Annotated in this window: 102 protein-coding genes and 1 pseudogene (1 of these 103 cut by a window edge); 42 read left to right on the plus strand and 61 right to left on the minus strand. The window is 65.3% G+C overall.

The window, feature by feature from the left end:
• Together IRT45_RS09145 and IRT45_RS09150 are read left to right on the plus strand one after the other, a co-directional pair.
• On the plus strand, positions 1 to 815 hold the 3' portion of the coding sequence (locus tag IRT45_RS09145) for an alpha/beta hydrolase family protein (protein ID WP_194805440.1). The gene continues 37 nt to the left of window position 1, outside the view; 815 of the gene's 852 nt are visible here — the last part of the coding sequence; the start codon falls outside the window, past its left edge; its stop codon occupies positions 813 to 815.
• A gap of 4 nt (positions 816 to 819) precedes the next feature.
• Positions 820 to 1,593, plus strand: a complete 774-nt coding sequence (locus IRT45_RS09150) for an SDR family NAD(P)-dependent oxidoreductase (RefSeq protein WP_194805441.1) — start codon at positions 820 to 822, stop codon at positions 1,591 to 1,593.
• A gap of 39 nt (positions 1,594 to 1,632) precedes the next feature.
• Here IRT45_RS09150 and IRT45_RS09155 read toward each other — a convergent pair whose 3' ends face one another.
• From IRT45_RS09155 to IRT45_RS09200, 10 genes are all read right to left on the minus strand, one after another.
• Positions 1,633 to 2,445 (minus strand): triacylglycerol lipase, encoded by an 813-nt coding sequence (locus tag IRT45_RS09155; protein ID WP_194805442.1) that lies wholly within the window; start codon positions 2,443 to 2,445, stop codon positions 1,633 to 1,635.
• Between the two features lie 266 nt (positions 2,446 to 2,711).
• Positions 2,712 to 3,497: an enoyl-CoA hydratase/isomerase family protein gene (locus IRT45_RS09160; protein WP_375540074.1), complete on the minus strand. Its 786-nt coding sequence runs from the start codon at positions 3,495 to 3,497 to the stop codon at positions 2,712 to 2,714.
• A gap of 31 nt (positions 3,498 to 3,528) precedes the next feature.
• Entirely contained in the window at positions 3,529 to 4,659 is a 1,131-nt protein-coding gene (locus IRT45_RS09165) for a serine hydrolase domain-containing protein (protein WP_309240863.1), read from the minus strand.
• Positions 4,656 to 5,882: an acetyl-CoA C-acetyltransferase gene (locus IRT45_RS09170; RefSeq protein WP_228534042.1), complete on the minus strand. Its 1,227-nt coding sequence runs from the start codon at positions 5,880 to 5,882 to the stop codon at positions 4,656 to 4,658. The genes IRT45_RS09165 and IRT45_RS09170 overlap by 4 nt, the downstream gene beginning before the upstream one ends.
• Positions 5,879 to 6,700: an enoyl-CoA hydratase/isomerase family protein gene (locus tag IRT45_RS09175; protein WP_194805443.1), complete on the minus strand. Its 822-nt coding sequence runs from the start codon at positions 6,698 to 6,700 to the stop codon at positions 5,879 to 5,881. Before IRT45_RS09175 ends, IRT45_RS09170 begins: the two co-directional genes overlap by 4 nt.
• A 13-nt stretch (positions 6,701 to 6,713) precedes the next feature.
• Entirely contained in the window at positions 6,714 to 7,565 is an 852-nt protein-coding gene (locus IRT45_RS09180) for an enoyl-CoA hydratase/isomerase family protein (RefSeq protein ID WP_194805444.1), read from the minus strand.
• A 13-nt stretch (positions 7,566 to 7,578) separates the two neighbouring features.
• Positions 7,579 to 8,724 (minus strand): thiolase family protein, encoded by a 1,146-nt coding sequence (locus IRT45_RS09185; RefSeq protein ID WP_194805445.1) that lies wholly within the window; start codon positions 8,722 to 8,724, stop codon positions 7,579 to 7,581.
• On the minus strand, positions 8,721 to 9,140 hold the full coding sequence (locus tag IRT45_RS09190; RefSeq protein ID WP_194805446.1) for a Zn-ribbon domain-containing OB-fold protein: 420 nt from the start codon (positions 9,138 to 9,140) through the stop codon (positions 8,721 to 8,723). Before IRT45_RS09190 ends, IRT45_RS09185 begins: the two co-directional genes overlap by 4 nt.
• Positions 9,141 to 9,174: 34 nt before the next feature.
• Positions 9,175 to 10,218, minus strand: a complete 1,044-nt coding sequence (locus IRT45_RS09195) for a hypothetical protein (RefSeq protein ID WP_194805447.1) — start codon at positions 10,216 to 10,218, stop codon at positions 9,175 to 9,177.
• Positions 10,219 to 10,272: 54 nt separating this feature from the next.
• Positions 10,273 to 10,755 carry a PaaI family thioesterase gene (locus IRT45_RS09200; RefSeq protein WP_194805448.1) on the minus strand — a complete coding sequence of 161 codons (483 nt, stop codon included), beginning with the start codon at positions 10,753 to 10,755 and terminating at the stop codon, positions 10,273 to 10,275.
• A gap of 105 nt (positions 10,756 to 10,860) precedes the next feature.
• Here IRT45_RS09200 and IRT45_RS09205 point away from each other — a divergent pair, with 105 nt between their 5' ends.
• Positions 10,861 to 12,087: an acyl-CoA dehydrogenase family protein gene (locus IRT45_RS09205; RefSeq protein ID WP_194805449.1), complete on the plus strand. Its 1,227-nt coding sequence runs from the start codon at positions 10,861 to 10,863 to the stop codon at positions 12,085 to 12,087.
• A 101-nt stretch (positions 12,088 to 12,188) separates the two neighbouring features.
• On the opposite strand, the gene IRT45_RS09210 is transcribed toward IRT45_RS09205, so the two are convergent.
• Genes IRT45_RS09210 through IRT45_RS09245 form a run of 8 tightly spaced genes read right to left on the minus strand, consistent with a single transcriptional unit; the run spans position 12,189 to position 19,947 of the window.
• Entirely contained in the window at positions 12,189 to 13,628 is a 1,440-nt protein-coding gene (locus tag IRT45_RS09210) for a class I adenylate-forming enzyme family protein (protein WP_194805450.1), read from the minus strand.
• Positions 13,628 to 14,743 (minus strand): acyl-CoA dehydrogenase family protein, encoded by a 1,116-nt coding sequence (locus IRT45_RS09215; protein WP_194805451.1) that lies wholly within the window; start codon positions 14,741 to 14,743, stop codon positions 13,628 to 13,630. The genes IRT45_RS09210 and IRT45_RS09215 overlap by 1 nt, the downstream gene beginning before the upstream one ends.
• An 11-nt stretch (positions 14,744 to 14,754) precedes the next feature.
• Positions 14,755 to 15,513, minus strand: coding sequence for an SDR family NAD(P)-dependent oxidoreductase (locus IRT45_RS09220; RefSeq protein ID WP_194805452.1), 759 nt, complete (start codon positions 15,511 to 15,513; stop codon positions 14,755 to 14,757).
• 2 nt (positions 15,514 to 15,515) lie between these two features.
• Entirely contained in the window at positions 15,516 to 15,920 is a 405-nt protein-coding gene (locus IRT45_RS09225; protein WP_194805453.1) for a MaoC/PaaZ C-terminal domain-containing protein, read from the minus strand.
• Positions 15,917 to 16,363 (minus strand): MaoC family dehydratase N-terminal domain-containing protein, encoded by a 447-nt coding sequence (locus IRT45_RS09230; RefSeq protein ID WP_194805454.1) that lies wholly within the window; start codon positions 16,361 to 16,363, stop codon positions 15,917 to 15,919. Before IRT45_RS09230 ends, IRT45_RS09225 begins: the two co-directional genes overlap by 4 nt.
• Entirely contained in the window at positions 16,360 to 17,262 is a 903-nt protein-coding gene (locus IRT45_RS09235) for an SDR family oxidoreductase (protein ID WP_194805455.1), read from the minus strand. Before IRT45_RS09235 ends, IRT45_RS09230 begins: the two co-directional genes overlap by 4 nt.
• Before the next feature lie 30 nt (positions 17,263 to 17,292).
• The gene (locus tag IRT45_RS09240) at positions 17,293 to 18,504 is read right to left on the minus strand and encodes an acetyl-CoA acetyltransferase (protein ID WP_194805456.1); all 1,212 of its coding nucleotides are present in this window, start codon (positions 18,502 to 18,504) and stop codon (positions 17,293 to 17,295) included.
• A gap of 27 nt (positions 18,505 to 18,531) precedes the next feature.
• Complete coding sequence (locus IRT45_RS09245) at positions 18,532 to 19,947, minus strand: OB-fold domain-containing protein (RefSeq protein ID WP_194805457.1); 1,416 nt, start codon at positions 19,945 to 19,947, stop codon at positions 18,532 to 18,534.
• A 175-nt stretch (positions 19,948 to 20,122) separates the two neighbouring features.
• Here IRT45_RS09245 and IRT45_RS09250 point away from each other — a divergent pair, with 175 nt between their 5' ends.
• From IRT45_RS09250 to IRT45_RS09280, 7 genes are all read left to right on the plus strand, one after another.
• The gene (locus IRT45_RS09250) at positions 20,123 to 22,429 is read left to right on the plus strand and encodes an acyl-CoA dehydrogenase (protein ID WP_194805458.1); all 2,307 of its coding nucleotides are present in this window, start codon (positions 20,123 to 20,125) and stop codon (positions 22,427 to 22,429) included.
• Between the two features lie 32 nt (positions 22,430 to 22,461).
• Positions 22,462 to 22,980, plus strand: a complete 519-nt coding sequence (locus IRT45_RS09255; protein WP_194805459.1) for a DoxX family protein — start codon at positions 22,462 to 22,464, stop codon at positions 22,978 to 22,980.
• A gap of 8 nt (positions 22,981 to 22,988) precedes the next feature.
• The gene (locus IRT45_RS09260; RefSeq protein WP_309240864.1) at positions 22,989 to 24,206 is read left to right on the plus strand and encodes a CaiB/BaiF CoA-transferase family protein; all 1,218 of its coding nucleotides are present in this window, start codon (positions 22,989 to 22,991) and stop codon (positions 24,204 to 24,206) included.
• Between the two features lie 36 nt (positions 24,207 to 24,242).
• Positions 24,243 to 25,400 carry an acyl-CoA dehydrogenase family protein gene (locus tag IRT45_RS09265; RefSeq protein ID WP_194805461.1) on the plus strand — a complete coding sequence of 386 codons (1,158 nt, stop codon included), beginning with the start codon at positions 24,243 to 24,245 and terminating at the stop codon, positions 25,398 to 25,400.
• Positions 25,401 to 25,514: 114 nt separating this feature from the next.
• Positions 25,515 to 26,039, plus strand: a complete 525-nt coding sequence (locus IRT45_RS09270) for a TetR/AcrR family transcriptional regulator (RefSeq protein ID WP_194805462.1) — start codon at positions 25,515 to 25,517, stop codon at positions 26,037 to 26,039.
• Between the two features lie 100 nt (positions 26,040 to 26,139).
• A complete protein-coding gene (locus IRT45_RS09275; RefSeq protein ID WP_194805463.1) occupies positions 26,140 to 26,607 on the plus strand; it encodes a hypothetical protein in 468 nt (155 codons plus the stop codon).
• 188 nt (positions 26,608 to 26,795) lie between these two features.
• A complete protein-coding gene (locus IRT45_RS09280; protein WP_194805464.1) occupies positions 26,796 to 26,939 on the plus strand; it encodes a hypothetical protein in 144 nt (47 codons plus the stop codon).
• Positions 26,940 to 27,008: 69 nt separating this feature from the next.
• On the opposite strand, the gene IRT45_RS09285 is transcribed toward IRT45_RS09280, so the two are convergent.
• Both IRT45_RS09285 and IRT45_RS09290 read right to left on the minus strand, forming a co-directional pair.
• Complete coding sequence (locus IRT45_RS09285; protein ID WP_194805465.1) at positions 27,009 to 28,151, minus strand: acyl-CoA dehydrogenase family protein; 1,143 nt, start codon at positions 28,149 to 28,151, stop codon at positions 27,009 to 27,011.
• Between the two features lie 56 nt (positions 28,152 to 28,207).
• Entirely contained in the window at positions 28,208 to 29,359 is a 1,152-nt protein-coding gene (locus IRT45_RS09290; protein WP_194805466.1) for an acyl-CoA dehydrogenase family protein, read from the minus strand.
• A 177-nt stretch (positions 29,360 to 29,536) separates the two neighbouring features.
• On the opposite strand from IRT45_RS09290, the gene IRT45_RS09295 reads away from it, so the two are divergent.
• Positions 29,537 to 30,439 carry an SDR family NAD(P)-dependent oxidoreductase gene (locus tag IRT45_RS09295; protein WP_194805467.1) on the plus strand — a complete coding sequence of 301 codons (903 nt, stop codon included), beginning with the start codon at positions 29,537 to 29,539 and terminating at the stop codon, positions 30,437 to 30,439.
• A gap of 7 nt (positions 30,440 to 30,446) precedes the next feature.
• Positions 30,447 to 30,638 (plus strand): hypothetical protein, encoded by a 192-nt coding sequence (locus tag IRT45_RS09300; RefSeq protein WP_194805468.1) that lies wholly within the window; start codon positions 30,447 to 30,449, stop codon positions 30,636 to 30,638.
• An 82-nt stretch (positions 30,639 to 30,720) separates the two neighbouring features.
• On the opposite strand, the gene IRT45_RS09305 is transcribed toward IRT45_RS09300, so the two are convergent.
• From IRT45_RS09305 to IRT45_RS09320, 4 genes are read right to left on the minus strand one after another with little or no spacing between them, the layout of a single operon-like run.
• Positions 30,721 to 31,563 carry a mycofactocin-coupled SDR family oxidoreductase gene (locus tag IRT45_RS09305; protein ID WP_194805469.1) on the minus strand — a complete coding sequence of 281 codons (843 nt, stop codon included), beginning with the start codon at positions 31,561 to 31,563 and terminating at the stop codon, positions 30,721 to 30,723.
• 32 nt (positions 31,564 to 31,595) lie between these two features.
• Complete coding sequence (locus IRT45_RS09310) at positions 31,596 to 32,849, minus strand: cytochrome P450 (RefSeq protein WP_194805470.1); 1,254 nt, start codon at positions 32,847 to 32,849, stop codon at positions 31,596 to 31,598.
• Positions 32,846 to 34,522, minus strand: coding sequence for an AMP-binding protein (locus IRT45_RS09315; protein WP_194805471.1), 1,677 nt, complete (start codon positions 34,520 to 34,522; stop codon positions 32,846 to 32,848). Before IRT45_RS09315 ends, IRT45_RS09310 begins: the two co-directional genes overlap by 4 nt.
• A complete protein-coding gene (locus IRT45_RS09320) occupies positions 34,519 to 35,370 on the minus strand; it encodes an SDR family NAD(P)-dependent oxidoreductase (RefSeq protein ID WP_194805472.1) in 852 nt (283 codons plus the stop codon). The genes IRT45_RS09315 and IRT45_RS09320 overlap by 4 nt, the downstream gene beginning before the upstream one ends.
• A 337-nt stretch (positions 35,371 to 35,707) precedes the next feature.
• Here IRT45_RS09320 and IRT45_RS09325 point away from each other — a divergent pair, with 337 nt between their 5' ends.
• Complete coding sequence (locus tag IRT45_RS09325; protein ID WP_194805473.1) at positions 35,708 to 36,943, plus strand: CaiB/BaiF CoA-transferase family protein; 1,236 nt, start codon at positions 35,708 to 35,710, stop codon at positions 36,941 to 36,943.
• A gap of 95 nt (positions 36,944 to 37,038) precedes the next feature.
• Here the strand turns inward: IRT45_RS09325 and IRT45_RS09330 are convergent, their stop codons facing one another.
• The 4 genes from IRT45_RS09330 to IRT45_RS09345 are packed head-to-tail and all read right to left on the minus strand — an operon-like array spanning position 37,039 to position 41,652.
• A complete protein-coding gene (locus IRT45_RS09330) occupies positions 37,039 to 38,613 on the minus strand; it encodes an acyl-CoA dehydrogenase family protein (protein ID WP_309240865.1) in 1,575 nt (524 codons plus the stop codon).
• 11 nt (positions 38,614 to 38,624) lie between these two features.
• On the minus strand, positions 38,625 to 39,563 hold the full coding sequence (locus IRT45_RS09335; protein WP_194805475.1) for a MaoC family dehydratase N-terminal domain-containing protein: 939 nt from the start codon (positions 39,561 to 39,563) through the stop codon (positions 38,625 to 38,627).
• A complete protein-coding gene (locus tag IRT45_RS09340; protein WP_194805476.1) occupies positions 39,560 to 40,387 on the minus strand; it encodes a CoA ester lyase in 828 nt (275 codons plus the stop codon). The genes IRT45_RS09335 and IRT45_RS09340 overlap by 4 nt, the downstream gene beginning before the upstream one ends.
• Entirely contained in the window at positions 40,384 to 41,652 is a 1,269-nt protein-coding gene (locus IRT45_RS09345) for a CoA transferase (RefSeq protein ID WP_194805477.1), read from the minus strand. The genes IRT45_RS09340 and IRT45_RS09345 overlap by 4 nt, the downstream gene beginning before the upstream one ends.
• Positions 41,653 to 41,803: 151 nt before the next feature.
• Between IRT45_RS09345 and IRT45_RS09350 the strand changes: the two genes are divergently transcribed.
• Positions 41,804 to 42,601, plus strand: a complete 798-nt coding sequence (locus IRT45_RS09350) for an FCD domain-containing protein (protein WP_309240866.1) — start codon at positions 41,804 to 41,806, stop codon at positions 42,599 to 42,601.
• Between the two features lie 60 nt (positions 42,602 to 42,661).
• Here the strand turns inward: IRT45_RS09350 and IRT45_RS09355 are convergent, their stop codons facing one another.
• A complete protein-coding gene (locus tag IRT45_RS09355) occupies positions 42,662 to 43,576 on the minus strand; it encodes an NmrA/HSCARG family protein (RefSeq protein ID WP_194805478.1) in 915 nt (304 codons plus the stop codon).
• A gap of 23 nt (positions 43,577 to 43,599) precedes the next feature.
• Positions 43,600 to 44,769, minus strand: coding sequence for an NAD(P)/FAD-dependent oxidoreductase (locus IRT45_RS09360; RefSeq protein ID WP_194805479.1), 1,170 nt, complete (start codon positions 44,767 to 44,769; stop codon positions 43,600 to 43,602).
• 84 nt (positions 44,770 to 44,853) lie between these two features.
• On the opposite strand from IRT45_RS09360, the gene IRT45_RS09365 reads away from it, so the two are divergent.
• From IRT45_RS09365 to IRT45_RS09375, 3 genes are read left to right on the plus strand one after another with little or no spacing between them, the layout of a single operon-like run.
• Positions 44,854 to 46,323 carry an aldehyde dehydrogenase gene (locus tag IRT45_RS09365; protein WP_194805480.1) on the plus strand — a complete coding sequence of 490 codons (1,470 nt, stop codon included), beginning with the start codon at positions 44,854 to 44,856 and terminating at the stop codon, positions 46,321 to 46,323.
• A complete protein-coding gene (locus IRT45_RS09370; protein WP_309240867.1) occupies positions 46,320 to 47,606 on the plus strand; it encodes a CaiB/BaiF CoA-transferase family protein in 1,287 nt (428 codons plus the stop codon). Before IRT45_RS09365 ends, IRT45_RS09370 begins: the two co-directional genes overlap by 4 nt.
• A gap of 28 nt (positions 47,607 to 47,634) precedes the next feature.
• Entirely contained in the window at positions 47,635 to 47,784 is a 150-nt protein-coding gene (locus tag IRT45_RS09375) for a ferredoxin (protein ID WP_375540075.1), read from the plus strand.
• A gap of 79 nt (positions 47,785 to 47,863) precedes the next feature.
• Here IRT45_RS09375 and IRT45_RS09380 read toward each other — a convergent pair whose 3' ends face one another.
• From IRT45_RS09380 to IRT45_RS09390, 3 genes are all read right to left on the minus strand, one after another.
• The gene (locus IRT45_RS09380; protein ID WP_194805544.1) at positions 47,864 to 48,967 is read right to left on the minus strand and encodes a Rieske 2Fe-2S domain-containing protein; all 1,104 of its coding nucleotides are present in this window, start codon (positions 48,965 to 48,967) and stop codon (positions 47,864 to 47,866) included.
• Positions 48,968 to 48,971: 4 nt separating this feature from the next.
• Positions 48,972 to 49,733: a FadR/GntR family transcriptional regulator gene (locus IRT45_RS09385; RefSeq protein ID WP_194805482.1), complete on the minus strand. Its 762-nt coding sequence runs from the start codon at positions 49,731 to 49,733 to the stop codon at positions 48,972 to 48,974.
• 98 nt (positions 49,734 to 49,831) lie between these two features.
• Entirely contained in the window at positions 49,832 to 50,116 is a 285-nt protein-coding gene (locus tag IRT45_RS09390) for an acyl-CoA thioesterase domain-containing protein (protein ID WP_228534080.1), read from the minus strand.
• Here IRT45_RS09390 and IRT45_RS09395 point away from each other — a divergent pair.
• Positions 50,063 to 50,722, plus strand: coding sequence for a hypothetical protein (locus IRT45_RS09395; RefSeq protein WP_228534089.1), 660 nt, complete (start codon positions 50,063 to 50,065; stop codon positions 50,720 to 50,722). The genes IRT45_RS09390 and IRT45_RS09395 overlap by 54 nt on opposite strands.
• Positions 50,723 to 50,817: 95 nt before the next feature.
• Here IRT45_RS09395 and IRT45_RS09400 read toward each other — a convergent pair whose 3' ends face one another.
• Together IRT45_RS09400 and IRT45_RS09405 are read right to left on the minus strand one after the other, a co-directional pair.
• On the minus strand, positions 50,818 to 51,252 hold the full coding sequence (locus IRT45_RS09400) for an SRPBCC family protein (protein ID WP_194805485.1): 435 nt from the start codon (positions 51,250 to 51,252) through the stop codon (positions 50,818 to 50,820).
• 109 nt (positions 51,253 to 51,361) lie between these two features.
• Entirely contained in the window at positions 51,362 to 52,567 is a 1,206-nt protein-coding gene (locus IRT45_RS09405) for an amidohydrolase family protein (protein ID WP_194805486.1), read from the minus strand.
• A 244-nt stretch (positions 52,568 to 52,811) separates the two neighbouring features.
• Here IRT45_RS09405 and IRT45_RS09410 point away from each other — a divergent pair, with 244 nt between their 5' ends.
• The 4 genes from IRT45_RS09410 (at position 52,812) to IRT45_RS09425 (ending at position 60,321) form a co-directional block, all read left to right on the plus strand.
• On the plus strand, positions 52,812 to 53,864 hold the full coding sequence (locus tag IRT45_RS09410; protein WP_194805487.1) for a ferredoxin--NADP reductase: 1,053 nt from the start codon (positions 52,812 to 52,814) through the stop codon (positions 53,862 to 53,864).
• A 72-nt stretch (positions 53,865 to 53,936) separates the two neighbouring features.
• Complete coding sequence (locus tag IRT45_RS09415) at positions 53,937 to 55,004, plus strand: TIGR03617 family F420-dependent LLM class oxidoreductase (protein WP_228534045.1); 1,068 nt, start codon at positions 53,937 to 53,939, stop codon at positions 55,002 to 55,004.
• 10 nt (positions 55,005 to 55,014) lie between these two features.
• Entirely contained in the window at positions 55,015 to 56,703 is a 1,689-nt protein-coding gene (locus IRT45_RS09420) for an FAD-dependent oxidoreductase (protein WP_194805488.1), read from the plus strand.
• A 168-nt stretch (positions 56,704 to 56,871) separates the two neighbouring features.
• The gene (locus tag IRT45_RS09425; protein ID WP_228534046.1) at positions 56,872 to 60,321 is read left to right on the plus strand and encodes a serine/threonine-protein kinase; all 3,450 of its coding nucleotides are present in this window, start codon (positions 56,872 to 56,874) and stop codon (positions 60,319 to 60,321) included.
• A 1-nt stretch (position 60,322) separates the two neighbouring features.
• On the opposite strand, the gene IRT45_RS09430 is transcribed toward IRT45_RS09425, so the two are convergent.
• Positions 60,323 to 61,645, minus strand: a complete 1,323-nt coding sequence (locus IRT45_RS09430; RefSeq protein ID WP_194805489.1) for an SDR family NAD(P)-dependent oxidoreductase — start codon at positions 61,643 to 61,645, stop codon at positions 60,323 to 60,325.
• 69 nt (positions 61,646 to 61,714) lie between these two features.
• On the opposite strand from IRT45_RS09430, the gene IRT45_RS09435 reads away from it, so the two are divergent.
• Positions 61,715 to 62,665 carry an alpha/beta hydrolase gene (locus tag IRT45_RS09435; RefSeq protein ID WP_309240868.1) on the plus strand — a complete coding sequence of 317 codons (951 nt, stop codon included), beginning with the start codon at positions 61,715 to 61,717 and terminating at the stop codon, positions 62,663 to 62,665.
• Between the two features lie 61 nt (positions 62,666 to 62,726).
• On the opposite strand, the gene IRT45_RS09440 is transcribed toward IRT45_RS09435, so the two are convergent.
• Positions 62,727 to 63,779: a GDSL-type esterase/lipase family protein gene (locus IRT45_RS09440; protein WP_194805490.1), complete on the minus strand. Its 1,053-nt coding sequence runs from the start codon at positions 63,777 to 63,779 to the stop codon at positions 62,727 to 62,729.
• A gap of 685 nt (positions 63,780 to 64,464) precedes the next feature.
• Between IRT45_RS09440 and IRT45_RS09445 the strand changes: the two genes are divergently transcribed.
• Genes IRT45_RS09445 through IRT45_RS09485 form a run of 9 tightly spaced genes read left to right on the plus strand, consistent with a single transcriptional unit; the run spans position 64,465 to position 72,473 of the window.
• The gene (locus tag IRT45_RS09445) at positions 64,465 to 65,010 is read left to right on the plus strand and encodes an MSMEG_0572/Sll0783 family nitrogen starvation response protein (RefSeq protein WP_040861677.1); all 546 of its coding nucleotides are present in this window, start codon (positions 64,465 to 64,467) and stop codon (positions 65,008 to 65,010) included.
• 10 nt (positions 65,011 to 65,020) lie between these two features.
• The gene (locus IRT45_RS09450; protein WP_194805491.1) at positions 65,021 to 66,079 is read left to right on the plus strand and encodes an MSMEG_0568 family radical SAM protein; all 1,059 of its coding nucleotides are present in this window, start codon (positions 65,021 to 65,023) and stop codon (positions 66,077 to 66,079) included.
• Position 66,080: 1 nt separating this feature from the next.
• The gene (locus IRT45_RS09455) at positions 66,081 to 67,553 is read left to right on the plus strand and encodes an MSMEG_0567/sll0787 family protein (RefSeq protein WP_194805492.1); all 1,473 of its coding nucleotides are present in this window, start codon (positions 66,081 to 66,083) and stop codon (positions 67,551 to 67,553) included.
• Positions 67,550 to 68,473, plus strand: a complete 924-nt coding sequence (locus IRT45_RS09460) for a carbon-nitrogen hydrolase family protein (RefSeq protein ID WP_194805493.1) — start codon at positions 67,550 to 67,552, stop codon at positions 68,471 to 68,473. The genes IRT45_RS09455 and IRT45_RS09460 overlap by 4 nt, the downstream gene beginning before the upstream one ends.
• Positions 68,466 to 68,786 (plus strand): MSMEG_0570 family nitrogen starvation response protein, encoded by a 321-nt coding sequence (locus IRT45_RS09465; RefSeq protein WP_194805494.1) that lies wholly within the window; start codon positions 68,466 to 68,468, stop codon positions 68,784 to 68,786. Before IRT45_RS09460 ends, IRT45_RS09465 begins: the two co-directional genes overlap by 8 nt.
• A complete protein-coding gene (locus tag IRT45_RS09470; protein WP_194805495.1) occupies positions 68,783 to 70,054 on the plus strand; it encodes an MSMEG_0569 family flavin-dependent oxidoreductase in 1,272 nt (423 codons plus the stop codon). Before IRT45_RS09465 ends, IRT45_RS09470 begins: the two co-directional genes overlap by 4 nt.
• 11 nt (positions 70,055 to 70,065) lie before the next feature.
• Complete coding sequence (locus IRT45_RS09475) at positions 70,066 to 70,920, plus strand: carbon-nitrogen hydrolase family protein (protein WP_194805496.1); 855 nt, start codon at positions 70,066 to 70,068, stop codon at positions 70,918 to 70,920.
• A 13-nt stretch (positions 70,921 to 70,933) separates the two neighbouring features.
• Entirely contained in the window at positions 70,934 to 72,052 is a 1,119-nt protein-coding gene (locus IRT45_RS09480) for an MSMEG_0565 family glycosyltransferase (RefSeq protein ID WP_194805497.1), read from the plus strand.
• A 22-nt stretch (positions 72,053 to 72,074) separates the two neighbouring features.
• Positions 72,075 to 72,473 carry a cupin domain-containing protein gene (locus IRT45_RS09485; protein ID WP_194805498.1) on the plus strand — a complete coding sequence of 133 codons (399 nt, stop codon included), beginning with the start codon at positions 72,075 to 72,077 and terminating at the stop codon, positions 72,471 to 72,473.
• Positions 72,474 to 72,502: 29 nt separating this feature from the next.
• Here the strand turns inward: IRT45_RS09485 and IRT45_RS09490 are convergent, their stop codons facing one another.
• The gene (locus IRT45_RS09490; protein WP_309240869.1) at positions 72,503 to 73,240 is read right to left on the minus strand and encodes a TetR/AcrR family transcriptional regulator; all 738 of its coding nucleotides are present in this window, start codon (positions 73,238 to 73,240) and stop codon (positions 72,503 to 72,505) included.
• Positions 73,237 to 73,821: a TetR/AcrR family transcriptional regulator gene (locus IRT45_RS09495; protein ID WP_194805500.1), complete on the minus strand. Its 585-nt coding sequence runs from the start codon at positions 73,819 to 73,821 to the stop codon at positions 73,237 to 73,239. Before IRT45_RS09495 ends, IRT45_RS09490 begins: the two co-directional genes overlap by 4 nt.
• 146 nt (positions 73,822 to 73,967) lie before the next feature.
• Between IRT45_RS09495 and IRT45_RS09500 the strand changes: the two genes are divergently transcribed.
• A complete protein-coding gene (locus IRT45_RS09500) occupies positions 73,968 to 74,837 on the plus strand; it encodes an NAD(P)H-binding protein (protein WP_194805501.1) in 870 nt (289 codons plus the stop codon).
• Positions 74,838 to 74,855: 18 nt separating this feature from the next.
• On the opposite strand, the gene IRT45_RS09505 is transcribed toward IRT45_RS09500, so the two are convergent.
• The 7 genes from IRT45_RS09505 to IRT45_RS09535 form a co-directional block, all read right to left on the minus strand.
• Entirely contained in the window at positions 74,856 to 75,461 is a 606-nt protein-coding gene (locus IRT45_RS09505) for a TetR/AcrR family transcriptional regulator (protein ID WP_194805502.1), read from the minus strand.
• Between the two features lie 381 nt (positions 75,462 to 75,842).
• On the minus strand, positions 75,843 to 77,213 hold the full coding sequence (locus IRT45_RS09510) for an FAD-binding oxidoreductase (RefSeq protein WP_194805503.1): 1,371 nt from the start codon (positions 77,211 to 77,213) through the stop codon (positions 75,843 to 75,845).
• A 4-nt stretch (positions 77,214 to 77,217) separates the two neighbouring features.
• Positions 77,218 to 77,562 (minus strand): putative quinol monooxygenase, encoded by a 345-nt coding sequence (locus tag IRT45_RS09515; RefSeq protein WP_194805504.1) that lies wholly within the window; start codon positions 77,560 to 77,562, stop codon positions 77,218 to 77,220.
• A gap of 129 nt (positions 77,563 to 77,691) precedes the next feature.
• Positions 77,692 to 79,341: a chaperonin GroEL gene (groL, locus tag IRT45_RS09520; protein WP_194805505.1), complete on the minus strand. Its 1,650-nt coding sequence runs from the start codon at positions 79,339 to 79,341 to the stop codon at positions 77,692 to 77,694.
• Positions 79,342 to 79,375: 34 nt separating this feature from the next.
• On the minus strand, positions 79,376 to 80,401 hold the full coding sequence (locus tag IRT45_RS09525; protein ID WP_194805506.1) for an NAD(P)-dependent alcohol dehydrogenase: 1,026 nt from the start codon (positions 80,399 to 80,401) through the stop codon (positions 79,376 to 79,378).
• On the minus strand, positions 80,398 to 81,141 hold the full coding sequence (locus IRT45_RS09530; RefSeq protein WP_194805507.1) for an iron-sulfur cluster assembly protein: 744 nt from the start codon (positions 81,139 to 81,141) through the stop codon (positions 80,398 to 80,400). The genes IRT45_RS09525 and IRT45_RS09530 overlap by 4 nt, the downstream gene beginning before the upstream one ends.
• A complete protein-coding gene (locus tag IRT45_RS09535; protein WP_194805508.1) occupies positions 81,138 to 82,181 on the minus strand; it encodes an amidohydrolase family protein in 1,044 nt (347 codons plus the stop codon). The genes IRT45_RS09530 and IRT45_RS09535 overlap by 4 nt, the downstream gene beginning before the upstream one ends.
• Positions 82,182 to 82,205: 24 nt before the next feature.
• Here IRT45_RS09535 and IRT45_RS37465 point away from each other — a divergent pair, with 24 nt between their 5' ends.
• Positions 82,206 to 82,337: a hypothetical protein gene (locus IRT45_RS37465; protein ID WP_255535554.1), complete on the plus strand. Its 132-nt coding sequence runs from the start codon at positions 82,206 to 82,208 to the stop codon at positions 82,335 to 82,337.
• Here IRT45_RS37465 and mimD read toward each other — a convergent pair.
• The 5 genes from mimD to katG form a co-directional block, all read right to left on the minus strand.
• Complete coding sequence (mimD, locus tag IRT45_RS09540; RefSeq protein ID WP_194805509.1) at positions 82,331 to 82,672, minus strand: propane 2-monooxygenase effector subunit MimD; 342 nt, start codon at positions 82,670 to 82,672, stop codon at positions 82,331 to 82,333. The genes IRT45_RS37465 and mimD overlap by 7 nt on opposite strands.
• Positions 82,669 to 83,775, minus strand: coding sequence for an aromatic/alkene monooxygenase hydroxylase subunit beta (locus IRT45_RS09545; RefSeq protein WP_194805510.1), 1,107 nt, complete (start codon positions 83,773 to 83,775; stop codon positions 82,669 to 82,671). The genes mimD and IRT45_RS09545 overlap by 4 nt, the downstream gene beginning before the upstream one ends.
• A gap of 50 nt (positions 83,776 to 83,825) precedes the next feature.
• Positions 83,826 to 84,869 (minus strand): 2Fe-2S iron-sulfur cluster-binding protein, encoded by a 1,044-nt coding sequence (locus IRT45_RS09550; RefSeq protein ID WP_194805511.1) that lies wholly within the window; start codon positions 84,867 to 84,869, stop codon positions 83,826 to 83,828.
• An 85-nt stretch (positions 84,870 to 84,954) separates the two neighbouring features.
• Positions 84,955 to 86,589, minus strand: coding sequence for a methane monooxygenase (locus IRT45_RS09555; protein WP_194805512.1), 1,635 nt, complete (start codon positions 86,587 to 86,589; stop codon positions 84,955 to 84,957).
• 330 nt (positions 86,590 to 86,919) lie between these two features.
• Entirely contained in the window at positions 86,920 to 89,154 is a 2,235-nt protein-coding gene (gene katG / locus IRT45_RS09560; RefSeq protein ID WP_309240870.1) for a catalase/peroxidase HPI, read from the minus strand.
• A gap of 1,854 nt (positions 89,155 to 91,008) precedes the next feature.
• Here katG and IRT45_RS37635 point away from each other — a divergent pair.
• The gene (locus IRT45_RS37635) at positions 91,009 to 91,146 is read left to right on the plus strand and encodes a helix-turn-helix domain-containing protein (protein ID WP_305082301.1); all 138 of its coding nucleotides are present in this window, start codon (positions 91,009 to 91,011) and stop codon (positions 91,144 to 91,146) included.
• 57 nt (positions 91,147 to 91,203) lie between these two features.
• On the opposite strand, the gene IRT45_RS09570 is transcribed toward IRT45_RS37635, so the two are convergent.
• Positions 91,204 to 91,701: a MerR family transcriptional regulator gene (locus IRT45_RS09570; protein ID WP_228534048.1), complete on the minus strand. Its 498-nt coding sequence runs from the start codon at positions 91,699 to 91,701 to the stop codon at positions 91,204 to 91,206.
• 76 nt (positions 91,702 to 91,777) lie between these two features.
• On the opposite strand from IRT45_RS09570, the gene IRT45_RS09575 reads away from it, so the two are divergent.
• Together IRT45_RS09575 and IRT45_RS09580 are read left to right on the plus strand one after the other, a co-directional pair.
• Positions 91,778 to 92,695 carry an oxidoreductase gene (locus tag IRT45_RS09575; RefSeq protein ID WP_194805515.1) on the plus strand — a complete coding sequence of 306 codons (918 nt, stop codon included), beginning with the start codon at positions 91,778 to 91,780 and terminating at the stop codon, positions 92,693 to 92,695.
• A 41-nt stretch (positions 92,696 to 92,736) separates the two neighbouring features.
• A complete protein-coding gene (locus IRT45_RS09580) occupies positions 92,737 to 93,174 on the plus strand; it encodes a nitroreductase/quinone reductase family protein (protein ID WP_194805516.1) in 438 nt (145 codons plus the stop codon).
• Positions 93,175 to 93,314: 140 nt separating this feature from the next.
• On the opposite strand, the gene IRT45_RS09585 is transcribed toward IRT45_RS09580, so the two are convergent.
• Positions 93,315 to 94,598 carry an NADH:flavin oxidoreductase/NADH oxidase family protein gene (locus tag IRT45_RS09585; protein ID WP_194805517.1) on the minus strand — a complete coding sequence of 428 codons (1,284 nt, stop codon included), beginning with the start codon at positions 94,596 to 94,598 and terminating at the stop codon, positions 93,315 to 93,317.
• A gap of 306 nt (positions 94,599 to 94,904) precedes the next feature.
• On the opposite strand from IRT45_RS09585, the gene IRT45_RS09590 reads away from it, so the two are divergent.
• Positions 94,905 to 96,041: a CdaR family transcriptional regulator gene (locus IRT45_RS09590; RefSeq protein WP_194805518.1), complete on the plus strand. Its 1,137-nt coding sequence runs from the start codon at positions 94,905 to 94,907 to the stop codon at positions 96,039 to 96,041.
• A 161-nt stretch (positions 96,042 to 96,202) separates the two neighbouring features.
• Here the strand turns inward: IRT45_RS09590 and IRT45_RS09595 are convergent, their stop codons facing one another.
• The 5 genes from IRT45_RS09595 to IRT45_RS09615 form a co-directional block, all read right to left on the minus strand.
• Positions 96,203 to 97,663, minus strand: a complete 1,461-nt coding sequence (locus IRT45_RS09595) for a hypothetical protein (RefSeq protein WP_194805519.1) — start codon at positions 97,661 to 97,663, stop codon at positions 96,203 to 96,205.
• 1 nt (position 97,664) lies between these two features.
• Positions 97,665 to 98,807, minus strand: coding sequence for a phosphotransferase family protein (locus IRT45_RS09600; RefSeq protein WP_194805520.1), 1,143 nt, complete (start codon positions 98,805 to 98,807; stop codon positions 97,665 to 97,667).
• A gap of 1,260 nt (positions 98,808 to 100,067) precedes the next feature.
• Positions 100,068 to 100,430 (minus strand): DUF1304 domain-containing protein, encoded by a 363-nt coding sequence (locus IRT45_RS09605; protein WP_194805521.1) that lies wholly within the window; start codon positions 100,428 to 100,430, stop codon positions 100,068 to 100,070.
• Between the two features lie 498 nt (positions 100,431 to 100,928).
• Entirely contained in the window at positions 100,929 to 101,228 is a 300-nt protein-coding gene (locus tag IRT45_RS09610) for an antibiotic biosynthesis monooxygenase (protein ID WP_194805522.1), read from the minus strand.
• Positions 101,225 to 101,812, minus strand: coding sequence for a DJ-1/PfpI family protein (locus IRT45_RS09615; protein ID WP_228534049.1), 588 nt, complete (start codon positions 101,810 to 101,812; stop codon positions 101,225 to 101,227). The genes IRT45_RS09610 and IRT45_RS09615 overlap by 4 nt, the downstream gene beginning before the upstream one ends.
• A gap of 100 nt (positions 101,813 to 101,912) precedes the next feature.
• Here IRT45_RS09615 and IRT45_RS09620 point away from each other — a divergent pair, with 100 nt between their 5' ends.
• Positions 101,913 to 102,851, plus strand: a complete 939-nt coding sequence (locus IRT45_RS09620) for a GlxA family transcriptional regulator (protein ID WP_194805524.1) — start codon at positions 101,913 to 101,915, stop codon at positions 102,849 to 102,851.
• A 102-nt stretch (positions 102,852 to 102,953) separates the two neighbouring features.
• Here IRT45_RS09620 and IRT45_RS09625 read toward each other — a convergent pair whose 3' ends face one another.
• The 3 genes from IRT45_RS09625 to IRT45_RS37975 all read right to left on the minus strand — a co-directional run bounded on the left by IRT45_RS09625 (position 102,954) and on the right by IRT45_RS37975 (position 104,990).
• Complete coding sequence (locus tag IRT45_RS09625; RefSeq protein WP_194805525.1) at positions 102,954 to 103,526, minus strand: nuclear transport factor 2 family protein; 573 nt, start codon at positions 103,524 to 103,526, stop codon at positions 102,954 to 102,956.
• The gene (locus IRT45_RS09630; RefSeq protein WP_194805526.1) at positions 103,523 to 104,542 is read right to left on the minus strand and encodes an LLM class flavin-dependent oxidoreductase; all 1,020 of its coding nucleotides are present in this window, start codon (positions 104,540 to 104,542) and stop codon (positions 103,523 to 103,525) included. Before IRT45_RS09630 ends, IRT45_RS09625 begins: the two co-directional genes overlap by 4 nt.
• 187 nt (positions 104,543 to 104,729) lie before the next feature.
• Complete coding sequence (locus IRT45_RS37975; protein ID WP_375540077.1) at positions 104,730 to 104,990, minus strand: SDR family oxidoreductase; 261 nt, start codon at positions 104,988 to 104,990, stop codon at positions 104,730 to 104,732.
• Here IRT45_RS37975 and IRT45_RS09640 point away from each other — a divergent pair.
• The 3 genes and pseudogenes from IRT45_RS09640 to IRT45_RS09650 form a co-directional block, all read left to right on the plus strand.
• A pseudogene (locus tag IRT45_RS09640) lies at positions 104,984 to 105,277 on the plus strand (Lsr2 family protein); the annotation flags it as partial. The gene IRT45_RS37975 and the pseudogene IRT45_RS09640 overlap by 7 nt on opposite strands.
• Before the next feature lie 1,501 nt (positions 105,278 to 106,778).
• Complete coding sequence (locus tag IRT45_RS09645) at positions 106,779 to 108,746, plus strand: ATP-binding protein (RefSeq protein ID WP_194805528.1); 1,968 nt, start codon at positions 106,779 to 106,781, stop codon at positions 108,744 to 108,746.
• A 74-nt stretch (positions 108,747 to 108,820) separates the two neighbouring features.
• The coding region (locus IRT45_RS09650; protein WP_228534050.1) for a hypothetical protein at positions 108,821 to 111,045 on the plus strand (2,225 nt) is incomplete at its 3' end.

A 111,045-nucleotide genomic window follows, 5' to 3' on the forward strand; every position in this document is an offset into this window, starting at 1 on the left:
GAGCAGGGCGCCTCAGCGGCCTGCTCAGCACCGTGCCCACACCACGCGCTCTGGTAGTCGCCCTCCACGGCGGCGGCCTGCATTCCGGCTACTTCCACGGTGCCGCCGACCCCGACCTTTCGCTCCTCGACATCGGATATCAGCTCGGATATTCGGTACTGGCACTCGACCGGCCAGGATACGGCGAGTCGGCCGGTATCGAACAGAGCGACTCCACCCTCGAAGGACAAGCCGCGACGATCTGGCGTGCCCTCGACGATCTTCCCGAAGCAGACGGCGCCGAGGTCGGATTGGTCGGACACTCCTTCGGATCCATGGTCGCTCTGCAAATGGCGGCCGACCGGCCATCGGACCGGACCCTGATCGGCGTCGACTTCAGCGGGATAGGCACGAAGTACGCAGAGGCGGTGTTCACCAACATGTCCGGTCCGGTGGACCGCTCCATGCACTGGGGTCGGGAGACGTTCTATCCCGCGACCACCTTCGACAAGGGTGTGCGCCCGGTAGCTCCGATCCCGCTGAAGGAGCAAGAGGAGGCTCTGGCATGGCCGGATCGGGCGCACGCCGTAGCGAAACAGGTGGAGTGCCCGGTGCGCATCACCCACGCCGAGTTCGAGCCGAACTGGGATGACGAATTACCTTCCCTCGCCGCCCTGTTCGTCAACTCACCGTGGGTCGGCTACGACGTCCAGATGCACAGCGGGCACAACATCAGCCTCAGCTGGTCCGCACGCGCATATCACTTGCGCTCCTTCGCTTTCTTCGACGACTGCCTGAACGGGCTCCGGCAGCAGCACACTCAGCCGAAAGGGTGACGACTTGACGAATCACACCGATGCACAGCTCCTCGCCGGCCGCAAGGCGGTGGTCACAGGCGCCGGTGGGGGGATGGGCGGAGCCATCGCCGATCTGCTTGCCCGGCATGGCGCCGACCTGGTCCTCAACGACCGAAACCGGGAACGCGTCACCAGCAGCGCGGAAGCAGCACGACGGCATGGGCGAGAGGCAGTCGTGGTCGATGGTGACGTCACCCAGCAGGACGACGCCCGCCGCGTCATCGAAGCAGCACACTCCCGCTGGGGTCGCCTGGACATCCTGATCAATGTGGTCGGGGGTATCAAGGGTCCGGTTGTCGTGCCGTTGTGGGACATCACGTCCGACCATTGGGACGCCACCATCGGCCTGAACCTGCATGGAACGTTTCACTGCACACAGGCGGCGCTGCCCGCCATGATGGAGCAGCGCTACGGCAAGATCGTCAACATCGCCTCCGTGGGATGGGCCGGAGAAGCACTGCACGCCCACTATGCCGTGGCAAAGGCCGGCGTTGTCGCGTTCACGCGCTCGGCGGCAACGCAACTGGGCCCGTACAACATCAACGTCAATGCGATCGCTCCGGGCGCGACCGCCCGGAACATCTCCGTCGACACGCCGGATTCGATCACGCCCTCGGTGTCCGCCACCGGCCCCCTCGGCCGGATCAACACCCCCGAGGACATCGCCGGCACCACGCTGTTCCTGGTTTCCGAACACAGCCGCAATATCTCCGGCGAACTGGTGACGGTGGCAGGCGGAAACACGCCCAGGTTGTAGCGCGGCGCCGATCGTCACGCACGCCGCGCTCGCGAGATGCTAACCGTCGAGCGCGGCGGTGATCCAGCCCATGACGACGGGATCGCGTGGCAGGGTGGCATGGTCGACGACATGCCCGGGCACCAGGTCCTGGACGAAGACGTTCTCCACACCGGTTTCCAGGATGAACGAGGCGGTGCCCGGCGGCGTGACGACGGTGTCGTCGCGAGTCGCGAGCACGTGGTAGCGCACTCCCTGCGCCGCGATCGGCGCACGCCCGAGCTCGGTGCTGAACGATGATCCGGCCTCGAGGTCGGCGCAGGCCGGACACACCGCATCCGACATCACGGTATCGGTCATGCCACGAACTCCCGACCGCTCGGCGACCTCCACGACACCGGACAATGTAGTGCCGAAAGTGGGTGGCGCCAGCAGAACTTCGGTATGAATCCGGTCGGCGCGCTCGACCTCCTTGGCCGAGAACAGCGCAATCGCAGCGCCTTCCGAATGAGCCACAAGATCGACTCGGGCGGCGCCGGTGCGGTTCCGGACCGCCTCGATGAAAGCATCGACTTCCGCCACCGAGCGCCGCAGGGGAGCGAACCCGTTGATCCGGAACAATGTCCGCTCATCCTTGCCGTAGTCGAGAGCGAAGACGCAATAGCCGGATTCGATCAGGCGCGGCGCCAGCGCGTCCCACTCGTGTGTGCTGTCGGTGATGCCGTGCAGCAACACCACAGGGCGCGGATGCGCGACCGATGGCCGACAGTTCCCATCGTTCATCGCGGGCGCGGGTGGCTGTGCGTTCACCGAGATGGTGTGCCCAGCCATCATCAACGCAGCGGCGAACGCCAAAAACCAGGAAAACCTCATGATGCGGACCCCTCACTACCGAGATGTGTCCAGCATCGGCTGGTTCGAGGAAGCGGGCAACCTCTCCGGCGTATCAACCCGTCACCCGATGCGGTCGCTCTCACGTACGGAAGGATCATCGAAGAGGTCCGCAGGCACGCTTCCCGTGCTCGGATCGTGCCGGTGAGCTATCCGCATGCGCTGCGGCGCAACGGATTCTGGTGTTCAGCCGCTATGGTCGGCGCCGTGCTACGCCGTGCACGCTGTTGGCGGAAACCTCCGGACGCTCACTTCTTACCGGCGCGAGCACGGAGTTGTGTGGCGATCTCGCCATACTCCGCCGTGTCGTGCGATTGGCTCTCCGCGGCGAGCCCCATGCCGAGAGTGGCGACCGCGGCCCGGCGCAGATGCTGATTGAGCACGCTCTTGGTGTCGCGGACCGCCTGCGGGGGCAGCGCCGCCACCCGGGCAGCGAATTCCGTTGCCCGGGAGGACAAATCGGCCGCCGGCACCGCGTGGTTCGCCAAACCCAATTCGACCGCCGTCGACGCCGGTATCCGCTCCCCCGTGAGCAAGTACTCCTTCACCCGCAGCAGGCTGGTGAAGGCGGGCCAGGTCACAGCACTGCCGTCTCCGGCCACCAATCCGTTGACCACATGGGGGTCGGCGATGAATGTGTGATCGGCGATGAAGACGATGTCGCACAGGGTCGCCAAGGTGCAGCCCAGACCGACGGCCGGCCCGTTCACCGCCGCTACCACCGGCACCTCGATGTTCAGCATCGCGTCGACCAGACGCCGCGCCTGCCGCATCGCCTTGCGCCGCCCGTCGAAATCGGTGCGATACCGCTCGAAATCGTCCAGATTCCCGCCCGCGCTGAACGCCTTGCCCGCCCCGGTCAGGACCACGGCGCGAATCTCGGGGTCGTCGTCGACCCGAGCCATCAGGCGGGGAAACTCGTCGTGCAGTGCATCGTCGAAGGCGTTCATCGCCGCCGGTCGATTCAGTGTCACCGTCGCGACACCGGCGGCCACCTCTACCAGAAGCCGGTCGGATTCGGTCTTCAGGCCCACAGCGGGATCCTCCTCGTACTCGGCGCGCCGATCAATCCTTGGTCAGATCAGCGGCCAGATTGCCGATATTCGTGATCGCCGCGACACCACGCGGCGAATAGTCGTAACCCGATGCCGGGTAACCATTGGTCAACAACGCGAACGAGACACCGCTGTCCGGGTCGCAAAACCCGAGCTGATACGCCGCGCCACCATGCCCGAACGTTCGCGGAGACGCCACCGAGGGCATCCACGAGCCCGCGTCGGGGCCGGCGACGACCACGAAAAGCCCGATCCCCACTCGCTTGGCCGAACCGCCGTAGGTCTGCTCGCCGGCCGGTACATCCGTCACCCGCGGCCGGATCGCATCCTCGACCACCCCGGGAGCCCACAGCGGTGAATGCAGCAAGGCCTGATAGTGCAGTGCCACGTCGGCGGCGGAGGCGACCACCCCGTGTGCGGGCTCACCGGCGGTAACGACGTCCGCATTGTCGAGATACCAAGGCCCCCAAGGATCTACCTCCGCGTCGTCACCGTCCACACATACCATCGGCGCCACTGTTTCGCGCTGGTCGTCGAGCGAGACCCCGAGACCGAAACCGAGCCCCAGAGGCTCGGCGATCTCTCGGCTGAGGTATTCCGGCAGCGGCTTTCCGGTGATGCGCTCGACCAGTTCCGCGATGATCCAGGCGGCCGAGGTCAAATGGAACTGCAGGCGTTCACCGGGCGGATACTCCAAGCGCCATTTCGAGAAGGCTTGCAGTCGCAGTTCTCGATCGGCCATCTTCGGATATCCCAAGGGCGCGAAGGGAAAACCGGCCGTATGGGTCAGGACCTGCTCGATCGTGACCGAGTCCTTGCCGTTGGTGCCGAACTCCGGTATCACCGACGAGACCGGCGCGGTGATGTCGATCCGGCCCTCGCCGATCAGCTTCCAGACGGCACTCGCGACGTAGGTCCGCCCGACCGACTGCAGCAGATAGCGCGGCCAGGCGGCACCCCAACTCCACGACGCGACCAGTCGATTGTGCCGGGCGACAGCGACCTGGGCCGACGGCAGCGGACCGTACTCGACCTCCAGCTCGATCCGCCGTCGCAGCACATCGAGCTTCCACCGGTCGATCGCCAGCTCGGCAGGATCCGCAACCACCTGGGTGTTCATCGGTTCGACCGCCACTGTCACGCAACCTTCTCGAACAGTGCCGCGAGCCCCTGGCCGCCGCCGATGCACATCGTCTCGAGTCCGTAGCGGACGTCGCGGCGAACCATTTCGCGGGCGAGGGTGGCCAGAATCCGACCACCGGTCGCTCCGACAGGATGGCCCAGAGAGATTCCGGAACCGTTCACGTTGAGACGATCGAAGTCGCTCGGGGTGAATCCCCATTCCCGCGTGCATGCGAGCACCTGAGCCGCGAACGCCTCGTTCAACTCGATCAGGTCGATCTTCTCCAGACCCAGCTCCGCGGCCGCGAGCGCCTTGGCAACGGCCGGAACCGGTCCGATTCCCATAACGGACGGCCCCACTCCACCGACGCCCCAGGACACCAGGCGGACGAGGGGGCGCAACCCGAGCTCGGCCGCCTTGGCCGGGTGGGTGACCACACAGACAGCGGCGCCGTCGTTCTGGCCGGAGGCATTGCCCGCGGTGACCGTAGCGTCGGCATCCTGTCCACCGAGAACCGGACGCAACCGGGCGAGCTTCTCCACGGTCGAATCCGGCCGGATGTGCTCGTCGCGGTCGACCACGGTGTCGCCCTTGCGGCCGGGCACCGTCACGGGAATGATCTCGTCGGCGAAGCGGCCCGCCACCTCGGCAGCGGCTGCTCGCTCGTGGCTGCGCACCGAGAACTCGTCCTGTTCGGCCCGGGAGATCCGGTATTCCCGGCGCAGATTCTCGGCCGTCTCCAGCATCCCACCCGGGACCGGGTAACCGGCACCACCGGCCGTGACGCGGCCGCGAGCGAGCGCGTCGTGCAGCATGACGCCGGCACCGGCTTTGGCACCCCACCGCATGGAGGTGGAGTAGAACGCCGCGTTGCTCATGGACTCGGCGCCTCCGGCCAGCACCACGTCGTTGACACCGGCCGCCACCTGCATCGCGGCGTAGATGACCGCCTGCAGCCCCGACCCGCAGCGACGGTCGATCTGCAACCCGGTCACCGAGACCGGCAATCCGGCATCCAGAGCCGCCACCCGGCCGATGGCGGGGGCATCCATGGTCGGATAGCAATTTCCGAGCAGTACTTCATCGACGGATTCGGGTGCGATCCCGGTCCTTTCGATGAGACCGCGGATCGCCGTCGTCGCCAATTCGTGCGCCGCCAGGTCGCGCAGCGATCCGCCGAAGCCCCCGACCGGGGTCCGGACCGGCTCGCAGATGACTGCCTCACGCAACGTATTCCTCATTTCGTTTCCTGCTTCGAGCCTTCTCGCGAGAATCGAGGCGCGCGCTTCGCCAAGAATGCGGCCGCGCCTTCCTGACCGTCGGCCGACCCGATCGCCATCGCCGCCAGCGCGGCCTCGTGCCGTAAGCCCTCCGGCCCGTCGGCGGACGAGCGCGCGGACTCGAGGATCAGACCGAGATTGGCGCGACTCAGTTCGGCCAGCCCGGCCGCCAACCGGCCCGCTTCCTCGAGCAACGATTCCGAGGGCACCGGCGGCTCGGACAACAGGCCCAGATGCCAGGCTCGGCCGGCGTCGATGGGCTGTCCGGTGAGCATGACGGCCAGCGCGGGTGCACGCCCGACCGCACGGCGCAACCGCTGCGTCCCGCCGTAACCGGGAACCAATCCCAGCTTGGATTCCGGCAATCCGAAGCGACTGCGTTCCGAGGCCAGGATCACCGGACAGGAGAGCGCCAGTTCGAAACCGCCGCCGAGCGCATAGCCGTCGACGGCGGCGATCACCGGAACCGGAAGCTCCTCGACCGCCGACATCACGCGCTGCCCGCGCTGCAGCACAGCATGGGCACCGGCGACATCCAATCCGGCGAGTTCGGACAGGTCCGCGCCCGCGCAGAAGGCACGTCCCCCGGCCCCGCTGAGCACCACCGCTCCGATGGCGACATCGTCGCGGACCGCGTCGAGTTCGGCGGCAAGCGTCGCCAGCACCTCACGGTTCAGCGCGTTCAGGGCATCGGGCCGATTGATGGTCAGATATCTGACGCGCCCTTCGGTGCGCACCGAAACGGGCGTCGTCGACACGTCTACGTCGGATGTGGTCATCGAATCCGCACTTTCACACCGCGGGCCCGGCGAACTCGGGCGGACGCTTCTCTAGGTGGGAAGCGAGGCCCTCGCGCACATCGCCGAGACCGAAGCCGTAGAACTCGAGCGCCAGCGACGCGTCGAAGGACGGCCCGGCGGCCCGGTACCAGTTGTTCAGCGCCTGCTTGGTCCACGAAATGGCGCTCGGCGAGCCGGCCACCAGCTTGCGGGCCACATCCATAGCCTTCGCCCGAACCTGGTCGTCGTCGACGGACAACGAGACCAGCCCGATCCGCTCCGCCTCCTCGCCGGTGAGCACATCACAGGTGAGCAGGTAGTACTTGGCCTTCGCCATACCGCACATCAGCGGCCAGGTGAGCACCGCGTGGTCGCCCGCGGCGACACCGAGCCGGGTGTGGCCGTCGACGATGCGGGCGGTCCGGCCCGCGACGCTGATGTCGGCGGTCATCGCCACGGCCAAGCCGGCCCCCACAGCGGGGCCGTGAATCGCGGCGACGATCGGCTTGGAGCAATTGACGACGTTGTAGACCAGGTCCCGCGCTTCGCGCATGACGCGCGTCCGCACGGTCGGGTCGTTGACCATTTCCTGCAGCAGGTCGAAGGTGCCACCGGCGGAGAAGGCCTTACCCTCGCCGCGCACGACCACCGCCCGGACCTCGGGGTCCCGGTCGATCACCGGCCAGATCTCGGGAAGCTGGGCATGCGCGTCGAGACCGACCGCGTTCAAATTGGGCGCGTCCAGCACGATTTCCAGGATCCCGGGTTCGGGATGCTCGACACGGAACGCGGTGAATCGCGCGTACCGGTCGGCTCCGTCCACATCGGTGCCGACCGCTGCCGCGGTGTTGTTCTCGGTTGTCATTTCTATCCTTCGGTCAGCGCGAGAAGATCGACACGACGGAAGCGCCGGGAGCGCCGTACAGGTGCGTATAGCCGACGCGGGGCTGACCCGCCACCTGGCGTTCGCCGGCCCGGCCCTGCAGCTGCAGCACGATCTCGTAGACCTGCCGCAAGCCGGAGGCGCCGATCGGCTCCCCGTTCGCGATCAGTCCGCCATCGGTGTTGACCGGAAGGCGTCCGCCGATCTCGGTGGCGCCCTCGGCGATCCACTTCTCCTGCTCGCCGTCGGCGCAGAAACCGTTCTCCGCCATGTGAATCAGCTCGGAACCGGCATCGGTGTCCTGCAACTGCGCCACGTGGACGTCACCGGGCCCGAGGCCGGCGCTCTCGTAGGCGGCACGCGAGGCGTCGACGGTCGGGCTCGGCGCGCTCTGCAGCGGCAACGACGGGCTCTGCACCTCGAACGCACCGGAACGGCGCGACCGCAACTCGGAGGCCCGCAGGAACACGGGGCTCGAGGTGAACTTGTGCGCCAGATCCGCCCGGCACAGCACCACGGCCGCCGCGCCCTCGTCCGGACTGCAGTACATGTATCGGGTCAGCGGATAGTTCACGATCTCGGAGGCCAGGATCTCCTCGACCGGAACCGCCTTGCGGCGCCATGCCTGCGGATTGATGGCCCCGTTGCGCAGGTTCTTCGCCGCGATCTTGGCCAGGCTCTCCGGCGAGATGCCGTAGTCGTGCATGTACCGGGTGATCTTGGTGCCGAAGAAATGCGTCGTGAGGAACATTCCGGTTCGGCCGTACCAGGCGGGCAACCCGACCACCGAGGGATCGGCGGCGAAAGCGCCACGCGGGTGCTTGTCCATGCCGATCGCCATCGCCACATCGGCGTCACCGTGCCGGATCGCCTGCGCGGCCATCTGCAACGACGTGCCGCCGGTCGCGCAGCCGTTGAACACGCCGCGCACCGGGATGCCGGTCAGTCCGAGCCAGCCCACGATGGCGTCGGGATTGGACACCTCGTAGCTACCCACGTAGGCGGTCTGCACCTGCGCCCAGTCGGCGCCGGCGTCCGCCAGTGCCGAACGGGCGGCCTCGGCCCCCATGTCCAGGGCCGGCTTGTCGCCGTAGCGCCCGAACGGATGCAGTCCGACACCGACAATCGCAACATCGGTCATCGCGTCGTCTCCTCGTCTGTGGCCACCGGCGCGAACGCGTAGGTCAGCACCTCGGTGCCGTCGTCGCGGACGGTGTAGGGAACGATCCGGAGTTCCATCTCCTGCCCGATGGTCAGCTTCGCGGGATCGGATTCGGTCAAGCGGCCTTGCACCAGCAGCTCGTTCGGCAATTCGACATAGCCGATGGCGTAGGGCACGAAGGTCGCGGCGGTGTCGTCGCCGTCGTAGGGCGGGGAGGGCGGGCGAAACTGCTGTGTGGTGAAGCTCCACAGGGTGCCCCGGCGGCCGAGAAGCCGCTGCGGTGCGCCGGGCTGAGCTGGGAAGGAGATCACACCGTCACGCTCCGAGGCGATCAGCTGCGGATCCTCGGATGGCCAGGTGAACAGGCCGTCGGCGACCGGTTCTCGCTTTGTCATGGTCAGCAACCTATCAAATAGTTTAGTAATTTATCTATATAGCCCGAGGCGTATCGGTGGCGGGTACGGTCTCGCCCCAAGCCATCCACGTGCGGATTTCGCGCGTCTCGTCGCGCCGGCGGATCTGCGCCTCCTGCTGCGGGTTCGGGATCGGCCCCAGTTGCATCCGGCCGCGCGGGTCCGGCTCCGCCACCCAGGCCTCGCCGTCGAGGTCGTACTCGAGTCCGGCATGCCAGTACCCGTCTTCGGCCCGGGTGATCGCGGCGGACATACTCCCTACGGAACGGACGCCGTGGACACTCGACGAGATGACCCCGACGTGGAAATCATTGCCGCCGAACAGGAAGTGGCCCACCTCGATCTCGCCGTCGTCGTATTCGTTGGCCCACGAGTACCACGTGGTGTATCCGACCTCGTGCAGCGGTTCCTGGTCGACGTAGAGCCGAGCCCCGGGCTTCATGAACGGCTCCTCCCAGAACAGGAAGCCGTCCACCGGGCGCCCGAGCAGCCGGCCCGATACCCGCCAGGTCTGAGTCAGGTAGAGCGTCGACGCGCCCCCGGCCGTCAGAAACCACTGCAGCCCGGGCACCGCCAGCCGGCCGTTCACATCAGCCAGCTGTTCCTCCGAATATGTCAGGGAATCGGTGGTCAGAACCAGATCGAGGGCCCGCGAGTCCGCCCCGGCCGGAGCATGGAATCGCACCCCGTTGTCGACCGCCGCCCGCGAGAGGGCGTCGCTGAGTGCGGCCCCCTTCGCCTCGCGGCGAATGTCCATGGTGCCGGACCCGCCGATGGTCGAGAGGACGACGAGTTTATTGCTCATCGACGACTGCGTTCCCGCGATTCCCGATACCCCGGCCGGCGGGATCCGCCGCATCACCGAGAAGATGTCGCCGTTCTCGGAATCCCGGACGGTACCCCAGAGATAGCCCGCTTCCCGGGTCAGTCCCAGTATGGGCTCGTCCGATGTCCACTGGCGCGGATCCAGCCGCCGCCCGCTCGCGATCGCCCGGCCACCGAAGCCGCCCGCCACGTCGCCCACGCCGGCCAGATCATCGGCCACTGTTTTGTCAGCCATGCTTGTCCACTCCCAACTGTTGTCGAACGACCGCCAACTCGGCGCACCCGGATCTCAGCCGACCGCGCCACTGTCCGAGATCGGCTCCAGGCCCGGCCTTTCGCCGACGATGCTCACCGCGACCTGACCGCTGGCGACCAGCTTGTCCGAGTCCCACCCGTACATTCGCACCTCGCCGTAGTGCACTGACTTGCCTCGCCGCAGGCATGTTCCGACCGCACGCAGGTCTTCACCCGGCGCGACACTGAAGTACTGGACCGACAGCGAAATCGTCGTGAGGCGACTGCCCTTGCGGTAATCGTGGCCGGCCATCACAGCCCCCGAGGCGCAGGTGTCGATCACCGCGGCGACGACGCCACCGTGAAATATTCCGTCATGGGCGGACAGCTCGCTCCGGTACGGAAGTCGCATGACGACTCCCTGGTCGTCCCACTGGTGCACCTCGAGACCCGCGAAGGCGTTGAACGCGACGCCGCGCTGCCAATGCTCACGAAACCATTGCCTGCGCCGCTCCTGCTGCTCATCGGCAGTACTCATGGAACCCTCCAGCCAGCCGGGGCGTAGCCCCTCACCCAGCGTATAATAAGTTAACTAGTTGCACTATATGCTACGTGAGTAGCGGCCCAGAGAGGTGGCTTGCCAGTGGACATCGAGTACGGTCCGGATGCCGAACGGTTCAGGGAGGAGATTCAGTCGGTACTGGCCGAGGAACTGCCGGCCGACTGGTCCGGCATCGGAGCGATTCCGGACATCGAGCAGGCCAACCAGTTCATCGAGCACTGGCGTGAGGTCCTGTATCGGCACACATTGCTCGGCCTCACCTGGCCGACCGAATACGGCGGCCGTGGCCTGACCAAGCTGCACCAGGTCGTGCTCACCGAGGAGTTCGCCAAGGCCGGGGTTCCGGTCGGTGGCCACAACGACACCTTCGGGATCAAGATGGTCGGCAACACGCTGCTGCGGTGGGGCACCGACGAGCAGAAGCGTCACTTCCTGCCGCGCATCCTCTCCGGCGAATACCGCTGGTGCCAGGGCTATTCCGAGCCGAACGCCGGTTCCGACCTCGCGAGCCTCAGCACCCGTGCGACCGCTCGCGACGGTGAATGGGTGATCAACGGCCAGAAGGTCTGGACCTCGCAGGCTCAGCGAGCGAACTGGATCTTCGTCCTCGCGCGCACCGATCCGGATGCCCCCAAGAATCGGGGCCTGTCGTTTCTGCTGGTCCCGATGGGTCAACCCGGCCTGCAGGTTCGCCCCATCCAGTCCGCCACGGGTGACAGCGAATTCAACGAGGTCTTCCTCGACGACGTCCGCACACCTGTCGACAACGTCGTGGGGCCCGTGAACAGCGGCTGGCAGGTCGCGCAGACGCTGCTGGGATACGAGCGTGGCGACGAGGCCGCCACCAATCCGATCCTTTTCCGCGCCGAATTCGACCGCATCGTCGCACTCGCGCGTGAGACCGGCGCGGACTCGGATCCGGTCGTCCGTCAGAAGCTCGCACAACTCCTGATCGAGGTCGAGATCATGCGATACCTCGGCTACCGGGTACTCACCGGCTATCTGGCGGGTTCAGCGCCGGGCGCCGAGTCCTCGGTGTCGAAGCTGTACTGGAGCGAATACCACAAACGCGCCACCGATCTGGCATTCGAGCTGGCGGGCATGCGCGTCCAGGCCGACGTGGGCCGGCGGCCGCTGCGGGGCTACCGCACCGACGATCCGGGTGCTCCCAATACCTCGGCGTCCTGGATCGGCAGCTACATCAACGCCCGGGCGGGCACGATCTACGCCGGCACGTCCGAAGTGCAGCGCAACATTCTCGCCGAAGCGGTACTCGGTCTCCCCCGCGAGCCCCGGGTCGCGCGCTAGGAAACAGTCGCACGCTGGAAAACAACGGTAGCCCGGCACCATCCGGTCGATCGGACCGTGGTGCCGGGCCACCGTGCGCGGCGTCGAACTCTGCCGTAGCTTCAGAGATCCAGCAGCCGCGTCCGCTGCACCTTGCCCGAGGGGGTCTTCGGCAAGGTCGCAACGAAGCGCCAGGAAGTCGGAACCTTGAAACCTGCCACGCGATCACGCAGAAAGCGTTCGAGCTCCTCGATCTGCGGCGGGCAGGAAGGATCGCGAGCCACCAGGAAAGCCCCGGCGATCTGACCGAGGCGGCGATCGGGTAACCCGACGACCCCCGCCTCGACGATGCCGGGATGGCTCATGAGCGCGTCCTCTATCTCCTGGGGATAGATGTTCTCGCCCCCGCGAATGATCTTGTCCCCCTTGCGGCCTGACAGATACAGGTAGCCGTCCGCGTCGAGCCTGCCCAGATCCCCGGTCCGCAACCAGCCGGCGGCGTCCACCCGCATCAGGTGGTCGGCGCGCGCCCATACCTCGCCGACTCCATGCTCATCCGGTTCGGCAATCCGCACCTCGACGCCGGGAGCGGCCTGTCCGACGGAATCGAGCAGGTGATCGTGCCCGACTCGGGCGAGCCGGTGATCACGCGGACGCAGGCAGGTGATCGGGCTCCCTTCGGTCTGCCCGAAAAAGTTGAACAGCTCCACGTCGGGCAGTACCTCGAGCAACCGGCGCAGGGTATCGGCGCGGATGGGTGAGCCGCCGTACTGCAGCACCCGTAGCGAGCCCGGTTCGATGGCCCCCGCATCCAGCAGCATCTCGATCATCGACGGCACCAGCAGCGCGTGCGTCGGATGCAGGTTCAGCATCTCGCGCCAGGATTGAACCGAAAAGCGCGGCGCGGCAATGACTTCGGCGCCCGCCGCCAACGCGACGACCACATTGCCGGCACCGGCGATGTGATGCCACGGCGACGCGGTCGTGTACACCCGGCCCGGGCCCAGATCCAGCAGCGTGCTGTTCACGCGCGCACGGGCCGCCGCCCGATCCTGACGCATCGCTACCGGCTTCGGGGCTCCCGTGGTTCCGGAGGTATGCAGATACATCGCGATGGCCTCGGCAGGCGGGCGGGGTAACGCGGTCGCCGACGAAGCCGGCTCGGGTACCACGACCGCGTCGCCGCCCGTACGGGCGGCGATCTCACCGGCAAGGTCCGCAGACGCCGGGCCGGTGAGCAGCACCGGTGAGTTCAGCCCCGCCACGGCCGGCACCAGTTCACGGATCGTGTGCCGAGATGACAACGGGGCCAAGGGATTACCGATCGCGGCCCCGGCGATGGTCAAGGCGACGACCGACACGTCGGTGTCGGCGGACAGGAACGGGACCGCGGTGCCGGGCGCGACGCCGAGCGTGGTCAACCACTCGGCGGCACCACTCGCCACAGCCAGTAGTTCCGGGCCGCTCCACCGGCCTTCCTGCCCGATCAGCGCCGGCCCGCCGAGCCGGCAGGCCGACTCCACCTGCGCCGACCACGTAGTCGCGGCGGCAAGGCCTTCCATCAGATCCCTGCGAGATCAGCGAGACGTTCCCGATGGTATGCCGGTGAACCGAACAGCAGTTCCGTGGCCTTGGCGCGGCGCAGATACAGATGCGCCGGATGCTCCCAGGTGAACCCGATCCCACCGTGAATCTGCACGTTTTCGGCGGCACAGAAGCTGTAGGCCTCGGAGCAGTACGACTTGGCCAGACTCGCGGTCGCCGCGAAGTCGGCGGCGTCCGTCTCACCTGACCACAGCGCGTACAGCACGGCCGAGCGCGCGGCTTCCACCCGCAGCAGCATGTCCGCCGCCTTGTGCTTGATCGCCTGGAACGAACCGATGGGCCGCCCGAACTGCATTCGAGTCTTCGCGTAGTCGACGGACATGTCGAGGGCCGCGGTCGCACCGCCCAACTGCTCGGCCGCCAGCAGCACCGAACTCACGGCCAGGGCACGTTCGACCGCCGCAGCGCCCGCGCCGTCCGCCCCGATCAAACGCGCTGGGGTACCCCGAAATTCGAGCTGTGCCATCGGCCGGGTCAGGTCGAATGTCGGCACCACGTCGACGCGCAGATCCTCGGCATCCCGATCGACCGCGAAGAGCCCGATTCCGTTCTCACTGCGCGCCACGACCAGCAGCAGATCGGCACTGCCACCGTCGAGCACGTAACACTTCGTTCCGGTCAGCTCCCATCCGGACGGGCCGGCGCTCGCCCGGGTGGCCACCGAATCGATTGTCCACGAACCGGATTCCTCCGTCAGCGCGACCGTTGCCACCACGGTTCCCGCGGCGATACCGGGCAGGTAGTCGCGGCAGGCGGATTCGTCGTCCGATGCCAGGATGGCGCTAGATGCCAGCGCGACCGTGGACAGCAGCGGCGCCGGCAGCAGCGCCCGGCCGGCCTCCTCGAAGACGACGCCGAGTTCGGCGATACCGAATCCACTGCCGCCGAACCGCTCCGGAATCGCCAGACCTTGCAGTCCGATTTCCGTCGCCATGCGCGTCCACAGCTCCGGGTTCCACCCACGAGGATCCTCGATCAGGCGGCGAACTTCCGATTCCGGCGACAGTTCGGCGAGGAATTTGCGAACGACAGCGGCCAGCTCCCGCTGCTCGGGGGAAGGGGCGAAGTCCATTCGTCAGCTCCTCAGACCATGGTCAGGCCGCCGGACACCGACAGCGTCTGGCCCGTGACGTATCCGGCCCCCGCGGAGAGCAGGAAGGCGACAACCGGCGCGACATCGTCCGGCTTGCCGATCCGGCGCATCGGGATCGCCCGCGCCAAACCGTCGTAGAGCTTCTGGCTGACGGAGGCAACCTGTCCGAGCAGTGCCGTGTCGGTCGGGCCCGGGCACACCACATTGATGGTGACCTGATGCTTGGCGACCTCGCGCGCCAGCGCCTTCGAGAAGGCGATGACGCCGCCCTTGGTCGCCGAGTAGACGACCTCGCCGGACGAACCGACTCGACCGGCATCCGAGGCGATATTGACGATCCGGCCCGCCTCGCGCTCGATCATCGCGTCCAGCACGGCCCTCGTGAACTGGATCGTGCCCTTGAGATTGACGTCGATGAGCCGGTCCCACGTCTCCGGGCGAGACTCGACGAACGGACCGATGACATCGATCCCGGCATTGTTCACCAAGCCACCGATCGGGCCGAGTTCACGCTCCACCGTCGCCACCGCGAGCTTGACCGAATCCGCATCCGCGACGTCGACACCGACGCCGACCGTGCGGACCCCGTACTTGGTGGCCAGTTCTCCCGCCAGGGCCTGTGCCTTGTCCTGATTCAGATCCGCGACGGCGACGTCGGCACCTTGAGCCGCCAGTTCCTCGGAGATCGCGGCCCCGATGCCGGCGGCACCGCCGGTCACGGCGACGACCGTCCCACTCAATGTGCCCATCGTCATCCGACCTTCGCTGTGGCGGTGCCCGATACGACGGTGGCCCCGCTCTGGTTCTTGGTGACGAGTTCGAATCCCGCCACTCCGTCGGCAACCGACGTGACGGTCGCGGTCGTGGTCAGGGTGTCGCCCGGCCACACCTGTGCGGTGAAGCGCACACCGTAGCTGAGCAGGTTCTCCTCACCTACCCAGTCGCTCAATACCCGGCCGGTCAGCCCCATGGTGAGCATGCCGTGCGCGAAGACGCCCGGGTAGCCGGCCACCTCGCGGGCGAAGCGTTCGTCGGTGTGCAACGGGTTGTAGTCACCCGAAGCACCGGCATACTGCACGATCCGGGTGCGCGAGAGATTGTCGACGACGACCGCCTCACGCACCTCGCCGACCGTCACGGTGTGTGTCGCCGTCACTGTTCCTCCTTGGGGGTCTTGAGAACCGAAACCGACCGAGCGGTAACGACGAGATCGCCCTGCTCATCGCGGAATTCGGTGAGGGTTTCCGTGAAACGCAGGGTTCCCGACCTGCCGGTCTTCTCCCAGGTGTCGCCGGTGCGCACGGAACTCGACAGAACGTCACCGACACGCACCGGACGGTGGTAGGTGTAGTGCTGTTCGGCGTGCAGGGCACCGCCACCGCCCGGCATCGTGCCGGCCTCACGCGCCGATCCCCACCAGGGCTCGACGCCAGGCCGCAGCCGGTGGCCGGGCTCGAACTGTGACGAAGCCTGCACGAAGGTCGGCGGCGCGACATGCTGACCGGCCGTGTCGGCGCCCGCTTCCGCGTCCGGATACCCGACCGCACGGCGGAACATGAGCACATGCCCGGCCTCGACCGGAAAACGCTCGACGGTCACTGCTCGTCCTCGCTCAGCCATGGCTGCCCGAGCTTGAATTCGACGTCCGCGAGCCGCGGCGCTTCCTTCTCCAGCTCATCGAGCGTCCAGCGGTGGTCGGTTTCGATCTTGTCGACGATCGACCACGGCTGGAACAGATGGACCGCCCCGCCGTGCACGTAGAACGCGCGCCCACTCAGTGGGCAATTCTCGGTTGCCAGGTACGCGACGAACGGCGCGACATTGGCCGGATCGTCGGGATCGAACGCGCCGTCGGCGGCCTCACCGAGGAACTGCTCGGTCAGCCGGGTGCGGGCGGTCGGGCAGATCGCGTTCAGGCGCACGCCGTAACGGCCCAATTCCATCTGCCCGATGATGGTGAGGCTGGCGATCGCGGCCTTGGCGGCACCGTAATTTCCCTGCCCCGGATTACCGAACAGGCCGGATGTCGATGCCGTGTTGATCACCGCCGGAGCCAGGGTCTTGCCGTCCTTGTGCGCCGCACGCCAGTACTGCCCGGCGGCGCGCAGCGGCATGAAGTGGCCGCGCAGATGGACGCGGATCACGTCGTCCCAGTCCGAGTCGGACATGCTCACCACGAGCCGGTCCCGCAGAATACCGGCGTTGTTGACCAGCACGTGCAATTCGCCGAAGGCATCGAGCGCGGTGTCGATCAGGCGCTGGGCGCCGGCGGAGTCGGTCACGTCGTCACCGTTGGCGACGGCCTCACCACCGGCGGCCCGGATCTCCTCGACGACCGATTCGGCCGCGGTCAAGTCCTGACCCGAGCCGTCCGAGGCTCCGCCCAGGTCGTTCACGACGACCTTGGCGCCTTCCGCCGCGAACAGCAGCGCGTGCTCGCGACCGATACCGCGGCCCGCGCCGGTGATGATGGCGACCCGTCCGTCCAAATGTCCCACGATGTGATTCCTCTCGATTCTGTGCAGTCTTTATGCGCTCGGTTCGCTGCCGACCACGGAAACGAACGACACGCAGTCACCGGGCACGCCGCCGAGGTTGTGCGTCAGCGCGAGCTTCCTGCCCTCGGCGAGGCTGGCGATGGTGCGCTCGGCGGGCGCCTCGCCGCGCAGCTGCAACCACGCCTCGAACATCATTCGCAGTCCCGACGCACCGATCGGGTGCCCGAACGCCTTCAACCCACCATCGGGGTTCACCGGCAGCTCACCGCCGAGGTCGAAGACACCGGCCTGCACGTCCTTCCATGCCTGGCCGCGTTCGGAGAAGCCGAGGTCCTCCATCAGCACCAACTCGGTCGGAGTGAAGCAGTCGTGAACCTCCGCCATCGCCAGCTGGCTGCGGGGGTCGGTCACACCTGCCTGCGCGTACGCGTCGGCGGCCGAGGCGGCAACCTCCGGGAAGGTCGTGAAGTCGTAGTCGGAGCGGACCAGACCGGCGGCGGGACCGGCCACGAAGGACAGACCCTTCACGAAGATCGGCTTGTCGGTGTAGCGATACGCGTCCTCCGCGCGAACCACAATCGCCGCGGCGGCACCGTCGGAGACGCCCGAGCAGTCGAACACGCCCAACATGCCGGCGATCGACGGCGACGACTTGATCTTCTCGATCGGCACTTCCTTACGGAATTGCGCACGAGTATTCCGAGCGCCGTTGAAGTGGTTCTTCCAGGCGATCCGGGAGATCACGTCCTTCAAGGTGTCCTCGTCGACGCCGTACTTCTTCGCATAGGCGGGCGCCAGCAGCGAGAAGTTGGCCGGCGCAGTCGCTTCCCCGCGACCGTCGTCGCCGGCTCCGGCGACCGGCGTCGGAACCAGACCCGAGAATCCGGTGTCCTTGAGCTTCTCGACACCCGTCGCCATGGCGACGTCGTAGGCCCCCGAGGCAACCGCGTAGCACGCGTTGCGCAGCGACTCCGAACCGGAGGCGCACATGTTCTCGACGCGCGTCACGGGCTTGTACTGCACCTTCAAGGGCCGGGAGAGCACCAGACCCGAGATCCCGGCACTTCCCAGCGTGCCGAGCCAGTAGGCGTCGATGTCGTCGGCGGTCACATTCGCCGACGCCAGGGCTTGGGTGGCCGCGTCGACGAGCATGTCGTCCGCCGACCGGTCCCAGTGTTCGCCGAACGTCGTGCATCCCATGCCGACGATGGCGACTTTGTCACAGATACCGCGTGATCCCACGATCTTCTCCTCCAGGCCGGTGCCCGCTCAGCGCGCCGGACGCGCTTTCCAGAAATAGTTGTGAATGCCGCCCGAAGTGACGATCCGGCGGAAGGTCATCTCGACTTCGGCACCGATCTGGACGTCATCTGGTGACGCGTCCGTGAGTTCGCACCGGAACCGGCCCCCGCCCTCGAAATCGAGGACGACGAGCAGCAGCGGCGGGCTGGGGGTGAACGCCAACCGGTCCACCGTGTAGGTCGCGATGCGCGCCCGGACACCCGCCATCGGCACGTCGACCGACTGATCGATCGCCTGGCAGTTGGTGCACACCTGGGCAGGCGGCAGATGCCGCTGGCCGCACGCCGTGCATTCGCCGGCGATCAGACCGAACTTCCAGCGCGCCCGGCGCTTCGACGGCGGCGCGTACGGATGTTCGGCATCGGGGCGGCGGGGCGGCTCCTTGGTGAGGAAACCTCGCCAGGACAGGAAGGTGGCATAGCTCAACGTGTCGTCGCCGGAGGCGATCTGCGCCGCCACGGACCGCGCGGGACGGTTGGCCGCCAGCGCCTCCGTGGTACGCAGCAGGATGACACTGACCCCGTCCGCCACGACGACCAGCGCGATGAGCGCGTCCGGTTCGGCGCGGTCGAGCACGTCGGCCAGGAGAATTCCCGGTTGCGCGGTACCGGCGTTTCCGATCACGCCGGTGAGGGAGTCCACCGCGGCCTCGGGGCGAGTGCCCAGCGAGCCGGCGATCCTGGCCGTGGATCGACCGTGCAATCCCGAGACGATCAGATGGTCGACCTCCGCGGGTGTCACCCCGCTCGCTTTGCACGCGTCGGCGAAGGTCTGCACGGCGAGCGGGACGTAGACGTCCTCACCGAAACGCTCTTCCCAGACCCGTGAGGAGGGATCGCCGGGCATACGCCAGCGCTCCAGGACCTCGGTGCTGGCGTGCACCGCACCGATCTGCTCGGCGAGCACGGGGACGGCCGGGTCGCTGCTGAACACGAATGCCGCGGCGCCGTCGCCACCATCGCGTTCGTCGGAACCACCGGGCAGACCCGTCCGGATGTCGGCCGATACCGCGACCGCCGCGCCGGCACCGTCCGCCGCGCGGGCGGCTGCCATCAGAGCGGCCACACCGGATCGCACCGCGCCGGCCATATCCGCGGCGAAGGCGTGTTGCGGGAGATCGAGAGCCGCGTGCACGGCTGTCGCATTCGTCTTGTCCGCGTATGCCGGGACCGCCGTCGCGAAGTACAGGGACTCCACCGTCGACGTGTCGACGTTCGCGAGCGCTTGCCGTGACGCTTCCACCGCCATCGAGGTCGAGTCCTCGTCGTAGGAGGCCACGGCTCGCGTGCCACGCCCTCCCCCGGAACCGAGCACCTGCCCGATTGCCGCGCGCTGCAAGCGGTAGTGCGGGATATGCACCCCGTAGGCGACCAGCCCTGCCATCAACAGACCTCCATGTTCACCGCGATTCACCGTCACGATATCGTTAAATAGTACACCTATTTGATGTGGCACTGACCACATGCCGGAGTTGCACGAACGCGACTTTATGATAGAAACTATCAACTTGCAAATGTGTCACACATCGTCCGATCCCGGTCGATAGAGGAGCCCCCAGATGAGCCTGACGCTGACCGAAGAGCAGGTGGAACTACGTTCCGTCCTGCGCGATTTCTTCACGAAGCGATGCGATGAGGACGCCGTGCGTCAGCACCTCACCTCGACCGACGGGTACGACGCAACCGCGTGGAAACAGTTAAATGAACAAATCGGGGCGCTGTCGCTGGCGGTCCCGGAAGATCTCGGCGGCGCGGGGTTCGGCTACCTGGAGTTGGGCATCGTGCTGGAAGAATCGGGCCGCGCGCTCTACAGCGCCCCGCTGCTGTCCACGGCGCTCGCCATCGAAGCCGTCATCCAGAGCCGCGATACCGCCGCTATGGCCGAATATCTCCCCAGGCTCGCGAGCGGTGAGCCGGCTACCATCGCCTTCGTCGAGTCACCCGGCCACTGGGCGGTGACGGACATCGAGACACGCGCGGAAGCCACCTCCGACGGATGGATCCTCAGCGGGCGCAAATGTCACGTCATCGCCGCGCAGCAGAGCTCGGTGATCCTGGTCAGCGCGAAGACCGACCAGAGTGTGAGCGTTTTCGCCGTCGATGCCACGGCCCCGGGACTGTCGATCACGCCCACGCCCACCGTGGACCAGACCCGTCGCCAGGCACACATCGCGTTCGACCGGACGCCCGCGCGGCTGGTGGGGTCACTGTCCAGCGGGTCGTCGATCGTGCGTCACACGCTGGACGCCGCGGCGATATTCCTCGCCGCCGAGCAGGTAGGTGGCGCGTCGCGGGCGCTGGACCTCGCGGTCGAATACTCCAAGACACGCGTCCAGTACGGCAGGTCCATCGGTTCGTTCCAAGCGCTCAAACACCTCTGCGCGGATTCGCTGGCCGAGATCGAAACCGCTCGATCAGCCGTGTACGACGGGCTGCGCGCGTTGCAGGACCGCGCACCGGATCTTTCGCCGGCGGCCGCATCGGCGAAGATCTTCTGTTCGGAAGTCTTCGTCTCCACGGCTCGCAACTGCATACAGATTCACGGCGCGATCGGCTTCACCTGGGAACATTCCGCGCATCTCTACTTCAAGCGCGCGACCTCCGCGCACGTCCTCTTCGGTACTCCGGCGTGGCATCGGCAGCGGCTGGCCGACCTCCTCGACACCTTCCGTGATCGGACGGTATCCGCCGACACGAGCGCCGACACGCCCGAGGAAGCCGAATTCCGCGCGCAGGCCCGGAAGTGGTTGGCCGAGAATCTCGTCGGCGAGTTCGCCGAACACCCGTCCGTGGGCAGCGCCGACGACGGTGAGCATTGGGAACTGCGGCTCGCGTGGGAGAAGAAACTCTCCGCGGCCGGCTGGCTGGGCCTGACGTGGCCGGCCGAATACGGCGGCCGTGGGCTGCCGCTCTCCTACGAGATCATCTTCTCGGAAGAATCCGCGCGTGCCGGGGCGCCCTACCGCGTCGGCGTGCACGGCCAGGACCTGTTCGGCCCCACGCTGTTGATGCACGGAACCCCCGCGCAGAAGAAGCGGTTCCTGCCCGCCATCCTCGCGGTCGAGGAGTTCTGGGGACAGGGTTTCAGCGAACCGGAGGCAGGCTCCGACCTGGCCTCACTGCGTACCCGGGCCCGCTTGGAGGGCGACGAATGGGTCATCGACGGGCAGAAGATCTGGATGACCCTCGGCCACCACGCCGACTGGATGTACGTACTGTGCCGCACCGATCCGCAGGCGCCCCGGCACAAGGGCATTTCGTTGCTGGTGATTCCAGCGCATCAGCCGGGCGTCGAGGTTCGTCCGATTCGGAACATGGCGGGCGAGGCCGACTTCTGCGAGGTGTTCTTCAACGGGGCGCGTACTGCCGCCGATTGCGTGATCGGACCGGTCAACGAGGGCTGGCGGGTAGCGATGAGCGCACTGCAGGTCGAACGCGGAAGCCTGCTGATGCCGGTCCAATTCGGTTTCGAGCGCGAGATCGACGAGGCGCTGGAAATCGCGCGCACCGCATCGGTTCCCGACAGCCTGCGCGATCGCTTGATCGACGCATGGGTGGCCGTCCGGCTGATGCGCGCCACCAATCTGCGGACCATCGCCGAGGTCAGGCAAGGCGTGACTCCGGGCTCACAGGCGACCACCAGCAAACTGTTCGCCTCGGTTCAGCATCAACGGCTTCTCGATCTCGCGGTCGAGTTGCTGGCCGAGACCGGAACCGTGGCCGGCCCGGACTACGAGCTGCACCCACTCGTGCGGGCCTCCCTGCATTCCCGTGCCGAGACGATCTACGGCGGAAGTAGCCAGGTGCAGCGCAACATCATTTCCGAGCGCCTGCTCGGGATGCCACGTGAGGCCCAATCTCGTTGATACCCAACCGATCACGCTGACATGGAGATCCGATGAGTACCGATCCGACCGCGTTCGACGCGGGAATCTGCCTGCTGAGAATCGTGGCGGGCACGACCATGGCCGCACACGGCTGGCAGAAGTTCTTCGCCGGCGGACGCATCCCGGGCACCGCCGGCTGGTTCGACAGTATGGGCATGCGGCCCGGCCGGGTTCATGCCGTCGTCGCCGCCGGGACCGAGGTTGCGGCCGGAGTGATGCTCGCACTGGGCTTCGCGACTGCCGCGGCGGGGGCCGCCTTCGCCGCACTGATGCTGGTGGCGGCGTGGACGGTGCACCGCGCCAACGGCTTCTTCTCCGTGCGATCCGGGTGGGAATACAACCTCGTCCTGGCGACGATCGGCGTGGCAGTCGCCACGACCGGAGCCGGACGGTGGTCGCTGGACCACGCTTTCGGATGGACGAATGCCATGTCGGGCGTTCCGGGATTCGTGATCGCGTTCGGCGGCGGAATCGTGGCCGGCATCGGCCAGCTGGCAATGTTCTACCGGCCGGCGGCCGCGGCGGCATGAGGAGTGAAGTGAGCAACCAGGGCCCGCTGACAGGGATTACGGTGGTCAGCCTCGAGCAAGCCGTTTCCGCGCCGCTGTGCACCCGGACGCTGGCGGATATGGGCGCCCGCGTCATCAAGGTGGAAAATCCCCACGGTGGCGACTTCGCCCGCTACTACGACGATGTCGTCAACGGAATGGCGGCGCACTTCGTATGGCTGAACCGCAGTAAGCAGTCGATCACTCTCGATCTCAAAACCACGGCAGCACAACAAGTTCTGGGCCGTTTGCTGCAGAACGCCGATGTGTTCGTCACCAATCTCGCCCCCGGGGCGACACACCGGCTCGGCTTGGACCCCGATACCCTCGCGCGAACCCACCCACACCTGGTCACCTGCGAGATCTCCGGGTACGGCGACGACGGGCCGTTGTCGGGCAAGCGTGCGTACGACCTGCTGGCCCAGGCAGAATCCGGCGCCTGCTCGATTACCGGCTGGCCCGACGCTCCCGCCAAACCCGGCCCGCCGATGGCGGACTCGTGCACCGGGCTCTACGCCGCGATCTCGATCCTGGCGTCCCTTCAGGAACGCAAGGACACCGGGCGCGGCAGATCGATTTCCGTGAGCCTGTTCGACACCATGGTGGAACTCATGGGATATCCGCTGACCTGGAGTCGGTACACCGGGACGGATCAGCATCCGGTGGGCCTCGGCTCGCCCGCGGTAGCGCCGTACGGGGCCTACCGGACCGTCGACGGCCACACCGTGATCCTGGGCACCACCAACGACAACGAGTGGCGGCGTCTGGCGACGAATCTGCTGAACCGCCCGGACCTGGCGGCATCGGAACGCTACCGGCGCGGACCGGATCGCGTGGCCCACCGAGACGAACTCGACGCCGCCATCGGGGCCTGGTGCGCAGAGAACACCCTTGCCGACATTCAGGACGCCGCCGACGCGGCCGGTATCGGCAACGCCCGGTACAACACGACGACCGATGTGGTCGCCCATCCACATCTGGCCGCACGCGATCGGTGGCGAGAGGTGGATTCGCCGGTGGGTCCCGTGGTCACCCCCCTGCCGCCGCCGATCATCGCGGGACTCGACCCCGTCCTGGGACCGATTCCGGGCCTCGGCGAACACACCGACCTGGTGCTCGAGGACCTCGGCCTGGACGAGTCCGACATCCACGCGCTACGCCGAGACGGTGCCTTCGGCCCGCCGCGGCACGCCGACGAACTCCACTGACCTTTCGACAAGCTATACCCGGAAAGCGAGACCGACATGGACCCCGAAGACCTGGCCGACGTCGTTGCATCGGTGCGGAAATTCGTTCGTGACGAGGTAGTGCCCCTCGAGGAGCGGATCGATGCCGACAACGAGATCCCCGAACACATCGTTCAGCAGTGCAAGAAGATGGGGCTGTACGGCTTCACCATTCCCGAACAGTTCGGCGGGCTCGGGCTCAACACGTACGAGGAAGCTCAGCTCATGTTCGAGCTCGGCTACACCACGCCGGCTCTGCGCTCACTGTTCGGCACCAACAACGGCATCGCCGGTCACGTCCTCCTGGAGGGCGGTACGGCGGAACAGAAGCGCGCCTGGCTGCCGATGCTGGCCTCGGGCGAAGCCACGGCGTCGTTCGGCCTCACCGAGGCCGATGCCGGATCCGACCCCGCCACGCTCAAGACCGTCGCTCGACGGGACGGCTCGGATTGGGTGATCAACGGAGCCAAGCGCTACATCACCAACTCGCCGGTCGCCGACGTGTTCATGGTCTTCGCGCGGACCAACCCCGACGCCCCGGGCAGCCGCGGCATCACCACCTTCCTGGTGCCGAAAGGTACGCCGGGTCTGTCGGTCGGCCCGAAGGACCACAAGATGGGGCAGTTCGGTGCCTGGACCGCCGATGTGTACCTCGATGACGTCCGGGTGCCGGCGGAATCGGTCATCGGCGGGGACGAGGGTGTGGACAACGGCTTCCGCATCGCGGCCAAATGCCTCGCTCACGGTCGGGTGCACATCGGAGCCCTGTGCGTCGGTATGGCCGGCCGATTGGTCGAGGAGTCGGTCGAATTCGCCCGGACCAGGCAATCGGGCGGAAAGCCGATTGCGCGATTCCAGCTGGTTCAGGGGCTGATCGCCGATTCCATCACCGACTACCGCGCCGGCCGCGCACTGCTGTTGGATACGGCGCGCGAGTACGACGCGGGAACCGATCGGATCAGCGGCCCGGCAACGGCCAAGTACTTCTGCTCGGAAATGGTCGGACGCGTCGCGGACCGCGCCGTTCAGATCCACGGTGGCGCGGGGTACATGCGCGGCGTGGCTGTCGAGCGCTTCTACCGCGATGCGCGACTGTTCCGGATCTACGAGGGCACCAGCCAGATTCAGCAGGTGATCATCGCCCGAGCCGCACTGGGAGACGCGGCACGCGGCTGATACTTATGATCATCTCGAGTTGAGATTTCCCATCAGGGCGAGAGGTAGCCATCGGTGAGCACGCTTCGAGAACGAAACCGGCTTCGCGCCCGCGCCGAAATCGCGGCGTCGGCGATGGCATTGATCGAGCAACAAGGGTACGAAGCGACAACCATCGAACAAATCGCCAAGGCGGCGGGCGTTTCGACCGCTACGTTCTTCCGGCACTTCCCGAACAAGGAGGATGTTCTCTTCGCGGACGAGGATGTCTCTGCCGCGATGATGGTGAACAGGGTGGCGAGTCGATCCGACCCCTCGCTCGATGTAGCCGCACTCGCCGAACCGATCGCCGAATTCGCCACCGAACTGCAAGACGAGCGGACGCTGCGGCTCACACATTTGGTGATGACCAACCGCTCGCTCGAAGGGCGCAGCTTGCGCATGCGGTTGCGCTGGGAGCGCGAGATAGCTCGCCGGCTCGCCGCCGAGGCGGGGGTGGCCGAACCGACCAGCCAACACGCGTTGGTCGCGGCCATCTCCATCTCATGCTTGACCACCGCTCTGCGGTTCTGGGACAGCGACAGCCATGCAACGGGTCTGGCCCCCCTCGTTCGGCAGATGTTTCAGCAGGCGATTCTGCTGTCGAGCCGGCATACGTAACAGTCGGGTTTCCTTACGAAGCCGGAGACCGCACAGCCTGGCGAACCTGCGGTAAATAGATATACTATTAATCTCATTGAGCCGCAGGATGGGAGGGCCGATGGGTACGCCGGCCGAAAACAGTCGACAGGATCTGCATCCCGAAAGCCGGGAGGTGATCCGCACTGCTGGGGCAATTCTCGCCGAGCATGTGCGCATTCGGATCCTGAGGAGCCCGCGACCGGTCTTCCTGTACCACGTGACGCGAACCTTCGACGAACTCAACACAGCCCTCGCCGCGTCTCACCTGCCGGTACCGACCACACCCGCCCAGCGCCTCTGTTTGCATCTGACGGTGGCGTTCGCACAACACCTCAGTGGTGGCGCCAACGATGAGATCAACAGTCTGCACGCACTGTTCGAACGTGCCGCGGCCGCGAACGACGAGTACGGTCCCCTTCTCGAAATAGGCCGTACATCGCCGCAATCCGGCGAAATCTTCGATTTCGTCGCCCTGTGCGGGGCCCTCACCTCGGAGGGAATGAGCCGATTCTTCGCCCCGTTCGAAACCGGCGGCCGAGCCGCTTGACCCGAAAGGGAGCACAATGATCATCGATCTCGTGGATCCGATTCAGCATCTGGTGACCGCCATCGCCTACCTGCTCCTACGCGGCCAATTGCCGCCGCTCACCTAGGAAGAACGCGATGTCGACAGGATCTCAACTCTCCGAACGAGGTACCGGGTTATGCCGTGTTCGGATCTTCGCGAATGGCCTCATGCTGCAATTCCGCGCATCCGTCGAGCAAGCCCGCAACTTCACGACTGCCGTGAACGGCTGGCCCTCGCGATTCCATATCCTGATCGACCACGAGGCCGATCCGGATCTTCCCTGGCTTCCGTGCCGCAACCTCTGGGACTGAGTCAGCGAAGACGGGAAAGCGGCCGATCCGCCGGATCGGCCGCTAGCACATCCCTGACAGGCCCGTCCCTTACAAACCCATCGAACGGCCGATGAGGTCCTTCATGATCTCGTTCGTGCCGCCGTAGACCCGCTGCACTCGCGAGTCGCGCCACAACCGCGCGATCTCGTACTCGTTCATGTAGCCGTAGCCGCCGTGCAGCTGCAGACAGCGATCGAGAATCTCCCACTGGGTCTCCGTGGTCCACCACTTGGCGCCGGCGGCTTCCTCCGGCGTCAACTCCCCCGCGTTGACCGCGATGATGCATTGGTCCAGATAGGTCTGCATGACTTCGATCTTGGTCCGCACCTCCGCCAGGAAATGGCGGTTGACCTGGAATTTTCCGATCGGCTGCCCGAATGCCTTACGTTCTTGCGCATAACCGAGGGTCAATTCGTACGCGCGCCGGGAGCTCGCAACCGCATGCACCGCGATGCCCAGCCGCTCCTTGGGAAGGTTGCGCATCAGCTGATAGAAGCCGCGATTCTCCTCGCCGATGAGGTTTTCCACCGGCACGCGGACATCCTCGAAGTGCAGCTCGGCGGTGTCGGCCGAAAACTGGCCGATCTTGTCCAGCTTGCGGCCGCGGGTGAAGCCCGGCATGCCGGACTCGACCGCGATCAAGCTGATACCCCGATGACCGGCCTCCGGATTCGTCTTGCACGCGACGATCACGAGGTCCGCCAGCAGGCCGTTGGAGATGAACGTCTTCGAACCGTTGATGACGTACTCGTCACCCTCGCGTCGCGCCATGGTGCGAATCGAACTCAGATCCGAGCCGGCACCCGGCTCGGACATGGCGATCGCCGTGATGATCTCTCCGGAGACGAATCCCGGCAGCCACCGGCGTTTCTGCTCCTCGGTGGTCAGGTCGACCAGGTAGGGCGCCACGATATCGTTCTGCACCCCGAAGCCGACGCCGACCGATCCGGTCAGCCAGAACTCTTCGTCGAGGATGGCATTGAACCGGAAATCGACGATGCCCGCGCCGCCGAACTCCTCGGGGACCTCCCAGCCGAGCAGGCCGAGCTCGCCGGCCTTCAGCCACACGTCGCGACTGGTTTTCCCGGCCTTCTCCCACTCGTCGACGTGGGGCACGCATTCCTTCTCGAAGAAGGTCCGCGCTGTCTGCCGAAACTGCTCGTGCTCGGGCTCGAAGATGCTGCGCCGCATGACTTCCTGTCCTCCAGTTCCGCTCCAACGAAGCGGTAAATAGATTAACTAGTTTACTAATATGATCGCAGACCCATGCTTCGCGCAATCGCATTGCGCTGAATCTGGCTCGTACCGCCCGAGATGGTGGTGACGATCGATTCCCGGTAGCGGAAACTCATGACGCTTTCGGTCGAGAAGCCGTGCGACGCCATCACCTGCATGCCGAGGCGGGCAGCCGCGACGTAGGTCTCCGAGCCCTTCAACTTGGCCATCGCGCCCTCGCGGGAACACGGCTTCCCCTGGGCCAGCAGCCACGCGGCCCGGTGAGTCAGGAGCCGGGCGGCGTCGATGTCCATCTGCAGATCGGCCATCTGATGGGCGAGGGCCTGGAATTCCCCGACCGGCCTGCCGAAGGCCTTGCGCGTCTTGGAATAAGCGAGCATGTCGTCGAGCGTCGCCTGGGCCGCCCCGACATAACCGCCGGACAGCAGCACCTTCTCCAATTCCAGATTGGACAGCATGACGCCCCAGCCCTTGTTCTCGGGTCCGACGAGGCGATCCTTCGGCACCCGGACGTCCACCAGGGTCACTTCGGTAGTGCCCAGCAGATGCCGCGCCAACGTGGGCATGCGGCGGATCTGCACACCCTCTGCGGCCGGGTCGAGCAGCAGCAGGCTCAGACCCTCATGTTTGCGAGAGGTCTGTTCCGTGCGGACATACATGGCGATGGTGGTGTCCGGCTGACCACCGCCCGTGCACCACATCTTGTGCCCGTTGACGACGTAGTGATCACCGTCGTCGACGGCCACGGTTCGCAATGCCGCGGCATCGGAACCGGTATCAGGCTCGGAGATGGCCACGGCAAGGCGATGCTTACCGGTCATGACCTCGTCTCGAATCCACCGCTTCTGCTCGTCGGAGGCCCATCGGAAGACGGTCAGGCCCGGAATGAGCACACCGATGAAGGACATCGCCACATCGAAACTCGCGCGACCGAGCTCCTCGGCGATGATCGCCAACTCCACCGGGCCGCCGCCGTCACCGCCGGCCTCCTCCGGAAACGGCATCGCGAACCAGCCCATGTCGGCGTATCCACGCAACAGTTCCGCGGGAAGCACCTCGAGCTCGTCCCACTCCTTCGCCCGCTCGGGCGGGCACACCGCGGTGACGAAGTCCCGCGCCGATTTTCGGAGCATCTCCTGCTCGTCGGTCAGTCCGAAATCCACGTCTCCGATCCCCTTCCAGCCACACACTTCACTGAGCCAAGCACATATTTAACTAACTAATTATACTATAAGCTTTCCATAGGGCGTTCGCCATGCTGGGCATCGCGATCTCGCTCACAAGCCGGCGGCGACCACCGCCGCCGGAACCTATGACCCGTATTCGAAAGGGATTGAGTGATGGGACTTCTCGACGGACGTGTCGTCATCGTGACCGGTGGCGGCCGCGGCATCGGCCGCAGCCACTGCCTGGAACTCGCCGCTCACGGCGCCAAGGTCGTGGTGAACGACCTCGGCGTCGGGCTCCACGGCGAGGACTCGGCGGAAACGCCGGGCGAGGCAGTCGTCAACGAGATCAAGGAATTGGGCGGCGAGGCCTTCGCCGATCGCACCAACGTGACCGATTGGGACGGCGTCGCCGACCTCGTCGCCCGCACGGTGGATACCTGGGGCCGGCTGGACGCGGTGGTGAACAACGCCGGCATCGTGCGCGATCGCATGATCACCTCGATGTCCGAACAGGACTGGGACGCCGTGATCGCGGTGCATCTCAAGGGCACCTTCAACATCACCAAACACGTCTGCGACCACTGGCGTGCCGTCGCCAAGGCCGGCGGTTCGGTCAGCGGCCGGATCGTCAACACCACATCGGGTACCGGTCTGTTCGGCAACGTCGGCCAAGCGGCCTATGGCGCGGCGAAAGCAGGCATCGCCAGCCTCACCACGATCACGGCGATGGAGATGGCCCGATACGGAGTCACCTGTAATGCCATCTCACCGCTGGCGTTCACGCGGATGACGGAGGGATCGGTGATGTCGAACCGCGAGCAATCCAGCGGCTGGGACCCGATGGACCCGTCGGCTTCCTCTCCGGTGGCCGCCTGGTTGTGCTCCGAGGAAGCCGGCTGGCTGAGCGGCGCGGTACTGCGCGTCAACGGCAGCACGGTCGCCCGGGTGAACCCGTGGGCGATCGACGCTACGGCGCGAGTCGATTCGCGCTCCGGCGAACGGCTGACGGTCGAGGAGATCGGACCGGGCCTGCGTCGTGCCTACGGCGTGATTCCCCGCGGGATCGGCGGGTGAGCACATCATGACCCACGAATTTCCGCTCTACGGGGTCAACTGCGTGATCTGCGGACGTCCCGGCGTCGCGTTCGTTCCGGACGTGGGGGTCAAGCACATGTCCGGCTGGTGCCGATTCCCGGCCGCCGACCGGTCGTTGCGCACCCTACTGCGCGCCGAATTGGCCGCGTCCTCCACCGGACTGGCGCGGTCCGCGTAAGGTCCGTCCGGCATATGCGCAGGTGGCCCGCCTCGAACGAATCGAAGCGGGCCACCTGGCTGCAGGGTCGGGCTGCAGGGGGTCAGAACGCCTTGTTGGTCATACCTTCATCCACCGCCAGCACCTGTCCGGTGACGAACCGGGCCTCGTCACTGGCGAAGAAGAGCACCGCGTTCGCGATGTCCACCGGATCGACCCAGGGCTCCCCCATGGGCATCATCATGGCGAACACCGGCCGCGCGTCCTCGAGGGTCGGGTTCTCGAGATCCGGCCGGAACAGCTTGAAGGTCTCCTCGTTCTCGGTGACCATCGGGGTGCCGACCGTACCGGGAGCGATCACATTGACTCGAATACGCTGCGCGGCAAGCTCATTGGCGAGGGTCTTGCCCAGGGCGACCACACCCGCCTTCGACGCGTTGTAGTCACCCAGGTTCTGCGGGCTCTTGAGCCCGGCGCCCGAAGCGGTCAGCACGATCGAGCCGCCGTTGCCCGCGGCGACGAGCGCCGGAACCGTGACCGCCAGGGTGTTGAACACACCGGTGAGGTTGACGTCCAGGACACCGGACCACTGCGCGGGGTCGATCTCCCACAGCGGTCGTCCCGGCGGCGAGATGCCGGCACTCGCGCAGACGATGTCCAGGCGTCCGAACTCCGCCAGTCCCTGGTCCAGGGCGGCCTGCAGCGCGGCGCGGTCGCGCACGTCGGCTTTGACACCGATCATGCGCCGACCGGCCTTCTCGACCAGGGCAATGGTTTCGTCCAGGTCTGCCTGGGTGCCCATCGGGTACGACGCGTAAGGGTCGGCGGCCAGCGAGTCGACGCCGATGATATCGGCCCCCTCCTCCGCCAGCCGTATCGCATGTGCGCGGGCTTGCCCGCGCGCCGCGCCGGTGATGAACGCGACCTTGTTTTCGACACGTCCCATGGTGTACTCCTTTGTCTCCGATGGCACGGGGGTCAGTCGACCGTTTCTGTGGTGGGCGCGGCGAGCCGCGCGCCAGGGGTGAAGGTGGCAGGAACGCTCAGGAATCCGTTGACCGTTCCGATCGAGTGGTACTTCTGGGCGCGCTCGTAGTCGACGACGAAATCGGGCATACGCGTGAGGACGCCCTCGAGCATCGCGCGCAACTCCACCCGAGCGAAGTTCGATCCGAGGCAGCGGTGGTGCCCGACGCCGAATGCCAAGTGGCGGTTGGGGGCTCGATCCAGCTGAACCTCTTCGGGCGCGTCGAATTCGTCCGGATCGTGGTTGGCGGCGGCCCAGCTGAGCATCACCCGGTCACCTTCGCGCAGACACTGGCCACCGACTTCGACGTCTTCCCGCACTGTCCGCGCGTTGTTCTGAGTCGGGCTGAAGTAGCGCAGGAATTCCTCGATCGCCGGCTGCAGCCGATCGAAGTCCTCGGCCAGGTAGGCCCGTTCTTCGGGGTGACGACTCAACCATTCGACGACATCGCCGAACAACGAGGTGGTGGTATCGACCCCACCCGCCACGATCAGGAAGCAGATCTCGGTGATCATCTGTTCCGACAGCGGCTCGCCGTCGACCTCACACTGAGTGAGGTAGGTGATGAAGTCGTCGCGGGGCTCACGCCGACGGTCCGACACGTGCTCGTACAACCGGCCCGCCAGCAACATCAGATCGGTGATCGCCTGGTTGTGCCGATCGGACCCCTCGGGAGACATGAAGTCGTGGAAAGGCAGAGCGTAGGTTCGCCATTCCGACTCCGGGAGTCCGAGCAGCTTCATGGTGAACCGCCCGGGTACCACGGCCCCGAGGTCGTAGATCAGGTCGCACTCGCCCTTCTCGATGATGAGGTCGAGCTGCTCGTCGACGGCCTCGCGCAACCACGGCAACCACTTCTGCGCCGCACCGGGCGTGAACGACTTCTGAAGCAGGTTGCGGATAACGGTCGCTTCCGGCGGGTCGAGTTCCAGCGGGATGGCTCGCATCGGCGCCTGCGGGATGGCGATTCCGCCATACCCGTTACCGTCACCGGAGACGTCGTGCTCGGTGGAGAAGTGGTCGCTGTCGCGCGCCGCAGTGCCGACATCGGCGTGTTTGGTGAGCACCCAGAAACCATCGTGCTCATCGGTCCAGGCGACCGGGCAGCGGGACCGAATGCCGTCGAGCGTTTCGATCCAGTTCTCGGCATAGTGGTTGGACTGATGGTCGAAGTCCACAGTGGGACGGGTGTCCGAACTGGTCATGCTTTTCCTGCTTTCACTGGCTGGCGCGGGCTGCCGGCGGGCCGAGTGGGTTCCCAGTCGGGTGCCGCCACCGTCCGGTCCCACGTTCCGGAACCGACACCACGCTCGCGCAGTTTGAACTTCTGAATCTTGTTGGTGGGCGTCATCGGGAATTCCGACAGCACCTCGACGTAGCGCGGCACGAAGAAGTACGGCGCCTTCGCGTCGATGAACTTGCAGAACTCGAGCGGGTCGATCTCCACGCCGTCCTCGACCAGGAGGTAGGTCATCAGCTCCTCCTCGTGCTCGAGTTCGGCGACCTTGACACCGACGGCCGCGACGTTCACGACGCCCGGGAACTGCCGCGCGATGTGCTCGACCTCGAAGGTGGCGGTGTTACGGCCCTTGTGGCGCAGCGAGTCCTTCTTACGGTCGACGAAGAAGACCTCGCCGTCCTCATCGCGGCGACCGAGATCGCCCGAGTGGTGCCAGAAGTTGCGGAACGCCTGGGCGGTTTCCTCCGGCTGGTTGAAGTAACCCGAGAATACGGAGAAGGGCACCTTCGGCCGGACACAGAACTCGCCCGGCACGCCGACGCCGACCTCCTCGTCGTTCTCATCGAGCAGTTTGCACTCCACGAGGTCGTCCGACAGCGGAACTCCGCAGGATCCCGGCTTGAGGGTCATGGCCGAGGTCGCCAAAGTGGCGCCCATGATCTCACTCTGGCCGAATCCGCCCGCCACCAATTCGATGCCGAAGCGCTCCATGAACGCGTCGAGGATCTGGGGCACCATCGGATTCATCACCAGGGTGCGCAGCGGGTTGTCGGCGTCGTCGGGCCGGTTCGGCTGCTGGAACAGGTAGATGTGCATCGTGCCCAGCGTCATCGTGTGATTGGCGCCGAAATGCCGGATCCGGTCCCAGAAATTGGTCACCGAGAACCGCTTGTCGATACATGCGGCGTTCGCGGTGATGAGCGCCGGGAAGACATTCATCAGCCAGCCGCCGGAGTTGTACATCGGCATGCAGTAGTAGAACCGCTCACCGTCGCGCACTCCGCCGCGGAAGACCTCGTTGTGGCGCTGCGGCCACAGCATCCACGCGGCATGCGGCTGCATGACCCCCTTGGACGGCCCGGTGGTACCCGAGGTCCAGAGCACCGCGCTGGTGTCTCCGTGATACAGCGTCGGGAACCGCGCCGGTGGCTGATGCTTCGCGAAGGTCGCCAGGTCGTGCAGTGTCACTCCCGGAATATCGATTCCGTCGATGCCACCGTTCACCACGACGTGTTCCACGGGGATCTCGTCGAGCGCGGCCACTTCATCCACGAGGTGACGGTCCACGACCAGAATCCGCGAATTGACCGACCGCAGCAGCTCCCGCAGCCATTCACCGCGATATTCGGTCGACAGCGGCGACCAGATACCGCCGATCCGGTTGATACCGAAGGCCGTGACCGCCAGCGTGGTGGAGTTCTCCATGAACAGCGCCACGGTATCGCCCTCGGACAGACCCAGTTCCGCGTAGGCACCGGCATGGCTGTCCGCGAGCGCGTCGACCTCGGCGTAGGTCAGCGAACCGCGGTCGTCGACGAGATATTCACGGTCGCCGAACTGCTGTGCCTGCAGGCGCAGCACGTTGACCGGGATCCGGTGCTCGACATTGCCGAGCGGATCGATGGTGATGGCGCTCACTGGTTGCCCCCCATCGTCCACTGACCGGAAACCGTCATGTACAGCGACATATCGGTCATCAGGCCCGCGGCAACACCCTTGTCGAGGTGGATGTTGGCGGCGGTCATCATCGACATGTCGTCGGAGGCCAGATGAGAGATCGCGGCACCGATGCGCTCGGCGGGTTCCTCGAGCGCGCCCTTGAGCTGCGCCTGAGCCTCCAGCTGCTCCGGGGTGGCCGGGGCGCCGGTGACATATTCCAGCACGCCGGCGGTGACCGCGTCGTTGGTGTCACCGGGAACGGCGCCCAGCAGAATGGTGTTGGCGCGCACACCCCACATCAGGTATTCGATCGCGAGGGTGCGGGTGAACTGCGTGATGGCGGCCTTCGACGAGTTGTAGGCGGCCATCCGGGACAACGGCACCTCGGAGTTCATCGACGAAATGGTGAAGATGACGCCGTCGTGCTGGCTCATCATGTAAGGCAGTACGGCCTTGGACGACAGGAAGGTGCCCGTCAAGTTGGTCGTGACGATCTGGTTCCACACGTCGAGTTCAACCTCGTGCGTGTCGATAATGGCCGGGTTGCCCACAATGCCGGCGTTGCAGACCAGAACGTCGATCCGGCCGTACGCGTCGTTCGCGGCCTCGGCGAACCGCTCGCAATCCGCCTCGGACGTCACATCCGACTGGACGAACAGCAGTTCGCCACCCGACTCGCGGACCGACTTCTCGAGTGCCGCGCCTTCTTCCTGGCGCCGACCGGTCGCGACCACGCGCGCACCCCGGCGCGCGAGCTCCTCAGCGACTCCGCGACCGACACCGGACGTAGCGCCAGTGATGATCACGACCTTACCGGCGATGCTCACCTAAAACCTCCATGCATGGGTGCCCCGCCGAGGCGGCAGTTCACGGCACTGTGATACAGACAACTATTTATATCTCTTAACTGATTCATCTACAAGACCCTCGCTTGCCCGTGGACCATCTCCGAGCGGTCGCCTGATGCACAGGCAGCTGTGGCAGAAACTTGCACTTGAGCAACCATCTCGCCCGCGAGCGTGGCGTTTCGGCTAGCCTGACCGTCGGACAGCAGCTGTCAGGGTAGTATAGTGCAATTAGTTAAATCAATCACCCAAACCCGGTCGGTAGCCGCATCGTGCGGCCTCGAGCCGGCCGGAAGTGTTCTGGGGAGGAGAGCCCCTCATGTCCGATCTGCTCGCGGGAATCCGCGTGCTCGAATCCGCAATGCTCCTCAACGGCGACACCCTGGGCGGCCACCTGGCCGACCTCGGCGCCGATGTCATCAAAGTCGAAGCACCCGGCCGGGGGGACTATCTGCGGTACATCCTGGGCCAGGTCGCGCCGGGACGCAGCCCCGCGCACCTGCAGGCCAACCGGGGTAAGCGAAGCGTCACCCTCGACCTGCGCACACCCGAAGGACTGGAAGCCTTCTGGAAACTGCACCAGACCGCCGACGTCTTCATCGACGGCAATCGCGCCGGCGCGCTGGATGCGCTGGGAGTCGGCTACGACGCGCAACAGACGCGCAAACCGGACATCGTCTACTGCCAGTACACCGGATACGGCAGTGAAGGCCCGTACGCCGCCATCGCGACACACGGCCGGATGATGGACGCACTCGCAGCAGCCTTCCCGCGTGAGATGGGGCCCGACGGCTTCATGGCTCCGGCACCCAGCCGCGACCCGATGGCCGGCATGGCGTCGGGTGGAGAGGGCACCGCGGCCGGCGCGATTCACGCCGCCTTCCATGTCGCGGCGGCACTCGTCCAACGCGAACGGACCGGACAGGGCGCGCATATCGATGTGGCGGGCTTCGACGGCGTCGTCGCCCAAGCGTGGACCACGGCCACCTACGCCCTCAACCAGCACCGGCTCACCGACACCAGCACCCTGCCCGCGATGCAGGACGGCGAAATGAGCGGCGCTCGGTACCAGTTCTACGAAACCGGCGATGGCCAGGTCGTACTCTTCTGCTGTATCGAGCCGAAGTTCTGGCGGAACTTCTGCCGCGCTATCGGCCGCGACGACCTCGTGGACACCATCGCGGACGGCCACGTGGACTTCGGCAACGACGGCGACGAGTTGCGCCACGAACTGCAGAAGATCTTCCACGAACGGACGCTGACGGAGTGGATGGCGCTCGCCGCAGAACACGATATGGCGCTCGGACCGGCGTATCGCTCGATCACCGAGGCCGCCGCGGATCCGCACGTATCAGGCCGCGGAGTGATTCACACGCAAGAGTTCCCGGAGATCGGCGAATTCACCTATATCGGTGAGGCCGGCCGGGTCGCGGGCCAGCCCTACACCGTTCAGCGCCCGGCACCGGATCTCGGCCAGCACACCCGGGAAATCCTCGCAGAGCTCGGCTATTCCGACGGCGAGGTGGACCACCTCGCCGGTACGAGCAACAGCTGATCGTCCGGCGTCCGCACCTGCACAAAGCGCCGCGGTCCTGACAACCAGGACCGCGGCGCTCATGTTGTGCCGGGCGAAATCTCTACCGCAACCGATCAGGCACTCGTCAGCTGTCGCGCGATGACCTTCAGCGCCAGAACCTCGTCGGCGCCCTCGAAGATCGACAGCACCCGGGCGTCCACGAAAAGTCGTGAGATCGCGAACTCTTCCGCATAGCCGTAGCCGCCGTGCAATTGCTGGGCTTCCCGCGTCACCCATTCGGCGGCCCGGCATGCCAGCTGCTTGACCTGGGCCGCCTCCAACTGCCCGCCATGATCGGTGACCGCGCGAGCAGCCGAATACGCGAAGGTCCGACATGCCGCGATCAGCGCCGCCATCCTGGCGATCTTGGCGCGGGTCAGCTGGTATTCGGCCAAGGGGCGACCGAATACCGCACGCTGCTGGGTGTATTCGATCGCGTGCTCGAGTGCGCTCTGCATAACTCCGACCGCACGGGCGGCGGTCTGCAGACGAGCATTGGCAAATGCCTGCATCTGGAGGTAGAAGCCACGGCCGATGCCCTCGTGTGTGCCGATCAGATCGGCCATCGGCACCCGCCAATGATCGATATTCACCTCGAAGGAGTGCATACCCCGATAGCCCAGCGTCGCGATGGCGCGTCCTTCGATCGATCCGCCGCCCTCCTGGGTGATTCGCCAGCTGTGCCCGTCGAACGAGGGCTTCTCGACGACGAACAGCGACAACCCGCGATGGCCCGCCGACCGATCCGGATCGGTGCGGGCGAGCACGAGCAGGTAATTCGCCTTACCGGCGAAGGTGCACCAGGTTTTCACACCCGTCAGCACCCAGTCGTCACCGTCGCGGACCGCGCTGGTGCCGACCGCGGCGACGTCGGAGCCACGATCCGGTTCGGTGACCGCGACACCGCAGAGCTTCTCGCCGGTCGCGATGCGCGGAAGCCAGCGCTGCTTCTGCTCCTCGGTTCCACCCCGCACGATGGCGGTGCCGATGATCTCCGGCCGGGTGATCAGCGAGCCGGCCACACCGAGCGAGCCACGGGACAACTCCTCGGTCACGAGCACCATGTTGAGCAGCTCGTCCGCACCGCCCTCGGCGAATCCACCGAACTCGCTCGGAATCGAGAGACCGAAGCAGCCCATCTCGGACAATCCGGTGATGATGCTCTCCGGGATGTCCGCGTCCTCCCGGTGGACCCGTTCCGCCACGGGCGAGACTCGTTCCTCGGCGAACTTGCGGAAGGTCCGGCGCACCATGTCCTGATCGGGAGGAAGCTCGCGCGAGCCCGCTTCCATTGTCTCCGTTACTCTTTCGGCCACACGCTCCAGCAGGCGCGGATCCCGCCCGGCAGCGATCTCGGAACGAACGCCGTCGAGCATCGACGCCTCGACGCCCCATTCCGCCTCGCGTCCGGCCAGCCGCCCGGTCAGGTCCGCCGCCGCATCCGCGGCGAAAACGAGTGCCAGATCGGCATCGTGCGAATCGCGGACGCCGTGCGCGACCAGCTCCGCGGCCGCCGCGACCGACGACGAGATCGACGCCAGGTCGTAGGCCACGACCTGTTCGCCGTCCGAGCGCGCCGACTGCGCCGCGGCCTTGTCGACGAGATCGCGCAGCGCCGCCACGATGGCGCGGGTCTGGGTCACACTCACGGGTTCAGCATTCATAGCGAACGACTTCTTTCGGTTGATGCGGGAGCAAGCTCCACCTCGAGACTCACACACGGATCGGATTCACCACGTCCGAACAACCCCACGGTGAGGAGATCGCCCTCGGCGTGGGTTCGGCGCAACATCGCCGGTTCGGCACAGAACAACGGCTTGAGATTTCGGTGCCGAAGGGTGGCGATTCGTCCGGAAATACCTTGGAGCCGAAGCGTTTCGGCCAGTGCCATGGTCATCAGCGGGCCGTGCACCACCAGGCCGGGATAGCCCTCCACATGTGTTGCGTAGGGCCAGTCGTAGTGGATGCGGTGCGCATTGGAGGTGGCGGCCGAAAATCTCATCAACAGGGTCGGATCGGTGGCGAACTCCCAGGTCCAGTCGTCGACCCGGTGCAGCGGTGGTCCGATCGGCAGCAGTTCCGCGGCGGGCTGCACGGCCGGCCGCGACGATGACGCCCCGGCAGCTCGGTAGATGAGGTTCTGGCGTTCGGCGACAGCCAGTCGACCCGCAGCGCCGAAAATGCGCGTCGACACGGTCACTACGACCAATGTGCCTGTGCGGCCTTTCTTTTCGACTACCGAGTCGACCACGGATTCGCGGCGGATCGTCTCGCCGACCGTCAGCGGCGCATGCAGTACCACCTCGCCACCCGCGAACATCCGTCGCGGCAGATCGATCGGCGGCAGGAACCCCCCTCGAACCGGATGTCCATCGGCGGCGATACGTCCCGATGCGGTCCAGTCGGACAGCGCCGCCCAGTGCCACATCGGGGGCAACGGGTCGCCCGGCGCCGGCGTCGCCAGGCCATCGTCGAACAGCGCGGCCACCGCCCGCACCGCCGCCGGATCCACCACCTCTTCCGTCGTCGCGACCTGCGATGTCCACTCGTCCGGCGATACCGCGGGACCGGCGGAATTGCGTCCGTCGCCTGTACTCATTCGCTCCGCTCCTCGACAGTTTCGAGTATCCGACGCGCCCGCTCGATCACCGGCTTGTCGACCATCCGTCCCTCGACCACGACGACAGCACCGCTGGTCGACGCCTCGACCACCGATCGCGCCCACCGGATATCGGCGTCCGAGGGCCGCAGGGCTTGCGCCACGGTGGCCACCTGCCGCGGGTGGATGCAGAGTTTGCCTCCGAATCCCAGCCGCCTGGCATGCGCCACATCGGTTCGCAGCCGGTCCGGGTCCGTGATGTCCCCCGTCACCCCGTCGACCGGTGCGGCCAGCTGCCCGACCGCCGAAGCCAGGACCAGCGCACTGCGGCACGCGAGCAGAGCGAGGGTGTCCTCGGGCGATATCCCGAGTTCGGCCGCCAGGTCGAAACTTCCGAAGGCCAGCCGGCGTACGCCCGGGGCCGTCGCGATGCGCGACGCATTCGTCACACCCGCCGCCGTTTCCACGAGCGCGATGACCGCCGATCCTGCGGATAACCCCGCCGCGACACCGGCCAAGACCTCGGTATCTTCCGCTTTGGGCACCATCACGGCCACGTCGAGACCACGGACCATCTCGAGGTCGTCGTCGTACCACGCGGTGCCGTGGGCGTTGATGCGGACGGCACAGGGGTGTCCGGCGGCGATCCAGTCGGCGGCCGCGGCGCGGGCGGCCGGCTTGCGGTCCGGCGCGACCGCATCCTCGAGATCGATGACCACCAGGCCGGGATCGGCGGCCTGCGCCTTCTCGAATCGCTCCGGGCGGTCGCCGGGTACGAAGAGGAACGTGCCGGCTCGCTCGACGGATCGAGCGATCGAGCTCATCGGGCGCCTCGCGACGCGGCCGGGGTGCCGATCACTCCGGCTTCCAGCAATTCGCTGAGCCGGGCGTCGGACACCTTCAGCAGGTCCCCGAATACCTCTTCCGTATGTTCTCCGACGGCCGGCGCGGGACTCGCCCCGCTGCGCTCGCCACCGAAGGCCAGCGGCGATCCCGGTGCCCAGTACGAGCCCACCCGTGGCTGTTCGATCTTCGTCAGCAGGGGGTTTTCCCGCAGCAACTGCGCGTCGTCCGCGACCAGTTCGGCGAATGTCCGATACCACGACCACAGTAGCCGGCTACCCGTCAGCAGGCCGTCGACTTCGGGCGCGGTACGCCCGGCCATCCAGGCGGCGATGACGCCGGCCAGCGCTTCTCGGTGGCGGAAACGATCCGCTTCCAGCGTGAAGTCCGCGTCGAAGGCCTGTTCCAACGCCGCGAAGGCGGTCTCCAAACCGGTAATTTCGACCAGTTCCCGCCAATGCCGGGCGGTCAGCACCACCACGACCAAGCGCTGTCCGTCCGACGTGGTGAAATCGCGCCCGAACGTACCGAAGATGTGATTGCCGAGGCGCTGGCGGGGCTTGTCGTCGAGCTGCGCCTCGGCCAGATAGCCGAGATTGCCCGCCATGGCCAGTGCCACATCTTCCAGCGCCACACTGAGGCGACTCGCCTCTCCAGTGCGTGCGCGGTGCCGTTCGGCTGCCAGGAGCCCGATGGTCAAGAGCATGCCCGCGGTGATGTCCCAGGCGGGAAGTACGTGGTTGACCGGCCCGCGAGTGTTCTCCGGCCCGGTCACCATGGGGAATCCGGTCGCGGCCTGAACCGTGTAGTCGACGGCCGCGCTGCCGTCGTGCCGCCCGGCCAGCACCGCGTAGATGAGGTCCGGCCGCCTCGACCGGAGGTTCTCGAACGACAGCTCCCGGTACCGTTCCGAGTTGGTGATCACCACACCCGCGTCGACGATCAGGTCGGCGACCAGCTCCCGGCCCGCTGCGGACGACATATCGACTTCCACCGCGCGCTTGCCTTGGTTGAGGCCGTTCCAGTACAAGCTCGCACCGCTGTCCGCGAGTGGCCAGCGCGATCGGTCGACAGCGCCGCCCATCGGTTCCACCCGGATCACGTCGGCGCCCAGCTGGGCCAGGTTCAGTCCACACAGGGGTGTCGCTACGTAGGTGGACAACTCGACGACACGCAGGCCCGCCAAGGGCAGTGAGCGACCTCGCTCTCGACCGGCGGCCTCGGCGTCGGCACCGGGGTCAACCATCAAACCTCCCTAGAATTAGTAAGATAATAACATTCAATGACGTACCGTACTGGTCACGAGACCTACGCCACTACATGCAGCTTCGAGCCACCTTCGAGCCGCTCTAATAGTTAGAATAGTTTTCTAAATTAACTTCTTAAGTGAGGCACCCGTGACATCGGAACCCCATGGCACCTCGCGCCACACCGTGGGCAGGGCCTCCACCGTCGGACACCGGATACGGGTGCCCAAGATGGCCGAACTCATCGCGAGCGACCTGCGGCGTCAGATCGTGCAAGCCGAGTTGCACGAGGGCGGCCTCCTTCCGCCCGAGGCAAACCTGATGAATCAGTATCAGGTGTCGCGCCCGACGCTGCGCGAAGCGTTTCGAATCCTGGAATCCGAATCGCTGATATCGGTCCGCCGAGGCGCCCGGGGCGGCGCCCGCGTCCAGTTGCCGACCAACGCGGTGGCGGCGCGGTACGCGGCCACGATCCTGCAGTACCACGGGACCACCCTCGAGGACGTGTACGAAGCCCGCTTGGTGGTCGAACCCCCCTGCGTGGCGCTGTTGTGCGAAACGCGCACCCCGGAAACCCTGCGGCGCCTGCGGCAAGCACTCGCCGAACACGATGCGGCGACGGCGGAACCGGCTCGCTCGGTCCGCACGCACATCGCCTTTCATTCGTTGCTGATCGAGTTGACCGGAAATCAGACCCTTCGCCTGCTGATGGAACTGCTCGAACAGATCATCGATATGGCCAATGTGTCGCAGGTCGAGTCCACGGCCGGGTCGCCCGCTCACGAGCGGGCCAGCCGCAAGGGACTGGCCGCCCATCACCGGATAGTCGAGTTCATCGAGAACCGCAATCCCGAGGAAGCCGAGCGGCTCTGGCGCAAACACCTCAGCGAAGCGCGTGACTATCTGGTCCGAGCCGATGTGCGAACGGTGCTCGACCTCATGGGCTGACGAGCCGGAGCCGTTGTCGCCCGTTGTCCAGGGTGAACGCTCACGGACAACGGCGCGCATTCAGTCCCGCGGCCGGGCAGTCGCCGCCCGCACCTCGTCGGCGTGCGCTGTCGCCCATCGCTCGAAGGTGCTCAGCTCCAGACCGTACGCAGCCGCGTGCTCCGGGCGGGCCGCATAACCGACGCTGTTGAGCCAGACGTGCGTCGACGACCACGATGCGGCCCCGAGCTTGGCGTCGACTTCGGCAGCGGACACACAGGACGCGGAGACCGGGCGGCCGGTAACCCGCGTGATGGTCTCGGCGATTTCCGGGAACGTGAGCAGATCGCCACCGAGCTCGAGCTCGACGCGCGCGAACCGCCGCGGGTCGGTGATCGCCGCGACGACTGCCGCGCCGATATCCGCGGCCGACACCAGCGCGACGGCGGTCTCGGGAGCGACGGCGACCGGGAGCTCGCCATGGGCGAGGAACGGAAACAGCCACGCAGCCTTGGGTGCCATGAAGTTGTCCATCATGAAGGCCGGCTTCAGGATGGTATAGACCGGGAACCCCGCATCTCGGACCATCGCCTCGACGCTTTCCTTGTTGTCCCAATACCGGCTCAACTCGACGCCGAGCGTTACCTCCGGATGCGCCGCTCGCCAGCCGGTGGCCGAGACCGAGGTGTGGACCATGTGTGCGACCCCGGCCTTGTGTGCCGCGTCGACAAGGTTGCGACCGTGCCGCTGCTCGGACTTTCCCGCCGCCTGCACCGAAAACACAGCGGTACAACCGGAACACGCGGCGTCGAGCGCGATCGGATCATCGAGGTCGCCGACGACCAGCGCGATTCCTTCCACGGCCAGCGCACGGGCAGGCGGCGAATCCGGATCACGAACCAGCGCCAGCACCTCGGCCCCCGTGCGGTGGAGTGCCCGGGCTGCGGCGCCGCCTTGCGAACCGGTCGCCCCGGTAACGAGAACACGGCCAGTCATATGGTTCCTCTCCGATCGATCGTCTAGATCTCGTCGATTCCGGCGGCGCGTTCGATCAGCGATCTCGCGCCGATCACCTTGGCCGGCATCCCACCACCGACGACGCCCGAAATACGGCCGGATCGGGCGTACACGGCCATGAACCGGCGGCCGTCGTCGTGCACGATCCGGACATCGTCGTCGGGCCGGAAGTCTCCCAGCGCTTGCAGTTTGACTCCGTGCTGATCACTCCAGAAGTACGCGAGCCCCCGCTGAGACGACGGAGGCTGCCCCAGCAGATCGCCCGCGGCGATCACTGCCTGCTCGGTCACGGGAGTCCAATGCTCGCGACGGACGGCGCGCCCGTGCGCCTGGTCATACCATGCCGCCACGTCCCCGACCGCCCAGACGTGCGGATCGCTCGTCCTCCCCCGCTCGTCGCACACGATGCCGTCGGCCAGTTCGAGACCGGACCCACTCAGCCAGGCGACTGCCGGAACGGAACCGATCGCGCTGACCACGAGGTCGGCTTCGATCTCGGTCCCGTCGTTTAGCCGAACCGTCTTCACCCGCGCGCCACCGTCGAGGCCGGCCACGCCCACACCGCAACGCAGGTCGACACCCGCGTCCAGATGCAACCTGCCGACAAGTGCGCCCACGGTCTGTCCGAGAGCGGCGCACAATGGCGTCGGCTGAGGCTCCACGATCGTCACCTCGACGCCCAGCCCCACTGCTGTGGCGGCGATCTCGCAACCGATGAAACCTGCTCCGACAACGACCATTCGACGGCCGGCGCCGAGTTCGGCACGAAGTGCCGCGGCGTCGTCGAGCGTGCGGAGCACGTGCGTGCCGGCGAATTTCTCGCTGCCGGGCAGCGACCGCGGCACCAAGCCCGTGGCGACCACCAGCCGGTCGTAGCCGAGATCGGAATCGCCGAGGACGAGCCGGCGCCCGGCGAGGTCCAGCCCGGTAGCCTGCGTTGCGGTGCGGAACTCGAGGTTGTGCGCCTCGGCGACACCGTCGCCGCACAGCGACACGTTGTCGCGATCACCGCGCAGGTACTCCTTGGACAACGGGGGCCTGTCGTACGGCAGATGCGGCTCGGCTCCCACGACGACCAACCTCCCGGTATAGCCTGCGGATCGCAGCGCTTCGGCAGTTCTGATCCCGCCGAGGCCGGCTCCGACGACGACAACAGGGTTCTTTTCGCTCACCGCGGAAGCCTCCACTCGGGTCTGTACGTACGCCAATTCAGATAATATAGTTCATTTAGTTAGCTATATGTGAAGGAGCGTGTCATGGCCATCGCCGATGCCGCGATCGAGCAGCTGCCTCCGCGGGCACTGCTGATCGGCGACCAGGAAATCGTCGACACCAGCGGGGGTGAGTACCAGCACGTCTACGCCGCGACCGGAAAGCCCAGCGCCACCGTGCCGCTGGCCGGCCGGAAAGAGGTCGACGAGGCAGTGGCGGCCGCTCGGGCCGCCCTGCCCGGATGGAAGGCGACACCCGCCGACCAGCGACGCAACCTGCTGCTGCGGATGGCCGACCTGGTGGAGGCCAACGCCGAACGCCTCACCGCGGTCAACATCGTGGACACCTCCACCCCCATGCTCGTCTCCGCGGCCCAGCTGTCGATGACCGTCGACCTGCTCCGCTACAACGCGGGGTGGGCCGACAAGGTCGGTGGTGAGGTGCACAGCACCTGGCCCGTGCCCGCGATCGACTACAGCCTCGACGAACCGTACGGCGTCGTCGGCATCATCATCCCGTGGAACGGCCCGATCACCTCGATCGGCCAGATTCTCGGGCCCGCGCTCGCGGCCGGAAACTGCGTCGTGTTCAAGCCCTCCGAGCTCGCGCCGTTCGGCGCCCTGTTGATGGGACGGCTCTTCGCCGAGGCCGGCTTCCCTCCGGGCGTGGTCAATGTCGTGCCCGGTGGCCCCGACGCCGGTGACGCCATCGTGCGCCATGCCGGCATCGACAAGGTTCACTTCACCGGTGGCGGAGCTACCGCGCGGCACATCCTCGACGCGACGCGGGACACCCTGAAGCCCGTCGGCTTCGAACTGGGCGGCAAGTCGGCGATGCTCGTCTTCGACGATGCCAACATCGACGCCGCTGTCGGCGCGGCGGTCGCGGCCGTCAGCATCAATCTCTCCGGACAGGCATGCATCACCGGCAGCCGTATTCTCGTCCAGCGCAGCATCTACGACGACTTCGTGGAGCGAACCGCACAGGCCGCGGGGCAGGTTCCGGTCGGGGATCCGACGGACCCCACCGTGACCATGGGCCCGGTCAACAACGCCGGGCACTGCGCCCGCATCCTGAACACCATCCGCACCGCGGTCGATGAGAAGCATGGTCGTCTCGTCGCCGGCGGCGAACGCCTGGGCGGCGAACTCGCCGACGGCTTCTACATCGCGCCGACCGTCTTCGCCGACGTCGACAACGGATCCTCACTGGCCCAGCAGGAAGTATTCGGGCCGGTCCAGACGATCATCCCCTTCGACACCGAGAAGGAAGCGATCGCCATCGCCAACGGCACCAACTACGGCCTCGCCGCCTACATCCACACCCAGGAAGTGGGCCGCGTTCACCGCGTCGCGGCCGCTCTGGAGGCCGGCAACGTCTGGGTGAACGGCGGGTTCGGAATCCCCGCGTCGGTCCCGTTCGGCGGTGTGAAGCAGAGCGGCTACGGCCGCCTCGGCGGAATCGCCGGCATCCGCGAGTTCAGCCGGCCGAAGAATATCTGGATCGGCTTGTGACAGTCCCCCGCCGATCGGTGGGCGGCGCTCGAGGCCCGCTGCGCGGAGTCGTCGTCACGGAATTGGCGGGGCTCGGCCCAGCGCCGTATGCCGCAATGCTGCTCGCAGATCTGGGTGCCGAGGTCATCCGGATCGACCGGCCGCAACGGCATGGTGACTCCAGCTACGAACGGGATCGGGCAGCGGCCGATCCCACTGTCTACCATCTGCACCGCGGGCGGCAGTCGCTGGTTCTCGACCTGCGCAAAGCCGACGGTGTCGAGATCGCCATGCGGTTGATCGAGCGCTCCGACGTGCTGATCGAGGGATATCGTCCCGGCGTCGCCGAACGCCTCGGACTAGGGCCCGGCGCGGTACACGAGCGAAATCCCCGGCTCGTCTACGGCCGCATGACCGGGTGGGGTCAGTCCGGACCGGCGGCGCACACCGCCGGCCACGACCTGACCTACCTGGCGGTGACCGGGGCGCTGCACGGGCTGGCACACCGGGACGGGCCACCCGTGACCCCGCCACCGATCATCGGCGATATGGCCGGCGGCGGGGTCTTTCTCGCGATGGGCATTCTGGCGGCACTGACCGAGAGCGCGCGCTCGGGTCTCGGTCAGGTCGTCGACGCGGCCATCGTCGACGGCGTCACCAGCCTGACCACCATGGTCAGAAGTCTTGCGGCACAAGGACGTTGGACGGACGTCCCCGCGGCCAACTTTTCCGACGGCGGAGCGCCCTACTACACCGTGTACCGAACCTCCGACGACAAACACATCGCGATCGCCGCACTCGAAGAACCATTCTGGACCGAATTCCTCCGTGTCCTCGGCCAGGCGGGCGAGCAGCTACCCGACCGGAACGATCCCGCGAACCACCCATTGCTGAGGCAACGGCTGACCGAACTCTTCGGCACCCGCACCCGGGACGAATGGGCGGCGCTGTTCGCCGATACCGATGCCTGCGTCGCACCTGTGCTGACGCTGGAAGAGGCCTCGGCACATCCGCAGCTGGCCGCGCGGAGAAGTCTGCTCACGACAGCGTCGGGTGAACAACCCGCACCCGCGCCGCGGTTCGATCGCACGCCGGCCGGCCCACCCTCCCCTCCTCCGGTACCGGGCGAGGACACCGATCGGATACTGCGCCGGCTCGGAATCGACAGCGAGACCCGCAGGCGCCTCCACGAGGACGAGACGGTACAGAGCCCCAGCCGCCCGGCACCCATACCCCCCATCACAGCCCAGGCACCGATGCCGAAAGAAGAGGAGAGCAGTAATGCGAGTACACGTCAAAGCTGACCGCTGCCAGGGACATACCCTGTGCGCTATGAAGGCACCGGAGGTCTTTCAGCTCGGCGACGAAGACGGCCACTCGTCGGCCCCCGAGCCGCACGTGCCGGAACATCTGCAGGATGCGGTGCGAGCGGCCGCCGCAACGTGCCCCGAACTGGCCATCTCGGTCGACGAGGACGACTGACCGCTAAGCCGGTCCCGAACAGTGAATGCCTCCCCACCGACCGGTGGGGAGGCATTCACTGTTACGGATGTGCCCCCGTTCAGGCTTGCGCCACGCGCGCGTTCTCGGCCTCGTTCTCCGGAACATCGGGCCCGGCGTCGGTGCCGGCCGTCTGCAGTTCGGGCGTGGTGGCACTACCGAGCTCGCCCGCCGGGTAGAACTGCATGGCCCATTTCCGGATGGCCCGGAAGCCCTTTCCTTCCGCGGTCGCCAGGGCCGGCGGGTCGGAGTACTTCTGGTGCTCCCAGATATTCAGGTCGGCCAGGAACTGGTTGTTCGCCATCCGCTGCCGGCGCTCGAGCGACTCCGGCTGATGCGGGTTCTCATCGCCGGGCAACCGGTCGAGCCAGACGGTGGATCGGATGTCGGAGGTCTCGTCGTCCACCGGTGTGACCGCGACGATCGTGCGCATGTTGTCGGGACCCCAGAACTTCGCGAAACCGAGGCCGATGCCGACGTTGATCGCGTCGACGCCGCCGACCATCGCGCCGTTCGGAGTCATCACGGTCTTTTCCTTGGTACCACCGAAGAGCATCTCGAAGGACGCATACGACACCGGGCCGTTGAACTCCTGACGGGTGAACCTGGGCACATCCGCCGCGCGGTGAACGAACTTGAAGTGCGCGTAGTCGACGCCGTTCTCCATGACATATTGCGGATGGAGCTCTTTTTTCTCGAAATGCAAAATGCCCTCGGGGTAAGCGAGGTAGTAGTCGCCGGCGCCGCGGCCGTCGTCGTAGACATCGAAGACGTCGGGCACGTCGAAATTGGGCTCAGCGCCGTTCAGATCGTGCCAGATGTACACACTTTCGTTCTTCTCGGCGACCGGCCACGTCCGAATCCGCCGGACCCGGTTGGGCTTCTCCTGATAGGGGATGCACGCGTTACGTCCATCCTTGTCCCACTCCCAGCCGTGGAACGGGCAGATGATCCGGTCGTTCTCGACGCGGCCGCCGTACCCCAGGTGAGCACCGAGATGCTCACAGAAGGCGTCCATCACGGTCAGCGAGCCGTCGGCCCGCCGCCAAGCCACCAGCTCCTGACCGAAATATTTCATCCGATGGACGACTCCGGGCTCGATTTCGGCAGACCACGCCACCTGAAACCACCCCGTCGGCTTCATCGACAATGCGGGCTTGACCATCGTGCTATATCTCCTTGTCTTCCAGTTTCTCGTCGCCGGGCTGTTCTCGTGCGACGTCGCTCGGGGCCGTGCGCTGGACCCGCTCGATGTACCTGCGCAGGCACAGCTGCGCCATTGCCACATCACCGGCGATCACGGCCTCCGCGATCTCGGTGTGACGTGCGTGCAACCACCCCGACACCTCGTGATGCTGGGTATGCGGGGCATACACACTCAGCGACAGGTCCGTGAGGGTCTCGATGAACAGTTCCAGGGCGTTGTTATCCGCGAGCCGCGCGATCGCCAGATGCAGGTTCGGCACGTCGCGCCAGGTCCGCGCGTCCTGCATCGCGGCCTCCGCCGCGATGATCGATCGCAGCAACCGTGCGCCGTCGGGGTCGATCGTCCCCGCAACCTTGGCGATCGCCATTTGCTCCAAGGCCAGCCAGACCTCGAACAGATCGGGGCCGGCCACTCCGACATACTCCAAGTACCGTCGAGCGGCATCGGTGACGAGCGAACGCTCGGGGACCGTAACCAGCAAACCGCCACCCGGCCCCCGTCGCGATTTCGCCAGACCGCGCGCCTCGAGCATACGAGCGGCCTCGCGAACGGCAGCGACACCGACCCCGAAACGCTCGGTCAATGCCGCTTCCGAGCCGATCAAATGGCCCACCGGCCATCCTTGCCCGACGATGTCTCGCTCCAGCTCGCGTGCGATCCGGGCCGCCAGAGTTGACCCGACTCGCGAGGAGCGGTCCCAACGCGTGTGCACGTTTATCGCCATGCCTCACACCCTTAAGCTTAATTGTTCTACTGATTGAGCTTAAGGGGTGGTAGCCCGTGATGCAATACCGGGCTCGCCGCCGAAAAACGTCGACGGAATCAGGAGGCGCGCGCCGCGGCGGCGGTGGTTCCGGTCGCGACGGCGACGACCTTGCCGTCCGAGCCCGCTATTTCGGTCCGAACGGTGCGCAGCCGACGTCCGCCCCGCACGACAGTGGATCGGAACACCAGTCGCCCCTCGGACGGAGCGGGCCTCAAGTAGTCGACACAGAGGCGGAGCCTCCGGAAGTCGTAATCGGTGTCCGTCGCGAAGAATGCGTTCTGAGCTTCGTGCGCCAAACCCATGAGCACGCCACCGTGCACGGCGTCACGGAAATTCAACATCCCGGAGGTGATAGCCGCATATGCCTCGCCGGGACGGCGCCCATCGACTGCGACATCGCCGAGTTCGAATTCCGCGAAGGTTGCGGATCCGCGTTCCGTCCAGGACACCGGTTCGACCTTCTCGATCGACATGATCCCAATGGCGTGGGCTACCGGATTGCCGCGATCATCCCGGAGATCGACTCGTGCCGTGCCGAAATCACCGGTCGTTCCGAGAAACGATCCCGAAGCCAGCAGGGCTTCGGCATCCGCCGCGGGTTCACCGAGATAATCAACGCGCAATTCGGCAGTCGTGCCGATCGCTCTCCATTCGAGTCCGGAGAAAACGGAAAGACCGGTGGCAGCGTCGGACATCACTGCCAGCAACGTGCGATGGACAGCCCCGTCGGCGTGCACGACATCGGCGGTCAAAGGCGCGCGTACCAGGACCTTGCCCGGGACTTCCACGTCGACCGTCAATCCGAGCTTCGACTCGATGCCTGTCCCGACGATTATTTCGCCGGAATCATCGGGACGGCAATCGTCTACGCCGGAATCTTCGGACCAAACCGCAACAGCACGGTTCTCAATGATCATGGCCCTATTCTATTTGCTTTGCGCAAATAAAGACGTGTCCGGTGACGAATATCTCCGAATCGTGTAATGGAGGTATTTCAGCGCTGTTGTGTCACCGGTTCGTCGCAACCGGAACGACAAGCCTGTCAGCCGGCTTCGGCGACCTTCTTGATGGCCTTCAGGTTGTCGTTGACACCCTTCGCGATGATTTGCTTCATCATGAATTCGGGAAGGTTGAACTTGAGCCCGAGCAGCATTTCGCAATCGAGATCGGTACCGCCTGCGCCATTCTCTCGCGCCGCGTACTTGGTGTCGTTCTGCGTCATGGAATCCGCCTCGACGAGGTGCCATTCCACACCACCGTCGCTGTAGGTCACGGCAATCTCGTAACTCGTCTTCATCCCCATCGCGACGGCGGTCATCTTCGCACGCAACGGACGGCCCTGCTCATCGCGGTCGAGAACCTCGGCGGACTCGACCTCCTTCTGCCACTTCGGGTAGTTCTCGAAGTCGGTCACGACCGACAGCACCTGCGCCGGAGGCGCGGAAATCGTGAGGGTCCGCCGGATCGGTTCAACCATGACACTCTCCCTTGAGTCGGAAACTGAGCCATCAGTATAATCAGTTAGCTATTCGACGCAAGGGGCGGAGCCGCCGGGGCCACCGAGCGGCGATGGCCCCGGCGGGGCTTTACGAAAGTCCCAGCAACTCGAGACCGTTGTCCCGCAGGAAACGGCGGCGAGTTTCCTCGCCGAGCCCCTCGACCTTGGCGTAGAAGTCCGCCGGCTCCCGCAGACCTTCGGCATGCGGCCAGTCCGAACCCATCACCAGGCAGTCGACGCCGCCGAGCCGGTCGGCGAGCGAAATCGTGTCGTCCTCCGGATAGGGCACGACGCGCACATGGTTCTTGAAGATGGTGCTCGGCCGCTCCGTCAGCTGTCCACCCAGCCACGGACCGTTGCGGCCCATCCCCCGGCTCTTGTCCATATGCCGGATGAAGTGCGGCACCCACTCCGCGCCGAACTCGCTGACCAGCACCTTGATATTCGGGAAGCGGCCGAAGAGGTTGTCGAAGATCAGGGCCGACAGCGTATCGGTGATCGGGCGCTCACCGTAGGTGTTCTGCCACTGCCAGGCCGAGAACTGGAACGGCGGCACCAGACCCCAGCCCCACTGCGAGGCCACGTTGGCCTGGTAGTGGAATTCGGAGATGTGGTACGCGACCGCCACCCCGGCCTCGTTGATCCGCGACCAGAAGGGGTCGAAGTAGGGATCTCCGGGAGAGCGTCCGTAGGCGGGTCCCGGAGGAAGCAGGATGAATCGCGCACCGGCAGCCAGCACCCGGTCCAATTCCGCACAGGCACGGTCGAGATCACGCAGCGACATCAACGCCGGCGCGAAAATGGTGTTCTGATACGCGAAGCCCCAGTCCTCGGCGATCCATCGGTTGAACGCTTCGATATTGGCGTAGAGCGCCTCGACGTCATCGAGGTACGCCTCGACCATCAGCGCCCAGCCGCCCGGATACATGATCGCGTGTTCGATCTGCTGCTCGCCCAGCTGCTGGATCCGCGCATCCTTGTTCCGATACTCGATCTGGATCGGCTCGTAGAAGCGCTCGGCGTCGCTGGCCTCGCCGGACGAACGAGCCTTCAGCATTTCCACCAGCGAACCGGGGACGTACGCCTGATCCAGATCCGCTTCCAGCGCGGTCACAACACGGTCGTTGGCCAGCAGAATCTTGCGGCCGCTCGCCGAGCGAATCGGGTAGACGGCCATGTCCAGCTTCGACTTCGGCATGTGCCGGGTGAAGCAGTCCTCGGCTTCGTACGAGTGCTGGTCGAAATCGAGCAGTTTGTACGGCAGCTGCCCCACCGTGTCCTTGATCAACGCCATCGCCGGCGTTCCTCTCTCGCGATGAAAGCCGCGCCCGAATCGACGCGGGGCCTCGACGGCATCTTGCGATGCCATGACAACATGAGAGACTCTATCATGTTGTAAGGGTGTTGCAAGCTATTCAGTTAGATATATTTCGCCGGAGGCCGCCCAGCGAACGCTTCGACCCCGCAGGCCACCCGGACTTGGATCTATTTATCTATCTGATTATACTTTTTTGACCGAGACTAGCGAGGATCTCACCATGCCGGACAACGCACGAAACCCCAAGGTCAGGAGTCTGACCGTCATCGACGTCGTCGACGAAACACCGGACGCGAAGTCGATCGTCTTCGGCATCCCGCCGGCGGAACGGGACCGGTTCACATACCAGCCGGGACAGTTCCTCACGCTACGCATCCCCAGCGAGCGCACCGGTTCGGTCGCGCGGTGCTACTCCCTCGCCAGTTCTCCCGCTACCGATGACAACCTGATCGTCACCGTCAAACGCACTGCCGATGGCTACGGATCGAACTGGCTCTGCGACAACGTGGCGCCCGGCACCGTGCTGGACGTGCTGCCCCCGTCGGGCCACTTCACGCCCACGTCACTGGACACCGACATGTTGCTGTTCGCCGGCGGAAGTGGCATCACGCCGATCTTCTCGATCCTGCGTTCGGCGCTGACGAACGGCCGGGCGCGGATCACGCTTCTCTACGCCAACCGCGACGAGCGATCCGTCATCTTCGCCGAGCGGTTGCGTGAGCTGGCCGAGAAGTACCCCGACCGCTTGACCGTCCTGCACTGGCTCGAATCACTCCAGGGACATCCCCAGCCGGGGGTCGTTCGCGCCCTCGCCGCACAGCACCAGCAACGCCACGCGTTCATCTGCGGCCCGGGGCCGTTCATGCGCGCGGTATCGGACACCCTCGCGGCGGCAGGGATGGCGCACGAACGAATTCATATGGAGATCTACTCCTCCCTGAGCGGGAATCCGTTCGACGACGAGGCGGCGCCCGTAGCCACCGCCGAAGCGGATACCCCGACTGTCCCGGCCACCATCGAACTCGACGGCGACGTCCACCAGATCGATTGGCCCGTGACGGTTCCACTCGTCGACGCGCTGCTCGCTCGCGGGATCGAAGCCCCGTACATGTGCCGTGACGGCGAATGCGGCGCGTGTCAGGCAACCGTGACGTGTGGAGCGGTGCGGATGCTGCGCAACGACTTGCTCGGCGAGGACGACGTCGCCGACGGATACGTACTCACCTGCCAGGCCGTCCCGGACGGCGACAGCGAAATCCACATCGCGTACTGACCGCTCGACGGCCCCGACGACGCTCCGATCACATCTTTTCCGCGAATTACCTGCTATCTGCGAGGACCGGTTATGCGCATCGATATGAAACTGCCGAAACCCGACGCGCTCGGCGGAGACCGCCTGACGCGCCTCGGCGAAGTCGGCGCGGCGGCGGAGCGGAGCGGATACTCGGGCCTCTGGAGCGCGGAATCCTCGGGCGACCCGTTCCTCCCTCTCGTGCCGGCCGCCGCCGCGACCGAGCAACTCCAGCTCGGAACCGCCATCACGGTGGCGTTCGCCCGCAATCCGATGTCGCTGGCCTACACCGCACACGACCTGCAACTGCTGAGTTCCGGTCGCTTCCTCCTCGGACTGGGCAGCCAGGTGCGCCCCCACATCGAGCGTCGATTCGGCATGCCCTGGAGCCAACCGGCCGCGCGGATGCGCGAGTTCATCGAGGCGATGCGCGCCATCTGGAATACCTGGAACACCGGGGAGAAATTGGACTTCCGGGGCGACTTCTACTCGCACACGCTCATGACGCCGTTCTTCTCCCCGGCGCCCAGCCCGTCGGGGCCGCCGAAGGTCTATCTCGCCGCAGTGGGCGACAAGATGACCGAGGTCGCCGGTGCCGTCTGTGACGGGTTGCTCCCCCATCCGTTCACCACCGAGCGTTACCTGCGCGAGCACACGCTGCCGACTGCTCACCGCGGACTGGCGAGCGCCGGTCGCACTCTGGCGGATTTCTCCGTCAGCTTCTCCGGCCTGGTCGTCAGCGGCCGGACCGAGGAAGAAATGGAACGGGCTCGCGACGGAGCCCGTGCGCAGATCGCGTTCTACGGCAGCACTCCCGCGTATCACTCGGTACTGGAAACACACGGCTGGGGGGAGCTGGGCCGTGCGCTGACCGAACTGTCCAAGAGTGACGCCCCGGATCGCTGGACCCAGATGGGCAAACTCATCGATGACGAGGTCTTGGACAGTTTCGCCGTGGTCGCCGAGCCGGACCGGCTCGGAACGGCGATCGAGGCCCGATTCGGCGACATCGTGGACCGGTTCAGCTTCTACGCACCCTACGACCACGATCCCGAGATCTGGCTCCCCGCGATCGAGCACCTGCGGCAGACCGGGCCGGCACCACGCTCCACCAGCAAGTAAGGACTCCACCATGGCCTATGTCGTCACTCAGAAATGCTGCAACGACGCCAGCTGCGTCTCGGAATGCCCGGTCGACTGCATTCGGCCCCGGCCCGAAGACCCCGAGTTCACCACAGCGGAGATGCTCTACATCGATCCGAATACCTGCATCGACTGCCAAGCGTGCGCCGACGCGTGCCCGGTAGGAGCGATCTACGCGGATTCGGAGCTGCCGAGCGAGCTCGCTCGCTTCCAGGAGGTCAACGCGTCCTATTTCGAGCGGCGACCGCTGGAGATAGCAGACAACGACGGTGCGGCAGCCGCACCTGCCCGGATCGGAAAGGACCACAGCAAGCTCCGGGTCGCCATTGTCGGCGCCGGGCCGTCCGCGGCGTACGCCGCCGGTGAGCTGATGCGCCGCGCCGACGTCGACATCGACATGTTCGATCGACTGCCGACCCCGCACGGACTGATCCGCGCGGGCGTCGCGCCGGATCACGCGGCCACGAAGACGATCGCTGCCACCTTCGACGCGTTCGCCCGCCGCAAGAACTTCCGTTATCTGCTGAACGTCGAAGTCGGCAAGCACATCACCCACGACGAGCTGACGAAGCACTACCACGCTGTGGTGTACGCCGTCGGGGCCTCGGCCGACCGGCGGCTGGACATCCCCGGCGAGGACGTTCCCGGTAGCCATTCGGCCACCGAATTCGTGGCGTGGTACAACGGCCATCCCGAATACGCGGACCGCCGGTTCGATCTGACGGGTGAAACGGCGGTCATCGTCGGCAACGGGAACGTCGCCCTGGACGTGGCGCGCATCCTGACCACCGATCCCGAGATCCTGACCAAGACCGACATTGCCGACCACGCGCTGGAAGCGCTGCGGCACAGCACGATTCGCGAAGTGGTCCTGCTCGGCCGGCGAGGCCCGCTGCAGGCGGCCTACACCAGCCCCGAATTCATGGCCCTCGGCCACCTCCCGGGCGTCGACGTCGTGATCGACCCGGACGAGTTGACCCTGACCGATGCCGGCGAGGCCGCGGTCGGCGACTCCAGCTCGCACCCGTCTCTGGCGCTGAAATACGAACTCGCCCGCGAGTATGCGGCGCAGGCTCCCGACCCCTCGAACAAGCGAATCGTCTTCCGGTACCTCGTTTCCCCGACCGCCGTGCTCGGCTCCGACCGCGCCGAGGCAGTGGTAGTGGAGCACAACGAACTCGACGAAGCGGACGGCGTGGCCGTCGCACGGGCAACAGGGCGTACCGAAACCATCCCGGCCACGCTGGTCCTGCGGTCGGTCGGCTATCAGGGACGTCCGGTCGCGGATCTCCCGTTCGACGACCAGCGGTGCGTCGTGCCGAACCTCGCGGGCCGAGTGATCACAACCGGTGACACACCTCTGCCAGGGACCTACGTCACCGGATGGATCAAACGCGGTCCCCGCGGCGTGATCGGCACGAACCGGCTCTGCGCCGAGGAAACGGTGAATTCACTGCTCGATGATTTCGTGGCCGGCAGGCTCAGCGCACCGGCCGAGGATGCCGGCGCTGTTCCCGAGCTGTTGTCCGAGCGGCGGCCCGAGATGATCGAGCGAGCGGGATGGCAAGCTATCGATACCGCCGAGCGCACCAGCGGCAAAGCGCAACGCCGCCCTCGGGTGAAGTTCGTATCCGTCGAAGAAATGATCGCCACAGCGCGCGCGGCGACTACGCCCTGATCGCAGTTCCGTATCAGCTGTGCCCTTGCCAACGATCATATGATCGAGGGGTCGGGATGATGAGAGTCACGCCTCGAAAACGGTGAAGGATGGTCAGCACAGGGCACGTACGGACCGACGCATCTAGGACGGTGCGCCGCAGCGGACGCACGCGTGGGCAGGCGCATCATGTCCGGCGATGACGGCGACCGAACGATGCACGATCTGGAACTCGGCGCGGCGGCCGAACTGTCGGCGGCCGGATTCGCCGGCGCCGAGGAAGTCGGTAGCGGCGGATTCGGCAAGGTCTACCGGTGCGTCGAGGAATCACTCGACCGGGTCGTGGCGGTCAAGGTTCTCACGGCAGAAGTCGGGGCGGACAATCGGAACCGGTTTCTTCGTGAGCAACATGCCCTCGCGAAATTCTCCGATCACCCGCATATCGTGCAGGTATACCAGGCCGAGACCACGCCCGCCGGGCGGCCGTTCATCGTGATGCCGTTCCACTCCCGAGGATCCCTCGACGCCCGGATCCGAGCGAACGGCCCCCTGCCCTGGCAGGAACTGCTGTCGATCGGCGTGAAGTTGGCAGGCGCTTTGGAGACGGCACATGCCCACGGAGTGATACATCGCGATGTGAATCCGGCGAATGTATTGATCACCGACTACGGAGAACCACAGCTCGCCGATTTCGGAATCGCGCGGATGAGCGGCGCCTTCGAAACCGGGCGGGGCCTGATCGCCGGCACACCCGCCTATACCGCGCCCGAGGTTCTGCGCGGCGGACCGCCCGATGTGCTTTCCGACGTCTACGGGCTCGGCGCGACGCTTTTCACCGCACTCACCGGCCACGCCGCATTCGAACGCAAGGCGAACGAATCGATGCTCGCCCAGTTCGTGCGAATCAGTTCCGAGCCGCTGACCGATTTGAACCTCAGTGGCGTACCTGCTCTGTTGTGCAATGCGATCGAGTCCGCCATGTCGCACGATCGCTCGAACAGGCCCGAATCCGCCCGCGTCTTCGGCGAGCGGCTCCGCAACATCCAATTCTCGTCCGGTGTGCCGGTCGACGCGATGGTGGTTCCGGCGCAGGTGGACTCGGTGCGGGCGGAGGATTCGGATGCACATCCGGCGACAGCGCGAGGACCGGCCCGCCCGGCAGTTTCCGCCGCACCGACAACCAGATACCGGCCGCCGACCTCCCTCCGCCGGCTCGTCGATCGCCCGCGACTGCTGGGCGCGCTACGCGATGGACAGCCACGGCGTCTGGTCTTCGTCCACGCACCGCCCGGCTTCGGAAAGAGCACTCTGGCCGCGCAATGGGGGGAAGCACTCGAGGCCGAAGGCATACCGGTCGCGTGGCTGGCCATCGTCTCCGACGACAACAACGTCGTCTGGTTGCTGACCCACCTGATCGAGGCCGTGCGGCGTGTCCGTCCTGCCTTGGCCGGCGAACTGGCGCAAATACTCGAGGAGCGCTCGACCGATGCCGCCCAGCAGGTCATGACAACACTCATCAACGAGATCCATGCCCGCGGCGAAGTGGTGGCCGTTGTGGTCGACGACTGGCATCGCATCACCAGCCCCGCCGCGATCGGTGCGATGGAGTTTCTCCTCGACAACGCCTGCCATCACCTGCGATTGGTCGTCACCAGCCGCGCCGAGACCGGTTTGCCGTTGGGGCGCATGCGAGTTCGAGACGAGCTCGTCGAGATCGGGGAGAACGAACTCCGGTTCGAATCCGGCGAGGCGGAACGCTTCCTGATCGAACTCAAAGGCCTGCATCTGGCCCCCGAAGATGTGGACCGCTTGTGCTCGTCGACGGAGGGTTGGGTAGCGGCCCTGCAGTTGGCGGCATTGTCGATGCGGGGCAAGAACAATCCCGCCGCCCAGATCAAACAGATCAGCGGCCGGCATTTCGCCATCGGTGAATATCTCATGGAAACCGTCGTCGAGGTTCTCGAGCCGGACGTCCTCGACTTCGTCATGCGCACCGCGATCACCGACGCGATCTGCGGCGAGCTGGCCGAAGTGCTGACCGGCGTCAAAGCTGGTCAGCAGATGCTGGAGCAGGTTTGCCGTCGCGAACTTTTCCTGCGCAGAGTGGACGACGACGAGGGCTGGTTCCAGTATCACGGACTGTTCGCGGATTTCCTTCGCCGACGGTTGGCCGACCAGGACACCGAACTGCTCCAGCACCTTCATCTGACCGCATCCGAGTGGTTCGCCGAGCGCCACATGCTGATCGAGGCCGTCGACCACGCGCTCGCGGCGAACGCGCCGGAGCGAGCTACTCGATTGGTCCGGGAGCACGCCGACGCGTTGATCGAGGACTCCCAGATGGCCACGTTCCTCGGCTTGGTCGCCAAACTTCCGGCGTCGACGGCCATCGCCGATGCGCGGCTGCAACTCGCCGTCGCCTGGGCCAATGTGTCTCTGCAGCGCACAGACGCCGCGCACACGGCACTCGAACGGGCCCGCGCCGCGTTGGCGGAGCTCCCGGCCGAGGATGAGACGCGGGCAGATCTCGTGATCGAAGCCGACGTCATCCGGGTCGCGGAGTCCCTTGTCCAAGACCGTGTCCGGGATATGCCCGCCGCGGCGGTGGAACGCATGCAGCGACCGGTGCGCCCATTTTTCGCGAATGCGGCCGGAACCATGGCGTCGGTGGTATCCCTGTTCCGTTTCGACTTCGACGGGGTGCACCGCTGGCATGCATGGGCTGCTCCGTATCGCACCCGGGTGAGTGGTCCGTTCGGCGTGGTCTACGGCGATTGTGTCGCCGGTACGGCCGCCTCCGAACAACTCGACCTCGCGAACGCCGAACGGCTCTACCGAACCGCGACCAGCTTGGCGCTCGACGCCGGGATCAGGTCCAGCCCGACTCGCCTGGCAGCCGCGCTGCTGGCCGAATTGCTTTACCAGAGAGGCCAATACACCGAAGCCGAGGAGCTGCTCGCCCCCGGCGAGGGTATCGAAGTCGGCGGCGTCGACTACATGCTCGCCGCGTACAGCACCGGAGCCCGGCTGGCCGCGCTCCGAGGCAGGATCGACACCGCGGAAGAGGTTCTCGCGGAAGGCCAGAAGGTTGCCGACAATCTGTCCTTGTCTCGGCTGTCGGCACGAATTCTCAACGAACGGATCCGCCTCGGGATTCCGATCGGCGAGGCGGAACGGCATTTCCTCGAACAGTCGCTGTCCACGTACCGCAGACAGCCGAACCTCATCCTGGCGACGGCCACCGACCTCGCGCACGACTCCGCGATCCGGCTGCTCCTGGCCCAAGGCAACCGCGACGCGAGCCGGCAGGCCGGCAAACGGGCCGAGCGGATGCTCCGCGAGATCGGCAAGCAGAATCGGCCGCGCGCCTTGCTCGAAGCTCAACTCCGCTACGGCTGTTGCCTTTTCGCCGCGGGTGAGTTCGAACGATCGGTGGCGTTGCTGTCACCCGCCCTGTCCCGATGCGCCGAACTGGGCGTTGCCCGGCTGGCACTCGACAGCGCACCGACCATGCCGTTCGCCGTCGAGGCCATGTTCGACGCCCCGGAGTCACCCCACCTGCCGCCGCGGTATTTCCTTCGCCAGTTGCTGGCCGAAATCGATTCGGAGCGGCGCCATAAGCGTGCGGCGGCACAATGAATCAATCCGCTCGGTAGGCGTGCATCCGGGAAATTCTCCCGTCCGGGGCGATCGTAAAGAAGTCGGCCATCCGATAATCCGCGCCGTCCAAGTGCAGGGCGATGCGCACGGCGACCTGATCTCCGTCGGCCATGAGCGGACCGGGAGTGGGCAACGGCGTCGATCGCTCGAACACCCCACGGTAGAAGTCGCGGACCGCGTGGTTACCGGTGAGCCGGGCGCCCGGCACATCGAAATCGGCATCCTCGGTGAACACGTCGTACAGAGTGTCGGCGTCCTTGCGCCGCACCGCGTCGAAATAGCCGCGCACCGCGCTGTACGGATCGGCCCCGTCTCCGTGGTTGGCCTCGATATCGGCCCCCAGGGAATCGGGCACCGTATACCCCGCGCGCGAGCGGATCTCGGCGAGATGCGCGGCAATGTCCTCGGGTGTGGGTACGGCGCCGGTCGGGCTGCGCCATCCGCGAGTGGTGGCGACGAAGGCGCTGTAGTACCGGCCGGCGGCGGCGGCGAATACTTCATGCGTATGGGTGCAGCGCTCGCTGACCAGGTAGGTGACCAGCGCGCCGACCATCTCGGCGTCATCAGCGTGCACAGTCGCCGGATCTATCCCGCCGATGGCGGCAGTGGCCTGTGCGGACATGCCGGCCAGAGCGCGCGATGTGCCGGCCATCGGTAACAGCACGTTGGACAGGATGCCGTTCGGGGCGCCCTCGACAGCCAGTGCCTGCGACAGGCCGAAAACTCCGGCTTTGGCTGCGGCATAGGAGATCTGCCCGGCATTGCCGAATAATCCGGCAGACGAACTGGTGAAAAGAAACCTGCCGTACCCCTGCTCTTTCATCACCGCAAAAGCGGGCTGGCTCACATACAACGCACCTTTCAGATGCACGGCCAGAACGGATTCGAGATCGTCCGGGGTAATTTCACCGATCGGCGCGTTACGCCGGTTCCCGGCGTTGTTGATCACGATGTCGACCCGGCCGAACTCCTTGATCGCCGTGTCCACGACGGCTCGCCCGCCGTCCGGTGTGGCGACGCTGTCGACGTTCGCGACCGCCCGGCCACCTGCGGCGATGATATCCGCGACGACGCGGTCGGCAGGATGACTGCCGTCTCGGCTTCCGTCGACGCTGGTGCCGAGATCGTTGACGACCACCGCTGCCCCCCGTGCGGCAAGGGCACGCGCATAGCTCGCGCCCAGCCCGTTGCCGGCGCCGGTGACGATCGCCACTCGATCGGTGAAATCAATTCCCATAGCTCCTCCAAGGAACGCGATAGTGCGGCAATCTCCACGTATAATTAGTTTTATCTTTCTACTCAACTTACTTTACGCCGTCCAGACGGGCGCTTCGCCAGTGCACGTGACGCAACACACTCCCGGAGGAACACCGTGACTTTTCACCCGGATCTGCGCGCCCAGCGCGTCCTTCCCCGCGCCATCGTCCCGCTGCCGTGGCTCATCAAGCCGGTCAGGTGGGTGATGCGGCTCGGTTCGTTCGGCGCCGGCGGTGACGTCGTGGAACTCCCCGGCACCCCCGAAGTCTCCGTTCGCGTCTTCCGCCCGGCCGGGCAAGGCGTTCCCGAAGCAGGCTCTCCCAAACCAGCGTTGCTCTGGATCCACGGCGGCGGGTTGATCATCGGAGACGCGGGGCAGGACCACGCGTTCTGCCAACGGGCGTCCGACGAACTCGATGCGGTGGTCGCCTCGGTCCAATACCGGCTCGCCCCCGACCACCCATTCCCGACACCGCTGGAGGACTGCTACAGCGCGCTGCGCTGGCTGGCCGGGCAACCCGACGTCGATCCCGAGCGCATAGCCATCGGCGGAGGGAGCGCCGGCGGCGGTCTGACGGCCGCACTCGCCCTGCTGGCCCGGGACCGCGAAGAAGTCCGGCCGGCATTCCAGCTGCTGGTCTATCCGATGCTCGACGATCGGACCACGCGTCGCACCGATATCGACGAGCGCGGCTTCCGGCTGTGGAACCAGCGCGCCAATCGAATCGGCTGGCGCTCGTATCTGGGATCGGCATACGGATCCGCCGACGTTCCCCCGACCGCCTCGCCCGCCCGCAGCACCGACCTGTCGGGCTTGCCGCCGGCATGGCTGGGGGTCGGCGACCACGATCTGTTCTACGACGAGGACCTCGAGTACGCCCGGCGCCTCCGGGAAGCGGGCGTCGACTGCGACCTGACCGTCGTTCCGGGGGCCTATCACGCCTTCGACGGCATCGAGCCGAAGGCTCCGGTTTCCCGGGACTTCACTCAGGCACAGATCACCGCGCTGGGCCGGGCGCTGCACTGCGCCGGTTTCGAGACAGTGACCGATATCGGCGACGTGTAGGTCGGCGCCGCACCGGGCATGCGCGACTGGCCGACTGCGGCGGTCGCGCAGCCGGCCTCGGTCAGGGGAGAAGTGCGTCGAGCGGTACCGTGTCGGCCATCATGGCGTAACCCGCCGGGCCGGGATGAATGCCGTCCAGTGTCTCGGTGCCGGGCTTCTGATGCTTATCGGAGGGATCGGCGAGAGCGCGATCGAAATCGACGACGGTGACGTCGCGCTGGGTCCGGATCCAGTCGTTGAGAATCTGACGCTGGTCGTCACCGAACGTGTCGGGCACGGCGTCCGGGAGCATGACGGTGCGCGACACACGGGGAAGATACGTTCCCAGAAGCACTTTGACGCCGGCGGCGTGCGCGGCGTCGATCAGTTGGCGCAGTCCGGTCTCGACCTCACCCGCGGTCCGGTTGCAGTAGCGCAGGTCGTTGCCGCCCTCGTTGATGATGACGGTCTTGATGTTCGGGACAGCCAGCGCGTCACGAGCGAAGCGAGTGACAGCAGCCTCGCCCACTACCTCCTTCGTCGCCTCCACCGTATGGCACGGCAGCACGGTGTTTCCCGCAATACCGGCATTGACGATCGACAGCGGCAGTCCCGCGTCGTGGATCCTGTCGGCGAGGCGATCAGGATAGTCGGCGTGGTTGTCGAGGCCCGACAGTGTCCCTTCGGTGATCGAATCACCGAAGGCGACAACCGTACCCCGAGTGCCGGGGTCCGCGGCGTCGACGCGGGTGAGGAACGAACGGAACGGCGTAACGACCGGGAATGCGCTGCCGTCGGTATCCGAGGTACGGTCGCCGGCTGCAGGTAGTGAGCTGTAACTGCTGATGTCGAATGCGGCGATTCCGCCGCCGGTGGTCAGCGCGCCGACGGTGGGCACGAAGAACGACACCGCCAGATCGGTACCGTAGCCGAATTCGATGTCCGCCGGGTCGCTGACGACCGAACTGCCGGGGGCGACCGTCACCTCGCGACCACCACCGAAAGTGATCGCCTGCCCGAGCTCGGCCCGGATCGCGGCTCCGGCCGCGCGCGGCGCTATCGAGGCCGAACGGAAGGTCACCGGGGCGTTGCCGTACTGATTGGAGAGGGTGATCCGAACACCCCTGCCAGGCATGGACATCCGGACGATCGCACGGTATGACTGGTCTGCCGCGGGCGGGTAACTCGGACCCGACGGCGAGGTCTGCCAAGCTCCGGACCACGTATCTCGCTCGCCGGGCGAGGCGACTGCCGGCGGACCGCCGGCGAACAGTGGGCCCGCGGCGAAACATGCGGCGACCATCACCGAGACGAGGGCTGTTCCACAGCTGCTCCGCCCGTGCGCCGACCGGCTTCCACCGAGGAACCATTCCATGCGCGACCACTCCCGTCGTGTGCCTCATCACTATCTTCACCGGTGCACGAAACTATCACGAACAGTGTAATGATTAGCCCGTTTTGGATCGGCGTTAACTACTGCCGGGTACTGATTTCGTCGATGTTACGAATCGGTCCGGTACTCGGATCCGATTGTTACCAGTTCACCGGAAACGCCTGGACAACGGTTACACGGCAATGATCGACCGATACGAGATGCAACACGTCGCAGCTGCACAGAATCGGCTGAATACCTTGCAGCACAACAGATTAGCCGCCATCTGACGCTGATCCCGGCGGCGAGAACTCAGCAACCTCACCTTCTTCCGGACGTGACCAACGCGAAATAACTCGGGCGTCAACTTGAGTCATCGGTGAGCCGCACCCGCGCCGGCAAACGCTCCTCCCACACCGATCCACGCCAACTCAGCAGGAGATCACTCATGTCCGCACCCACCAAGACGACCGCCGACATCGACAAGGCGATCGAGGAGAACATCGCGAAGTCGCTCGCCGAGATCCCGCATCCGGCGCTGCCCAAGGGCACCAACATCTACGGCGCGACGAAGATCTTCCCCGATTATCAGGCCGAGGCCGGCGAAACCTACTTCACCCTCGTCCACGGCATCGCCCACGAGTCGTCGGTCAGCTTCGTCGCGGTGCTGCAGGCCACGCGGGCGCTGCGCAAGGGCTTCGAATCGGCCATCTACTTCTACGGTCCCGGCGCGATCAACGCCATCGCCACCCGTGGATTCCCGACCACCGGCGACAGCGGCTTCCCCGGCGAGCAGAACATCAACGAGGCGCTGTCCACCTTCATCAAGGAAGGCGGCAAGGTCTTCGCCTGCCGGTTCGGGCTGGCGTTGCACGGCGCGCGTGAGGAGGACCTCATCGAGGGCGTCATCCCCGCACATCCGCTGGATGTGCAGGACGCGCTGATCCACTACGCGCGCAAGGGCGCCATCATCAACTCCACGTACCAGGTGTAGGCGGCGGGACATGACCGAGGTATCCACTCGAGTAGACCTCGCGCTACTCGGCATCCGCGTCGATGTGCCGGTGCAGCGCCGTTCCGGGGCCGGGCCCAGCGATGACGGTCATGTGCTGTTCGGGGGTGCCGGCGCTGCCATCCCCATCCGCTCCGACTCGCCCTACACCCTGCGCGACAACAGGCTGCTCCTCGACGGCGCCGACCTGGGTATCCCGGTCGAGCCGGTGCGGCGGCCGCGCTTCTACGATCTGCGCACCGCCGACGGCATCGGCTACGAGCAGATCGCCAAGCTGCACGGCGCCGACGTGCTCGCCACCACGGTGGTGCAGACCTGCATCCGCTATGCCGAGGACCAGCGCTGCCGCTTCTGCGCCATCGAGGCCTCGCTGCAGGCGGGGCAGACCATCGCGGTCAAGCGGCCCGAGCAACTCGCCGAGGTCGCGGCCGCCGCGGTTCGGCTCGACGGGGTGCGCCAGATGGTGATGACCACCGGCACCTCCGCCGGAAAGGACCGTGGCGCACGGCATCTGGCACGGTGTGTGCGGGCCGTGAAGGCCGCGGTACCGGACCTTCCGATCCAGGTGCAGTGCGAACCGCCCGCCGATCTGTCCGTTCTGACCGAACTGCGCGAGGCCGGGGCGGAATCGATCGGCATTCATGTCGAATCCCTCGACGATCGGGTGCGCGCCCGCTGGATGCCGGGCAAGTCGACTGTTCCGCTGACCGAATACCGGGCGGCCTGGGCCGAGGCCGTGCGCGTGTTCGGCCGCAACCAGGTGTCGACCTATCTGCTCGTCGGGCTCGGCGAGGATCCGGACGAATTGGTCGCCGGCGCAACGGAACTGATCGCGATGGGGGTATATCCGTTCGTCGTGCCGTTCCGGCCGTTGGCCGGCACGCTCGCCGTGGACGTCGACCACGTGCTGGCGCCGACCCCGGAGCTGCTCGAGGACGTCACCCGCAGGGTCGCCGCCGAATTGCGCCGGGCCGGGATGTCCGGCTCGGACCAGAAGGCCGGCTGCGCCGCGTGCGGCGCGTGCAGCGCGCTTCAGACCGCGGGAGGCTGAGATGACCACCACCGAATCCTCCGACACCACAACCACTCCCACCCACTCGAGAATCGGCCGAGCGGCCGCACTCGGCGCGTCCCCGCTGGACTACTGCGTGCTGTCCGGGCATTCGTGCCCGGAGCCACGGGACGGTTTCCTGATCCACCCGGCCGACGACCGGCAACTGGCCGCCTATCGGGCATTGCGGCGCGAGAACTTCGTCGTCGAGCAAGGCCTGTTCTCCGGCAGCGACGCCGACGATGTGGACGACGATCCGCGCACCGTCGTGCTGGTGGCCCGGGCACCGGACGGTGCCGTGCTCGGCGGCGTGCGGCTGGCACCGGCCACTGCCGAGGATCTGGGCTGGTGGACCGGCAGCCGCCTGGTCGTGGACTGCCGGCGACGCACCCGCGGGGTGGGCCAGGCGCTGGTGCGCGCGGCCTGCGCCTACGCGGAAAGCAACAACGTGCTGCGGTTCGAGGCGACGGTGCAGACTCGTTACGCCGAGATGTTCACACAGCTGGGCTGGATCGGGCTGGGCGCCACCGAGGTCGGCGGCGTGCCCCATGCCTGGATGCGCTGGCCCATCAACCGCATCGAACGACTGGCGCAGGCCACCAAGGCGATGCTCGGGCCACTGCTGAACGAATTCGGCGACCACCCGACGATGTTGGGAGGCAACGGTTTCCGGGGCGACGACGGCGCGCCGGTGCCGGGCAGCGATCTCGTCGCCGCATGCGATTCCATCCTTTCGTCGATGGTGGAACGCGATCCGGAATGGGCCGGATGGTGTTCGGCGCTGGTGAATATCAACGACCTGTCCGCCATGGGCGCCGAGCCCGTCGGCCTGCTGGACGCGGTCACCGCCCCGACTCGCTCCCAGCTGACCAGAATCCTGCGGGGACTGGCCCACGCGAGCCGGACGTGGGGCGTTCCGGTCCTCGGCGGGCATACCCAGATCGGCCCCGCCGCATTGTCGGTGACAGCGCTGGGCCGCACCGGCCGTCCGGTGCCCGGCGGCGGCGGGCGAGCAGGTGACCAGCTGCGGCTCACCGCGGATCTGGGCGGCGACTGGCGTCCGGGATACCGTGGCAGCCAATGGGATTCGTCGTCGCACCGCAGCGGTGCGGAACTGCGACTGATGGGCCGATTCGTCGCCGATACCGCCCCTGCCGCCGCGAAGGACGTCAGCATGGCCGGCATCGCCGGCACCGCGGGCATGCTCGCCGAAGCGTCCGGAACGGGTGTCGAGTTGGACCTGGCACGTATCCCCCGACCGGCGAAAGCCGGACTCGCGGACTGGATCACCTGCTTTCCCGGCTTCGCCATGCTCACCGCCGACCGCCCCGGTGCGGTGACCACCGACCCCGGCCCCGCCACCTCCGCGGTGTGCGGGGTGCTCATCTCCACCCCCGGCGTGCGATTGCGCTGGCCGGATGGAACAACCACCACCGCGGTGCCCGGCGCCGTTACCGGAATGGGACCCTCATGACCGAACTGACAATGTCCGTAGCCGCCGCCGAATTCGGCCGCGATATGGAAGCCTGCTACCACACCATCGGCGCGCTGATCGACCAGGCACGCGAGCGCGGTAGCCGCCTGCTGGTGCTGCCCGAAGCCTGCCTCGGCGGGTACCTGCCCAGCCTGGGCGGGGGCGACGAGAGCGACGAGGCCAAACAGCGCCGCCTGCGCAGCCTGCCGCCGGCACTCGCCCTGGACGGGCCCGAATTGCGCCGCATCGCCGCGATGGCCGGGGACCTGGTCGTCACCCTCGGCTTCTGCGAAGCCGACGGCGAGGTGCGCTACAACGCGGCGGTCACCCTGAACGGCGACGGCGTTCTCGGCTCCTATCGCAAGGTGCATCAGCCGCTCGGCGAAAACCTCTGCTATGCGGCGGGTTCGGAGTACCGCGCGTTCGACACACCGGTCGGGCGGATGGGTATGCAGATCTGCTACGACAAGGCCTTCCCGGAAGCAGCCCGCGCACTGGCGCTGGACGGCGCGCAGATCATCACCTCCCTGTCGGCATGGCCGACCTCGCGCACCGCCACCGTCGAACGACTCGCCGACGATCGCTGGACCCAGCGTTTCGACATCTTCGACCGTGCGCGGGCGGTGGAGAACCAGGTGGTCTGGATCGCATCCAACCAGGCCGGTACCTTCGGTTCGTTACGGTTCGTCTGTAGCGCCAAGATCGTCGGGCCGGGTGGCGACATTCTCGCCACCACCGGTACCGAAGCCGGATTGGCCACCGCCACAGTCGATGTCGAGCACGCGCTCGGGCAGGCACGCGGCGGCGGCATGTACAACCTGGGCGATCGGCGGCCGGAGATCTACCACAGCGTCGTCGCGCCGTACGGCGTCGTCGGACAGCCTTCGCACCCCGAGCACCTGGCGGCCGCTCATGCCTGAGATGACATTCGACATCCGCTGGCCCGACGGTAACGTCCAGTCCTGCTACTCGCCGTCGCTGGTGATCCACGACCACCTCACGGCCGGCGCCGACTATCCGATCGACGAATTCCTGCAGCGGGTGTCGACCGCCTTGACCGTCGCCGCCGAACGCGTGAAGGAGAAGTTCGGCTTCTACTGCACCTCGGCCATGCAGACCCTCGAGGCCATCGAATCGGCTGCGGCGCAAACGCTTACCGAGACCGGCACCGTACGTGTGCTGTCGATGAACCCATCGTCTGTGCCGGCCGCTACTCCGGGAGGAAAATCGTGACTTCGCACACCGATTCGGGAACCACCGTCGAGCATCACGATGTCGTCGTGATCGGCGCCGGACAAGCCGGACTGTCGATTTCCTGGCATCTGACCGCACGCGAGGTCGACCACGTGGTGCTCGAACGCGACACCGTCGCCCACGAATGGCGTGACACCCGCTGGGACAACTTCACCCTGGTCACACCGAACTGGCAATGTGTCCTTCCCGGCTACAGCTATCAGGGCAAGGATCCCCACGGATTCATGGCCCGCGACGAGGTCTATGCCTGGGTCCGGAACTATGCCGACAGCTTCGGCGCGCCCGTTCGCGAACACGTCACCGTCACCGGGGTCACCGTCGCGCAGGACGGCGGATTCGACATCGAAACGACCTCCGGACCCTTACATGCCGATCAGGTGGTGGTCGCGGTCGGCGGCTACCACACGCCGACGGTTCCGCGCTTCGCCGAGCGGCTGCCCCGCTCGATCCTGCAGCTGCATTCGGCCGAATATCGCAGCGCCGCGGACCTGCCGGCCGGCGAAGTACTCGTTGTCGGTACCGGGCAATCCGGTGCTCAGATCGCCGAAGACCTGCATCTGGAAGGCCGGCGCGTCCACCTGGCTGTCGGCAACGCTCCGCGGGTGGCCCGCTTCTACCGCGGCCGCGACTGTGTGGCCTGGCTACAGGACATGGGTCACTACGACATCCCCATCCAAGACCAGCCCGGCGGGCTGGGCAAACGCGAGAACACCAACCATTACGTCACCGGCCGCGACGGCGGGCGCGACATCGACCTGCGCCAATTCGCGCTCGACGGCATGGCACTCTACGGCCGGATGGTCGAGGTCGCCGACGGCACAGCGCATTTCGATCCGTCACTGGAGGAATCGCTGGACGCCGCGGACGCCGTCAGCGAAAGCATCAAGGACTCCATCGACGCCTACATCGCCCGTGAGGGCATTCAGGCGCCCGTCGAACCGCGCTACCGGCCGGTCTGGCGGCCCGAACAGGAGATCACCGAACTCGACCTGACCGCAAGCGGTATCACGTCGGTGGTGTGGTCGGTCGGGTTCCGTACCGACTACCGGTGGCTGCAGGTCGGCGTATTCGACGGCGAGGGCCACCCCTGCCACAATCGCGGCGTCACCACGACGCCGGGCCTGTATTTCCTCGGCTTGCCCTGGCTGCACACCTGGGGTTCGGGCCGCTTCGCCGCCATCGCCCGAGACGCCGAGCACCTCGCCGACCAGATCACCGTCAGCGCGCGCGCCACCGCCGCCGCGTGAGTCGAGTTGGCATGGCTGTAACCCGAATAGCCGCTGTCGCAGCACATTTCGGTGCCGACATAGGCCGGGCGCTCGACAAGATCACCGGTATCGTCGAGCGCCTCGGCCACGACGGCGTGGATTTGCTCGTCCTTCCCGATGCCAGCCTCGGCGGCTACATCGGCGACTTGCGGAATCCGGATCCGACCACCGGGCCCGAGGCCATCGACTCGGACGGTCCGGAGATCCGCCTGCTGTGCCGGATCGCGGGCGCCATGACCATCTGTGTCGGCTACGCCGAACTCGCCGACGGCGTCCGCTACAACGCCGCGGTCTGCCTCACCGGCGACGGTGTTCTCGGTCGTCACCGCAAAGTTCATCAACCCGCCGGCGAGCACCTCGCCTACGCCGCCGGAACGCAATTCTCGGCGTTCGACACCCCGGTCGGCCGGCTCGGCATGCTCATCGACTACGACAAGACCTTCCCCGAATCCGCCCGCACCCTGTCGCTCGACGGCGCACGCACGATCGCCGCACTGTCCGCGTGGCCGGCCAGCGTCACCGACCGCGCCTCGCGCATGCCCAACGACCGCCAAGCCCTCTTGTTCGACCTCTACGATCAGGCCCGCGCGGCAGAGAACCAGATCGTGCTCGCTTCCTCGAACCAGACTGGCATTACCGGCAATCTGCGTTTTCTCGGCCAGGCCAAGATCGTGGGTCCCGGCGGCGACATCCTCGCCAAGACCTGGTCCAAAGGCGGCCTCGCCGTCGCCGACATCGATATCGACGCCGAAGTCGACCGCGCCCGCCGCGTGCTTCGGCATCTCGAGGAACGCCGTGTCGACGCCTACCACAACCTGACCATCGACAAGAGCGGCCACCGATGAAGGACCAGCACTGATGCGGATCGCGCTACTCACCTACTCCACGAAACCGCGCGGCGGCGTCGTCCACACTCTCAACCTCGCCGAGGCCCTCGCCCGACTCGGTGCCGATGTCACGGTGTGGACGCTCGGTCGCGGCGGCGACGGCGGATTCTTCCGGCCGGTCGACCCCGCCGTGACCGTTCGGGTCGTCCCGTTCGACGGGATCCACGGCGAAGCGGTCGGTGCCCGAATCATGCGCTCCATCAGTGTTTTACGGGAAGCGTTCACCCCGGACGACTACGACATCGTGCACGCCCAGGACTGCATCAGCGCCAACGCCGTCGGCCGCTGCATCCGCACCATCCATCACCTCGACACCTTCACCACACCCGAACTGGCCCGCTGCCACGACCGCGCCATCACCGACCCCTATGCCCACATCTGCGTCTCGGCTGCCGTCGCCGCGGAAGTGCGCGACGGCTGGGGCCTGCGACCCACCGTTATCCCCAACGGCGTCGAATACCACCGTTTCGCCGCCGCCGGCAGCGACTCACCCGCCGCAGTCGCCGATCGCGCCTCCTGGAGAGAACAGCTGGGCCCCTATGTCCTGGCCCTCGGCGGCATCGAACCCCGCAAGGGCAGCATCGACCTGCTCGAAGCATTCGCCGTGCTCCGCCGGGACCATCCGACACTGAACCTGGTATTCGCCGGTGGCGAAACCCTGTTCGACTATCGCGAATATCGGGCCGAATTCGACACTCGCGCAGCGGCACTCGATATCCAACCCACCATTCTGGGTACCGTCGACCATGCCGATCTGCCCGCCCTGATGGCAGGGGCCGCACTGGTGCCCTTCTTCTCCACCAAAGAAGGATTCGGCCTGGCCGCGATGGAGGCCCTCGCGGCAGGAATTCCCGTCGTGGCACGGGACCTTCCCGTGCTGCGCGAGGTCTTCGCCGACAGTGTGCGCTATGCCGTCACCGCAGGTGAGATGGCGAGTGGTATGGCCGAAGCGCTACGGCCGGAACGGGCCCGCAAGACCCGCGGGCAGGCCCTCGCCGCTCGCTACCGCTGGGAACAGGCGGCACAAGCACATCTCGACTTCTACCGAACCCAGCCCACCGGCGTCGAAACCCCGCTCGCCACCGTTTGAACAACTCTGAACCGGAGCACGAATGGAAATTCCCACCAATCTCGTCAGCATCCTGTCCGTCGACGCCTCCCGGATTCCCTGGGACACTCTGCTGGTCGAGCAAACCGGCGCGAAAATCCCGGTCAAACCGCTGTTCTCCGATCCGGACACCGGCATGTCGGTCCAAATCATCAGGTACGCAGCGGGATTCACCAACATATGGCACTCGCACCCCTGCGGGCACGGCATGTATGTCCTCGACGGTATTTTGAAAACCCATCAGGGCGAATACGGCCCCGGCAACTGGGTCTGGTTCCCCGAGGGGGGCTGGATGGAACATGGCGCCACCGAGGCCAGCGACGTCACGTTCCTGTTCATCACCAATAAACCGTTCAGCATCTGCTATGCCTTCGAACCGAATCCGCCGGCACCTCTGCACTGAGTCCGGGTCACCGTCGCGGACCTCTCGAATCAGGTCGGTCGCTCGCCCGTGATCCGATTCGCCACGGTGATCGCACGGGCACGTTGCAACTGATCCATCGTCAGCGGCGGTCCCAGTGGCCGGCAGATATCCCTGTCGGCGCGAATTCCCATCAACAACAACGTCAGATAACGACGCCAGCCGCCCGGCTCGACGGGTTCGGTGAACGCGGCCATCGCGTTCACCATCACCACCATGCCGAACATATCGGCCACGGTGACGTCGGGCCGGACGGTTCCGGCCTGCTGCGCACGCGCCAGCACGCCTTCGATCAGCGGGCGAATATCGGCTTCGAAGCCGTCCACAGTGGCTGCGCCCTCGGGCAATCCGGTCATCGCCGCACCCAGCACCCGATTCTCCACGACGAGCCCGCAGCTGCGGTCCAGCAGGCCGGCCAGCCCGCGCCACGGGTCGGGATCCCGCGCAGCCGTGTCGGCATATTCGCGGATTCGATCCAGGTGGTCGGCGACGACCTCGGCAATGAGTTCGTGTTTGTTCGAAAAGCGCCGGTAAACCGTCCCGACGCCTACTCCCGCGGCAACCGCCACCTCGTCGAGCGTGACATCCATGCCGCGCTCCGCCAGTAACGCGATACCGGCGGCGACGATCCGGCGCCGGTTCCGCAATGCATCGGCGCGAATACGCGCCGACTTGCGAGACTGGCGCGCGGATCCACAATCACCGGAATTCTCGCCATCGCCGGAATGACGGTCAGCTCGCCGGTTCACCGCTGCACCGGTCGGAGGTTGTCGAGAAAGAACCGAGTCCTGCGGTCGTAGTCATCGCGCGGCGGCTTGGGAAGGTGACGCAACACGAGTGCGTTCGCGACGGTGGCGTGGTGGAAGTCTCCCACCGTGAAGTCGGATCGCACCGCCCCGGCGCGGTGCCCATCCTCGATCAGGCTCTCCGCGATCTCCTGCGCCGCGGCGCAGATCGCATTGAACCGGGGGGAGTTCGGATACTCCGCCAGAATCACGTCGAGGAATACGGGCTCTCGATACTGCAGGTCACGGTGGTCACGAACGTAGCCGACGACGCGCTCCCACGGGTCGGCACACTGCCGGGCGCGACTGATGGCTTCGAAGAAGTCCGGCGCGATCAACTCGTCGATGACCGCGTCGATGAGGCCGTCACGCCCGTCGAATCGGTTGTAGATGGTCGCCTTGCTGACCTCCGCGGCCGCCGCGATCTCCCGCAGCGGGACGCCGAGGCCATGGCGCCGGAACGCGTCGATCGCCGCCACGCGGATCTGGCCCGCATTGCGGGCGGCATCGGCTCGTAACCTCGCGGCGCCTTCGTCGTCTGACATCGGATTCCTCCTCAACCGACAGTCTAACCTGACCCCCGGGTCATGATATGCTCGGCTAAGTTGACCCCATGGTCAGCTTCGCGTGGTCGGACATCCCTACCGCCCTGCGGCACGATCACGCGCCACCGACAACAGAAAGGCCCCTCATGACCTCCTTCGCCGTGATCGGCGCGACCGGCCAGCTCGGTCGCCCTACCCTCAGCGCACTGACCACCGCTGGAGTTCCGGGTGCGGATGTGGTTGCCATCGGCCGCAATACCGCTGCGCTGGAGGAAATTCGCGGGCTGGGTTTCCGCGCGACCGCCGCGGACATGAACGACCCCGCATCGATCGAGTCGAGCCTGTCCGGCGTCAGCGAGTTGCTGCTGATCTCCGGTAGCGAAGTCGGCAAGCGCCTCGACCAGCACAAGGCGACGATCGACGCCGCCGTCCGGGCCGGAGTGCGGCGCATCGTCTACACGAGCGTCTTGAACGCCGCCGACCCGGGAGTGCTCATCGCCGCCGAGCACATCGCCACCGAAGATCATCTGAAGTCGTCCGGTCTGGCATTCACGATCCTGCGCAACGCGTGGTACACCGAGAACCACCAGCAGGACTTCGCGGCAGCGGTGGCGACGGGCAAAATCGTCTCCAACCTCGGGGACGGGCGCATCGCCACGGCCACCCGTCAGGACCTGGCCGAAGCCGCCGCTGTCACGCTCGCCGAGATCGACAAGCACGACAACACGATCTACGAGCTGTCCGGCGACACCGCGTGGAACTACGCCGAATTCGCGGCGGCTGCCGGCGAGGCGCTCGGCCGCGAGATCGAGTACATCGCCGTGGACGACGACACGTACGCACAGCAGCTGCAATCGGCCGGCATCGATGAGCAGACCGCGGGATTCCTTGTCGCGCTCAACGCGAACCTGCGCGCGGGCGCGCTCAGTCTCACCACCGGTGACCTGCGGACACTCATCGGCCATCCGACCACGACGCTGGTCGACGCTGTCCGCCAATGGAGCATCGACGCCTGAGCCCGCCCGGTAACCTCGCTACCTCACCACGGGGAGCTGGAACAGACCGCGAGCGAACCGGATCAGATGCTCCCGCAGAGCGGCGTCGTCGAGGTCCACGACCATGGGGTGGACGGCGGCGCCGCCGATGGCGGAGTACAGCATGGCCGCCCGGACGCGCATATCGGTGTCCCTACCGTCGCCGCGCTCGCCGCTCAGCACGGCGAACAGTCGTTCCATCAGGTCCTGAAACGACGTATGTTCGGCCAGGAAACGGGCCATATACGGGTCGTTCTGCATCACGCCGTAGAGCCTGCGGCGCTGTACCGCGATGTCGACGACCCGACCCAGCAGCGCGTCGCGCGCGGCCGGATCACTGTCCTGCGCTTCGGCTTCCGCCAGCGATGCTTCCAATCGAGCCATTTCGGCGTCCGCGACAGCGTGGACTATGTCGTCCTTGGTTTTGAACTGGTGGTAGACCGCAGCCTTGGTGACTCCGATGACGTCGGCGATCATCTGGAGAGAGGTCCCACTGACTCCGTGCCGGGCGAACAGCTCGAAGGCGGCCACTATGACACGGCGTTGTGCCGCAGTGTATTTCGCCGCGACCGTCACCGCGGTGCCGACCGCCTCACAGGAGCTCATCATGTGAGGCTAGCCGACCGGCAAGCCACCGCCGAATTGCCCACGGTGGCGCACGAGGTTACTCGCGCCCGGTTGTCGCACTCGATACGGTGCGCCATGAAGTGGCGCGGGCGTGACACTTGCTGAGGTACACGTCGTTGTGAGCCGCCATCGGCGCCGTTGCCGCGCAGCGGAGGTCATGAACCTCCACCTCGAGAGCGAAATGCCCGCGAGGCCGGAATATCCGAGTGCACTCGATATTCCGGCCACTCCCTTCATGTCGCCGACCGCTGCCGGTCCTCCGTTGTGTCGTTGGTCCTGCGGGCGACTGATTCAATGATCTCCCGCGCCGGCCACGACGAGCGTCTCAATTTTCGACACGGCCGCGAGGCGGCGCGGAGTTCATATCGCGCGCCCGGGATTGAGAATCCCCTTCGGATCGAATACTTCTTTGATCCGCCGCATCAGCTCGCGCTCGGCCGAGCCCACCATGGATTCCAGATACCGGCCCTTGAGATCGCCGATGCCGTGCTCACCGGTGATCGTGCCGCCCAGGGACAGACAGCGATTCATCATGTCGTCGAAGGCCCGGTACGCACGGGCGGTAGCCTCCGGATCCGCCGCGTCGAAGACCACGGTGGGGTGGAGGTTGCCGTCGGCGGCATGGCCGAATGTCCCGATCACGAGCTCGTACCGGTCGGCGATCCACTCGATCGCATCCAGCATCTCCGGCAATCGGTGCACCGGTACCGCGAGATCGTCGAGCAACGTGCTGCCACACCGTTCGAGCGCCGGGAGCGCGACCCGTCGAGCGTGCATGAGCGCCTCGCTCTCGGCCGGGTCGGAGGTGATGTGGACCTCCCCGGCCCCCGCCGCGCGACAGGCATCGGCGCTGCGCTGCGCGTCTTCCCGTCCGTCGGTCCCGTCACATTGAATCAGGAGCAAGGCCCCGGCCGTCGCGTCGAGCCCCATCCGGGTCATCTCGTCGACAGCCACAATCGTTGTGCGGTCCATGAATTCGACCAGGCTGGGATCGGCTACCTCCCGAATCGACAGGACCGCCTCGACGGCATGCGCCACCGCGGAGAATACGGCCACAACCGTCGATGACGTGCGGGGTTTCGTGCGCAGCCGCACCGTCGCCTCGACGATGACCGCGAGCGCGCCCTCGGAGCCGACCAGCAACTGGGTGAGGTTCAGCCCCGCGACGTTCTTCAGGGTGTCGGCCCCGGTATGAATGATCCGGCCGTCGGCGAGCACGGCCTTGATCCGCGCGACGTGGTTGCCGGTCACGCCGTACTTCGCGCAGCAGGCGCCGCCGGCGTTGGTCGCCAGGTTGCCGCCGATCGTGCAGATCGCGCGGCTCCCCGGATCGGGCACATACCAAAGACCCCGCCGATCCGCGGCGGCGGCCAGATCGCCGTTCAGCACGCCGGGTTCCACGGTGGCCGTGCGCGCTCGCACATCGATATCGAGTATTCGGTCGAACCGTTCCGTGCTCAGGATTATGCAGCCGTCGATCGCATTGCTGCCACCGGCGAGCCCCGTTCCCGCCCCCCGCGTCACCACCGGCACCGCATAGCGGTTGGCGATGGTGAGCGTCGAGACGACGTCGTCCGTTGTTCGTGCCCGAACGACGGCGATCGGGCGCCCCGCCGGTGACAGCAACGATTGGTCGCGGCTGTAACCGGCCATCACCTGGGGATCGGTTATCACGATATCGCCCAGATTCGCTGTCAACTCCGCGACCGAACCGGTCATCGTCACCGACATTCGGCTACACCGAGTTCGCCGGCAGGTCCGATATCTCCAGCTCCGCCATACTCGCCCAATCGGTTTCCGGAATCCGCGTACTGAGTATCCGGGGAGTCGCACGCAGTGCCGGACGCATCGCGTCCAGTCCCCGCCGGAAGTGGTCGGCGGAGACATGTTCGGCCCCGGCCTGCTCGTCCCGGAAGCCCTCGACGAGAACGAACTCGTCGGGGTTGTCCACATTCCGGTTCCATTCGAACCACAGATTGCCGGGTTCGGCCCGAGTTTTCGCGGTGTATTCCTGGGTGATCTGCAGCCAGCTATCGACATATTGCGGGAGAACATTGAACTTGACCACGATGAAAATCACGAAATGCTCCTGATCGACACAGCCGTACATGACACGGCGAAATTCATATCCCCCGCACGCCCGGATTTCGGCCGCCTCGTCCGATCTGGACGAGGCGGCCGGTCCCCCACCGCCCGAACGCCGAGGTTCTCAATAGATGTTGGAGGGACGAACCATGCCTTCGGCGAGATCGCCGAATCCGGGAGCCACGATCGCGCCTGGGTTGTAGACGACTTCCTCGACAATCGCGGTTTCGGTCGTGATGAGCAGCGCCGCGATCGACGCCGCACTTTCCAGCGCTGCGCGAGTGACCTTGAACGGGTCGATGACGCCGTCGTCGAACATATCCCCGTAGGTGCCGCTCAGGGCGTTGAAACCGTGGCCCAACGGCAGTCCGGCAACCACCTCGACCACTTCGTCACCGTCGAATCCGGCATTGTTCGCGATCCAGCGCAGCGGCTCGGCCAAGGCCCGGCCCACCACGTCGCGGCCGAGGGCCTCGTCCTCGGGCAGTTCGAGATCTGTCAATGCCCGGTGCGACTGCACGAGCGCGGTGCCGCCACCGGCGACGATGCCCGCCTCGACGGCTGCCCGAGTGGCCGCCAACGCGTCCTCCACCCGCAGCATCCGTTCCTTCAATTCGACGCTCGTCGCACCACCCACCCGGATGACGGCAACGCGCCCGGTGAGCCGGGCGATCCGCAATTCCAGGCTCTCCTTGTCGGCGTCTATCCGCGCCCGCTCGAGCTGCGCTTCCAGCTGGGCGATGCGGGCCGCCAGCCGGCTCCCGTCGCCGTGCGCGCCGACGATGGTCGTTTCGTTCTCGGTGACCGTGATGCGGTCACAGGAACCGAGATGTTCGGCGGTGATGTCGGACAGTTCGATGCCGGTGTCCTTCGCCACGACATGCCCGCCCAGCGCCACGGCGAGATCTTCCAGCTCGGCTACGCGGCGGTGCCCGAATCCTGGCGCCCGGACCACCACCGATTGCATCGTCCGGTGCATATTGCCGCCGACGAGCAGCTGCAGAGCCGGGCCGTCCACTTCTTCGGCCAGCACGACGAGCGGCCGATCCGCCCGTTTCGCCACCTCGATGCTCGGCATGATGTCCTGAACCTGCGTGATCTTCTTGTTCGTCAGCAGGATCAGGGGATCGACGTGGACCGCCTCCATCCGTTCCGGGTCGGTGACCATGTACCCCGAGGTGTAGCCGTGATCGAACTCGATGCCGTCGACGATGTCGACCGCGAGACCGAGACCGTCGCTCTCCTCGGTGGTAACCACACCCGTCCGGCCGACGTAATCGACAGCCTGTGCGATGGCGTGGCCGATGGCTTCGTCGTCACTGGCGGCGAGGGTCGCGATCCGCTTCAGATCGGTCAGCCCGCTGACCTCGGTGACCTGTGCACGCAACGACTCGACGACGGCGTTCACCGACCGTTCGATGCCGCGGCGCACCCGCATCGGATTGGCCCCGGCATCGACGGCGCGCAGACCCTCCCGGACCATCGCCTGGGCCAGGACCGTCGCGGTTGTCGTTCCGTCGCCGACGGTGCCGTTGGTTTTCATGGCGACCTCTTTGACCAGCTGCGCGCCCATATTCGCGAAGGGATCGCGCAATTGGATTTCGCGGGCGATGGTCACCCCGTCGTTGGTGATCGTCGGCGGACCGGTCAACTTCTCGAGGACGGCGTTGCGGCCCTTGGGACCGAGGGTCACCTTGACCGCGTCCGCGAGGGCATTGACGCCGTGCTCCAGCCTCGACCGTGCGTCCTTGTCGTAACGCAGCTCCTTAGCCATGGCTCTTTCCTTTCCTTACGGGACGAGAATCGCGTTACGGGACGAGAATCGCGCGGCCACGGACGCGGCCGGCGTCGAGATCGTCGAGTGCTTGCTGGAAGCTTTCGAGGGGATATTTGGTGGTGTGCAGCGTGACTTTGCCTTGGGCGGCAAGGGTCATCAGTTCGCGCAGATCGTTGTAGGAGCCCACGAGATTTCCGATGAAATTGATCTCGGTGGAAATCACGTCGATCGTCGGAACATCGATGTTCTCGCCGTAGCCGACGACGTAGTAGTTACCGGCACGGCGCAGCATCGCGATGCCCTCCCGCGTCGCGCCGCCCTCGCCGACGAAGTCGATCACCGCTTCGGCACCGTGCCCCGCGGTCAGATCGAGCACCTGCTGGACATGAGTGCCGTCGGCGACGATGCCCCGATCCGCGCCGATCTGTTCCGCCAGCGCGACGGCGTCCGGATTGCGGTCGAGGACGACCACGGTGACACCGGAAATCGCCTTCAGCACCTGAATACCGATGTGGCCCAGTCCGCCCGCGCCGATCACCACGCACACATCGCCCGGTCGAGTCGTCTTCGCGACCTTGGCGACGGCGTGGTAGGCCGTCAGCCCCGCGTCGGCGAGCGCGGCGACATCGGCGGGCTCGAGCGAGTCGTCGATGCGAACCACACTGCGGGCGGTGGTGCGCAAGTATTCCGCGTAGCCGCCGTCGACGTCGATGCCGGGGAATTTGCTGTTCTCACAGTGCACGTCGTCACCGAACCGGCACGCGCGGCACAGTCCGCAGGTGATCAGCGGGTGCAGGATGACCTTGTCTCCCACTGCGACATTGGTGACGGCGTCACCGGTCGCCGCCACCCATCCGGCATTCTCGTGCCCGATGGTGTACGGCAGTCCTACGCCGCTCTTCTCTTCCCACTGTCCTTCGAGAATATGCAGGTCGGTACGGCACACACCGGCGCCACCGATTCGCACGATCACATCCAGCGGCCCCTCGACCGTCGGCTGGGGGACCTCGGTCAGCTGCAATTTGGTGTGGTATCCGACCACCTGGACGGCCTTCATCGGGAGCTCCTTGTTCTCACGTCGTGAATTCGAGGTGTGCCGTCGACGGATTCGCTGCCGGCATAGCGGGTGGCGAGCAGACCACGGCAGAAGTGGGCGTTGCCTTCCATCGAAATGCGCACGGATTTGGCGAAACGAAGCCGCATCGGCACCTGTTCGGGCAGCAGGCGCCTTCCGGCGTCGTCGACGACGACCCGGCTGGCCGGGCACATGCTCAACCCGATGCGCATCCGGCGCCGCAACAGCGCCTCTTTCTCCTTGCCGGGCGCCAGATCTCCCAGAGTCAGTTTGTGCAGGTCGTCGACGGAAAGATCGGAGTGTTTCAGGTGCGCCTCGACGCACCGTTCCATCGCGGCCGCATGTGCCTTGACCAGGAATGTCCTGCGCAGTTCGTGCAGACTCTCTTCCGCCTCGACACCGAACGTCCCGACATAGCCGGCATCGGCCGCCAGGCCCGCATTGATCTTGTCGCTGTCGTGGTGGTCGTCGAGCAATACCCGCACCTCGCCGGCACCGTCGACCATTCGCAGCGCGTCCAGGGCGTCCGCCGCCATCAGATAGGCGAAGTTCGGCGAGCAGAATGCGGTGGGCAATCGCAGGTGCACAACGACTCCCGCATCGTCGATCGTCATCGAGCGGACGAACCCGAGTTCTGTTATCGGAGCGTCCAATTCGGGATCGAGGACGGTCGACAGCGCCGCCACCAGGTCCTGTTCGGTACAGAGAGCAGGGGCGGTCATGACAACACCTTTTCCGGCTCCGCCACCCCGGTGACCGCCCCATCGGCCGGCGCCGGCGCGAGGCGCGACTGCGCGGGGACCTCGATGTCGTACAGTGCCGCCGCGTTCAGGCCGAGAATCTTCTTCTTCTGGTCGACGGTGATCGGCGGATACTCGCCCTGCATATCCTCCGGAATCTGGAAGTCGACGAATTCCTCCACCAACCACTTCGGGGTCCACAGCGCGTAATCGCTGCCGAACAGGATCTTGTCCTCTTTGATCCAATACAGCAGTTCCCCGATGATCTGAGCGAAGTACCGCGGCCGGGTGTGGATGAACGGCAGCGCCACAGCCAACCCGCCGTACACGTTGGACTCCTGGGTGGCGATCCAGCAGAAGTCCTCCAACCTCGGCAGCCCGACGTGCTCGACGACGAAGTTGAGCTCCAGATAGTCGGTGGCGACCTTGTCGATATCGGCGACGTCGAACGCGTCGCGGTCCAGCGGACGAATCGTCGGTCCCTTGTGGACGTGAATATTCTTGATTCCCAGATCGATACATTCTTCGAGATACCGTCGCGACCACGGTTCGTCGAGCTTGTAGCCACGCGAGTCGCCGTGCCATTCCGCGGTGTAGAGCTTGACGCCCTGCAAATTCATCCGCTCGGCGTCCCGGCGGAGTTGTTCCAGCCCGGCCTCACCGTACCGGGGGTCGTAGGCGTGGTTGTAGGTGAGCTTGCCGGGGTGCCGCGCCACCAGCGCGAGCGCCTCTTCGGTTTGCCCGAATCCGTTGCGGTAGAAGTCACTCAGCAGAGTCGCCTGGAAAATCGCGTGGTCGACGTATCCGTCCTCGAAGATGTCGCGCTCGAAGCGTTCGCTGCCGTAATAGGTATACGTGTCGTAATCCCATACGACCTCCGCCGGACTGAGGTTCCGGTGGTAGTCGTAGAAGCAGTCGATGAACTCCTTGCCGTGCACATTCTTATGGTTCGACTCACGGCCGTCCCAGATGTGCACGTGCCCGTCGACGATGAAGTACTTTTCGCCGTTCTTCTCATACATGGTGGAAACTCCGGATTTCTTCGATTGCGTTGCCGCACAGGCTGGTTCACCGGCGGACAGGACTTCGAGCGAGTGATGGTCGGCTACCTGCGGCCCACCGGCGCCGCCGCCACGAATCTCGGCGGCGCCGGTGGTGTCGCCCGGCGTCCCTACTGAACGCTGAGGTCGAAACCGATGTATTCGGCCGCGTCCTCGGGGCTGGCGAACAACAGGGTCTTCTCGTCGAGATGCACCATGCGCCCGTAGTGGGTGGAGCTGATCTCCTCGAAGATCGACCCGTCGAACTCCTCACCCAGGGCTTCGCTGAGTTCGGCATAGTCGAAATCGAGCAGCCGCTGACCGTCGACCCGAATCATCGACGGATACTCGGTCAACTCCACGCCGTCCTTGGCTCCCATCACCTCCGCGACGACACGGCCGACCGGAGTGTTCATCAAGGTGACGCCACACATGTTGGAGAACTCGGTGGACGATCCGAATTGCATGCTCACTTCTTCAACTCCTCAGGAATGTCGAGACCGAGCTCGTCGAGCAGGGATGAGAACTTCGCGATGGCGGCGTCCAAACTGGTCGCGAACGTAACCGCCTTCTCGGCCGGCTGTGACCAGATCGGCTGCAGAGCCCGCGCCGCGTCGAGGCACCGCGGCACCCAGATGTCGAGCCAGCCGGCGAACAGCGCCTTGTTCGCCTCACCGAATTCCGGATCGCGAGTCAGCAGCCGGAACAGGTTGCGCGTGTATGCCAGATCACGGTCGTAATCGTGCTCGCCGGTGCCGACGATGGTCGGGGTGATGTAGTCGCCGTTGCCGGCCGCTATCTGCATGATCAATTCACTGCGGAACAGCGTGCCGACCAACTGTTCGAAGACGACGTTCGATCCGAAAAGCAGCTGACACCAATCCCCCACGGCGGTCAGCCGCTCGACGACCTCCCGGGTGGGCTGCCATTCCGGCGCGGACTGCCACACCTGCTTGTGCAGCGAACCGTCGAATTCCTCACTCGCCTCGGACAGGTCGAGGTTGAACAGCGCGAGATCCTGCGCGAAGCGGAGCTTGTGAGCGGCGTTGACGGCCACCGCGGTATTGATCATATTCGTCGGGCACGACCGCTGAATCGACGTGAACACATGCAGCGCCAATCCGTTCTCGGCATGCATCCACGCCCCGAGATTGCGACTGATGAATGTCAGCCACGTCGTATTCCACCCGTCGTAGACACGGGCCCGCTTCGCATTCGACAAACACAACTCGACCTGATGGACCACCTTCGAGTTGTTGCGATAGATCGTCTGGTCCCATTCCTCGTTCGGATCGAGAAAGGCGTGCCAGTTCGACGATTGCGCCGCGGTCCACTCGGGCGGGTATCCGCCGGGGCCGTCGCCGAATCCGTAGATCCAGCCCTGGGACAGGTGGCGCTCGGGGTCGGGCTGCACGTCGACGGTGACGTCCTCGTACATCGTCGACCGCTTCTTGGCCGGCGTGTAATAGGTGAAGGTCCGGCTTCTCGAGCTCGGAAACTCCAGCGCGCCGGCCTCGGAATCGGTGAATTCGATCTTGGGGAAGCTACGCTGCTTGGGCCCTGTGCTTGTCGTCATCTCTTTCTCAGTTCTTGTCGATGGAGGAGGGCTGTCGATTCCTGGGGTGACTAGTCGAATGCGGGGCTGGTGAACTTGTCGTAGAAGATCTGATCGTTCGGGGTGCCGGCGGCGCTGAGTAGTTCCAGCGCGGCATCGACCATCGGCGGGGGACCGCACAAATACGCCTCCGCGCGACCGAGTTCGGGCTCACGCCGGCTGACCACTTCGGTGACGTTGCCCGCTTCGATCTCGATCGGCCCCGTAGGGGGCGAATCCATCGATTCCGAAAGACAGGCAACGAAGACGAAGCCCTCCAGCCGGCTTCCGAGTTCGGCGATCTCCTCGAGATAGAAGAGGTCCGCGGACGTGCGGGCGCCGTAATAGAAGTGCACCGGACGGGTATTGCCCGTCTCGACCAGATGACGAAGCAGCGACAGCAGAGGAGCCATCCCCGCTCCCCCGCCGATGAAAATCATCGGCAGGACGTGGCCGGCCTTGATGGTGAACGACCCGTACGGCCCGGTCAGAGCAATTTCGTGGCCGACATCGATACCGTCGTCGAGCAGACCGGCGAACTTACCACCCGGATATTTCTTGATCAGAAATTCGATGTGCGCGGCCCCGGAGGGGGTCGTGGCCATCGAGAACGAGCGATGTTCTTCTGTCCCAGGGATTTTCAGATCCGAGTACTGGCCGGGTTTGAACTCGTATGCCGCGGGTTCCACCGGCTGCAATCGCAACGACACGATGTCTCTGGTCATCGGTTCGATCGCGATCACCCGAGCGCGCACGTCCTGGATGGGCACCCCGCTCAGGAGTTCGTCCTCGTCGAAATTGAGCAACTCGATCGTGCAATCGCTGTAAGCGGTTGAGCGACAGAGCAATACGTGACCTTCGTCGACTTCGGCATCGTTACACGCGAATGTCGAGTAGTCATCCATCTGGATATCGCCGTCGAGTACGAACGACTTGCACGCCGAGCACCGCCCCTCGCGGCAACCATGCATCAGATGGATGCCTTGCCGAAACGCGGCGTCGAGAATGTACTCGTCTTCATCGACTTCCATCTCGATGTCGACGGGTTCGAAGTGGATACGGTGTTTATCGGCCACGGCGGGCTCTCCTGGGCTGGTGGATCGATGGTGAGTCGGTGAGTGGCGCCGCGGTCACGCAGGACGCCACCCACCGAGCCTGGAATCACGCGGGAACGGTTTTACCCGCGCGATAGGCGGCGACGTGCGCTTCGCGCTCGGCGTCGGACATCTCGTTCAGGAGCACATTCGGGCTCTGGAATGTGTTGCCCCGTACGTCGTCCAGCGTCCACAACTTCTTCGGGTCGTCCAGATCGAGATGCGGCTGACCGACGAGAGTCTTGCCGTCGTCGCGGACGTAGCCGAGGTCGGAGACGATGTCGGCCAGATCCTTGCCGTGGTGCAGCGTCTCCCATTCCCGGAAACCGGTGAGCCGGCCCATATTCGGAGTCGGACGGCCCTGATATTCGCCACGGAAGGCCACCGCGTCGGTCCAGTAGCAGGTTTCCGAACAATAGGTCCGCCACTGATCGTCGACCTTCTCCACCACCATGTCCTCACGAATGAGCGCGGGCACCATGCAGGTCCAGCAGCGGTGCGGGTACTGGTACCCGACCTCCTCGAAGGCGATGGGCTTGTTGCGCCCGGGGTAGGCGAGCCGGTTGTACTCCTCCCACCACTTGCCGTACTTGGAGTACCAGCCGGGGTATTTGTGCTCGAACCACTCGAAGTCCTTGTCGGTCATCGCGTCGATCCGCCAGTAGTTGACCGGCCAGCCGGTGGCGAAGAAGCGAGCGACCTCGTGCACGTATCCCTTGTCCACGATGCGCTTCCACGCTTCTTCGACCAGATCGTGCGGGATCGTCAGACCGTACTTCTCGAGGGGGATGAGGTAGCTGCGGTAGTAGTCGTCGTAGATCCAGCGCCGCCACATCTCGGCGTAGCTCTCACGATCCTTACGCCGATCCTTGGTGCCGTATTCGATGAACGTACCGATCGCCGCGTCGACCACACAGTGGTTGTTCCACCACGCGTAACGCAGATCTCGTTCCAGCAGTGGACGATTTCGCTCGTCGGCCAACGCCATGAGCAGAATCGAGTAGCCGTTGGAGATGTGCCGCGACTCGTCGGACTGCACCGAGTGGAAGACCGTCGGCAGCAAGTAGTCGCCGTTGGCGGCCGCCTCGTCGGGCATGGCCACGAAAAGCGTGTTGGTGAAGGCTGTTTCGGCCACCACGGTCAAGTAGATGTTGGCCGCGGTGATGGCGTCACCGGTGATGAACCCTTCACCGAACTGCCGGCCGATGGTGCCCGCGTAGTTGTTCGCGAACGCCTTCTCGGTCATATCGAACCCGGCGGGGTCGATGTAGTTGTTCATGTACAGCTTCTTGAGGTTCATCTGAATCGTCGAGTGACGAACCTCGTCGATCATCTGCACGGCGAGCCCGTTGTGGATCTCCGGGTTCGGAACCGCGTCGATGGCCATCGGCATGGCACGCGCCGCCGAGATTTCCGGGAACGGAATGATCGACAGGAACAACTTCTGCCATTCCAGCCAGCGCTGCTGCACCTGACGGAACATGTTGCCGCGGATCGCACCGTCCATGGCGCCGTACACGCGGTTGTCCTTCTCCTCCTCCATCGGGAAGTAGGACCGCATGATCTGCTTGAGAGGATCCTTCTTCGGAGCCTTCTCGAAGGTGTAGTCCGTACCGAACCGGGTAGCGGGGGTTGCGAAGGTCGGCTCCCACGACAACTCCGTGATCTTCGCGTGTGCCTTCGTCAGGCTTTGCCTACTCAATGTTCGCCTCCTGGGTCACAGCGTCCGGTGGAAGTACCGGCCGCGGGGACGTTGCGATATCCATTCCAGCGGTTGCGAGGTGTGGCGAGCGTCTCACTCTGAGACGGGGGTCACATTGGAGTCAGCGGTCTCGCCGCGGCCATGCCGTTGGCCACCAACGGAATTCGTTCCACTCGGGATTAATTCGGCATTCCTGACAGCTATCACCGGATCGAGCTCCGTCTCCCACCATTCGCCGGACACCGGCGAGCAGTCGACAGCAGATGCCGCACACGCGAAACCGGTGCCTCACGAACGGATTCGCGAGACACCGGATCGTCTGCTGTCGGATCAGAGCAGGTCGTAACGGTCCAGGTTCATCACCTTGGTCCAGGCGGCGACGAAATCGTCGATGAACTTCCTCTCGTTGTCGTCCTGCCCGTAGACCTCGGCGAGCGCCCGCAGCTCCGAATTCGAGCCGAAGACCAAATCCACACGGCTGCCGGTCCATACGGTCTTGCCGGTCGATCGGTCGTAACCCACGTAGGTCCCGTCCTCGGCTGCCGACGGCTCCCACCGCGTGCCCATGTCCAGTAGGTTCACGAAGAAATCGTTGGTCAGCGCGCCAGGAGCGTCGGTGAAGGCCCCGAGCCGGCTTCCGTTGTAGTTGGCGCCGATCACCCGCAGTCCGCCGACGAGCACCGTCATTTCGGGCGCGGTCAGCGTCAGCAGGTTGGCTCGGTCCACCAACTGATACTCCGACGGCAGGCGGCTGCCCTTACCGACATAGTTGCGGAAGCCGTCCGCCCCCGGCTCGAGCGCCGCGAACGATTCGACATCGGTCTGCTCCTGGGTCGCGTCCGTACGTCCGGGAATGAAGGGCACTTCGATATCGAAACCGGCGTTCCTCGCCGCTTGCTCGATACCGGCGCATCCGCCCAGCACGACCAGGTCGGCGAACGACACCTTCACATCGTCGGTCCGGTCGGCATGGAAGACCGCCTGGATGTCTTCCAGTACGCCGATGACGTAGGCCAGCTCGTCGGGTTCGTTGACCTGCCAGCCGATCTGGGGCTGCAACCGGATACGCCCGCCGTTCGCACCGCCACGCTTGTCGCTGTCGCGGAACGAGGAGGCCGCGGCCCACGCCGTCTTGACGAGCTGTGCGACGCTGAGCCCGGAGGAGAGCAACCGGTTCTTCAGCCGGCCGATATCGTCGGCATCGACCAAGTCGTGCGTTACGGCGGGGACCGGATCCTGCCAGAGCAGCGCCTCGCGCGGAACATGTGGACCCAGGTACCGACCCAGGGGACCCATATCGCGGTGCGTCAGCTTGTACCAGGCTTTGGCGAATTCGTCCGCCAGCTCTTCCGGATGATCCAGCCAGCGGCGAGTGATCTCCCCGTAGATCGGATCGAACCGCACCGAGAGGTCGGTTGTCAGCATCACCGGGGCATGAGTCCTGCCCGGGACATGCGCGTCCGGCACCGCGTCCGCACCGGCACCATCCTTCGGGACCCACTGCTTGGCACCCGCCGGCGAGGTTGTCAGCTCCCATTCATAGCCGTACAGAGTCTCCAGGAAACTGTTGTCCCAACGGGCCGGAGTCGGCGTCCACGCACCTTCGAGCCCGCTCGAAATGGCGTCCTTGCCGACACCGGTGCCGAAGGTGGACCGCCACCCCAATCCCTGGTCCTCCAATGCGGCCCCTTCCGGTTCCGGCCCGACATGTTCGGCAGGACCGGCGCCGTGCGTTTTGCCGAAGGTGTGGCCGCCGACGATGAGCGCCGCGGTCTCCACATCGTTCATGGCCATGCGCCGAAATGTCTCGCGTATACCGTCCGCGGCGAGCAGCGGGTCGGGATTGCCGTTCGGCCCTTCGGGATTGACGTAGATCAGTCCCATTTGCACTGCGGCCAAGGGGGATTCCAGATCACGGTCCTCGGTATGACGCTCATCGGCGAGCCACTGGTGTTCAGGGCCCCAGTAGATATCCTCCTCCGGTTCCCACCGGTCCTCGCGACCGCCGCCGAAGCCGAAGGTCTCGAAACCCATGTCCTCCAAGGCGACGTTACCGGCGTAGACGATGAGATCGGCCCAGGACAGCTTGTTGCCGTACTTCTGCTTGACCGGCCACAGCAGCCGCCGGGCCTTGTCCAGGCCCGCGTTGTCGGGCCAGCTGTTCAGTGGGGCGAAGCGCTGCATGCCCGCCCCGGCTCCGCCGCGCCCGTCGTGGATGCGGTACGTCCCCGAGGCGTGCCAGGCCATCCGGACGAAGAACGGGCCATAGGTCCCGTAGTCGGCAGGCCACCATTCCTGCGAGGTGTGCATGACCTCGATGATGTCGGCCTTGACGGCGTCGAGGTCCAGCGTTCGGAACTCGGCACGGTAGTCGTAGTCGGGACCGAAAGGGCTGATCTCGGCCGGGTTCTTCCGCAGAATCTTCAGATTTATCCGGTTCGGCCACCACGTGCGGGTGGTGTTGCCGCCTTCGGCCGGATGCTCGAGGCGACTCGACAGGACGGGACAGCCGGCGACTGCGGGTTCGGATTGGGCCTCGCCGATGGGCGGGTGTTCCTCGGACACGGCGGTTCCTTTCGTGCGGTGAAGCGAATGTCGGTCGCCGGAGCGATGAATGCCTTTCGCCGCTCGCGCACACGCAACGGCTCGTGGCATGGGCCGGTCCGACCTCGGATGCCGACCGGCACGGACGATCGTGGTCGGCACCGCAGGCACCGAGCGTCTCAAAATGAGATCTGCATCACAGGAAAGCCGGGTAACGTTGTCTCGCGGACCGAAAGACTAGGTGGATCGATGGTGAGCAACGAAGACACCACTTCTCTGCTACAGCGAGCACGGGATCAGTTTTTGAGCTCGGGCGCTGTGGACGACCGACTCATCTCGGGCACTATTCGCAATTCCTGGCAGCGGTCGGTCGAGCTGCGCATCCACCCCGACAGGGTCGAGCTTCCATTCGTTCGTGAACCCGATCTGGAGTCACCTCTGGTGACAGCGGCCGCACCGGTGATTCATCGATTGGCCGACGATCTGGCCACCCAGGCGGTCAGCGTCGTACTCACGTCGGCCGACGGACTCGTTCTCGATCGCATCGCCGCCGACGCCCGCATTCGTGGGGCGCTCGACGCCGTGCAGCTGGCTTCGGGTTACAGCTACGCCGAAAAGTTCGTGGGTACCAACGGTATCGGCACCGCGGCGGAGACCGGACGGCCCACCTACATCCGCGGCGGCGAGCACTATCTCGGCACCCTGGGCCAGCTCGCCTGCGTCGGTGCTCCGATCAGGGATCCGATGTCGAGTCGAGTCGTCGGAATCTTGGATCTCACATGCTGGGCACGTAAGTCCGATCCCGTGCTGGTGGCGCTGGCCAAGACAGCGGGAGCGCAAATCGAGGATCGCCTGCGCGCCCAGGCCACCGAAAGCGAATCCGCGCTGCTGGAAACGTATCTCCAGCAATGCCGGCGATACCCGGGCGGCGTACTCGCGCTAGGCGACGACATCATGTTGATGAATCGCTTCCTACGGCAGTCCCTCGACGCGCTCGATCAGCACGCGATCCTCGAACACGCGACCGATCTCCAGCGCTCGCTGACGAACACCGTGAGCGCCGTCCTGCCGAGCGGATACATCACCAAAGTTATTGTCACCGAACGGATCAGGCCGCGCACCGGTCTCCCGAACATCGTCGCACACGTGACGCTGAGCGACCGTAGCCACAGCAGAGGACAGGTGGTCTCCCGGTCTCCGGGCGTGCCCGGTCTGGCGGGACGGAGCAGTTCGTGGCGCCGGAGCTGCCAGCAAGTGGAACGCTGCTGCGTCGACCGCAGTTGGGTCGTGCTCGACGGGGAAGCCGGCTCGGGCCGTGCCAAGCTGGCGGAGATGGTCGCACGGCACCTGCGCCCGGACCGCACCGTTCGCGTCCTGCGTACCGGCCGATACCTCGGCGCCGAGGACCTGATCGCCGCCTTGGAGGCCGAGGTCGCGAAAGACGATTTCGACATCGTCCTCGCCGATGTCGATGAACTTCCCGGCGGGAGTGTGGAAGCGATTTCCACCATCTTGCAGGCCTGTACCGGGCGCGGGTGGATCGCCGCGACGATCTGCTCGACCACCAAGGCGCCGGAGCTCGAGGCGCAGATACTGCCGATGTTCATGCATACCGTTCCTGTTCCGGCGCTGCGTCACCGAATCGAGGACTTGGACGAGTTGGTGCCGCATCTGCTTCGGGAACTCACCAAGGGCGGCGATATTCGACTCTCCCCCGGAGCACATCGCCAGTTGACCAAACTTCCGTGGCCCGGCAATGTGGCGCAGCTGCGGCACGTTCTCGTCGACACCCTCACGCGCCAGCGTTCCGGCGTCGTCATGCCCGATAAGCTTCCGCCCGAGTGCCATTCGATCACCAGGCGCATACTCACATCGATGGAAGCTCTCGAGCGTGACGCGATCGTGCGCAGCCTCCATGATCACAACGGCGACAAGCAAGCCGCCGCAATCGATCTCGGTATATCCCGCGCCACGATGTATCGAAAGATCAGGCAGTTCGGCATCGCAACCTGATCGCTTCACCGTTGATTCAGATGCTCGGTGACCGGCCGACGCCGCTCATCGCCCGCCTCACCGTGAACTCGTCGACCCGTCCGGCCCCGATGTAGTGGCGGCCGCATCATGGTGGCCGTGCGCGGAACTCCCACGCAGATTGTCGAGAACGCGCCGAGCGTTGGCATCGCATTCGAGGTCCTCGGGCGTGTTCTCGACGTCCGCGATCACACTTTCCAGCCGATCTCGGGCCGCCGCCAGTCGCTGCTGCAATTGTTCTATCGCCGCGGCCTTGGTGCGCAATGTCCCGACCAGGGCCTCCCGATCCCACTTACCCGGCTGCGTCAACGGCAGCAGTGACCGCATTTCCGCAAGGGTGAATCCGGCCAGCTGGGCGTACCCGATGATCTCGAGCCGTTGGACCGCTTGTTCGTCGTACAGCCGGTAACCCGCGTCCGTGCGCCGCGCCGGGCTGATCAAGCCGGCGGTTTCGTAGTACCGAATCCGAGAGGGCGTCATGCCGGCTCGCGCAGCGAGATCGCCGATTTTCATGGAAATCGCTTGACCTTCCACCATGGTTGAAAGTTTAGGCTGGGCGGGCTCTCAACCCTTCACGGTCAACAACTTCGGCTCGACGACACCAGGAAGACCTATGCCATTGTGGACCACCGCCGACATACCGGACCAAACCGGCAGGCTCGCCGTCGTCACGGGTGCAAACTCAGGGCTCGGATTCGAGATCGCCAGGGCGCTGGCCGAGGCGGGCGCGCACGTCGTACTCGCTTGCCGCAACGAAGCGAAGGCGTCCGACGCCGCGAAGTCGATCCGCGACCGACATCCGCGCTCCAGTGTCGAAGTCCGCACGCTCGACCTCGCTGACCTCACCTCCGTCGCGGCGTTCACCGATCAGCTCCTCTCGGAAGGGAGGCCCGTGGATCTGCTGGTCAACAACGCCGGACTGATGGCGATCGATGCTTCGCGTACCGTCGATGGGTACGAAACCCAATTCCAAGTGAATCACCTGGGCCATTTCGCACTCACCGGCAGACTGCTGCCCTTGATGACCGGCCGGCCGGGCTCGCGAGTGGCGACCATGTCGAGTGCCGGACATCGACTCGGCCGACTGGCCGCGGACGACCTCATGTTCGACCGTCGTCCCTATCGCCGATGGGGCGCGTACATGCAAAGCAAGCTCGCCAACATCCTGTTCACACGGGAACTTCAACGCCGTCTGGTCGCGGCCGGAGCCGCAACCATCGCGGTAGCGGCTCACCCGGGCGGCTCACGCACCGATCTCGGATTCGAGGGCACCGCCTTCGTGAACCGCGTTATGCCTGCTGTGATTCCGCTTTTCACGCAATCCGCGGCCGCGGGCGCGCTGCCGATGTTGCGGGCGGCGACCGATCCGGGCGTCCAGGGCGGAGAATATTTCGGTCCCCGGCTTTTCGTCTGGGGCAGTCCCGTCCGGGAGACACCGAGTCGTCGTGCCCGCAATGACCGCGACGCCGAGGTGCTGTGGGATCTGTCGGCCGAACTGACCGGCGTCGCCCCGCTCACTGCCGCATCCTGACCCTATACGGCCGTCCCCAACCACTTTGCCAGGAGGAACTCATGCCACCGAACTTCGCGCTGAAGGCGATGAATACCGCCCATCGCGTGCTGTTGAAAGCGAGCCACGGTCGGTTCGGAAACGAATTCGGCGGAATGCCCTCGCTCGAATTGACCACGATCGGGCGGAAATCGGGGCAGCCGCATGCGGTCATGCTGACCGCTCCGGTCGCACAGGACGGCAGCTTCGTCGTCGTCGCCTCCCGCGGAGGTGATCCTGTGCATCCGGCGTGGTTTCTGAACCTCCGGGAAAATCCGGAGGTGACAGTGTCGGTTCGGAGCGGCCCACAGCAGAGAATGCGAGCAACGATTCTCACATCCGAGCAGCGGGCGCAGCTGTGGCCTGATATCACCCGCCGCTACAGCAACTACGCGGCGTACCAGAAGCGGACCAGCCGAGAAATTCCGCTGGTGCGATTGTCGCCGATCGAATCCCGGTAAGCGAGTTCCGCTCGCCCGACCGGCCGCGTGCCGGCAGGGCGGGCATCGGCGGTGCCCGGAGTTCATGCGGCAGTTCCGGGCGTCCGCCGACCCTACCCGCGCCAGGCTTGTCTACCGCGACAGTCGATCGGCTCGAAATGTCATGAAACGCGCGGGATCGTAGCGATTTTCGCCCCCCGCTCTTCGACCGACCGCGGACCGGACAACCACGCCGAGTACTCCTTCAGATCACGCCGGCGCCGAAGCTGGTCCAGGGCGAACGCGAATCCGGGGAGAACGCCGGGACGAGGCTCGCGCCCCGCGGCGAGGCGGTGCAACTGATATCGCACCTGGGCTATCCGCGCGGCTGAGCCGAGTGCCTTGTCCTTCCATTCGATCGGCTTCAGTTCGGGTGCATCGACCGCGACCACATCTCGCCAGCGCAACGGCAGATCCGGGACGGTGGCGAGCGCTGTCCCCAGGCCCGCTACCGCAATTCCGCGGTCGATGACCTTCTGCGCTACTTCGCGGCGCCGGATACCCCCGGTGAGAATCAACGGCATCTTCGCTACGCCGAGGAGATCTTCGGCGAATTCCAGGAAGTAGGCCTCCCGCGCGAGGGTCCGGTCGTCGGCGGGACGCCCCTGCATGGCCGGGCTTTCGTAACTCCCACCGGACACCTCCACCGCATCGACACCGAGTGTGTTGAGCATGCCGACCAGTCGTACCGCGTCCGATAGGGCGAACCCGCCGCGCTGGAAGTCGGCCGAATTCAGTTTCACCGCCACAGCAAACGACGGACTCACCGATTCACGGATGCCGGTGATGATCCGAGTCAGCGCTCGCGCGCGGTTCTCCAGCGGCCCGCCCCACTCGTCGATACGTCGATTCGTCAACGGGGAAAGAAACTGGGACAGCAGGTAGCCGTGCGCGGCGTGTACCTGGACTCCGTCGAATCCGGCCTGCTCGGCACGCACTGCGGTGGTGACGAACCGGCCGATCACATCTTCGATGTCGGCCTCGGTCATCGGAGTCGGCGCGGCGAATCTCTTCGACTGTGCCCCTACATCCACCGCCACCGCCGAAGGTGCCAGACATACCCCTGGCATATCGGCGTTCGCTTGCCGGCCGGGATGATTGATCTGCATCCATACGTCGGCGTCGCCCGCCTTCGCAGCATCCGCCCACGCCGTGAACGGGCGAAGCGGCGTGTCCTGCGCGAGGACGATTCCGCCCGGACCGGTCAGCGCTCTCGCGTCGACCATGACATTGCCGGTTATGAGCAAGCCGGCTCCCCCGTGGCCCCACCGCCGATACAAGGTCAGGACCCGCTTGTCGGGAAGCTGACCAGGGCCCGCCAGGCCCTCCTCCATCGCGGCCTTGGCGATTCGGTTGGCCAGTATCGAGCCGTTCGGCAGGATCAGAGGCGAAAAAATCGAGGTCATAAGCTGCTTTCTCTGCACCCACATCTCAGGCGACAAGGATCGGACCCTCAGTCAGCGCCGTGAGGTCTGTTCGGACATAGGTATGGCCACCCAACTTGCCGTCGGCCACGTACGACCCGGCAAGTCTAAAGTTTCAACTATGGTTCAAGGTCAAGCCCGAACAGCGGCGCTACCGAATTCATGCTTTGTGCGGCCGCATAGGATGAACATGTGGCGACAACCGCGGGAGTAGACCCGAGCCAGGAAAGCTCGGCAGCAGGGAGCGCACCCGCTCGGGCATCCGGACATACCACCGCAGCAGCACAGATGGCGGCGTTGCTCGAGGACGCGGGATCGCAACTCGACGACCTCGCCACCGATCTCACCCAGCTGTACCGAGCGAACATTCCGGTATACGGCCAGGTGGACGAGCACTCCATCCGGCGTAACACGCGCGCGGTCCTGGAACTCGCGGCCGAATCGATGCGTGAACCGGTGCCGGGCACGCGTTTGACGGAGATCGCCGAGTTGGCGCGCGTCTGGGCCCAGCAGCAGATCCCGCTGGAACTCGTGGCGCACAGCATCCAGGTCGGCGCCCGCCGCCTGTTCGAGCTGGTCCGAGAACGAGCTTCAGCAGCCGATATCCCGTCCGAGCAGATCAACGACTTGCAAGATCTCGCCTGGCAATGGGCTACCGCGCACGCGGCCGCCGTACACATGGTCCAGCAGGAACGGGCCGTCGCGGCCGCCACCCGCCGAAGCGACTTCGTGCGCAAACTCGTCGCCGGAGCGATCACTCCGGCCGCGCTGGCCACCGAAGCAAGCTCCTATCACCTCGATATGGCGCACCGCTACCACGTTGTCTGCGCGCGTTGGGACGACACGATATCGAGTTCCGACTTGGCCGCTGCCGTGCGCATGCGCGGCGCCACCGCGCAGTTGCCCTCGCTCGACGCCATCATCGATGACACCTTCGTCGCGCTACTGCCGCAGCGCCCGCAGCTACGGTCGCTCTCACGCGCAGTGGGCCTGGGGCCGGCTGTTTCCCTCGGCGAAGCGTCGCGTTCGCACCGACAGGCCCTCGAAGCCATGACGATCGCCGATCGACACGGCCGCACCGGTCTGGTGGATCTCTCGGATCTGGGCTCGCTCCCGCTGCTGGAGCAGTTGGACGAGGAGACCATACGGATTCTCGACGCCAAACACCTGGGCCCCCTGCGCGCACAAGGCAATGCCGGTCACGAGATTTTGACGACTATCGCCACCTATCTCACTCACGATCGGAAGGTCGAGGAAACCGCGCGCGCATTGTTCGTGCACCGCAACACGATTCGCTACCGGCTGACACGCTTCGCCGAAGTCACCGGACTCGACACCGACAAGACGGACGATCTGGTCCTCACGTGGTGCCTGCTCCACCGCGACGCAGAGCTGGCCGAACCGGCGAACTCCCCGATTTCGTAGCCCCAGGAACGGACTATCCCACCGGCGGGCGAACTCGGGCGCACTGTGCTGAACGGCCGCGTCGAAGAATACCGAGTGCCCCTCGCCCCCTCCACTGCTCGATGCAGGCCACCACCGACTCTCGGATTCCTTCATCGGATCACACTGTGCCGGATCGGCGATTATCGCGGGCGGGCCCGGAGCGCGGATCGCGGATCGAGCGTGCCGAGCAGGGCCGCGAAGCCGAGGGCCGATTTCGGCTCGTATCCCGCGCGCCACAGCCCACCGTGCAGCGCCTGGTCGCTGAACAACGCTTCCGGGTGCGGTCGTGGGTCGCGACGGTGATTGAGATCGTGGACCAGCAGTGCTGCCATGAGCACGCGGCACGTATCGGGTTCGAAAACTTCGATGTCGAAGCGATGTGCCCCGCGGTAGGCGGCGGCCAGCGCACGATTGCGAGTGACGGAGCGGGTCCACGACGCCGGCGCGACATTGAACGACACCGCATGTTCCTGCTGCTCGGCGAGAACGCCGCGCCACCGCTGGAGACGTTTGGCCAAGGCATAGCTCGGCCCTTGTTGCGGTACGAGGATATCGGCCAGACCTGTGCCGTCGGCATGCAACGAGGGGTATGAGGGACGGAAAAGTCTATCGCGGGAGGCCCGCCGCATCGCGGCATCCAAGTATCGAATCGGTCCTCGTTCGCGCCACGTCTTGCGTCCGGCTGCCACGACCTCGGCCGGGACGACGAAGGCGTCGGTGGGGGTAGCCAGGTAGGCGAGAGCAGTCCGCGGATCAGCGGCACACAGATAGGTAGCCAGCAGATCTGTCGCCATCGTGAGACGCACGTGCATACCGCGATCGGCGTACGCGTACATGCCTACCACGAGCTGTGAGCTCCCCGCCTCGGCACGCAACCACGCGGCAAGTTCGCGAATCTCGGTCGTGACATCCATACCGGGCGCGCCATCGGGCCGAAGTGGCCAGCGCACCTTGCCGGCGCCGTCCTGCGCGGTATCCGCGATGCGCAACCACACGTCGCGGACAGGCACGTCGACGGCGAGAATCTCAGCGCCCCAAGCTGACAGCGGCGCGAGCGGACTGAGTTCGGCTCCCGCTCCCAGCAGTGCGACACGACGGCCCGGCAGCGCCAGCCACTCCGGATGGGCCACCACTCGCGCGATGGCATCTCGGAACGACGGCTCGGCGACGCCGTCCGCAACCCACGTATCGAGCTGCTCCAACAGCTGGGCACCGGATAGTTCGCGACCTCGGTACGGCACACTCAGCTGCGTCACCCGACGTGCGCGGCCCGACACGGTCGCCGTCGTGGGTAACCATTGCGCACCACCGCCCAGCTCGACTGCGTCCAGCGGGATTTCGTGCGCTCCGTCGGCCCACACCATGTTGCGCCGCGCCGAAGCGAGGCCTCGGGCCGCTATCGTCCGGGCGGCGGCCGCACCGGCGGCCGACGCGGTGGTCAGCTCCGCGAGCAGAGGGACGTAATCGGACCGCCACGCGCGGCTGCCGAGCACGCGCTCACGCAGGTCGCCGGATACGGATTCGGCGGCGTCGGCGAGTATCCGGGTGAGGGTGGGGGTGGTCGGCCGGGAATCCGACACTTGTGGAAAGTCGACGGTCATATCATCTGCTCCTGCGGATAATGGTGCGGCAACGCCGTTCCAGTAGAACGACGGCGATACCGAACAAGCGGATGGTGGCGGTGGGGGCTTGTTTACGGTGATAGCGACGGAAGATCTGCTGGCAGATCACTGCCAACCGGAACAGACCGAAGACTCGGTAGAACGCCCATTCGTGGTCATCGAGGCCGATTCCCCTTCTGCGACAGTAATGCTCGACGACTTCGTCACGCGTGAGCATTCCGGCCGCATGGGTGGGCTGGCGACGGAGGAATTTGTCCAGCGGCCCGTCGTCGCACTCGACCCAGTAGGCGAGCGCACTCCCGAGATCCATCAACGGATCGCCGACCGTGGCCATTTCCCAGTCGAGCAGTGCGACAGGCTTGATCGGACTGCCGCGGTCCAGGGCGATGCTGTCGAACACGATGTTGTCGAAGCGGAATGCGTTGTGCACCATCGCTACTCCACGATCGGACGGCTGATTGTCGATCAGCCAAGCGATCACCGACTCGAATGAGGCGACGTTGCGGGTACGCACCCGGCGGTACCGCTCACTCCAGCCGGACACCTGCCGAGCCACATACCCGGGCCCTCGGGACAACCACGACAGGTTCGCCTCGCCCGGGTCGACGGTATGCAGATCGGCGAGGAGGTCGACGACATCGCCGCACAGGAGGGCAAGCTCATCCGGAGTGATGTCCCACTCGGCGGGGAGGTCTCTGCGAAATACGAGACCCGGCACCCGATGCATCACGTAGAAGGGCGTTCCGATCACCCCGGAGTCCTCGCAGAGCGCAACCATGTCCGGCACGTAACCGAGGATCGGTCCGAGCTCGGCCTGGATCCGATATTCGCGGGCCACGTCGTGCGCGCCGCGGGCCCGCCATACGCGCGGCGGTCGGCGCAGGACGAGGTCACTGTGGGGAAACGACAGCAGATATGTCAGATTGGATAAACCGCCGGAAAATTGGCGTATCACCGGGAATCCGGAGAGGGATTCGTCGGGCACGGCAGCGCGAAGCCAGGTGACCAGAGCATCGATATCGAAGGCGTCCTCCGCACGCACCTCACCCGCATCGGGAAACAGCGACCAAGTACGCGACGACGTGTCGCCGACCCGGGGCAGGGTCCTGGTTGCTCCGCTCATCGAACAGCATTCCTCCTCGCACCAACCTCGGGGACCGACTCCGCGGTGCCGACGCTCGGCGGACGGTCCATCCGACCCCCGCGCGCGCATCCGGCTCACCGCTGGGCAGGCGTCACCGAGATAAGCCATGGCCGTCTGCGGTACCTGCGCATATGCATTCTGCGATGCGGCACGAGGAAGTGATATGGGCGTGGAGCCCTGTTCGGGTGTGCATTCGCACAAGCCACGTACGTGCGTCGGCGCACGGCGACCCGTCCTCCTCGGTGCGGAGCAAACGCGACACCCCGGTCACGCCGACAATGGTTGTATCGAGGCCGCTGTCACCTCGGGCTTCATGGCCGGGGCAACCGAAAACGGGTAGCGCGGATAGGTGATTTCCCGGGCGCGATCGAGAGCCGAGGGCAGAACACTGTAAGCACCCGACCAGCCCTACGACGGTGACACGCCATGAACCTACAACTCCGCTCCGACCGATCAGCAACCGCACTGAAGGGGAGTCAGTCCCGACCCTCATCGGTCGCACGACCATTTGGCAACGGTGAGCGCGCCGGTGAACCGGTTGAGGCGAAAGCGGCAATGTACGGCCCGGAATGGGTCCGGTCCGCACTCAGCCAGCTCGATTTCCTCACCACCACCAGGGCGATGCCTATGGAGGCCGCTCCCGCGGTGCGATACGCGATCGAGTGGGCACCATTCGGCGGCGCCGGCGCGGGAGACCTGCTTGTCGAGTTCGGCGCCGACCGCGGACGGTTCCTCGAGATGGTCTACGACGGTCTCCGGATACGACGAGACGACAACTCCGAAGCACGCTGGCTGAAGCAAAGGCTATCGAGCTCCCTGGCCGTCGCGTGGCTGCCTGACAAAACGACTTCGGTGAGCTCGGTGCGGTCCACCATGCGCCATCGGCCTCACCGAGACGGTTATACGCCCGACCGACGGCAGCGATGATGCACACACTCCGAGACCTCCCGGCAACGGAGGACGTGCATTTGCGGTTCTGGCTCGGGGAGGTGGCCTTCGATTACAGGGTAGCCGTTGCCGCGGCCTTCAACCTCGTCCGAGATTGGCAGCGAAAGCGCTGGTTCGCCATAGAATTTGTCATCACGTCGATCGAGGAGCGGTTGCCCGCCGCCCGTTTGCCGAACGAGCGGTTGTTCCTAGGGCCGTAATCTGCACCGTCGTTCTCGGCCCGCAGCGGGACGAGGCCGCGGCCGCCGGCGAACGCCGCCCCGCGACGCCAAGATCCCTCAGCGCCACTACCTACCCGGCCAGTAGAACCGCGGCCAGCGTAATCGCGCCAGGCAGCGCCTGCGCGAACAGAATCCGGCGACTTACAGTGGCCGCGCCGTAGAGTCCGGCCACCACGACACAGCCCGCGAAGAAGATCTTCGCGGCCTGCCCGACCGGATCCCCCGCGATCAGACCCCAGATCAGCCCGGCAGCCAGAAAACCGTTGTAAACGCCCTGATTGGCGGCCAGCACCTTGGTCTCCTCGGCGAATTCCGGCGTGGTGCCGAAGCTCGCCCGCACACGCGGCGTGGTCCACAGGAACATTTCCATAACCAGGATGTAGACGTGCAACGCGGCGAGTAATCCAACCAGGATCTCCGCGAACAAACGCATGACCGAACCGCCTTCCATCAGGTCCCGGCCGATACCGGCACCGTGTCACATCGTGTCAGACATATGGACAAAGCACGCAATCGACGACGGTGTTGGGTTACCTTTGGGCGCATCCGATTCCACGGTGATGTCCTCGCGCCGCCGCGGGCACCGACCTCGAACACGACAAGATCAACTCCGGCATCCGCCCTCCGCTGCTGGTGTTGTGGGGCGCGGACAGCTTCGTAGGCCGCCGCTACGCCCCCCTTGCCAACGGCGAGCTCGCCGCGGCCGATCTCGGCCCAGATTCCCGGCCCGTCGCGCTGGGTGTAGCCGCCGCCCCCTACTCCCGATCTACCCGGCGAGTCCGGTTGCGCCGCCCGCCAGCACCGCCGTCCCGCCGGCGGCGATCGCCTGTAACACACGTCTTCGTTCCATCTGCTTTCTCGATCTCCTCCTCGTCGCGCCACCTCGGCGACGGACTGGAATGTTCGCGAATTGTCTTGTGCCGGAAGCTTTTCAGTGGTACTCGGCGATCACCTCGTAGAGTGCGGGGTACGCGGTCGCCACCTGCCGGGCCTCGTCGACGGACGACACCACGGCCGGGTTAAGACCTGCAGCCTGGCAAGCTTCGACGCTGTCCCAGTGGGCGACGTTGATCAATTGGAACCGGGCGTCGGGCAGAAGTGCGCGATGCAGGCGGACATCGCGGAAACCGGGTGCCGCGCGCATGATTCGAGCACGGGCCCGCCACTGTTCGACGAATTCGTCGATCCGGTCGGCAGGGATCTCGATGACGTTGACGAAGGTGACCGTCATGCCGACCGCCACACCGTGCCACGACGCTCGTATTCGAGAATCGTTTCGGCGAACAGCGCGGCCGCACTGCCCAGTAGCCGCTCGACCAGCCACAACCCGAGGTCGATTCCCGAGGTGACGCCTCCGGAGGTCACCAGATCACCATCGTCGACAACGCGGCCGGCGACCACGGTCGCGCCCTGATTCCGGAGATCGTCCTTCGCGATCTCGTGGGTCGTGCACGGCCGTCCGGTCGTGAGTCCGGCCGCGGCCAGCAAGAGGGTTCCGGTGCAGGTGGCGGAGATGATCAACCCGGGCCGGCGCGCCGCGGCCAGCGCCCGCGGCAGCAACCCGCGATTCACCTGCGCCTGTACGGCGGATTCCGCGCCGTATCCGCCACCGGGGACGATGAGCAGGTCGGCCGACTGCGGCTCCCAGGCCGAACTCACCGTGACCTCGAGGCCGGACGAGGTGGTGACGACACCGGGCCCGTCGACGGTCACGTAGCTCTGCCGTACTTCGTCCGCCAGACCGAGGACGGTCACCGGCCCGACGAAGTCTTGATCTTCCACGCCGTCGTAGAGCACCGTATGTACGCGAATCATGCGCGAATCCTTCTGAAAACTGTTGTGGGCCAACCGAGTATTTCGACAACCGGCAGCGGCCGACAGTGGCTCGAACGCCATACTTGCGTAAGATCCAGCCATGCATCGTGTCGCAGTTCTGGCCATCGACGGCGTCGTGGGATTCGACCTGAGCATCCCGTGCCAGGTCTTCACCACCGCACCCGGCTACGAGGTCCGCGTCTGCGCCGAGCGCCGCGTGATCGCCACCGCCGCCGGCCGGCAGCTCTTCCGAATCTCGGCGGATTACCGGCTCGACGACGCACTCGAGGCCGATACCGTGATCGTTCCCGGCGTCGACCCGGACCGGCCGCCACCGCCGCGGGCGGTGCGCGTGGTGCGGCAGGCAGCCGACCGCGGCGCCCGCGTCGCCTCCATCTGCACCGGCGCCTTCCTGCTGGCGGCCGCAGGTCTGCTGGATGGCCGCACCGCGACGACGCACTGGGTCCTCGCCGATCAGCTGGCCGCCGAATACCCGGCGGTCACGGTGGATCCGTCGATCCTGTTCGTGGACAACGGAAAGGTGCTGACCTCCGCCGGTGTGGCGGCCGGACTCGACCTGTGCCTGCACCTGGTGCGCCGCGATCGGGGCGCGGTCGTCGCGGCCGATACGGCCCGGATGATCGTGATGCCTCCCCAAAGAGAAGGCGGCCAGGCCCAGTTCATCGAACGCCACCAACCCATCGACGACACCGACGCCCTGGCCCCAGCACTGCAGTGGATGCAGGACAACCTCGATACACCGATGACCATTGCCGATATCGCCGCCCGAGCCGCGATGAGCACCCGCACCCTGTCGCGCCACTTCCGCGCCCACACCGGCACCACCCCCGCCCAGTGGCTGACCCACCGCCGCCTGCAACGCGCCCGCGAGCTACTGGAAACCACCGACCTCCCGGTGGACCGCATCGCGCTGACGTCCGGATTCGGCTCCATCGAAACCATGCGGCACCACTTCGCCCGACACGTCGGCACCACACCGACGTCCTATCGCGCCGCGTTCCGCAGCAGGAACGCGTAATTTCACGGCCGGTCGATTGGATCAATTACCTAGTGTCGCAACGCAATTCGGCAGTACGTTCGACGCCAGCCCGGTGCTCGTAAAAGGTGTTGCGGCACTTCACTATTCACCCAACTCACCCACAGGGTGCGTGGTCACCGCGCCGACATCACTCGCCGCCCAAAACCTTCCCCATTCCGGATCGACCGCAGGCAGCGGCGGCCGTCGGCCCATCGTGCCCCAGCTGTCGAAGCCCACCTCTTGGGGCCGCTCGGTGACGTCGGCCGCGTACCAGTGACGCTCACGACGGCGCTCGAAAAGCCACTCCCCGTCCACCCGACGGTAAGAATCGTCATAACGTATCGCCATGACGATCCAACGGTCGCCGACTTCGTGCTCTGCTCGGCAGTAGACGCTACCGCGGGCCAGCTCCGGGCCAGCCGGCCCATCGGGGCCGAGTTCGATCCGGTGACCGCAGATCATATGCAACGACCGGTAGAACCACCGCACCTGCGGTTCGATGTAGGCCTTCAGAGCGTCACGGCCCACGCCGTGTCGGCCGAGGTTCACATCCGGCACGAACAACCGCGTCCACATGTCGAGGTCGCGTTTGTCCACCGCAAGTGCGTACCGAATCGGGAGTTGCTGGATTTCCGAGTTCGCCTCGAGTCTCGCCAGCCTGGCTTCGACGCTCATCGGGGGTTTCCCGTCAACGCGGATTGGTTGACAGGGTCCATCGTCCGGAGCAGCGGGGCCAGTTCAGTCGCGATGGCGCGAATGTTCGCCGCCACCCGCTCGGCGGACATTCCGGGCAGGGCTGCCCAGAAGTACACGGTGTCGACCGGCGCTCCGGCGGTGAAGCCGCGCACGAATTCGGCGACCTCAGCCGCTGTACCGAATACGAAGTAGTCCGCGGATGTTCTGCCTCGAGGCCGCCTGCTTCGCAGCACATCCGGATCAACCGGTTTGTATGGCGGCAAGTCGGCATAACCCATCCGCCCATGCAGTCGATACGAATTCGCCTGCTCCGCAAGGTGATCCCGGACCGCAGGCCAGTCACGTTCGGGGTCTTCACTGACCCACGCCTGGACACCACCACCCATTCGGGCGATCGACGGATCATGTCCGCCTTCGGCCAGGCCCTGTCGGTAGTGCTCCCAATTCCGGGCGTCGGGCGAGAGCAGGAACTCCCCCAGCCGACCGGCTCGTCGAGCCCCCTTCGGCCCCAGATACCCCATCCAGATCGGCAGCCGCTCCTGCGCGGGCGACGGCGTCACGGCCCGGCTGGCCCACAGTTCGCGGATTTGCCGGGCCCGATCGTCATTCGCTCGATACCGCGTTCGCAAGTCAGCACCGTAGAGATCGAACTCGGGCGGCCGGTAGCCCGCGCCGAGGCCGAGATCGAGCCGACCTCCGCTGAGCAGATCGACGACTGCAGCCTGCTCGGCCAGTTCGGCGGCTTCGTGCAGGGGTGCCACGACAATCCCGGTACCAAGGCGAACTCGCCGAGTCCGAGCCGCGGCGGCCGCCAGCAGTGTCAACGGCGCGGGCAGGTAGTCGTCGGAGAAGCCATGGTGCTCGGTCGCCCAGATGCTGTCCAAGCCCAGGTGCTCGACCTCCTCGCACAGCTCGGGGAAGGCCCCGTACATCTCGGCGGGGTCTCGGCGCCATCTGGCCGGGTTCCGCATGTCGAAGTAGACACCGACGTCCACGAGACTTCCCCTTTCGCCGGGCCGGCAACTGCCAAACCGCCCGTTAATAGATATCTAATTTACCCTTTTCAAGCAACATGGTCCTCGTTGCGACAGAGACGTCGCGGCTCACTGCCTTCGTTCGCCGGTCAGGCCGAAACCGCGCCGTTGTGCAGCAAAATGCCCCGGACAGTTGTCGATCGGGCGGTCATCCGAAGACTTGCGGTCCACGAAGCACTGCGTCGGCCCCCCTGTCCGCAAAGATCACCTGACCGGTAACGTTCCGGTTGTCGGGGCTTGCAAGCCAGGCCAGAAGGCTTGCCACCGCGACGGGCTCCGCCGCCCCATCGAAGGGAGAGGGCACACCCGAGAACAGTCCGGCGCGACCCTCATCCGTGGAGAGGATCTCGGCCGTCATCGGAGTCACGACCACGCCGGGACCAACCGCGTTCAGGGCGATACGGCAAATCGAAAGCCGAGGAAACGGTCTCGTTCAGCCTCGACGGCGTCGAGTATGAGATCGACCTGTCGACCAAGAACGCAAGCAAGCTTCGTAACGCGCTCGAGCAGTGGACCGGCGCCGCCCGCAAAGTCGGCCGGGCCCCGCGGGGTAGAGCCAAGGCCGGTGCCCGCACCGCAGCCGACAAGCAGCAGACCGGCGCGATTCGCGAATGGGCGAAGAACAACGGCTACAACGTTTCCAGCCGAGGGCGAATCCAGGCCGACATCATCGAGGCCTACAAGAAGGCAAGCTAGGACAAGTTCAGACGCGGCGCTTCCGATGAAGTCGCGTCATCGACCATCCATCGGGCGCGCCGACCGAATCCGTAGCCGGCCCGCGCCACGCCGAGAGGAATCCGCGAAAGTCCGCCTCGCACTCCGCGCTTGATTCGACCGTGCCGCACCCATCACCAAGAAGACCTCTGAGCGCGCGCGGAAGCCGGACCAGCGTAGCAGTCGACGCGGGCGCTCGGCCAAGGCGATCAGCGCGGACAGGACATCCGCGACCGACCAGTGGGGCGCCGATTGGTGTCCGCTCTGCTTCACGCCGGAACCGATGGGTCTGATGAAGACCGTATTCGAGGCAAAACTACAAACGCGGCGAAAACACTCGCCCCGATCACTGGAACGCCTCCTGCGCGATGTGCGATCCCGGCCTCTGCGAGCCGTGGAAGAGAATCCGCCCGGCACCCGCGTGCCGACCAACTCGGATCATCACACGCCCCGACACAAAGCAGCCGGAAGAACAGTGGAAATATATTGCCCCCCAACGGATATTCCCGAATCGCAGCATCACCCGCTTTACCGACGCCCCTCGCTGGCAGCGACCGCGAATGCGGCTGCACTCCGCCGAAGGACCCGGATACTGGCAACTGGAACGCGTGACCCCCTCCAACATGAGGTCCGCCCGGCGGTGGTCGCAAACCGTTTCGAGGTGACGAGTAGGGATCAGGCGGACAGTTCGAGTGTCGGGTACTGCTGAACACATCTATCCGGTCAGCAGAACAGGGGCGAGTGGTGATCGAAGATCGGTGTTCGGTGGTGCTAGCAGCAGCTCGATGAGTGAGGCAAGGTCGGTGAGCCACCGGTGGTGGGACTGGTTCTGCTTTGCGCGGTCGGTCGTCGTTCTTGGTGCCTTGGCACACTCTTGGCACACTGGCGGACAACCGTGGCCACCTACTGGAACGAAAAATCCCCTCCGACGCTGGTCGGAGGGGATTTTCTCGGTCGGGCTGACAGGATTTGAACCTGCGACCACTTGACCCCCAGCTCCCTGTAGAAGTCGTTTGCTCACGCGCGGAATCGAGCGGAGCTCTTCGGGCCGAAAAGCGCTGGTCATGTATGCGCGCGCAGGACGTGTGGCCCCAAATTGGCCCCACGGGGCGACCATCTAGTCAGGCAAAACCGGTAAGTGAGGAGCCGCTGAACGACACGGTGAAGAGCACAGCCTAAGGTGTTTGAGCGGGCGATCACGGTCGAGCGTAGGACAGCCGTGATCGTCAGATAGCGTGTTGACGTGACTATCTGAGTCAGCGTTGGCGATGCGAAGAGGGTCGTCCTCCGCAGCTGTGAAGCCGGGCAAGAGCACCTTTGCACAGTGTCAGCGTGGTGGCTCCTTCCGTGGTTTTCGGCCGACACCAGCAGCGCACGGTTCACGCAATCCGGAGGCCGAGAGGATCGACGTGCTTCTCGTCTTACGCCCGCGATTCAGTCACAAACCCCACCTAGCGTTTGCCCCTGCGGCACAATGGCTTCCGTGACTTCGCCATATGCCATGACGCTGACCCTCAACGTGCTGAATCACCTCGGTATCAACCTGTACAGCAATGTTCCAGCGGTCATATCCGAGGTCGTCGCGAACGCCTACGACGCCGACGCCGAGACAGTGAACATCCAGATTGATTCAGGCGCAGGGACAATCACGATCTCCGACGATGGTTGTGGGATGACCGCGAGCGAGGTCAACGAGCGGTACCTCTGTGTTGGCTACCAGCGCAGAGACAAGCAGCAGGCGTTGACGCCACGATTCCAGCGGCCCGTGATGGGCCGAAAGGGCATCGGGAAGCTCTCCCTCTTCTCTATTGCGCGAGTGATCGAAGTCTTCACGACGAAGAACGGGGAACGATGCGCTTTTCGAATGCGGGTCGCCGATATTCAGGCACAAATCGACGATCTAGACTCCGGCAAGTATTATCCGGAACCCATCCCCGCTGAGTATCCAGACGATTTGACTCAAGGTACGAGAATTATACTCAGGGATCTGAAAAAGGATCTCAGGAATGTCGCTGCAGGACTACGGAAGCGTACAGCTAGGCGATTTTCTATAATCGGGTCTGAATATAACTTCCAAGTATTTATTGGCGGGCGCGAAGTTACTGCGACAGATCGGGACTATTTTCATAAGGCGCAGTTTCTTTGGATCTATGATCAAGACCCGGAAGCATCCTTCGTTACGGATCGCTGCACAAATGCAGAAGAGCAAACTATAAGGAACCCGGTAAACCTTCCTGAGGGTCAGATAAGAGGATGGATTGCGACGGCATTCAATCCGAAGGACCTCAAAGATGAGGGTGAGCAAATTAGCCGGGTTACCCTCATGGTCAGAGGTAAGCTTGCGCACGAAAATCTGCTGGAGGAAGTGAAAGAGTCCAGCATATTCGAGTCGTATCTGTTCGGTGAAATCCATGCAGACTTTCTCGACCACGATGATGCGCAGGACATTGCAACAAGTAGCCGTCAAAGAATCGTCGAAGATGACCCACGCTATCTAGCGCTAGTGGAATGGTTCTCCGCTCAGGTCAGGTCCATCGGGTCGAGGTGGACCGAGTTGCGAAATAAGAAAGGTACGGCTACTGCCCTTCTAAACCCGCACGTAAAGGCGTGGTTTGGCACGTTAGAAGGTGACACAAAGAAGAGGGCGGAGCGCCTCTTCGGCAAGATCAACCAACTAACGCTCGATAGCCCAAAAGAACGTGCCGAGTTGCTCGCACACTCAATTCTAGCCTTTGAGGTTTTGCGTTATCGGGATAACCTAGACGCGATCGAAGAGCTTGACGTCGAGGATCTTCCTGCGCTGAAAGTCTTATTCAGCAACATTGAAGACCTTGAGGCGGTCATGTACCACCGGATTGCAGATCAACGCCTCAAAGTAATTGAGAAGTTGCAGCAGCATATCGACGATAATGTTCTTGAAAAGGTTCTGCAAGCGCATCTTTTTGATAACTTATGGCTGCTCGACCCTTCGTGGGAGAGGGCAACTGATCGAACAATGGAGGAAGGGATTGGGAGAGCGTTCGCTAACATTACCGAAAATCTTCCAAAGGAAGTGCGTGACTCGCGCATGGACCTTCGCTACAAGAAGATTTCTGGTGCGCATGTAATTGTTGAGTTGAAACGATACTCGGTGGTTACCAAATCAATCGACCTGTACACCCAAGTAGACAAGTATCGGAATGCGCTCTTGTTGCATTTGAGGCAAGCTGGTAGAGGCGACGAGCGAGTGGAATGCGTCTGCGTTATCGGCAAGGATCCATCTGACTGGTCGGACGAAGACGGTAGGGGAAAATCGGAAAAGTTGCTGAAGACTATAGACACTCGAATTGTAAAATACGAGGAATTGCTGGCGAATGCTCGCTACTCATACAAGGAGTATCTCGAACAAGACGAGAAGACAACGTACTTGAGAAAACTGCTGACATCTTTGGCTGACGATGGCGGATTCTAGCAGCGCTTCGGAACTAAAGTAGGTTGGGGGCTCGACCGAGTATGCGCCCCCGCTGCAACGTCGATGGGTGGATAATGACGCCAGAGGCAGAATTGCTCGATATCATTGCCGGCTTCCGGCGGCAGGTTGGCGAGCTCTCGGTCTGGTCAGCAGGCCCGGAGCGTCTTCACGCCTTGCTCATAACAGCGATCACGCCCCGCGCTGAGGCTGCGCGGCGGGGAACGGAGATTAGCGGGTTTCCTTGGGAATCGTTCGTCGAGTTGCTCGTCAAATGGCATTTTGACAATCCGATTGGCAGCTCGGCATGCCGTGAAGGCGATGTGATGGAAGCGATGCAACTGGCGATCAAGTTCATGCGAATAGATCCCATCGGGACCGCTTTACGTGTTGGAGGATATAAAGTTCGCCGAAATGGGGGCGCTTTTCGGATAAGTTATAGATGGGACATGTCGGCGGAGGCTGCAGACCTGTACCTTGAGAGAAGCGTACGTCCACGTAAAAGACGAGACCCTTCGACTGCAGAGGTCGACTGGGCATCATCGCAGCTTCGCGGAAGGCTCAATCTATTTACGCCTCCGATTGAATTGTTACGTACCGCATCATCTCGCGCCTTCGAAACTGTAATTGAACTAAGGAGTGAACGACCCGAGGGGTATCTCCCGGATGAGTTTGATCTCGGTGACGGTTTGAAGGTTGGCCAGATGATTGCGGTTATTGCCGGATTGATGGGAATTGCCGAGTTGGGCGAGCTTGCACACCAGTCGGTTGATCATCCTGGCATCTCATTGGTCCACGCTCCAAGAAATCTCTTGGTTGACTGGCTTGTTCAGCTGCGCGAAGGCCTATCTAGCGACACAGTGGAGGCTGCCATCGACCGGCTAATGGTAGGTCCGCGGCGATCGCTAAGGACCTCGTTGCTTATCCCTGACGGAGATTCAATCACTTTTCTTCCCTTGTTTATGTTTCCACGCACCCTAGACGCTGTCCTGCTACGAACGGCAGCTAGCGACGATTCCCGATTCGGCCCAATCGGAAAACGGCAAGGTGGACGATCCGGAGCGTTGTCCAGTTGGTTAAAACAGATCCCCGGAGTAAAGGTCCTCGAGCGCCTAAAAATCAAGGATGAAAACCGGGTCATACTAGGCGATCTAGATGTTATCGCTTTAGATCCAATTGCACAGAAAGGGATCATATTTGAGGTGAAGTGGCCGATCGAAGCCGTAACCCTTTCCGATGCGCTGGGTATCGAACGGTGGATCAGCAAAGGGGCAGAGCAATTAGATGCGATTCGAAAAGAATTGCGAGAGAGGCCGGAACTGGTTAAGTTTCCTCCTGGATGGCCGAACTTTCGGGATATAGAGTGGAGCTGGGGAGTCTGCACTCCGGATCAACTTACCCCAAAGCCTTTGACTGTACCGGACATGAAGGCTACTTCATTTCGGTACTTGACCAGCCTTGACGGTGCGTCAAAATTGGAAGATGTTATCAACATCGTCCAAAATCCGGATTTTCCTAAAAAGAATCTCCACTACGAGATTCGCCCTGCCCGAATGGAATTCGGACGCCATATCGTGAAGATTGATTCCCTTGTCCTTGCAGATACTAGTTGGGTACCGACCTTCGGTCGTGTCGGTGACTGGGATTCCATCGAAGGTCGTCGCTGCAGCGCGAGCGGGAGGCGTTGTGTTGCTCGCGGTTCGTCCGATGACAGTGTTGCCCCGGACGCAGGTCGACGAAAGGATTGGTTGACTACCTTCCTGTCGGGAGCGCGTCGTATCTTCAAAGGGCGCGGAGCAGACGAGGCCTGCCCGGCGCGTCAGGAGGTTCTAATGCGCGCGTGGGCGTTGCTGACAAAGGTCGACGATCGGAGTTGGGAAAGCAACAATGGATACCCGGACGTACTGGGGGCAACCTACATCTATGACAGTGTGGTCAGCAACCATCGTCGGGTTCAGGTCGGCGACATGGTGGTGCTACGAAACTCAACCTCGGTTCTTGGGGTGTCGCGGATCGACCGAATCGACTCCGAGACAGCCACGAAGGACCGCTATGTCTGCCCGAAATGCCGTCGAGGAGGGCAAGTTCAGCGGACGACAAATAGGAAGGGGTTGGCGCGGTATCTGTGCCGACACAGCAACTGTCGCAACGAGTTTGATGTTGCGCTGCACTTTGAACAACCAGTAACGCTATACACCGCCAGCTACGGTGCTCAGTGGCAATCGTTGGATGGGGCTCTCGCGTTCAGCATGGTCCAGCCATTGCTGGACAGGGCGCAGCAGAGCGCGATCCGCCGGTGTGA

Source organism: Nocardia sp. BSTN01, from assembly GCF_015354405.1.
In the GTDB taxonomy this organism is placed as follows: Bacteria; Actinomycetota; Actinomycetes; order Mycobacteriales; family Mycobacteriaceae; genus Nocardia.

Excerpts from the sequence above, each read along its gene's own strand:
- IRT45_RS09155 (WP_194805442.1), bottom strand. The coding sequence starts at position 2,445 with ATGAGGTTTTCCTGGTTTTTGGCGTTCGCCGCTGCGTTGATGATGGCT.
- IRT45_RS09170 (WP_228534042.1), bottom strand. The coding sequence starts at position 5,882 with ATGAGGAATACGTTGCGTGAGGCAGTCATCTGCGAGCCGGTCCGGACC.
- IRT45_RS09175 (WP_194805443.1), bottom strand. The coding sequence starts at position 6,700 with ATGACCACATCCGACGTAGACGTGTCGACGACGCCCGTTTCGGTGCGC.
- IRT45_RS09180 (WP_194805444.1), bottom strand. The coding sequence starts at position 7,565 with ATGACAACCGAGAACAACACCGCGGCAGCGGTCGGCACCGATGTGGAC.
- IRT45_RS09185 (WP_194805445.1), bottom strand. The coding sequence starts at position 8,724 with ATGACCGATGTTGCGATTGTCGGTGTCGGACTGCATCCGTTCGGGCGC.
- IRT45_RS09190 (WP_194805446.1), bottom strand. The coding sequence starts at position 9,140 with ATGACAAAGCGAGAACCGGTCGCCGACGGCCTGTTCACCTGGCCATCC.
- IRT45_RS09195 (WP_194805447.1), bottom strand. The coding sequence starts at position 10,218 with ATGGCTGACAAAACAGTGGCCGATGATCTGGCCGGCGTGGGCGACGTG.
- IRT45_RS09200 (WP_194805448.1), bottom strand. The coding sequence starts at position 10,755 with ATGAGTACTGCCGATGAGCAGCAGGAGCGGCGCAGGCAATGGTTTCGT.
- IRT45_RS09210 (WP_194805450.1), bottom strand. The coding sequence starts at position 13,628 with ATGGAAGGCCTTGCCGCCGCGACTACGTGGTCGGCGCAGGTGGAGTCG.
- IRT45_RS09215 (WP_194805451.1), bottom strand. The coding sequence starts at position 14,743 with ATGGACTTCGCCCCTTCCCCCGAGCAGCGGGAGCTGGCCGCTGTCGTT.
- IRT45_RS09220 (WP_194805452.1), bottom strand. The coding sequence starts at position 15,513 with ATGGGCACATTGAGTGGGACGGTCGTCGCCGTGACCGGCGGTGCCGCC.
- IRT45_RS09245 (WP_194805457.1), bottom strand. The coding sequence starts at position 19,947 with ATGGCAGGGCTGGTCGCCTACGGGGTGCATATCCCGCACTACCGCTTG.
- IRT45_RS09250 (WP_194805458.1), top strand. The coding sequence starts at position 20,123 with ATGAGCCTGACGCTGACCGAAGAGCAGGTGGAACTACGTTCCGTCCTG.
- IRT45_RS09255 (WP_194805459.1), top strand. The coding sequence starts at position 22,462 with ATGAGTACCGATCCGACCGCGTTCGACGCGGGAATCTGCCTGCTGAGA.
- IRT45_RS09265 (WP_194805461.1), top strand. The coding sequence starts at position 24,243 with ATGGACCCCGAAGACCTGGCCGACGTCGTTGCATCGGTGCGGAAATTC.
- IRT45_RS09270 (WP_194805462.1), top strand. The coding sequence starts at position 25,515 with ATGGCATTGATCGAGCAACAAGGGTACGAAGCGACAACCATCGAACAA.
- IRT45_RS09275 (WP_194805463.1), top strand. The coding sequence starts at position 26,140 with ATGGGTACGCCGGCCGAAAACAGTCGACAGGATCTGCATCCCGAAAGC.
- IRT45_RS09280 (WP_194805464.1), top strand. The coding sequence starts at position 26,796 with ATGCTGCAATTCCGCGCATCCGTCGAGCAAGCCCGCAACTTCACGACT.
- IRT45_RS09285 (WP_194805465.1), bottom strand. The coding sequence starts at position 28,151 with ATGCGGCGCAGCATCTTCGAGCCCGAGCACGAGCAGTTTCGGCAGACA.
- IRT45_RS09295 (WP_194805467.1), top strand. The coding sequence starts at position 29,537 with ATGGGACTTCTCGACGGACGTGTCGTCATCGTGACCGGTGGCGGCCGC.
- IRT45_RS09300 (WP_194805468.1), top strand. The coding sequence starts at position 30,447 with ATGACCCACGAATTTCCGCTCTACGGGGTCAACTGCGTGATCTGCGGA.
- IRT45_RS09305 (WP_194805469.1), bottom strand. The coding sequence starts at position 31,563 with ATGGGACGTGTCGAAAACAAGGTCGCGTTCATCACCGGCGCGGCGCGC.
- IRT45_RS09310 (WP_194805470.1), bottom strand. The coding sequence starts at position 32,849 with ATGACCAGTTCGGACACCCGTCCCACTGTGGACTTCGACCATCAGTCC.
- IRT45_RS09325 (WP_194805473.1), top strand. The coding sequence starts at position 35,708 with ATGTCCGATCTGCTCGCGGGAATCCGCGTGCTCGAATCCGCAATGCTC.
- IRT45_RS09335 (WP_194805475.1), bottom strand. The coding sequence starts at position 39,563 with ATGAGTACAGGCGACGGACGCAATTCCGCCGGTCCCGCGGTATCGCCG.
- IRT45_RS09340 (WP_194805476.1), bottom strand. The coding sequence starts at position 40,387 with ATGAGCTCGATCGCTCGATCCGTCGAGCGAGCCGGCACGTTCCTCTTC.
- IRT45_RS09345 (WP_194805477.1), bottom strand. The coding sequence starts at position 41,652 with ATGGTTGACCCCGGTGCCGACGCCGAGGCCGCCGGTCGAGAGCGAGGT.
- IRT45_RS09355 (WP_194805478.1), bottom strand. The coding sequence starts at position 43,576 with ATGACTGGCCGTGTTCTCGTTACCGGGGCGACCGGTTCGCAAGGCGGC.
- IRT45_RS09365 (WP_194805480.1), top strand. The coding sequence starts at position 44,854 with ATGGCCATCGCCGATGCCGCGATCGAGCAGCTGCCTCCGCGGGCACTG.
- IRT45_RS09375 (WP_375540075.1), top strand. The coding sequence starts at position 47,635 with ATGAAGGCACCGGAGGTCTTTCAGCTCGGCGACGAAGACGGCCACTCG.
- IRT45_RS09380 (WP_194805544.1), bottom strand. The coding sequence starts at position 48,967 with ATGGTCAAGCCCGCATTGTCGATGAAGCCGACGGGGTGGTTTCAGGTG.
- IRT45_RS09385 (WP_194805482.1), bottom strand. The coding sequence starts at position 49,733 with ATGGCGATAAACGTGCACACGCGTTGGGACCGCTCCTCGCGAGTCGGG.
- IRT45_RS09390 (WP_228534080.1), bottom strand. The coding sequence starts at position 50,116 with ATGTTGAATTTCCGTGACGCCGTGCACGGTGGCGTGCTCATGGGTTTG.
- IRT45_RS09400 (WP_194805485.1), bottom strand. The coding sequence starts at position 51,252 with ATGGTTGAACCGATCCGGCGGACCCTCACGATTTCCGCGCCTCCGGCG.
- IRT45_RS09405 (WP_194805486.1), bottom strand. The coding sequence starts at position 52,567 with ATGGCGTTGATCAAGGACACGGTGGGGCAGCTGCCGTACAAACTGCTC.
- IRT45_RS09410 (WP_194805487.1), top strand. The coding sequence starts at position 52,812 with ATGCCGGACAACGCACGAAACCCCAAGGTCAGGAGTCTGACCGTCATC.
- IRT45_RS09415 (WP_228534045.1), top strand. The coding sequence starts at position 53,937 with ATGCGCATCGATATGAAACTGCCGAAACCCGACGCGCTCGGCGGAGAC.
- IRT45_RS09420 (WP_194805488.1), top strand. The coding sequence starts at position 55,015 with ATGGCCTATGTCGTCACTCAGAAATGCTGCAACGACGCCAGCTGCGTC.
- IRT45_RS09425 (WP_228534046.1), top strand. The coding sequence starts at position 56,872 with ATGTCCGGCGATGACGGCGACCGAACGATGCACGATCTGGAACTCGGC.
- IRT45_RS09440 (WP_194805490.1), bottom strand. The coding sequence starts at position 63,779 with ATGCCTGGCAGGGGTGTTCGGATCACCCTCTCCAATCAGTACGGCAAC.
- IRT45_RS09445 (WP_040861677.1), top strand. The coding sequence starts at position 64,465 with ATGTCCGCACCCACCAAGACGACCGCCGACATCGACAAGGCGATCGAG.
- IRT45_RS09450 (WP_194805491.1), top strand. The coding sequence starts at position 65,021 with ATGACCGAGGTATCCACTCGAGTAGACCTCGCGCTACTCGGCATCCGC.
- IRT45_RS09455 (WP_194805492.1), top strand. The coding sequence starts at position 66,081 with ATGACCACCACCGAATCCTCCGACACCACAACCACTCCCACCCACTCG.
- IRT45_RS09460 (WP_194805493.1), top strand. The coding sequence starts at position 67,550 with ATGACCGAACTGACAATGTCCGTAGCCGCCGCCGAATTCGGCCGCGAT.
- IRT45_RS09465 (WP_194805494.1), top strand. The coding sequence starts at position 68,466 with ATGCCTGAGATGACATTCGACATCCGCTGGCCCGACGGTAACGTCCAG.
- IRT45_RS09475 (WP_194805496.1), top strand. The coding sequence starts at position 70,066 with ATGGCTGTAACCCGAATAGCCGCTGTCGCAGCACATTTCGGTGCCGAC.
- IRT45_RS09480 (WP_194805497.1), top strand. The coding sequence starts at position 70,934 with ATGCGGATCGCGCTACTCACCTACTCCACGAAACCGCGCGGCGGCGTC.
- IRT45_RS09485 (WP_194805498.1), top strand. The coding sequence starts at position 72,075 with ATGGAAATTCCCACCAATCTCGTCAGCATCCTGTCCGTCGACGCCTCC.
- IRT45_RS09495 (WP_194805500.1), bottom strand. The coding sequence starts at position 73,821 with ATGTCAGACGACGAAGGCGCCGCGAGGTTACGAGCCGATGCCGCCCGC.
- IRT45_RS09500 (WP_194805501.1), top strand. The coding sequence starts at position 73,968 with ATGACCTCCTTCGCCGTGATCGGCGCGACCGGCCAGCTCGGTCGCCCT.
- IRT45_RS09505 (WP_194805502.1), bottom strand. The coding sequence starts at position 75,461 with ATGAGCTCCTGTGAGGCGGTCGGCACCGCGGTGACGGTCGCGGCGAAA.
- IRT45_RS09510 (WP_194805503.1), bottom strand. The coding sequence starts at position 77,213 with ATGTCGGTGACGATGACCGGTTCGGTCGCGGAGTTGACAGCGAATCTG.
- groL (WP_194805505.1), bottom strand. The coding sequence starts at position 79,341 with ATGGCTAAGGAGCTGCGTTACGACAAGGACGCACGGTCGAGGCTGGAG.
- IRT45_RS09525 (WP_194805506.1), bottom strand. The coding sequence starts at position 80,401 with ATGAAGGCCGTCCAGGTGGTCGGATACCACACCAAATTGCAGCTGACC.
- IRT45_RS09530 (WP_194805507.1), bottom strand. The coding sequence starts at position 81,141 with ATGACCGCCCCTGCTCTCTGTACCGAACAGGACCTGGTGGCGGCGCTG.
- IRT45_RS09535 (WP_194805508.1), bottom strand. The coding sequence starts at position 82,181 with ATGTATGAGAAGAACGGCGAAAAGTACTTCATCGTCGACGGGCACGTG.
- IRT45_RS09545 (WP_194805510.1), bottom strand. The coding sequence starts at position 83,775 with ATGACGACAAGCACAGGGCCCAAGCAGCGTAGCTTCCCCAAGATCGAA.
- IRT45_RS37635 (WP_305082301.1), top strand. The coding sequence starts at position 91,009 with ATGGAAGCTCTCGAGCGTGACGCGATCGTGCGCAGCCTCCATGATCAC.
- IRT45_RS09570 (WP_228534048.1), bottom strand. The coding sequence starts at position 91,701 with ATGGTGGAAGGTCAAGCGATTTCCATGAAAATCGGCGATCTCGCTGCG.
- IRT45_RS09575 (WP_194805515.1), top strand. The coding sequence starts at position 91,778 with ATGCCATTGTGGACCACCGCCGACATACCGGACCAAACCGGCAGGCTC.
- IRT45_RS09580 (WP_194805516.1), top strand. The coding sequence starts at position 92,737 with ATGCCACCGAACTTCGCGCTGAAGGCGATGAATACCGCCCATCGCGTG.
- IRT45_RS09585 (WP_194805517.1), bottom strand. The coding sequence starts at position 94,598 with ATGACCTCGATTTTTTCGCCTCTGATCCTGCCGAACGGCTCGATACTG.
- IRT45_RS09590 (WP_194805518.1), top strand. The coding sequence starts at position 94,905 with ATGGCGGCGTTGCTCGAGGACGCGGGATCGCAACTCGACGACCTCGCC.
- IRT45_RS09595 (WP_194805519.1), bottom strand. The coding sequence starts at position 97,663 with ATGACCGTCGACTTTCCACAAGTGTCGGATTCCCGGCCGACCACCCCC.
- IRT45_RS09600 (WP_194805520.1), bottom strand. The coding sequence starts at position 98,807 with ATGAGCGGAGCAACCAGGACCCTGCCCCGGGTCGGCGACACGTCGTCG.
- IRT45_RS09605 (WP_194805521.1), bottom strand. The coding sequence starts at position 100,430 with ATGCGTTTGTTCGCGGAGATCCTGGTTGGATTACTCGCCGCGTTGCAC.
- IRT45_RS09610 (WP_194805522.1), bottom strand. The coding sequence starts at position 101,228 with ATGACGGTCACCTTCGTCAACGTCATCGAGATCCCTGCCGACCGGATC.
- IRT45_RS09615 (WP_228534049.1), bottom strand. The coding sequence starts at position 101,812 with ATGATTCGCGTACATACGGTGCTCTACGACGGCGTGGAAGATCAAGAC.
- IRT45_RS09620 (WP_194805524.1), top strand. The coding sequence starts at position 101,913 with ATGCATCGTGTCGCAGTTCTGGCCATCGACGGCGTCGTGGGATTCGAC.
- IRT45_RS09625 (WP_194805525.1), bottom strand. The coding sequence starts at position 103,526 with ATGAGCGTCGAAGCCAGGCTGGCGAGACTCGAGGCGAACTCGGAAATC.